The 83,671-nt window shown below is 45.0% G+C and carries 72 protein-coding genes, 1 tRNA gene and 1 other RNA gene; 27 read left to right on the top strand and 47 right to left on the bottom strand.

The features are described 5' to 3' along the window. Window positions 1–296: 296 nt before the first annotated feature. The 7 genes from AB4180_RS12525 to AB4180_RS12495 all read left to right on the top strand — a co-directional run bounded on the left by AB4180_RS12525 (window position 297) and on the right by AB4180_RS12495 (window position 5,890). On the top strand, window positions 297–725 hold the full coding sequence (locus AB4180_RS12525) for a DUF1499 domain-containing protein (protein ID WP_048618243.1): 429 nt from the start codon (window positions 297–299) through the stop codon (window positions 723–725). Between the two features lie 127 nt (window positions 726–852). Continuing rightward, entirely contained in the window at window positions 853–1,548 is a 696-nt protein-coding gene (gene mtnN / locus AB4180_RS12520) for a 5'-methylthioadenosine/S-adenosylhomocysteine nucleosidase (protein WP_102250325.1), read from the top strand. A gap of 10 nt (window positions 1,549–1,558) precedes the next feature. Continuing rightward, a complete protein-coding gene (locus AB4180_RS12515; protein ID WP_004734980.1) occupies window positions 1,559–2,512 on the top strand; it encodes a cobalamin biosynthesis family protein in 954 nt (317 codons plus the stop codon). 1 nt (window position 2,513) lies between these two features. After that, the gene (btuF, locus tag AB4180_RS12510; protein ID WP_004734979.1) at window positions 2,514–3,383 is read left to right on the top strand and encodes a vitamin B12 ABC transporter substrate-binding protein BtuF; all 870 of its coding nucleotides are present in this window, start codon (window positions 2,514–2,516) and stop codon (window positions 3,381–3,383) included. A 74-nt stretch (window positions 3,384–3,457) separates the two neighbouring features. Next, on the top strand, window positions 3,458–4,075 hold the full coding sequence (locus AB4180_RS12505) for a TRIC cation channel family protein (RefSeq protein WP_004734978.1): 618 nt from the start codon (window positions 3,458–3,460) through the stop codon (window positions 4,073–4,075). A 253-nt stretch (window positions 4,076–4,328) separates the two neighbouring features. Continuing rightward, on the top strand, window positions 4,329–4,910 hold the full coding sequence (locus AB4180_RS12500; RefSeq protein WP_102250324.1) for a flavodoxin family protein: 582 nt from the start codon (window positions 4,329–4,331) through the stop codon (window positions 4,908–4,910). Window positions 4,911–5,044: 134 nt separating this feature from the next. Then, window positions 5,045–5,890 (top strand): LysR family transcriptional regulator, encoded by an 846-nt coding sequence (locus tag AB4180_RS12495; protein WP_017080246.1) that lies wholly within the window; start codon window positions 5,045–5,047, stop codon window positions 5,888–5,890. Here the strand turns inward: AB4180_RS12495 and AB4180_RS12490 are convergent. From AB4180_RS12490 to rsmI, 22 genes are all read right to left on the bottom strand, one after another. Then, window positions 5,841–6,620 (bottom strand): TSUP family transporter, encoded by a 780-nt coding sequence (locus AB4180_RS12490; RefSeq protein ID WP_004734975.1) that lies wholly within the window; start codon window positions 6,618–6,620, stop codon window positions 5,841–5,843. The genes AB4180_RS12495 and AB4180_RS12490 overlap by 50 nt on opposite strands. A 206-nt stretch (window positions 6,621–6,826) precedes the next feature. Further along, on the bottom strand, window positions 6,827–10,057 hold the full coding sequence (gene carB, locus AB4180_RS12485; protein ID WP_004734974.1) for a carbamoyl-phosphate synthase large subunit: 3,231 nt from the start codon (window positions 10,055–10,057) through the stop codon (window positions 6,827–6,829). Between the two features lie 16 nt (window positions 10,058–10,073). Next, window positions 10,074–11,246, bottom strand: a complete 1,173-nt coding sequence (carA, locus tag AB4180_RS12480) for a glutamine-hydrolyzing carbamoyl-phosphate synthase small subunit (RefSeq protein WP_017077691.1) — start codon at window positions 11,244–11,246, stop codon at window positions 10,074–10,076. A 503-nt stretch (window positions 11,247–11,749) separates the two neighbouring features. Next, the gene (dapB, locus tag AB4180_RS12475) at window positions 11,750–12,574 is read right to left on the bottom strand and encodes a 4-hydroxy-tetrahydrodipicolinate reductase (protein WP_020628676.1); all 825 of its coding nucleotides are present in this window, start codon (window positions 12,572–12,574) and stop codon (window positions 11,750–11,752) included. A gap of 92 nt (window positions 12,575–12,666) precedes the next feature. Further along, a complete protein-coding gene (gene mutT, locus AB4180_RS12470) occupies window positions 12,667–13,065 on the bottom strand; it encodes an 8-oxo-dGTP diphosphatase MutT (RefSeq protein ID WP_102250323.1) in 399 nt (132 codons plus the stop codon). A gap of 306 nt (window positions 13,066–13,371) precedes the next feature. Beyond that, window positions 13,372–16,098: a preprotein translocase subunit SecA gene (gene secA, locus AB4180_RS12465; RefSeq protein ID WP_102250322.1), complete on the bottom strand. Its 2,727-nt coding sequence runs from the start codon at window positions 16,096–16,098 to the stop codon at window positions 13,372–13,374. A 388-nt stretch (window positions 16,099–16,486) separates the two neighbouring features. Continuing rightward, complete coding sequence (lpxC, locus tag AB4180_RS12460) at window positions 16,487–17,404, bottom strand: UDP-3-O-acyl-N-acetylglucosamine deacetylase (protein WP_009848388.1); 918 nt, start codon at window positions 17,402–17,404, stop codon at window positions 16,487–16,489. 96 nt (window positions 17,405–17,500) lie between these two features. Further along, entirely contained in the window at window positions 17,501–18,730 is a 1,230-nt protein-coding gene (ftsZ, locus tag AB4180_RS12455; RefSeq protein WP_012603216.1) for a cell division protein FtsZ, read from the bottom strand. A gap of 31 nt (window positions 18,731–18,761) precedes the next feature. Further along, entirely contained in the window at window positions 18,762–20,030 is a 1,269-nt protein-coding gene (ftsA, locus tag AB4180_RS12450) for a cell division protein FtsA (protein WP_004729844.1), read from the bottom strand. Then, window positions 20,023–20,802 (bottom strand): cell division protein FtsQ/DivIB, encoded by a 780-nt coding sequence (locus tag AB4180_RS12445; RefSeq protein WP_009848959.1) that lies wholly within the window; start codon window positions 20,800–20,802, stop codon window positions 20,023–20,025. The genes ftsA and AB4180_RS12445 overlap by 8 nt, the downstream gene beginning before the upstream one ends. Window positions 20,803–20,993: 191 nt before the next feature. Next, window positions 20,994–22,454: a UDP-N-acetylmuramate--L-alanine ligase gene (gene murC / locus AB4180_RS12440; RefSeq protein ID WP_012603213.1), complete on the bottom strand. Its 1,461-nt coding sequence runs from the start codon at window positions 22,452–22,454 to the stop codon at window positions 20,994–20,996. A gap of 13 nt (window positions 22,455–22,467) precedes the next feature. Next, window positions 22,468–23,529: an undecaprenyldiphospho-muramoylpentapeptide beta-N-acetylglucosaminyltransferase gene (murG, locus tag AB4180_RS12435; protein ID WP_102250321.1), complete on the bottom strand. Its 1,062-nt coding sequence runs from the start codon at window positions 23,527–23,529 to the stop codon at window positions 22,468–22,470. Between the two features lie 12 nt (window positions 23,530–23,541). Then, complete coding sequence (gene ftsW, locus AB4180_RS12430) at window positions 23,542–24,738, bottom strand: cell division protein FtsW (RefSeq protein WP_009848956.1); 1,197 nt, start codon at window positions 24,736–24,738, stop codon at window positions 23,542–23,544. Between the two features lie 22 nt (window positions 24,739–24,760). Beyond that, a complete protein-coding gene (murD, locus tag AB4180_RS12425; protein WP_102250320.1) occupies window positions 24,761–26,077 on the bottom strand; it encodes a UDP-N-acetylmuramoyl-L-alanine--D-glutamate ligase in 1,317 nt (438 codons plus the stop codon). A gap of 58 nt (window positions 26,078–26,135) precedes the next feature. Beyond that, window positions 26,136–27,218: a phospho-N-acetylmuramoyl-pentapeptide-transferase gene (mraY, locus tag AB4180_RS12420; protein ID WP_102250319.1), complete on the bottom strand. Its 1,083-nt coding sequence runs from the start codon at window positions 27,216–27,218 to the stop codon at window positions 26,136–26,138. After that, on the bottom strand, window positions 27,215–28,588 hold the full coding sequence (murF, locus tag AB4180_RS12415) for a UDP-N-acetylmuramoyl-tripeptide--D-alanyl-D-alanine ligase (RefSeq protein ID WP_102250318.1): 1,374 nt from the start codon (window positions 28,586–28,588) through the stop codon (window positions 27,215–27,217). Before murF ends, mraY begins: the two co-directional genes overlap by 4 nt. Further along, window positions 28,588–30,072 (bottom strand): UDP-N-acetylmuramoyl-L-alanyl-D-glutamate--2,6-diaminopimelate ligase, encoded by a 1,485-nt coding sequence (gene murE, locus AB4180_RS12410; protein WP_102250317.1) that lies wholly within the window; start codon window positions 30,070–30,072, stop codon window positions 28,588–28,590. The genes murF and murE overlap by 1 nt, the downstream gene beginning before the upstream one ends. An 18-nt stretch (window positions 30,073–30,090) precedes the next feature. Then, the gene (locus AB4180_RS12405) at window positions 30,091–31,848 is read right to left on the bottom strand and encodes a penicillin-binding transpeptidase domain-containing protein (RefSeq protein ID WP_012603208.1); all 1,758 of its coding nucleotides are present in this window, start codon (window positions 31,846–31,848) and stop codon (window positions 30,091–30,093) included. Continuing rightward, window positions 31,845–32,162: a cell division protein FtsL gene (gene ftsL / locus AB4180_RS12400; protein ID WP_102250316.1), complete on the bottom strand. Its 318-nt coding sequence runs from the start codon at window positions 32,160–32,162 to the stop codon at window positions 31,845–31,847. The genes AB4180_RS12405 and ftsL overlap by 4 nt, the downstream gene beginning before the upstream one ends. Window positions 32,163–32,165: 3 nt before the next feature. Next, entirely contained in the window at window positions 32,166–33,116 is a 951-nt protein-coding gene (rsmH, locus tag AB4180_RS12395; RefSeq protein WP_009848949.1) for a 16S rRNA (cytosine(1402)-N(4))-methyltransferase RsmH, read from the bottom strand. Window positions 33,117–33,344: 228 nt separating this feature from the next. Next, an RNA gene (gene rnpB, locus AB4180_RS12390) (RNase P RNA component class A) lies at window positions 33,345–33,784 on the bottom strand. Window positions 33,785–33,960: 176 nt separating this feature from the next. Further along, a complete protein-coding gene (gene rsmI, locus AB4180_RS12385) occupies window positions 33,961–34,827 on the bottom strand; it encodes a 16S rRNA (cytidine(1402)-2'-O)-methyltransferase (RefSeq protein WP_102250315.1) in 867 nt (288 codons plus the stop codon). 61 nt (window positions 34,828–34,888) lie between these two features. On the opposite strand from rsmI, the gene AB4180_RS12380 reads away from it, so the two are divergent. The 4 genes from AB4180_RS12380 to AB4180_RS12365 are packed head-to-tail and all read left to right on the top strand — an operon-like array spanning window position 34,889 to window position 38,306. Then, window positions 34,889–36,706 (top strand): penicillin-binding protein activator, encoded by a 1,818-nt coding sequence (locus AB4180_RS12380; RefSeq protein ID WP_102250314.1) that lies wholly within the window; start codon window positions 34,889–34,891, stop codon window positions 36,704–36,706. Further along, window positions 36,693–37,091 (top strand): YraN family protein, encoded by a 399-nt coding sequence (locus AB4180_RS12375; protein WP_009848946.1) that lies wholly within the window; start codon window positions 36,693–36,695, stop codon window positions 37,089–37,091. Before AB4180_RS12380 ends, AB4180_RS12375 begins: the two co-directional genes overlap by 14 nt. A 2-nt stretch (window positions 37,092–37,093) precedes the next feature. After that, window positions 37,094–37,684 carry a phosphoheptose isomerase gene (locus AB4180_RS12370; protein ID WP_004729817.1) on the top strand — a complete coding sequence of 197 codons (591 nt, stop codon included), beginning with the start codon at window positions 37,094–37,096 and terminating at the stop codon, window positions 37,682–37,684. A gap of 16 nt (window positions 37,685–37,700) precedes the next feature. Next, window positions 37,701–38,306, top strand: coding sequence for a BON domain-containing protein (locus tag AB4180_RS12365; RefSeq protein ID WP_017098300.1), 606 nt, complete (start codon window positions 37,701–37,703; stop codon window positions 38,304–38,306). Window positions 38,307–38,474: 168 nt separating this feature from the next. Here AB4180_RS12365 and sspB read toward each other — a convergent pair whose 3' ends face one another. The 8 genes from sspB to zapE all read right to left on the bottom strand — a co-directional run bounded on the left by sspB (window position 38,475) and on the right by zapE (window position 44,814). Beyond that, on the bottom strand, window positions 38,475–38,969 hold the full coding sequence (sspB, locus tag AB4180_RS12360; RefSeq protein ID WP_012603204.1) for a ClpXP protease specificity-enhancing factor: 495 nt from the start codon (window positions 38,967–38,969) through the stop codon (window positions 38,475–38,477). 6 nt (window positions 38,970–38,975) lie between these two features. Further along, a complete protein-coding gene (sspA, locus tag AB4180_RS12355) occupies window positions 38,976–39,611 on the bottom strand; it encodes a stringent starvation protein SspA (protein ID WP_009848943.1) in 636 nt (211 codons plus the stop codon). 97 nt (window positions 39,612–39,708) lie between these two features. Further along, on the bottom strand, window positions 39,709–40,446 hold the full coding sequence (locus AB4180_RS12350) for a cytochrome c1 (protein ID WP_009848942.1): 738 nt from the start codon (window positions 40,444–40,446) through the stop codon (window positions 39,709–39,711). Continuing rightward, the gene (locus AB4180_RS12345) at window positions 40,443–41,708 is read right to left on the bottom strand and encodes a cytochrome bc complex cytochrome b subunit (protein WP_009848941.1); all 1,266 of its coding nucleotides are present in this window, start codon (window positions 41,706–41,708) and stop codon (window positions 40,443–40,445) included. Before AB4180_RS12345 ends, AB4180_RS12350 begins: the two co-directional genes overlap by 4 nt. Then, window positions 41,708–42,298, bottom strand: a complete 591-nt coding sequence (gene petA / locus AB4180_RS12340) for a ubiquinol-cytochrome c reductase iron-sulfur subunit (protein ID WP_010434692.1) — start codon at window positions 42,296–42,298, stop codon at window positions 41,708–41,710. The genes AB4180_RS12345 and petA overlap by 1 nt, the downstream gene beginning before the upstream one ends. Window positions 42,299–42,628: 330 nt before the next feature. Further along, window positions 42,629–43,021 carry a 30S ribosomal protein S9 gene (gene rpsI / locus AB4180_RS12335; protein ID WP_004740758.1) on the bottom strand — a complete coding sequence of 131 codons (393 nt, stop codon included), beginning with the start codon at window positions 43,019–43,021 and terminating at the stop codon, window positions 42,629–42,631. A 13-nt stretch (window positions 43,022–43,034) separates the two neighbouring features. Then, window positions 43,035–43,463 carry a 50S ribosomal protein L13 gene (rplM, locus tag AB4180_RS12330; RefSeq protein ID WP_010434689.1) on the bottom strand — a complete coding sequence of 143 codons (429 nt, stop codon included), beginning with the start codon at window positions 43,461–43,463 and terminating at the stop codon, window positions 43,035–43,037. A 247-nt stretch (window positions 43,464–43,710) separates the two neighbouring features. Then, on the bottom strand, window positions 43,711–44,814 hold the full coding sequence (zapE, locus tag AB4180_RS12325) for a cell division protein ZapE (RefSeq protein WP_102250313.1): 1,104 nt from the start codon (window positions 44,812–44,814) through the stop codon (window positions 43,711–43,713). Window positions 44,815–45,033: 219 nt separating this feature from the next. Here zapE and zapG point away from each other — a divergent pair, with 219 nt between their 5' ends. The 3 genes from zapG to degS all read left to right on the top strand — a co-directional run bounded on the left by zapG (window position 45,034) and on the right by degS (window position 48,194). Continuing rightward, on the top strand, window positions 45,034–45,489 hold the full coding sequence (zapG, locus tag AB4180_RS12320) for a Z-ring associated protein ZapG (protein ID WP_009848969.1): 456 nt from the start codon (window positions 45,034–45,036) through the stop codon (window positions 45,487–45,489). Between the two features lie 126 nt (window positions 45,490–45,615). Further along, entirely contained in the window at window positions 45,616–46,971 is a 1,356-nt protein-coding gene (locus tag AB4180_RS12315; RefSeq protein WP_029225534.1) for a DegQ family serine endoprotease, read from the top strand. A gap of 158 nt (window positions 46,972–47,129) precedes the next feature. After that, on the top strand, window positions 47,130–48,194 hold the full coding sequence (gene degS, locus AB4180_RS12310) for an outer membrane-stress sensor serine endopeptidase DegS (RefSeq protein ID WP_029225535.1): 1,065 nt from the start codon (window positions 47,130–47,132) through the stop codon (window positions 48,192–48,194). Between the two features lie 137 nt (window positions 48,195–48,331). Here the strand turns inward: degS and parC are convergent, their stop codons facing one another. The 6 genes from parC to nudF all read right to left on the bottom strand — a co-directional run bounded on the left by parC (window position 48,332) and on the right by nudF (window position 55,277). Continuing rightward, window positions 48,332–50,590, bottom strand: coding sequence for a DNA topoisomerase IV subunit A (gene parC / locus AB4180_RS12305; RefSeq protein ID WP_012603199.1), 2,259 nt, complete (start codon window positions 50,588–50,590; stop codon window positions 48,332–48,334). 3 nt (window positions 50,591–50,593) lie between these two features. Next, window positions 50,594–52,474, bottom strand: a complete 1,881-nt coding sequence (parE, locus tag AB4180_RS12300; RefSeq protein ID WP_012603198.1) for a DNA topoisomerase IV subunit B — start codon at window positions 52,472–52,474, stop codon at window positions 50,594–50,596. A 239-nt stretch (window positions 52,475–52,713) separates the two neighbouring features. After that, window positions 52,714–53,319, bottom strand: a complete 606-nt coding sequence (gene yqiA / locus AB4180_RS12295) for an esterase YqiA (RefSeq protein WP_012603197.1) — start codon at window positions 53,317–53,319, stop codon at window positions 52,714–52,716. After that, window positions 53,319–54,143 carry a 3',5'-cyclic-AMP phosphodiesterase gene (gene cpdA, locus AB4180_RS12290; protein WP_102250312.1) on the bottom strand — a complete coding sequence of 275 codons (825 nt, stop codon included), beginning with the start codon at window positions 54,141–54,143 and terminating at the stop codon, window positions 53,319–53,321. Before cpdA ends, yqiA begins: the two co-directional genes overlap by 1 nt. A gap of 59 nt (window positions 54,144–54,202) precedes the next feature. Continuing rightward, window positions 54,203–54,643: a DUF1249 family protein gene (locus AB4180_RS12285; protein WP_009848962.1), complete on the bottom strand. Its 441-nt coding sequence runs from the start codon at window positions 54,641–54,643 to the stop codon at window positions 54,203–54,205. A 4-nt stretch (window positions 54,644–54,647) separates the two neighbouring features. Next, window positions 54,648–55,277, bottom strand: a complete 630-nt coding sequence (gene nudF / locus AB4180_RS12280; protein ID WP_012603196.1) for an ADP-ribose diphosphatase — start codon at window positions 55,275–55,277, stop codon at window positions 54,648–54,650. Between the two features lie 226 nt (window positions 55,278–55,503). Here nudF and tolC point away from each other — a divergent pair, with 226 nt between their 5' ends. Then, window positions 55,504–56,829, top strand: coding sequence for an outer membrane channel protein TolC (gene tolC / locus AB4180_RS12275; protein WP_012603195.1), 1,326 nt, complete (start codon window positions 55,504–55,506; stop codon window positions 56,827–56,829). Between the two features lie 156 nt (window positions 56,830–56,985). Here tolC and hldE read toward each other — a convergent pair whose 3' ends face one another. The 3 genes from hldE to AB4180_RS12260 all read right to left on the bottom strand — a co-directional run bounded on the left by hldE (window position 56,986) and on the right by AB4180_RS12260 (window position 62,942). Further along, window positions 56,986–58,416, bottom strand: a complete 1,431-nt coding sequence (gene hldE / locus AB4180_RS12270; protein WP_065680187.1) for a bifunctional D-glycero-beta-D-manno-heptose-7-phosphate kinase/D-glycero-beta-D-manno-heptose 1-phosphate adenylyltransferase HldE — start codon at window positions 58,414–58,416, stop codon at window positions 56,986–56,988. Window positions 58,417–58,581: 165 nt separating this feature from the next. Next, on the bottom strand, window positions 58,582–61,431 hold the full coding sequence (glnE, locus tag AB4180_RS12265) for a bifunctional [glutamate--ammonia ligase]-adenylyl-L-tyrosine phosphorylase/[glutamate--ammonia-ligase] adenylyltransferase (RefSeq protein WP_102250311.1): 2,850 nt from the start codon (window positions 61,429–61,431) through the stop codon (window positions 58,582–58,584). Window positions 61,432–61,685: 254 nt separating this feature from the next. Continuing rightward, the gene (locus AB4180_RS12260) at window positions 61,686–62,942 is read right to left on the bottom strand and encodes a methyl-accepting chemotaxis protein (RefSeq protein WP_009848975.1); all 1,257 of its coding nucleotides are present in this window, start codon (window positions 62,940–62,942) and stop codon (window positions 61,686–61,688) included. Window positions 62,943–63,039: 97 nt separating this feature from the next. Between AB4180_RS12260 and AB4180_RS12255 the strand changes: the two genes are divergently transcribed. Next, a complete protein-coding gene (locus AB4180_RS12255; RefSeq protein ID WP_009848974.1) occupies window positions 63,040–63,789 on the top strand; it encodes a potassium channel family protein in 750 nt (249 codons plus the stop codon). A 39-nt stretch (window positions 63,790–63,828) separates the two neighbouring features. Here the strand turns inward: AB4180_RS12255 and AB4180_RS12250 are convergent, their stop codons facing one another. Beyond that, window positions 63,829–65,346 carry an inorganic triphosphatase gene (locus AB4180_RS12250; protein WP_102250310.1) on the bottom strand — a complete coding sequence of 506 codons (1,518 nt, stop codon included), beginning with the start codon at window positions 65,344–65,346 and terminating at the stop codon, window positions 63,829–63,831. 207 nt (window positions 65,347–65,553) lie between these two features. Here AB4180_RS12250 and AB4180_RS12245 point away from each other — a divergent pair, with 207 nt between their 5' ends. The 3 genes from AB4180_RS12245 to AB4180_RS12235 all read left to right on the top strand — a co-directional run bounded on the left by AB4180_RS12245 (window position 65,554) and on the right by AB4180_RS12235 (window position 68,442). After that, window positions 65,554–66,234: a TIGR00153 family protein gene (locus AB4180_RS12245; RefSeq protein ID WP_029223984.1), complete on the top strand. Its 681-nt coding sequence runs from the start codon at window positions 65,554–65,556 to the stop codon at window positions 66,232–66,234. A 128-nt stretch (window positions 66,235–66,362) separates the two neighbouring features. Beyond that, a complete protein-coding gene (locus tag AB4180_RS12240; protein WP_012603189.1) occupies window positions 66,363–67,625 on the top strand; it encodes an inorganic phosphate transporter in 1,263 nt (420 codons plus the stop codon). A gap of 205 nt (window positions 67,626–67,830) precedes the next feature. After that, window positions 67,831–68,442 carry a TIGR04211 family SH3 domain-containing protein gene (locus AB4180_RS12235; protein WP_102250309.1) on the top strand — a complete coding sequence of 204 codons (612 nt, stop codon included), beginning with the start codon at window positions 67,831–67,833 and terminating at the stop codon, window positions 68,440–68,442. Window positions 68,443–68,572: 130 nt separating this feature from the next. Here the strand turns inward: AB4180_RS12235 and AB4180_RS12230 are convergent, their stop codons facing one another. Both AB4180_RS12230 and AB4180_RS12225 read right to left on the bottom strand, forming a co-directional pair. Continuing rightward, window positions 68,573–69,514 carry a general secretion pathway protein GspB gene (locus AB4180_RS12230; protein ID WP_012603187.1) on the bottom strand — a complete coding sequence of 314 codons (942 nt, stop codon included), beginning with the start codon at window positions 69,512–69,514 and terminating at the stop codon, window positions 68,573–68,575. Continuing rightward, complete coding sequence (locus AB4180_RS12225; protein WP_198592273.1) at window positions 69,514–71,202, bottom strand: ExeA family protein; 1,689 nt, start codon at window positions 71,200–71,202, stop codon at window positions 69,514–69,516. Before AB4180_RS12225 ends, AB4180_RS12230 begins: the two co-directional genes overlap by 1 nt. 36 nt (window positions 71,203–71,238) lie before the next feature. Here AB4180_RS12225 and AB4180_RS12220 point away from each other — a divergent pair, with 36 nt between their 5' ends. After that, a complete protein-coding gene (locus AB4180_RS12220; RefSeq protein WP_102250307.1) occupies window positions 71,239–72,555 on the top strand; it encodes a multifunctional CCA addition/repair protein in 1,317 nt (438 codons plus the stop codon). Window positions 72,556–72,643: 88 nt separating this feature from the next. Here AB4180_RS12220 and AB4180_RS12215 read toward each other — a convergent pair whose 3' ends face one another. From AB4180_RS12215 to folB, 3 genes are read right to left on the bottom strand one after another with little or no spacing between them, the layout of a single operon-like run. Beyond that, window positions 72,644–73,447 carry an undecaprenyl-diphosphate phosphatase gene (locus AB4180_RS12215; RefSeq protein WP_004735967.1) on the bottom strand — a complete coding sequence of 268 codons (804 nt, stop codon included), beginning with the start codon at window positions 73,445–73,447 and terminating at the stop codon, window positions 72,644–72,646. A 15-nt stretch (window positions 73,448–73,462) separates the two neighbouring features. Next, window positions 73,463–73,945 (bottom strand): 2-amino-4-hydroxy-6-hydroxymethyldihydropteridine diphosphokinase, encoded by a 483-nt coding sequence (gene folK, locus AB4180_RS12210; RefSeq protein WP_102250306.1) that lies wholly within the window; start codon window positions 73,943–73,945, stop codon window positions 73,463–73,465. Then, on the bottom strand, window positions 73,942–74,301 hold the full coding sequence (gene folB / locus AB4180_RS12205; protein ID WP_004735969.1) for a dihydroneopterin aldolase: 360 nt from the start codon (window positions 74,299–74,301) through the stop codon (window positions 73,942–73,944). Before folB ends, folK begins: the two co-directional genes overlap by 4 nt. Before the next feature lie 138 nt (window positions 74,302–74,439). Between folB and plsY the strand changes: the two genes are divergently transcribed. Beyond that, complete coding sequence (gene plsY / locus AB4180_RS12200) at window positions 74,440–75,036, top strand: glycerol-3-phosphate 1-O-acyltransferase PlsY (RefSeq protein ID WP_009847793.1); 597 nt, start codon at window positions 74,440–74,442, stop codon at window positions 75,034–75,036. A 92-nt stretch (window positions 75,037–75,128) separates the two neighbouring features. Here plsY and AB4180_RS12195 read toward each other — a convergent pair whose 3' ends face one another. Continuing rightward, window positions 75,129–75,944, bottom strand: a complete 816-nt coding sequence (locus AB4180_RS12195) for an alpha/beta fold hydrolase (protein WP_102250305.1) — start codon at window positions 75,942–75,944, stop codon at window positions 75,129–75,131. 124 nt (window positions 75,945–76,068) lie between these two features. Further along, a complete protein-coding gene (gene tsaD / locus AB4180_RS12190; RefSeq protein WP_009847795.1) occupies window positions 76,069–77,085 on the bottom strand; it encodes a tRNA (adenosine(37)-N6)-threonylcarbamoyltransferase complex transferase subunit TsaD in 1,017 nt (338 codons plus the stop codon). 258 nt (window positions 77,086–77,343) lie between these two features. Here tsaD and rpsU point away from each other — a divergent pair, with 258 nt between their 5' ends. The 6 genes from rpsU to AB4180_RS12160 all read left to right on the top strand — a co-directional run bounded on the left by rpsU (window position 77,344) and on the right by AB4180_RS12160 (window position 83,551). Next, entirely contained in the window at window positions 77,344–77,559 is a 216-nt protein-coding gene (gene rpsU / locus AB4180_RS12185) for a 30S ribosomal protein S21 (RefSeq protein ID WP_004396009.1), read from the top strand. Window positions 77,560–77,584: 25 nt separating this feature from the next. Beyond that, window positions 77,585–78,028, top strand: coding sequence for a GatB/YqeY domain-containing protein (locus AB4180_RS12180; RefSeq protein WP_009847797.1), 444 nt, complete (start codon window positions 77,585–77,587; stop codon window positions 78,026–78,028). Window positions 78,029–78,147: 119 nt separating this feature from the next. Continuing rightward, window positions 78,148–79,899 (top strand): DNA primase, encoded by a 1,752-nt coding sequence (gene dnaG, locus AB4180_RS12175; protein ID WP_102250304.1) that lies wholly within the window; start codon window positions 78,148–78,150, stop codon window positions 79,897–79,899. 99 nt (window positions 79,900–79,998) lie between these two features. Further along, window positions 79,999–81,843: an RNA polymerase sigma factor RpoD gene (rpoD, locus tag AB4180_RS12170; protein ID WP_009847799.1), complete on the top strand. Its 1,845-nt coding sequence runs from the start codon at window positions 79,999–80,001 to the stop codon at window positions 81,841–81,843. 163 nt (window positions 81,844–82,006) lie between these two features. Beyond that, window positions 82,007–82,082 (top strand) — tRNA-Ile (locus AB4180_RS12165). Window positions 82,083–82,282: 200 nt separating this feature from the next. Beyond that, complete coding sequence (locus AB4180_RS12160; RefSeq protein ID WP_102250303.1) at window positions 82,283–83,551, top strand: O-acetylhomoserine aminocarboxypropyltransferase/cysteine synthase family protein; 1,269 nt, start codon at window positions 82,283–82,285, stop codon at window positions 83,549–83,551. Window positions 83,552–83,671 lie beyond the last annotated feature (120 nt).

Below are 83,671 nucleotides of genomic sequence, written 5' to 3'. Positions count from 1 at the left end.
AAAAGCGTTTTACTCTTTGTTGAGGGAGATTTGCTTAGAGTGACTAGGCTACTTCCCCCTCGCCGCGATTAAAACGCTTTTATCTCGAACAAAATTTAACCACGAAAGGTCAACACGCCCTAATATAAGGTTTCCTTTATTACTCAGGTCGTTACTATAAAAAAAGGATCCAATGATGGATCCTTTTTTGAATTAAATGCGTTTATCACAAGCATAACGAAAATACGTAAAACAATCGCAAACAAGCCAATACCGATAACTAGAATTAAAACTAAAACAACGCCATAGGAAACACTATGAAAAAAGCCGCTCTCCTTTCTCTATCTCTTTTGACTTTAACCGCTTGCAGCCAAGGAATCACGGACATGAAAGACAGAACTTCATCACCTTGTGGAGACAAGCCAAACTGCGTATCAACTCAAGATGACCGTGAACAGCATGCATTGGCCGCGTTTGAGTTATCAGATTCAGCAAACTTAGATGCGATTGAGCAGGTTGCGCTAACCTTATCGGGATCGAAAACCGCAAGTAAAACAGAAGATTACCTGCGTGTTGAATGTACTTCTCGCATCATGCGCTTTGTCGATGACTTAGAACTTAAGATCACTGATGGCAAACTGATCGTGCGTTCAGAGTCTCGTACTGGTCACTCTGATTTTGGCGTAAACCGAAAGCGTGCTGAACAACTTCGCGCTAGCTTAAAAAGCGAAGGCCTGATCAAATAGATAAAAGAATACGCAGATAAATCGCTGCTATTCGGATGAGAAGTGCCTCTGGGCAGTCGCTCGACACTTCTTATCCATGCTACAATTTCGCTCTACTGTTTAAATATTATTTATTAAGAGACTACACATGAAAATCGGCATCATTGGCGCAATGGAGCAAGAAGTTGCGATCCTAAAGGCAGCAATTTCAGACATTACTGAAGTTAATAAAGGCGGTTGTACCTTTTTCTCTGGTCAGATAAATGGTGTTGACGTTGTTTTGCTTCAATCAGGCATTGGTAAAGTAGCTGCTGCAGTGGGTACTTCAATCCTACTAAGCGAATACCAACCAGACGTAGTACTGAACACGGGCTCTGCTGGCGGTTTTGATTCAACACTGAACCTTGGCGATGTGGTTATCTCAACTGAAGTTCGTCACCACGATGCAGATGTTACAGCTTTCGGTTACGAAATCGGTCAAATGGCAGGTCAACCTGCAGCGTTCAAAGCGGACGACAAACTGATAGCTGTTGCTGAACAAGCACTAGCACAAATGGAAGATAAGCACGCCGTTCGCGGTCTTATCTGTACTGGCGACGCATTTGTTTGCACAGCAGAACGCCAAGCGTTCATCCGCAAGCACTTCCCATCTGTCGTTGCTGTAGAGATGGAAGCATCTGCTATCGCTCAAGCTTGTCACCAATTCCAAGTACCATTCGTGGTCGTTCGTGCAATCTCTGACGTTGCAGACAAAGAATCACCAATGAGCTTCGAAGAGTTCCTGCCACTAGCAGCACAAAGCTCTTCTGAGATGGTTATCAAGATGGTTGCCCTACTAAAGTAAGCGACTAGACATGCAAACACTGTTTGATCAGGTATTTGCAAATGGCGTGCTCCTTGTAATGTGGGGAGCACTGCTTTTTCATTTGATTTTACCTATCCCCCATGCCGCACACCCTACGACCTTATGGCATAAGTTTGCTGAGCTTTTAGCAAGCAAGGTTAATAACAACCAAAACTATTCCCAAAGCTTAATCTCGGGCACATTAGCCTGGGGCGTAATGGTACTGCCGACTCTGGTAATTCTATTGGCACTGCAACCATTGGTTTGGCAATCTCAACTGTTTGAATTAGCGCTGTTATTACTGGCGATTGATTGGCGCAATAATGAAAAGCTAGCAAATCATCTGATCAAAGCGCTTGGTCGAGAAGATAAAGCTGCCGCTCGTCAGTTACTGGCTCCGGTTGTAAATCGTCAAACTGAATCACTGTCATCACTTGGGCTTGGCAAAGCCGCTGCTGAAACCATCATCATGGGTTACGCTCGCAATGTGGTATGTGTTTTATTCTGGTACGCCATTGGTGGTGGAATTGCGGCTTTAATGTATCGCCTTGTAGTCGAGTTAGCTCGAGCTTGGTCGCCAAGTCGCAAGCAATTTTCTCCGTTCGGCTCAACGGCTATCAAGATAGTCGCGATCCTCGAATTCATACCGATGCGTTTGTTTGCTTTGATGATCGTATGTGGTGATAAAGCAATGCACACATTCAAGATGATGCTTGCCCAAAGCCGTTCTTGGCCACTGCCTGGGCCTGCTTGGTTGATCACGGCCGTTGGCAACAAGCTGGAATTATCATTGGGTGGCCCTGCTATTTACAACAACACCAAAGCTATTCGCGCAAAACTGGGGGGAAGAATCGTCCCATCAGCTCTGCATCTATCTCAGGTTCAGAAGCTGCTGTTTGGTCGTATTGCTATCTGGATATTTTTACAAAGCCTAATCTTACTATTTGTTCACCAAGGGATTTAGAGTGAAACCTTCAGCACTTGTTACAAGCCTTACTCTTTTGTCTTCCAGCTTATGGCTGCCTTTATCATTTGCGGAAGAAACATCGCTGACTCCAGAAAAAGTACTGCCAGCTCAACGCGTAGTAAGCCTTGCTCCTCACGCCACTGAACTCGCGTACAGTGCTGGCTTAGGTGGTAACCTTGTTGCAGTAAGTGAGCGGAGTGATTACCCACCACAAGCAGACCAGCTTGAAAAAGTGGCAAACTATCAAGGCATCAAGGTAGAGAAGATCATCGCACTGCAACCTGATTTAATTCTTGCGTGGCCAGCGGGAAACCCGCCCAGAGAACTCGCGAAACTAGAGCAATTTGGGTTTAATATTTACTACTCGAAAACCAAAAGCCTAGATAGCATTGCGACCAATATTGAACAACTCAGCCAATACTCCAGTGATCCGAGTATTGGGAAAAACAATGCCAAGCAATACAAAAAACAACTCAACGCATTGAGACTAAAATATAAAGATGCTGAGCCCGTAAACTACTTTTATCAGCTAAGTGAGAAGCCGATCATCACCGTCGCTCAAGGGCACTGGCCAAGTGAGGTGTTTGAGTTTTGTGGCGGCCAGAATATTTTCGAAGACAGTGCTTCCCCTTATCCACAAGTTGGTATTGAACAAGTTGTATTAAGGAAACCGCAAGTGATCTTCACTTCTCAGCACGCAATTGAGAATGGAACCATGTGGCAAACTTGGGAGGACGAGATCCCAGCAGTCGCTCAAAATCAGATTTGGTCACTCAATTCTGACTGGATTAATCGCCCGACAACGAGAACTTTGAAAGCGATCCAACAAGTATGCGATTTCTTCGATAGAGCTAGGCAAAATCACTAACTATTTGCTGCGTTTTTTCGTACAATTCGCCACCGACCTGTCCCTACAATTTTAACTATAAGAGCACCAGTATCATGGACTCCATGCTGCTTTATATTATCGATTTATTTGGCACTGCCATTTTTGCTGTCTCAGGCGTATTTGTCGCTGGCCGTCTTAAGATGGACCCCTTTGGCGTAGCCGTTCTAGGCAGCGTGACCGCGATTGGCGGCGGTACGATTCGTGACATGGCATTGGGTGCGACTCCCGTGTTTTGGATCACCGATACCACCTACCTTTGGGTCATTATCACTACCTGTTTGCTGACCATGATTATTGTAAGACGCCCTAAACGTTTGGCTTGGTGGATATTGCCGGTATGTGATGCGATAGGCTTAGCCGTATTTGTTGGCATTGGTGTTGAGAAAGCGCTGAATTATCAAGACTCGGCATTAGTGGCTATTATCATGGGTGTTATCACAGGCTGTGGTGGCGGTATTATCCGTGACGTGCTTGCCCGTGAAGTGCCGATGATCTTAAGAAGTGAAGTCTACGCCACGGCTTGTATCATTGGTGGTGCTTTCCATACAATGGCGATTCTCATGGGGCACGATTCAGAAACCGCATTTTTAGCCGGTGTGTTCACAACACTATTGATTAGGCTTGGCGCTATTCGCTGGCACTTGTCATTGCCAACCTTCGCTATCAAATAGATAGAACGATGACTAAGAGGCTCCGCAAAGGAGCCTTTTTTAATTCGCTTTCAAAGTACTTATACCCTCTATTTCCTCCTTCAAAGATCTCCTTCTTTCCTGACACTCAATTTAGTTAGCTTGTTAGTTCATAGCTCTTAGCTTGTTAGTTAGTAATGTTTTTTGTTTACTTATATAGTTCACAGGCTATATTAATAAACAAATAGCTTTATAAATAATTTTATTTACTAACACTGGAAAAAGGGAGTTCAAGATGAGTATTGGTAAAGTGGGCATTGTTTTCTTCTCTAAGAATGGAGCAACTAAGCAAGTTGCTGAAACAATTGCTGAAGGCATTAACACTCAACAACCTAACTCAGTACTCCTTGTCGAAGTGCTATCTTCTGAAATAGTCGAAGGAAGATATGACAATGACGATAAGCTCAGCGCATTAGACAATTGTGATGCGATTATCTTTGGTGCGCCAACCTACATGGGCTCACCAGCGGCTCAATTTAAGAGCTTCATGGATGCGAGCAGTGATAGCTACTGTAAGAAAGCGTGGCGAAATAAACTCGCAGCAGGCTTTACCACTGGTGGTAGCCTTAACGGTGAACAACAGCAAACCCTACTGAGCTTTTTCACTCTGGCTTGTCAGCATGGCATGATTTGGGCAGGGCTTGATATCTCAAAGCATATTGATGATTTAGGTTTGAATCGCACAGGTTCAAGTATTGGTTTGGTCGCCAGTGATGATCAGATGGCAGAGAGCACCAATAATCACATCAATAGTAATGATCTTAAAACCGCTTTCTATTTTGGCCAACGCATCGCGAGTCTAGTTAAGAAAGCCTAACGAGCTAATTTCCTAATTAACGAGCTAACGTCAAAACCCCTAGCTTGTCTGATATCTATGTGCTCAGACTAGAGAATGAATGGCGTTTGAGGTAACTTGGTTTAATCATTCCCAACTTTCATGAATATAACCCAATGCTACTCGAAGGAATCGAAACTCTATTGGTTTTAAGTAAAGCAAAAACCATGAGCCGCACCGGCAGTTTGCTTTATATCAGCCAATCAGCGGTCAGCAAACGGATTGCTAATTTAGAGAAGAAGTTAGGCAAGAAACTCATAGAACCGAGTGGCCGACAGATCAAACTGACGCCCGATGCGATTGCATTAATCGAGAGTATCGGCCCTGCATTCAATGAACTTCGTGGTCTTATTTATGAGCAGCAAGAGTTGGAAGATACCACTCTCATCACCTTAGATAGCTCTAAGTCGCTGATCGCGGGTTATCTAGGTGAGATGATGGGCCAATTTATCCAGCAAGATAAATACATCACTATTACCACGAACCATACCCCAAGAATCATAGAGCGAGTACAATCTGGCAAAGCGACCTTAGGGTTGTGTGCTGGTTTACTGCCACCGCATCATGGGTTAATGACATTCCATCTGTTTGATGAGCCGTTCTATATTGTGAGTAAGTCGCCGTTAACGGAGCTTCCTCCAATGGTCATCACTAACGACATGACCAATCCGGCAAACTCGTATCAGTTATCTGTGCTTGAAAAGTTCGGCATCAAACCCTTGATGGAGATGGATGCCTACACCGCAGCAGCTCAGTTAGCGTTGGGTGGGACAGGGCCAGCGTTGATCCCGCTCTCTATCGTAAAAACACTCAATATTGAGCCTCAATACCTGTTTAGTTTTGCCGAATTGAAGGGATTGATTCGACCGATTCATATCTGTGTAAGGCCGAACAGCTATCAATCTCCACGAGTTAAAATACTGATAGAATCCATTGTTGATGCTGTTCCCAAAGCAGTTTAGACGCCATTAACATCGACATCACGATCACAAGAGGGCGAATCCATTTCTGCCCTTTTGTCACCACTACTTTAGCGCCAAGCTGAGCGCCCATAAAGCCACCAACCGCCATCACTAAGCCTAATTCCCAAATGGGTAAACCAGCCAAAATAAAGAAGATTAAAGCTGCGATATTCGAAGTGAAGTTAAGAACCTTAGTACGTGCCGTTGCATCCACTAAAGAGAAATGGCCGATAGCGACAAAACAGACGGTGAAAATAGAACCCGTTCCTGGGCCAAAGAAGCCATCGTAGAAACCAACACCGCCACCAATGCACAAAGCAAACACGGCTTCAGACATCTTTTGCTTACCTTCAGACGCTCTAGTTTGGGGTGCTAATAGGAAATAGAGAGAGATGGCGATAAGCAGTAAGGGGATCATGCTCGTCAATAAGCTCGCATCAATATGCTGCACTAACTCGGCGCCAATTGCAGACCCAATAAAAGTACAGAAGATCGCGAGGCGCATTTCTTTAATACTAACGATACCGTTGCGTACGAAATACCAACTGGCGGAGAAGCTGCCAAAAGAACTTTGAAGTTTGTTGGTTGCCAGTGCCTGCGTTGGTGGTACTCCAGCCGCTAGCAATGCTGGTAGAGTCAATAATCCACCGCCGCCAGCCATTGCATCAATAAAGCCTGCTGCCGTTGCAACAACAAACAAGATAGCCAATATTTCTAGAGTGATTTCCATATACCCAACGCCTTAAATTCTCGTGAAGCGACAACTTACCACCGTGAGCAAACAATCAACAACGAAACACAAGATTGTAACCTATTCCAAATTTTCATCATTTAGCCATTACCAGACTTTCGCCAGATGACAGACATAAAAAAGCCCACTCCGAAGAGTGGGCTTTGAGCATTTATATCCGCTTAACAGCGATACACGTGAGTCAATTAAGCTTGAGAAGCTTTAACTTGTGCGTGTAGCTCTTGAACTGAAGTTACTGACGTTTTCGCGTCTGCAGTGTGCGCCATACAAGTCGCGAATGCAGCGTTTAGCGTAGTCGTGTAGTTCACTTTCTCAGCCAGTGCGCCACGACGAAGAACTTTAGAATCTTCAATCGCTTGACGGCCAGCTGCAGTGTTCACGATGTACGTGTACTCGTTGTTCTTGATACGGTCAAGAATGTGAGGACGACCTTCGTGTACCTTGTTTACTAGACGTGGGTTGATACCCGCTTCACCAAGGATAACCGCAGTACCGTGTGTTGCGTCTAGCTGGTAACCAAGCTTAGATAGCTTAGATGCTAGGTCAACAACACGCTCTTTGTCGCCTTCGCGAACAGAAAGAAGTGCACGGCCGCCTTCTGGGTAGATGTTGCCACAACCCAATTCAGCTTTAGAGTATGCTTCAGCAAACGTTGCACCAACACCCATAACCTCACCAGTAGAGCGCATTTCTGGGCCTAATAGTGGGTCAACACCAGGGAATTTGTTGAACGGAAGAACAACTTCTTTCACTGAGTAGTATGGTGGAATGATTTCTTTCGTAAAGCCTTGAGACTCTAGCGATTGACCTGCCATAACACGAGCTGCAATCTTAGCGACTGCTGCGCCTGTTGCCTTCGATACGAACGGTACTGTACGTGCTGCACGAGGGTTAACTTCGATTAGGTACACTTCGTTGTTCTTAACAGCAAACTGCGTATTCATTAGACCACGAACACCCAACTCGAACGCTAGCTTTTCAACTTGCTCACGCATTACGTCTTGGATTTCTTGGCTTAGCGTGTAAGCAGGAAGAGAACATGCTGAGTCACCAGAGTGAACACCCGCTTGTTCGATATGCTCCATGATACCCGCAATAACAACGCGCTCACCGTCACAAATCGCATCAACGTCTACTTCAATTGCATCATCTAGGAAGCTATCAAGTAGTACTGGAGATTCGTTTGAAACACTTACAGCTTCGTTGAAGTAGCGACGTAAGTCTTGCTCGTCGTATACGATTTCCATCGCACGACCACCAAGAACATAAGAAGGACGAACAACTAATGGGAAGCCGATTTCGCGAGATTTCTCTACCGCTTGCTCCATTGTTGTTACTGTCGCGTTTTCTGGTTGTAGAAGACCAAGACGGTCAACAGCAACTTGGAAACGCTCACGGTCTTCTGCACGGTCGATTGCGTCTGGGCTAGTACCAATGATTGGTACGCCAGCAGCTTCAAGCTCACGAGCCAGTTTTAGTGGTGTTTGACCACCGTACTGAACGATAACGCCTTTTGGCTTCTCAACACGAACGATTGCTAGTACGTCTTCCAGCGTTACTGGTTCAAAGTACAGACGGTCAGACGTATCGTAGTCTGTCGAAACTGTCTCAGGGTTACAGTTAACCATGATTGTTTCGTAGCCATCTTCACGTAGTGCTAAAGATGCATGTACACAACAGTAATCGAATTCAATACCTTGGCCGATACGGTTTGGACCGCCGCCTAAGATCATGATTTTCTCTTTGTCTGTTGGGTTCGATTCACATTCGTCATCGTAAGATGAGTACATGTAAGCCGTATCAGAAGAGAACTCAGCCGCACACGTATCTACGCGCTTGTAGACTGGGTGAATATCGTATTGGTCACGTAGACGACGAATTTCACTTTCAGCCACACCTAGAATCTTAGACAGGCGAGCATCAGCAAAACCTTTACGCTTAAGCTTCATTAGCTCGTCTTTATTCAGACCAGCAAAGCCTTTCGCTTTAAGTTCTTGCTCTAGTTTTACGATGTCTTCGATTTGAACTAGGAACCAACGGTCAATTTGCGTTAGGTTGAATACACCATCAACTGACATACCAGCACGGAAAGCGTCTGCGATGTACCAAATACGGTCAGAACCAGCTTCTTTAAGCTCATGGCGAATCGTCGTTAGAGCGTCAGGTGCATCTAGGTCGACCATTTCGTCAAAACCAGTTGCGCCAACTTCTAGACCGCGAAGTGCTTTCTGTAGAGATTCTTGTTGGTTACGGCCGATAGCCATAACTTCACCAACCGACTTCATTTGCGTCGTTAGACGGTCGTTAGCACCTGCAAATTTCTCGAAGTTAAAACGAGGAATCTTAGTTACTACGTAGTCGATTGTTGGTTCGAATGATGCTGGTGTTGCGCCGCCAGTGATGTCATTCATTAGCTCGTCTAGCGTAAAGCCAACAGCCAGTTTCGCTGCAATCTTAGCGATTGGGAAACCTGTTGCTTTAGAAGCAAGTGCAGAAGAACGAGATACACGTGGGTTCATCTCGATGATAACCATACGGCCATCTTTCGGGTTGATACCAAACTGTACGTTTGAACCACCTGTTTCAACACCAATCTCACGCAGTACCGCTAGAGAAGCGTTACGCATTAGTTGGTATTCTTTGTCTGTCAGCGTTTGAGCCGGAGCCACTGTGATCGAGTCACCAGTGTGAATACCCATTGGGTCAAAGTTTTCAATCGCACATACGATGATGCAGTTGTCGTTCTTGTCGCGAACCACTTCCATCTCGTACTCTTTCCAACCGATAAGTGATTCATCGATAAGAAGTTCGTTAGTTGGAGATAGGTCCAAACCACGACGACAGATTTCTTCAAATTCTTCTTTGTTATAAGCGATACCACCGCCTGTACCACCCATCGTAAACGATGGACGAATGATACAAGGGAAACCAACCATTTCTTGAACTTTGTAAGCTTCTTCCATCGTTTTCGCTGTATCAGCCGTTGGACACTCAAGACCAATCGATTTCATTGCTTTATCAAAACGAGAACGGTCTTCAGCTTTATCGATAGCGTCAGCCGTTGCGCCAATCATCTCTACGCCGAACTCTTCAAGTACGCCGTATTTTTCTAAATCTAACGCACAGTTAAGTGCAGTTTGACCGCCCATTGTCGGTAGAACTGCATCTGGCTTCTCTTTAGCGATGATGTTACGAACCACTTCCCATTGGATAGGTTCGATGTAAGTCGCATCAGCCATGTCTGGGTCAGTCATGATTGTCGCTGGGTTCGAGTTTACAAGAATAACTCGGTAACCTTCTTCGCGAAGTGCTTTACAAGCTTGAGCACCAGAGTAATCAAACTCACATGCTTGACCGATAACAATCGGACCAGCACCTAGAATTAGAACACTTTTAATGTCAGTACGTTTTGGCATTATCTACTACTCCGGATTACGCTTTGTCTTGTTTGTTTGCAACAGACTGGTTAATTAATTCAATGAAGTGGTCGAATAGCGGTGCCGCATCTTCTGGACCTGGGCTTGCTTCTGGGTGACCTTGGAAGCTAAATGCTGGTTTGTCTGTACGGTGGATACCTTGTAGAGAACCATCAAATAGAGACTTATGAGTCGCTCGTAATGTCTCTGGAAGCGTATCTTCGTCAGCAGCAAAGCCGTGGTTTTGTGAAGTAATCATCACAACATCACGATCTAAATCTTTAACCGGGTGGTTTGCACCGTGGTGACCAAACTTCATCTTCACTGTCTTAGCGCCTGACGCAAGAGCAAGAATCTGGTGACCTAGACAGATACCAAAGATTGGTAAACCTTTTTCTAGGAACACTTTTGTTGCTTCAATTGCGTAAGTACATGGTTCTGGGTCACCAGGGCCATTTGAAAGGAAAACACCATCAGGGTTCAGAGCGAGTACTTCTTCTGCTGAAGTTTCAGCAGGAACAACCGTTAGGCGGCAGCCGCGGTCAACAAGCATTCGTAAGATGTTTCGTTTTGCGCCGAAGTCATAAGCAACAACGTGGTATGGCAATTCAGAGTCTGCTTTCGCTTCAGGAAGTCCACCCGTAAGCGTCCACGAACCTTGTTTCCATTGATACGCTTCTTTTGTTGTAACTTCTTTCGCAAGGTCCATACCTTTCAGGCCAGGGAATTCTTTTGCTTTAGCTAGAGCCAAAGCTTCATCTAAATTTCCATCATTTACTGAAGAGCCAGCTACGATACACCCGTTCTGTGCGCCTTTTTCACGAAGAATACGCGTCAGCTTACGAGTATCGATATCAGCGATACCAACAACGTTTTGCGACTTAAGGTAATCAGAAAGGGATTGTTCATTACGGAAGTTAGAAGCGATTAGAGGGAGATCGCGAATCACAAGGCCTTGAGCATGGATTGAAGAAGATTCTTCATCTTCGGAATTGGTTCCGGTATTGCCAATGTGAGGGTAAGTAAGGGTAACGATTTGCTGAGAATAGGAAGGATCAGTGAGGATTTCTTGGTACCCCGTCATCGAGGTATTAAAAACGACTTCACCAACTGCAGAACCTACAGCGCCAATGGCTTCACCGTGAAATACTGTCCCATCTTCTAGGACGAGTAGTGCTGACTTCTTCAAGACAACCTCCAGAAATAAAAATGCATTAAAATTGATTTAATTTGCAAATCTACCTTCCTGCAACACCAAAAACTGCGTGTTTATGGAAATTAGACAAATTGGCGGTATTTTAGTGATCTGCGTGATACGTGTCAACATTTAACGCAAAAGAAATTAAACATTTGTAAGAACTAATTCAATTTCCTTTACCAAAGCTTCAAAAGTTCAACTTTCATACTCAATTAATAGGAATATTACGATTTTCTAATTTTCACCCGTCATTTTAGCTAACCATAGAGTGCCAAAAATATCAGCGACAAAACGCAATCGATAAATACCAAGAGAAAACATGATAATTTAAAGATCTAAAACAAAAAACACACTAAAGCCTGCATAAATAGCATAAAAATAGAGGGAGAATGGCGATAAGAAGAAAGTAGAAGGAAGATCGTAGAAGAGAGATTATTAAGGAAAAGCCACCAAATAAAGAAAGCGCCGGCAATTGCCAGCGCATAAATATCTATTTACAGGTCATTCAAGCCAAGCACATCCGTCATGGTATAAAAGCCTGCTGGCTTATCATTTAGCCAAACAGCTGCCTTTATCGCACCATTAGCAAAGGTCATTCTATCCGTTGCTTTATGGGTAATTTCAACGCGCTCACCAATATCAGCAAACATTGCGGTATGCTCGCCAATGATGTCACCGGCACGAATCGTCGCAAAGCCGATCTCATCTTTGGTACGCTCGCCCGTAATGCCTTCGCGTGACCATACAGCGACATCGTTTAGCTCATTGCCCATCGCACCAGCGATCGCTTCGCCCATACCAATCGCAGTACCAGAAGGTGCATCGACTTTATGACGGTGGTGAGCCTCTACGATTTCAACATCACAGTAATCGCCCATCACTTTAGCGGCCTTCTCTAACAGCTTAAAAACCAAGTTCACACCAACGCTATAGTTTGGTGCCATCACTATAGCCATCTCTTTTGAAGCCGCATCAATAACCTGCTTCTCTTCTTCAGAGAAACCCGTAGTACCAATGATCAGTTTCTTACCGTGACGTTTACAAAGTTCAATATTCGCTAATGTGCTTACAGGTGCGGTAAAGTCGACAATCACGTCAAACTCTTCAATCGCTTTCGAAAGGTCATCAACTAGAGCCACATCAAAACGACCTTCACCGCATAACTCGCCAACGTCAACACCGACCAAAGATGACTCTGGACGCTCTGAACCAGCACCAACGCTTGCTTCTGAATTATGGTGAGCGGCTTTCACCAAGTTACGACCCATACGGCCAGCTGCTCCTGCAATTGCAATTCTTACCACTGCGAATATCTCCATTGTTTTGGTTACCGTTGCCACTTATCTCTTGCAGCAACGTTCATTCGATTAATCTCTTTAAACTAACAACAATCTCAAACTCAGGCTAGCAATTACGAAAACTCTTTTATTACTCGCTCTAAAATTGGCACATTTGCTTCAGGGAACGCGTATTGGCTCAATGATTCAAGATCGACCCATTCACCTTGCTGTCTTTCTTTACCATAAGGCTGTTGCTCGAAATCAGTCACAAGGATGAAATCAAACTTAAGTGACTTATCACTGTAATCAAACTCAAGGTGTTCAAACAGAGACTGTTCTGTCACCTTAATACCAATCTCTTCATCGAGCTCACGAGTCATTGCTTGTTCGATGGTTTCGCCCGCTTCAACCTTGCCACCTGGAAATTCCCAAAAACCGCCTTTGTGTTTATCGTCTGGGCGCTTAGTGATAAATACCTGTGACTTATCTTGATTGAAGATGATGCCCGCTACAATGTGGATTCTTTTCATATGATGGTGTTCCTTCTATGTCCCTAGCGTCATTCCCTACAATGAGGAACGAATTAGATAGGGGATCTGCTCTTTTGTTAGTTCGAAAGATCCCCGATTCGCTCGTCCCTCACTCTCGAGGATGACGCTATCGAAACCTTATTATTTTCACATACAAAAAGAGCCGCCTAAGCGACTCTTTTTATCAATAAGTTTGTGTGAAGCTAAGCTGTGACGTGGTGAGTGCAAGGGGAGGCTCGGAGCTTACGTGAGTAAGTGAGTACCTCCGACACTGCAATCATCCGTTACAGCAACGATTCACCAGACTTAGTCTATTTTACCGTGACACTGTTTATACTTCTTACCACTTCCACATGGACATGGTTCGTTACGACCCACTTTACGCTCATCGCGAACTACCGTTTGTGGAGATGCCGCATCCGCTTCATCGTCAGCTAGCTGGTTTTCAGCCGTTGCATGTTGTGCTTGTGCACGACGCGCCGCTTGTTCAGCTTGAGCTTGACGTTGAGCTTCCATCTTTTCAACTTCTTCTTGTTGCTGAACACGAACTTTAGAAAGGATGGTCACAACGTCTGTTTTCAGTACATCTAGTAGGCCTTCAAACAGTTCAAACGACTCGCGCTTGTACTCTTGTTTCGGGTTCTTCTGAGCATAACCGCGTAAGTGGATACCTTGACGAAGGTGATCCATCGCAGCCAAGTGCTCTTTCCAAAGACCGTCTAGCGTTTGTAGCATCACAGACTTCTCGAAGTTACGCAGTACTTGAGCACCAACCACTTCTTCTTTCTGTTTGTACGAATCAACCGCCATACCTAGGATACGCTCACGCAATGCTTCTTCATAAAGCTTGTCGTCTTCGTCTAACCAACCTTGAATATCAAAGTCTAGATCGAAATCATTTTTGAGACGATCTTGCAGACCTGCGATATCCCACATGTCTTCAAGAGACTGAGGAGCGATGTATTCATCAATAACTGACGCCAGTACATCTTCACGGTTGTGTTCAATCATCTCGCTGATGTCATCTGAGCTCATCAGTTCATCACGTAGCTCATAAACAACCTTACGTTGGTCATTGGCTACGTCATCGTATTCAAGAAGCTGCTTACGGATGTCGAAGTTGCGACCTTCCACTTTACGTTGAGCTTTTTCAATTGAGCGAGATAACATCTTAGATTCAATCGCTTCGCCTTCGTCCATACCACTTTGGATAAGACCAGCCATACGATCAGACGTAAAGATACGTAGTAGAGAATCTTCCATTGATAGGTAGAAACGAGAAGAACCCGCATCACCTTGACGACCAGAACGACCACGTAGCTGGTTATCGATACGGCGAGATTCATGACGCTCAGTACCAATGATGTGCAGACCACCTGACTCAAGTACTTTATCGTGAATGATTCTCCAATCAGCTTTGATCTTCTCGATCTGCTCTTTGGTTGGGTTATCTAGTTTCTCAAGTTGTGCCTGCCAGCTACCACCTAGCACGATATCGGTACCACGACCGGCCATGTTAGTTGCGATAGTTACCGCACCTGGCATACCAGCTTGTGCAACGATCTCAGCTTCCATTTCATGAAACTTAGCATTTAGAACGTTGTGCTTAATTTTTGATTTTTTCAATGCGTTAGACAGCAGTTCAGATTTCTCGATAGAAACTGTACCAACCAGTGATGGCTGACCAGCCGCTACACGGTCTTTGATGTCTTCAATGATCGCATTGAACTTGTCTTCTTCAGTACGATAAACCACATCTGGCATATCGTTACGAACCATAGGCTTGTTGGTTGGGATAACCACTGTTTCTAGGCCGTAGATAGACTGGAATTCGAACGCTTCTGTATCAGCAGTACCTGTCATACCTGACAGTTTTTCATACAGACGGAAGAAATTCTGGAATGTGATCGATGCTAATGTTTGGTTTTCATTTTGAATCTTCACACCTTCTTTAGCTTCAACAGCTTGGTGTAAACCTTCAGACCAACGACGACCTGGCATAGTACGACCAGTATGTTCATCAACGATAACCACTTCGCCTTCTTCAGTAACGATGTAGTCGACGTTTTTCTCAAACAATACGTGTGCACGAAGCGCAGCATTCACATGGTGCAATAGGCTGATATTGGTTGGAGAGTAAAGTGTGTCACCCTCTTCCATCAAGCTGTTTTTGACCATTAGTTCTTCTACAAATTCTTGACCGTTTTCAGTCAGGTGAACCTGTTTTGATTTTTCGTCCATGGTGTAGTGACCTTCACCACGGTACTCTTCTGAATCTTCTTTATCTTGACGCTCTAGAGAAGGAATTAGAGTGTTAATGCGCGTATAAAGGTCAGAACTATCTTCAGCGGGGCCAGAGATAATTAACGGAGTACGAGCTTCATCAATTAAGATTGAGTCAACCTCATCGACTACAGCAAAGAAGCGCTCACGTTGAACTCGGTCTTCAGCACGGAAAGCCATGTTGTCACGAAGGTAATCAAAACCAAACTCGTTGTTTGTTCCGTATAGGATGTCAGCTTGGTACGCTTCTTTTTTCTCTGGCGGAGCCATGTTTGCCACATTCACGCCAACAGTCATGCCAAGGAATTCAAATAATGGGCGGTTTGTTTCCGCATCACGCTTCGCTAGGTAATCGTTCACCGTTATTACGTGAACACCTTTGCTTGGTAGCGCGTTTAGATAAGCTGGTAGGGTTGCGGTAAGAGTCTTACCTTCACCAGTACGCATCTCTGCAATTTGGCCAGCATTTAGAACCATGCCACCAATCATTTGCACGTCAAAATGACGCATGCCGTAAACACGCTTCGACGCTTCACGTACCGTAGCGAATGCTTCAGGTAGAAGTTGATCTAACGATTCACCTTTATCTAAGCGCTCACGAAACTCAACCGTTTTTGCTTTTAGTTCATCGTCTGAAAGAGCTTCAAACGTTGGTTCGAAGTTATTAATTTCTTTTACAATTTTTCTAAGGCGGCGCAGTGTTCTGTCATTGCGACTGCCAATTACCTTTGTCAGCAGCTTAGTAATCATGTGCTTGGAATCTCTTCGTTCTCAGATCGTCCGCGATCTATTTTAAATGCCGTCAGTCTCTACTAGCTATAAACTAGTCTTTAGTTACTAACCAAGGATACTGAGATAAATCTAGTATCTTTGATATTGTACTTGAGAGTAGAGTTTTCAAGGCTTCAGTTAAAATTAATGCCCTCTAGTGTAAGTAATTTTCACACCAACGACCATTTATAACCCCATTTGTTTGATGTGCTTGGTACTTTTCTTTCTAATTGTTGATGGATTAGCCAGACTGCAGCCAAATACTAGGCAACTTTTAAATACTGACGACACTGTATCTGGAAAATAGATACAAAAAAACCAGGTCAATGACCTGGTTTTCAAAATCTTATATTGTCGTAAACAACAATTACGCTAGAACCATTCCTGGTTCAGCAAACGCAACAGGAGAGCCAACCTCTTCTTCGAATGTTGCCCATTCCCAAGCTTCTGCATCAGCAAGTACTGCGCGTAGTAGTTGATTATTTAGACCGTGACCTGATTTGTATGCACGGAATTCACCAATAATAGCGTGTCCACACATGTAAAGGTCACCAATCGCATCTAGCACTTTATGCGTTACGAACTCGTTTTCGAAACGTAGACCTTCTTCATTAAGAATTCGGTATTCGTCTAGTACGATTGCGCAATCAAAGCTACCACCCAAACACAAGTTTTGTGATTGTAGGTATTCAATATCACGCATGAAGCCGAAGGTACGAGCACGAGAAATTTCTTTCACAAAGCCTTGTGAAGAAAAATCAAACAACAGGTGCTGTTCATCAGATTCAATTGCTGGATGGTTGAATTCGATTTCGAAGTCCATACGGAAGCCGTTAAATGGCACAAACTCTGCCCACTTATCGCCATCTTCAAAACGGATTGGCTTTTTGATTCGAATAAAACGTTTCGCTGCATTCAGTGTTTCTACACCCGCTTGTTGTAGCAAGTATACGAATGGGCTTGCGCTACCATCCATAATTGGGATCTCTGGTGCATCGACTTCAACAATAATGTTGTCAATGCCCATGCCCGCTAGAGCTGCGTTAAGGTGTTCCACTGTAGAGATACGTACGCCTTCGTCATTAACAAGAGCAGTACATAACATAGTGTCACGAACTGACGCTGGATCAGCTGGGAAATCTACAGGTGGATTTACATCTGTACGACGATAAACAATACCTGTATTTGCAGCTGCCGGGCGAAGAGTAAGTGTGACTTTACGACCAGAGTGGAGACCCACACCAGTTGTTTTCACAATTTCTTTCAGAGTACGTTGTCTGATCATCTGCTTGCCTCGTTATCAGTGCTACAAATCACGGTCAGTATTTACCGACCGCGAATTTTACCATTAATTCGACGATAGTCAAACTTTGGGTATTTGTTAATCAGCCTGACGTCGTAAGAATGCCGGAATATCTAAGTATCCACTCTCTTTCTCAGCTTTAGGTGCTGCACTTTGGCTAGCGCCTGTACCTGAAGAAACAGGTGACGTTGTTGGCTGCGGCTTAACTTGAGGTTTTACCTCAGTTTTTTCTTGCAATGGTTGTGCCACTTTATCTTCCACTTTTGGTGCAGTTTGAGCCGCGACCTGTGGTTGAGGAGTTGGTGCAACCTTAGCTTTACCACCAGCAACTAGTGTAATGTCTGGTTTTTTCTCTGTGCCGATACCTGTTGCTACAACAGTTACACGGATTTCATCCGTCATATCAGGGTCTAGAGAAGTACCAATCACAACTGTTGCGTTATCAGATGCGAATGCCTTAACTGTATTACCTACTGTTTCGAATTCATCTAAGCGCATATCTAGGCCAGCTGTGATGTTCACAAGAACGCCACGAGCACCAGCTAGGTCGATGTCTTCTAGTAGTGGGCTAGAAATTGCCGTTTCAGCAGCTTCTTCAGCACGGTCTTCGCCTTTTGCGATACCGCTACCCATCATTGCATGACCCATCTCTGACATTACGGTGCGAACATCCGCGAAATCGACGTTAATCATACCTGGGCGAGTAATTAGCTCAGCGATACCTTGTACAGCATTTTTAAGTACATCATTTGCACTTGCGAAAGCTTCTAGCAGAGTAACGCCGCGGCCAAGTACCTTAAGTAGCTTTTCATTTGGAATCGTAATTAAAGAATCCACATGCTTAGAAAGCTCTTCGATACCTTGCTCAGCAAACGCTAAACGTTTTTTGCCTTCGAAGCTAAATGGCTTAGTTACAACAGCAACCGTTAGCACACCCAGCTCTTTCGCAACTTCAGCAATAACTGGAGCAGCACCTGTACCCGTACCACCGCCCATACCAGCTGCGATAAATACCATATCGGCGCCAGTTAGAACTTCTTTAATTCTTTCTCGATCTTCGAGAGCTGCATCACGGCCTACTTGTGGGTTTGCACCAGCGCCCAAACCTTTAGTGATATCACCACCAATTTGGATCACGCTGCTAACGCTTGTTTTACGAAGTGCTTGTGCATCAGTGTTAACACTGATGAATTCTACACCTTCGATTGATTCACGCACCATGTGCTCAACAGCGTTACCGCCACCACCACCAACTCCAACGACTTTAATTACTGCATCGTCAGACATTTCCATCATCGGTTCAAACATGTGTTATCTCCGTTTTTTCCTGCAACTCAGGTTAAAACTCTTTTTGTATCCAATTTCGCAATTTACCAAATAAACCAGACATAGAAGGTGCTGAACGCTTAGGTTCGCTGTAATCACCTTCATCGCTGATCTGACAATCTCTTGCGTAATGAAGTAAACCAACCGCCGTAGAATGATACGGCTCTTTAACATAGTCGGTTAAACCACTAACTTCTAACGGCTTACCAACTCGAACTTGATTGCGGAAAACACGTTCCGCACACTCTACCAATCCGTCAATTTGTGCCGCTCCACCAGTGAGAACGACGCCAGCTGCAAGGTGGTGTTTAATACCTTCATCTCGTAGCTGTAATTGAACCGTATCAATAGTTTGGTTAACGAGCCCCATAAGTTCAGTGTAACGTGGTTCAATCACTTCCGACAAAGTTTGTCTTTGCAAACTTCTCGATGGACGGCCACCTACACTAGGGACGTTAACAGAATCATCCTTGCTTACGAGTTCACTCAGAGCGCAACCATGGTTTACTTTTATCTCTTCAGCATCGCTCACTGGCGTGCCAAAAGCGAAGGCAATATCACTGGTTACTGCATTTCCTGCGTAGGAAAAGACTTCTGTGTGTCGCAGTGCGCCGCCAGTCCAAATGGAAATATCCATCGTACCAGCACCAATATCAACAACACAGACTCCAAGCTCTCTCTCGTCGTCAGTAATTACCGCATTACTTGAGGCAAGTCCTGAAAACACGATTTGTTCTACAGTGAGACCACATCGTTCAACAGCTTTAATAATGTTTCTCGCCATGTCGCTATGGCAAGAAATTAGGTGAACACTGACTTCCATTCGAACACCAGATAAACCAAGTGGGTTCTTAATCCCTTCTTGATAATCAATGGTAAATTCTTGTGGGATCACGTGCAGAATTCTCTGCTCATCACCTATTTTAATTGATTTCGCGGTATGGATCGCTCGATCCATATCGTCTTGAGACACTTCTTCATCAGAGATAGTGCCCATGCCTTTTTCAATTCGGCTTGCGATATGTTTACCCGATAGCGAGATAAATACATTGCTGATTTGGCATTCCGCCATCAACTCTGCTTGATCAATAGCTCGCTGAACCGACTTAACTACCGACTCTAGGTCGTTTACACCACCTTTATCCATACCTCTGGATGGGCTTTGCCCAGAACCAATGATATTGATTTGACCATCAGGCAATATTTCACCAACTAGAGCTGATATGGTCGCAGTGCCTATATCAAGACCAACGATTATGTTGTCATCTGCGGTCTTAGTCATCTGTACTCTCTTCTAACTCTTGCTCTGGAAACCAGCCTACAGCGGCTCCCGTATCGTACCTGAGGTCGATGTAGCTCACTTGATTCGCCTTACTACCTAATTCGTTGTAAAGCGAAATAAAGCGCTCAACACGCTCATCTAAAAAATCTTTACCTAATTCTAAACGAATACCGTTGTCTAGAATGATTTGCCAGGCGCGACGCTCATTGAGAACGAGCGAGGTAACGGTTAACCCTAGGCTGTTAATTAAAGGCGTTATCTGTCGCCACTTTTCAATCACTTGTTGGCTAGTGCCATCTGGACCGTAAAGTTTAACTCTATCACCCTTCAAAAGGCCAATATCACCATTAAACACCTGACCATCTTCATTCAACAACATATTGCCATTCCAGATAGCTGTCGCATGATACTCAGTCAAAAATACTTTTATTGTGTCTGGCCACTGCTTACGAATCGAGACAACAGAAACCCAAGGCAACGCTTCTAAACTGTGTTGCAACACGCCAATATCTTGAGACATGAATGTTCCAATATGCTCTAGCTCGCTAAAGGCATGTTGAACATCACCAGCGGTTACATAAGTTAAGTCGCCTTGCAGTACTATTTTAGAGAGAGGCAATCGCTGATCGTCCCACATCCAAGTCAGTGTGGTATAGAAAAGAAATCCAATGAATAGCAATACCATGACAAAAAAAGACCCGCCTAAGGCGTGTTTCTTGAGCGACGGTAAACTGAATAGGTGGCGGTTTTCGCTAAAAGTACTTTCTACCAAAGCCCGCATTCCCTGTCGTTGGTTCGCAATTCTATTCCCTATCTTCGTAATAGAGGTAAAAGCACTTACTTTAACCTATGAATTATACTGAGCAAAACTAAACTATCAAACGTTGATAATAAGATTTTTGGTCAATTTTAGGTCAATCGCAAGAAGTGAGCGATTGACCACAGTCTGTAGACAGTATTCTGTTACGCGTTCTGCATCTTATTAATGTCTAACTGCAATGATTCCAACTGCTTCGCTACACGGCCAACGTCGCCCGCACCCTGCGTTAAAACAAGGTCACCGCCTTGAATTACGTTGGCTAAAGCCGATGGCAGTGCGTTGATATCGGCAACAAAGATTGGATCTATCTTACCACGCCCGCGAATAGTTCGACTTAATGAACGCCCGTCAGCCCCTGCAATAGGTTTCTCACCTGCAGAATAAACATCTAACAGAATTAGGACATCAACTTGTTCAAGAACGTTCGCAAAATCATCATACAGATCGCGAGTACGGCTATAACGGTGCGGTTGGAAGATCATAACAAGACGTTTATCAGTCCAGCCACTTCGTGCAGCTTGAATGGTTACGTCCACTTCGGTTGGGTGATGACCGTAATCATCAACCAGCATTGCAACACCTTTACCTGTTTCGTACTCACCTAGGTGATCGAAACGACGACCCGTGCCTTCGGTTCCCGCCATCGCTTTTAGAATCGCTTCATCGCTGATGTCATCTTCTGTTGCAACAGCAATCGCAGCGGATGCATTCAATGCATTGTGACGACCCGGAATGTTTAGCGTAATATCAAGGTTAGCTTTACCTTCACGTACCACCGTGAATTTGCCTTGCTGACCTTCTTGTACGTAGTTTTCAATACGGATATCAGCATCTTCTGAGAAGCCGTAAGTAATCACTTGGCGGCTAACCTGAGGTATAAGCTCACGCACTACAGGATCATCAACACACATCACAGCCTGGCCGTAGAATGGCAGGTTATGTAAGAAATCAATAAACGTCTGCTTCAGCGTTTCAAAATCGCCGCCGTAAGTGTCCATATGATCCGCTTCAATGTTAGTGACGATACTAACCATTGGTTGCAGATGTAAGAATGACGCATCACTTTCATCAGCTTCAGCGATAAGAATACGGCTCGAACCTAAACGTGCGTTAGTACCTGCACTTTTCACCAAACCACCGTTTACGAAGGTTGGATCTAGGCCTGCTTCAGAGTAAATCTGTGTCACTAGCGCAGTCGTGGTTGTTTTACCGTGTGTACCTGCCACAGCAATGCCGTGACGAAAACGCATCAGCTCAGCCAGCATTTCAGCACGACGTACGATCGGTGTGCGCGCTTCACGAGCAGCAATAATTTCTGGGTTTTCTTCGTTGATAGCGGTTGAAACCACCACAACACTTGCATCGGCAACGTTACTTGCTTGGTGACCAACGTAAACAGTAGCCCCCTTGCTAACTAAGCGTTCTGTCACTGGGTTTTGAGCAATATCAGAACCTGTGATCTGGTAGCCTTCATTAAGCAAGACTTCAGCAATCCCGCTCATTCCGGCACCACCAATACCAATGAAGTGGATAGATTTAACACGGCGCATCTCTGGCACCATTGCACGGATTTGCGCTAAGTCTTGGGTATGTTCAATCGTCATCAATTCAATCTCATTATTTTGCTAAAGCTTTGATCGCTTCAGCGACAGTCACATCAGCATCAAGCTTGGCGGCTTGACGAGCTTTTGTTGCCATCATTTTTAATTCATTTCTATCAAGCTGCGCGATAGTGTTCGCGAGTTTATCAGCCGTTAGTTGAGGCTGTTCAATCATTAACGCCGCGCCACATTCTACTAAATGATCGGCATTCAACGCTTGTTGTCTGTCTTTGTGCATAAACGGAACGAAAATAGAACCTACACCAGCAGCAGACACTTCAGATACGGTTAATGCACCAGAGCGACACACTAATAGATCTGCCCACTCATAAGCTTGCGCCACATCATCAATAAATTCAGTCACTTGAACATTATCTACAGAATGTGATTTGTATTGTTCAATCACTTGCTGTTGATTGTTCTTACCTGCTTGATGCACCACAGTGAAGCCTTCACCAAGCTGCGCCATCGTTACTGGCAAGGTATCGTTCAGGATTTTTGCGCCCTGACTACCGCCCATAACCAAGATGCGGATGTCACCATCACGCTCAGCCATGCGTTGCTCGGGTTCCGCTAAGGCAACAACATCTTCGCGTACTGGGTTACCCACCACTTCTGCGGTAGAAAACGCACCAGGAAAAGCTTGGAAAACCTTTTTAGCAATCTTAGACAGCCATTGGTTGGTTAAACCTGCCACTGCATTTTGTTCATGTAGAACCACTGGAATACCAGATAACCAAGCCGCGATACCCCCCGGGCCACTGACGTAACCACCCATGCCAAGCACCACATCAGGTTGCCATGCTTTAATATGTCGTCTGGCTTGAAGTATGGCATTAATAATCTGGAACGGCGCTTTAATTAGCTTGCTAATGCCTTGACCACGCAGGCCTTTCACCTTAATGAAGTCGATCTCAATACCATGCTTTGGCACCAGTTCCGCTTCCATTCGGTCCGCCGTTCCTAACCAGCGAATTTCCCAACCTTGTTGCTGAAGCTTTTTCGCCACGGCTAACCCCGGGAAAACGTGACCGCCAGTACCACCAGCCATCACTAAAAGTTTTTTGTTTTGTTTCATAACGTTAGATTCTTATTCTACTAATTCGTTTTGATTGTCGGCTTGTTCTTTTTGTTGAACTCGGCATTCATGATCGATACGCAGCAGCATAGAAACCGCTACTGACATCACGATAAGGCTTGAACCTCCGTAACTGATCAGCGGTAAGGTTAGACCTTTGGTCGGAACAATACCTGAAGCGGCACCTACATTAACAAGCGTCTGAAAAGCAAACCAAATACCAATGCCAAACGCCAGATAACCGCTGAACACTTGGTCGTTTTCGAAAGCTTTTTTGCCAATAAAAATAGCTTTAAAAACCAAACTAAAGATCAGCATCAACACTAAGGTTACGCCAACAAAACCCAACTCTTCAGCCAGTACAGCAAAAACAAAATCGGTGTGTGCTTCAGGTAGGTACTCGAGTTTTTGAATTGAATTACCAAGCCCTTGCCCCATCCAATCACCACGACCGAACGCCATCAATGATTGAGTTAGCTGATAACCACTACCAAACGGGTCACTCCAAGGTTCCCAGAATGACGTAACACGTCGAACACGATAAGGCTCAATAACAATCAATCCCACAACGGCAGCAATACCTGCCACCATTAAGGCTATAAATTGTGACAGCTTAGCACCTGCGATAAACAACATGCCAAACAAGGTAACCAACATTACGACAACGGTACCCAAATCGGGCTGGCCAAGTAGCAACACCGCAAAGGCACCGAACACCATGATCGGTTTACCAAAACCACCGAAGAAGGTTTTTCTCACTTCATCCTGTTTACGTACCAAATAGCCCGCCATAAAGATAAACAGAGATAACTTAGCGACTTCAGCAGGTTGTAAGTTAAACAGCCCGAGAGGAATCCAACGTGAGGCACCGTTAACCGACTTACCGACGGCTAACACCACCACTAGCAAAAAGAAGGATAAGCCCAATAGGTACATACTGTATTGAAACCAGCGTTTCATCGGGATTTGTAATATTACGCTGGATACACCTAACGCTAACACCAGGAAAATGGCGTGGCGGAACATGAAGTGAAACGGCTGATCGGTTAAACGAGCACTGATTGGGAACGAAGCCGACGTTACCATTACCAAGCCCGTCAGCATCAGTCCAAGAGCAATCCATACCAACTGACGATCGTAGAGCGCCTCTGGTGTGGCACGGTTAAGCCATTGCCAAATAGATTGATTAATCTCTTTCACTCTTTGCACTGAATGTTAGTCCTTCAACACGTTAGGCATACTCATGAGCAAGTTCAGTGAACGCATCACCTCTCGCCATGAAGTTATTAAATTGATCGAAGCTTGCACATGCAGGAGACAACATCACCATGTCCCCCGACACCAATTGTGCAGAGATACTCTCGATGATGTCACGCATGGTATCAAACGTCTTAGCCGATGGATGTAATGGCATAAATTGCGCAGCATCTTCACCGAAGCAACACAGTTGTACGCGGTCTAGTTGCGCCAACACGGGGTTAAGTTCGCTAAAGTCAGCACCTTTGCCCACACCTCCAACTAAGAGATACAAAGTACCTTGGTATTCTAATCCCGACAGAGCCGCTAATGTACTGGCTACGTTGGTCGCTTTCGAGTCGTTAACCCATTTAATTTCGCGTTTGTCAGCCACTACTTGGCAACGATGCGTCAAACCATTGTAGGCTTTCAAAGCTTCAAGACTTTTACTGTAATCGATACCGACTTGCTTAAGCAGTGCTAAAGAGACTAAAGCATTCGCCACATTATGACGTCCAACCAATGTTAAATCTTGGCTAGGAAGCACAGGCTTGCCGTTGTCCATTAGCCGTTCGGTACCATCAATCGTCGCTACACCAAACTCTTGGTCATCAAGTCCAAATGTCACCAATGGCATCGTTTGATCAGGATAAGTTTCTTTGTCTTCGCGGTTTACGATTGCGCACTGAGCGTTATTAAAAATTCTCAATTTAGCATCTCGGTAATCGGCCATGCCTTGATAGCGATCCATATGATCTTCTGACAAGTTCAAAAAGGCCGCCGCAGCAAGATTTAGACTGGATGTTGTCTCTAGCTGAAAGCTTGAAAGCTCAAGGACATATAAATCGGCCTCAAGCTCAAGAAGGTCTAAGGCAGGAATACCGATGTTGCCACCAACGCCAACGTTAAGACCAGCAGCTTTAGCAAGCACACCCGTTAGATCGGTCACCGTACTCTTGCCATTGGAGCCTGTTATTGCCACGACGGGTTTGTCTACCGCCCAACCAAAAAGTTCAATATCGCCAACAACCGAAATACCCGCTTGAATAACATCTTGTATTTCAGGGGTCGCTAAGGCGATACCTGGGTTAGCAACCACTAAATCAGCTTCCGCTAACCATTGGCTATTCCAACTTCCAGAATGCAGCTCTACCGATTCAGGCAAAGATTCTTTTCCTGGTGGTAGCTCTCGCGTATCAATTACCTTCACATGCGCATGAGGTTGATATTTTACGAGATGTTTAACGACAGAGAGCCCGGTAATACCGAGCCCCACAACCACTACATTTTGAATATTTTGCCAATGTTCCATTTAAACAAGATGCTCTTAATAGTTTTAAAGAGCCCCTCATTAAGAGGCTCAGATAGGATTAACGAACTTTCAGCGTTGCTAGGCCAACCAGTACTAATACCATTGAGATTATCCAAAAACGCACGATGACACGCGGCTCTGGCCAACCTTTCAGTTCATAGTGGTGATGAATCGGTGCCATTCGGAAAATACGCTGACCACGCAATTTGTAAGAGCCCACCTGCAGAATAACTGACAAGGTCTCCATTACAAACACACCGCCCATGATAACCAGTACCAACTCTTGGCGAACTAACACCGCGATCACACCCAATGCACCGCCAAGCGCTAGTGAGCCAACATCGCCCATGAATACTTGCGCTGGGTAAGTGTTGAACCATAGGAAGCCAAGTCCGGCACCGACGATAGCAGTACATACCACAACCAGTTCAGAGGTGTATGGAATGTATGGAATGTGTAGATATGCTGCAAAGTTAACGTTGCCTGTTGCCCAAGCAATCACAGCAAAACCAGCAGCAACCATAACCGTTGGCATAATGGCCAAGCCGTCTAGGCCGTCGGTTAGGTTCACCGCGTTACTGGTACCTACAATAACAAAGTACGTTAGTACGATGTACAATAAACCTAATTGTGGCATCACATCTTTAAAGAAAGGCACTACGAGCTGTGTTGCCGCTGTATCGTGTCCATGAGCATACAGAGCAAATGCGACAACTAAAGCAATCGCCGATTGCCAGAAGTACTTCCAGCGAGCTATCAAGCCATCTGTGTTTTTGCGAACCACTTTACGGTAGTCATCAACAAAACCAACCGCGCCATAACCAGCAAGTACAACTAATACAGCCCAAACATAAGGATTCGAGAGATCAGCCCACATCAATACCGTAATAATGATCGCAGCAAGGATCATCACACCGCCCATGGTTGGCGTGCCACGTTTGCTGAAATGAGATTCAGGGCCGTCATTACGAACAACTTGGCCAATTTGTAGCATTTGCAGACGCTCAATTAAACGAGGTCCCATCCACAGTGACAGACATAACGCCGTCAAAATACTCGCGATTGCACGAAACGATAAGTATTCGAACAAACGGAAAAAAGAAAAGTGTGGCTGTAGTAGCTCTGCAAGCCAAATTATCATGAAAAGTTCTCCTTTAAAGCAGCGGCTATTTTACTCATTCCTGCACTATTCGCGCCTTTTACCAATAAGGTATGTGACACGCTTTCTGGCAAGCTTAGGTGCTGCTCTATGTGCGCGATCATCGCTTGATGCGTTGTAAAGTGGGTACCATTACAGACCTCACTAATCACCTTGGTATCATCACCGTAAGTAAGTACATGCTCAAAAGCGAATGGGGCAGCATATTCACCGACTTGACGGTGAAGTGCAAGGCTTTCATCGCCTAATTCAGCCATATTACCTAAAATTAACCAACGCTGACCTTTGAAGCTCGAGAGTAGCTTCGCTGCCGCCTTCATTGCTGGCACGCTGGCGTTGTAACTGTCATCTATGAGTTTGATATTCTGACTTAATTGTTGAACCTCAACTCGCCCTTTGACAGAGATCAGATTCGCTAAACCATTTTTCACCTCATCAAGCGAGGCTCCAAATTGGATGCTCAACGCTGCAGCTGCTAATGCATTCGCTACGTTATGTTGACCGATGATACCAAGCTCAACAAATATGGGTCCTTGAGGTGTCTGCATATCAAAGCACGCTTCACCTTGCTCATTGATGCGAATATTCTTGGCAAAATAATCCGCCTTGCTGTCGCTTTCTGAAAATGTCAGCACGCTTTTATCTGCAAGCACGTCATTCCAAAAGTCACCACCGTTGCTCTCTAGATTAACAATAGCAGTATCATCAGCAGCAAGCCCCTGAAAGATTTCACCTTTCGCTTGTTTCACACCATTGATAGACCCAAAGCCTTCTAAGTGCGCTGCAGCTACGTTATTAACTAACGCCACCTGTGGTTTCACAAGCTGCGTAGTATAGGCAATTTCACCAATGTGGTTCGCGCCCAGTTCTATCACAGCATAGTCGTCATTTGTTTCACTGCGCAGCAAGGTTAATGGCACTCCAATATCATTATTGAAGTTACCTGCGGTAAACAACACCTTGCCACGTTGCTGCAGAATGCTTGCCACCATCTCTTTAACCGTCGTTTTACCACAACTGCCTGTAATCGCCATGGTTGGGACGTCACACTGTTTGTGGATCCAAGCACTTAGCTGACCTAAAGCAAGTTTAGTGTCTTCAACAACCACCTGAGTAATATTTAGGTCAAGTTTTCGTTCGACTAACAACGCGCTCGCATTAGCTTCTACCGCTTGATGACAAAAGTCATGCGCATCAAAACGCTCGCCAACAAGAGCAACAAACAGTGCACCCTCTTCAACGGTTCGAGTGTCAGTAGAAACCGCATTAATAACACTATTGCTCGACTTGCCAGCCTCAATCAGCTGACCGCTCACCGCTGAACAAATCTGCTCGAGTGATACATCAATCATTATGAAATACCTAAAAGTTGTAGCGCGGACTCTCGATCTGAGTAATGGATCGTTTCGTCTTTCAATACTTGGTAATCCTCATGGCCTTTACCAGCCAAAAGAATAATGTCATTACTGCCTGCCTGTTCTAGGGCAAACTTAACCGCTTGATAGCGATCGTGCTCGACGAATGCAGATTCTGGTTCGCTTAAGCCAGCTAGCATGTCTTTAACAATCAAAGCAGGATCTTCGCTGCGAGGGTTGTCATCTGAAATAATAATTTTGTCGGCGAACTGCTCTGCCGTTACCGCCATCATTGGACGCTTACCTGTGTCGCGATCGCCACCACAGCCGAAGATAGCCCACAGCTTTCCTGAGCAGTGTACACGCAGTGCAGCCAATGCTTTTTCTAGAGCATCTGGCGTGTGCGCGTAATCGACAACGACTTTTGCTTTGCTCGGAACTTGAAACAGTTCCATACGACCAATAACAGGTTGAAGCTGAGAAGCGGTGTCGACCAAGGTTTGCTTGTCGATACCCAATGAAAGCAAAGTCGCGAAAGCAACCAGTACGTTTGATGCGTTGAACTGACCAATCAATGGAACCGAAAGATCACCTTGCCCCCAGCTACCATCGAAAGAGAGCTTAATCCCAGTTTCTGCATAGGCGACATCAGATGCCCACACCGACTGTTGGTAACCAGACAACGGAAGCAATGAAACAGCTATTGCATTGGACAAATTTGACATCCACGCTTTGCCGACTTCATCATCCACATTGATCACTGCATGTTTGCATTTGTGTTGAGTAAACAGGCTTTTCTTAGCCAATGCGTACTCTTCCATCGTGCCGTGGTAATCAAGGTGATCACGACTCAGGTTAGTGAACACACCAACCTCAAAATCCAATGCTTTTACTCGGCCTTGAACCAAACCATGAGAAGAGATTTCCATCGCGGTATAAACTGCACTTTCCTCAGCCAACTCGCTCAGTGTACGTTGTATTTCAATCGCGCTGCCTGTGGTATTAGCCGCTGTTTTTAGGTTATCTAAGAAGCCATTACCCGTGGTGCCCATTACCGCCGAACGCTGGCCGACCAAATCAAGCCACTGAGCAATCAATTGGGTGATGGTGGTTTTGCCATTGGTGCCGGTAACACCAATCAACTTAGTCGCTTGAGAAGAATAAACTCGGCCAGCCAGTTCAGAGAGAATTGAATTTAGCTCAGATACATAAACAACAGGAACTGCATTTAACCACTCAACCAAGCCATGAGCTTTGTCATCACTCGCTTGTGCAATGACAGCTTTCGCACCTTGAGCGACGGCTTTGTCGATAAAGCGACGACCATCAATGGCATGTCCAACAATGGCAACAAAAATATCGCCTTCCTTGATGGTACGGCTATCCAACTCCAATTGCTCAACAGCAATCGCATCTAGCTCAAGTGAACTAAAGTCCCCCCAAGGAGAAAGTAAAGATGACAGCGTGAGGCTATTACTCATATTGAATCCTGATTGGCTCTATTCTTGAAACTTGTTTTCATCAGCAGGGACATTGAGTATTTGCAGTGCACCCTTCATGATTTCAGAAAAAACGGGGGCAGCAACTGAACCACCATAGTAAAGGTCACCTTGCGGCTCATTGACTACGACAACCAGAGCTACTCTTGGATCGCTGACTGGAGCAAAACCCGACGTTATAGCAATATACTCATCACTATAACCACCCGCAGCGGCTTTACGAGATGTACCCGTTTTTGCCGCAACTCGATAACCCGGAACAGCGGCTCTGGTTGCCGTTCCGCCCTTTTGAGTCACGCCTTCTAACATTTGCAATACCATCTCTGCATTTTCACGTTTGATGATCTGCTTTGAGAAGTCTTGGTCGTTGCTTTTAATGATATGAATCGGTTCATACATGCCTTTGTTGGCTAACGTTGCATAAGCATGAGCCAACTGAAGCGGGGTCACAGATAAGCCATAACCAAACGATAGCGTCGCGATTTCGAACTTAGACCAACGGCGACGGTTAGGGAAAATACCACTCGTTTCACCCACGAGATTTAGCCCAGACATTTCGCCTAAACCAACCGAACTGTACATACCAAGTAACGCTTCAAGTGGCATATCAAGCGCTAATTTCGCCACGCCGATGTTACTTGATTTTTTAAGGATCAAGGCTAAATCAGCCTTGCCCACTTTAGAGGTATCACGTACTCGGCTACCTCCAATTTGCATGATGCCATTACCCGTATCAATAATAGATTTCGCATCAGCTGTACCATTTTCTAATGCGGCGAGCACCACAAAAGGTTTCACTGTTGAGCCGGGCTCCATAGCATCGGTCAGCACGCGGTTTCGCATTTTAAAGCTTTGTAAATCAGAGCGGTTGTTCGGGTTGTAAGACGGTGCATTGACCATGGCTAACACAGCGCCCGTTTTCACATCGAGTAATACTGCAGAGCCTGAGGTCGCTTTATGATCGGCCACCGCTTGCTTAATCGCTCGATAAGCTATCGCCTGCAATCGTTGATCGATGGTGAGTTCTAGTGGTTTGCCTTCTTCGCGTTCTTCTAACGCAATGTTTTCGACAACGCGTCCGTAGCGGTCTTTACGAATCGTTCGCTTGCCTGCTTCGCCCGTAAGCCATTTATCGTAACTGCGTTCAACCCCTTCCAGGCCGTGCCCATCAATTCCGGTCACACCGATAAGGTGTGCACTGACTTCACCAGCAGGGTAGTAACGTCGAGATTCCGCTTTTAGGCCCACACCCACCAGCTTAAGTTCACGGATATACTTAGCCATCGCAGGGCTAACTTGTCTTTGTAGATAAATAAATCGACGGGATTTATTGCTAGAGATCTTATCGATCATCGATTGTCGCTGTAGGCCAAGTACATCGGCTAACGCATACCAACGATCAATCTGGGCCATGCCATTTTTATCGAAAATCGTTTTTGGGTCGGCCCATACTGCTTCAACGGGAACACTCACAGCAAGCGGCTCGCCATTGCGGTCAGAGATAATACCGCGAGCAGAAGGAATAGCCTTAACACGCACTGAGCGAAGATCGCCCTGACGAATTAAGTTATCGGGTTCAATGATTTGGATGTAAGCCACACGGCCAACGAGTGCAGCAAAGGCTAGAAACACGAAAGCAATAACAACGTTGAAACGCCATTTAATAAGAATTGGATCCAAATCCTTTTCGCTCTTCACTCGCTCTTTCGTTGATTCATTAACGGTTTTTGCGGGTGTTTTTTCCTTTTTACCGGTCATTTCAGTGTGATCACAACTTCTTTGTCGGAGTCTGGACGTTTCATGTCTAGCTCTCTTTTTGCCGATGCTTGAACGCGGCTGTGTTCTGCTAGCGCCGTCTCTTCAAGCATTAAATTTCGCCACTCATCATCAAGCTGTTCCCGCTCCACCAATGCCATGTCTTTTTGCGTAATCGCCTGACGTGATACATGTGTCGTAAGAACGACCCCCATCGCACTCGCAAAGATGCAGATAAGAAGCCCCAATGGGACTTTACCCACGGAGATCAAATCAAAAAAGATTATCTTGGCTAAGTTGGGGTTGGAGGTCTTCATTGACTATAGCTTTTCTGCGATTCGTAGTACTGAACTACGCGAACGAGTATTCTCATCCACTTCATCTTTAGAAGGCTTGATTGCTTTACCAATTGGTTTCAGATCAGCACTGCCTAGCGCTTTGATCTGCTCTTCAGTTAGTGGCAGGCCATGTGGTACTTGCGGTCCTTGGCTCTCTTTACGTATAAAGCGCTTCACCATGCGGTCTTCAAGCGAGTGGAAACTGATAACAGAGATACGACCTTGAGGAGCAAGGATGCTTGCCGCGCCTTTCAGTGCGGTATCGATCTCTTCTAGTTCACTGTTAATGTAGATACGGAATGCTTGGAAAGCACGTGTTGCTGGGTGTTTTTTCTCTTTGAAGCTTTTTGGAGCGACATCAGAGATAAGCTTAGCCAGTTGACCAGTGCGCGTTAGCGGTTCGTTCTCTTCATTCTCTTGATAAGCAATGATGCCTTTCGCGATACGACGAGCGTGTTTGTCTTCACCGAACTCACGAATAACCCATGTGATGTCATCAAGATCAGCTTCAACCAACCACTGAGAAACAGGAATGCCGGTTGTTGGATCCATACGCATATCAAGCGGGCCATCTTTCATAAAGCTAAAGCCACGTTCAGCATCATCCAGCTGTGGTGAAGAGACACCTAAATCCAGCAATACGCCATCCACTTGACCGACTAAGTCATAACGCTCTGCATATTCAGCCATACCTGAGAACGGGCCGTGAATAATCGTAAAACGAGGGTCATCAATCTTTTGTGCTTCGGCAATCGCTTGTGGATCGCGGTCGATACTAAAGAGTCTTCCATTCTCGCCCAGTTTAGACAGGATTGTACGGCTGTGACCACCACGGCCAAAAGTACCATCGATATAGGTACCGTCAGGTTTGATCGCAAGTCCGTCAATAGATTCGTTAAGCAATACTGAAATATGTTTGAATGCTTCTGTCATAGTCTTCTCAGTGAATGGATTGAGCCATTAGTTCGGCAATAATATGTTCTATTAACGTTTTAGTTTACTGATTTCACGCCGTATCTCCACCATATTGTGTATAGGCTTTGGGAATTTTTGACCCAAGCTCATATCAAGATGATGGATTCTAAGGAAATCTAAATAATTAACGTCAATATAAAGCAAAAAACCCATCACTACCGTTAAGTAATGATGGGTTCTTTATATAGGTGGAGTTGACACATACGCCGGGTTCTGTTCCGCTTGCGCGGCGGTAACCATTCGTCTAGGCCTGCAATCGCTCACAGGCTCAAGCAATCTACCCGCCCCCATACGCGAGCAGCGCAATGCGAGGGCCTATTTGATCTTGCTCCGGGTGGAGTTTACCTTGCTACGAACTGTTACCAGTCGCACGGTGCGCTCTTACCGCACCCTTTCAGCCTTACCTGTGCCTCTTCCGAAGAAATGAGGCCATCGGCGGTCTTCTCTCTGCTGCACTTGTCGTGGGCTCGCGCCCCCCAGACGTTATCTGGCACCCTGCTCTATGGAGCCCGGACGTTCCTCCCCTCTACCAGTCTCCCGAAGGACTTCAACGTCAGTTTCCCGAAGGACCTCAACGTCAGTCTCCCGAAGGACATCAGCAAAGCAGCGATTACCCGTTCAACTCCGAGGGCGGATTGTATAGAGATTAGTGTGCAGTGTCTAGCGAGATCACAAATATGCTGCAAACCATTAAGCAAGTGCACAAATTTCACACAATCCAAGCACAAAAAAAGGAGCGACGGTATTACCATCACTCCTCACAAGCTTTTCAATACAGGTTAGCTACTCTATTAAGAGGTATCTAGTTGTCTAGATGCTCTAGGCCCCATTTGTATAAAGCGTTCTTTTTCAGATTGTAGATTTCTGCCGTCATCGCCGCTGCTTTTTTAAGTGGCAGTTCTTTGGTTAGAATACCCAGCGTGCGAGTCGCTTCGTCTGGCAACTCTGTGCTCGCTTCTTCACGGTGACCGTGAATTAGCAATACCATCTCACCGCGTTTACGGTTTGCGTCTTCTTCAATCCACTCAATAAGTTCACCAAGTGGCAGACCTTGGATGGTTTCGAAGGTTTTGGTTAGCTCACGCGCCAACACAACCTCACGGTCAGGGCCTAAGATCTCTAGCATGTCTTGTAGAGAATCAGTAATACGGTGCGGAGATTCGTAGAAGATACACGTGCGTTCTGCTTTTGCGATCTCTAAGAACTTGTCTTTACGACCTTTGCTCTTTGGCGGTAAGAAACCTTCAAAGCTGAAACGATCAGACGGCAAACCAGACGCACTTAGTGCGGTAATCACAGCACAAGCACCAGGAAGTGGCACAACTCTCACACCCGCTTGACGACATTGTAAGACAAGATGGTAACCTGGATCACTGATTAAAGGAGTACCCGCATCAGAGACTAATGCGATAGACTGACCTTCTAATAACCTTTCGACTAGAACTTGTGCTTTAGTTTGTTCATTATGATCATGTAAAGCGAACGTTCTGGTTGATATATTGAAGTGAGCAAGCAGCTTACCCGTGTGGCGTGTGTCTTCAGCTGCAATAACATCGACACTTGATAAAATTTCAATTGCTCTTTGAGTGATATCTCCCAAATTTCCGATTGGGGTTGGCACAATATAGAGAGTTGGGCTCTCTGTGAGCAAGGTTTTGTTATCTGTCATTTGTTTACCATCACTTCAACGATTAATATAGATACAAATTTATACGGAATTTAAAGAACTCATGGCAACGATGAACCATAAGAGACTCAGTGTACCACGCTTACTCACTCCAATTGCATTAGCAATTACATTGGCGGCTTGTTCTTCAGGTCCTCAAGCACCAACGCGTGTTGATATTACACTAGATCCAGCGCAATCAACTGAAAGTTACATGATGCAGGCGGATAGTAGCAAAGGAAGTCTACAAAACGACTGGTTAATCATGGCGCTTAAGGCTTCTGTGCAAGCTGGAAAAACCGATCAAGCGACTCTGCTGATCAAACGCTTAGCCAAACAAGAGCTGAGTGAAGTTCAACAAGCAGAATGGCAACTAGCTCGCGCTCAACTGCTGGTGAATAACTCGCAACCACAGCAAGCGTACAGCCAACTGAACTTTCAACCTTGGTGGAAGCTTCCGAACGAGCAATGGAAAGATTATCACGAGCTACGCGCCAACATTTCTGAAATACAGAATGAGTATTTCGAAGCGAGCCGTGAGTTAGTCCTTTATTCTGAATATCTGGACGCTAGCGACGAAAGCCAACAGCAAACGGCCGACCGTATTTGGCAGAACCTGAATAGCTACTCTCAATACGAGATTCTAGAACTGAAAACATCGCCGACAGAAGATGTGCTTTCAGGTTGGTTGCAACTGGCTATCTACATGAAGACGCTGAATTCGAACCTTCCAAACCTACAGGAAACCCTGGCTGATTGGTTAGCCGAGAATCCTCAGCACCCTGCGGCTACTTACACACCTCAAGCGATCACCGACATCTTGGCACTAGAGATCAGCAAACCAACCAGCACTGCGCTGCTGCTGCCGCTAACAGGTAAGTACGGTAAGCAAGCACAACTTGTGCGTGATGGTTTCATCTTTGCGATGATGAATGACAAAGAGCGTGAAGAAGATGCAACTCTGACGGTAATGGATACCAACGTACAAAGTGCCGCTGAAATTAAAGCGAAACTGGAAGAGAATAACGTTGATTTCATCGTTGGCCCTCTGATTAAGAGCAATATCACCAAGCTTCAACAAGCGCAGAAAAACCACGAAAACTCGATTCCAGCATTAGCTCTTAATATTCCAACTCAGCTAGAACCAGATACTAATATTTGTTATCTCGCTTTATCGCCAGAACAAGAAGTCGCTCAGGCTGCGAAACACCTTTTTGCACAAGGCTATAAGTACCCACTAATTCTTGCACCCAAAGGACGCTTAGGTGACCGCGTTAAGCAAGCATTTAACGAAGAGTGGCAGAAATACAGCAACAACGACGTTGCAATCAGCTTCTTCTCTGACAAACGCCAACTGCAGCGTAATGTGAATCAGATTTTCGGTTTACAAGAGAGCCAACAACGTATCGCTCAAATGGATGGACTACTTAACCTAGACCTAGAAACAGAGCCACGCAGTCGTCGTGATATCGATTCTGTCTACATTGTCGCTAAGAACTCAGAGCTAACACTCATCAAACCCTTCATTGAAGTTGCAATTAACCCTGATGCTAGCCAACCTGCACTGTTTTCAAACTCACGCAGCAACAGCGGTGACAAGCAATATGAAGACCTAACGGGTGTCTTCTACAGCGATATCCCGCTATTGGTCGAGAACAAAAACGAGCTTAACAAAGCGCTTAATGACCTATGGCCTTCACACTCGAACAGCCAAAAGCGTCTACAAGCACTAGGAATGGATGCATACTATCTAATGGATGCACTACCACAGATGAAAGCCGTACAAGATTACAGCATTACAGGTGAAACCGGCGTATTAACCATCGACAACAACTGTGTTGTTCAACGTGAAATCAGCTGGGCAGAGCATGGGGCTTTTTAGCCGTAAGTTCCTATCCAAGCCAACAATCACCCACAAACAAGTGGGTGATAAATACGAGACCGTGGCAAAGAATTATTTAGTTCGCCACGGTTTATCGTTAATTGAAGAAAACTTCATAGCAAAGTGTGGCGAAATTGATCTTATAATGCGCCATAACAATACGGTTGTGTTTACTGAGGTAAAATACCGCAAGCAAACACGCTACGGACATGCCGCTGAAATGGTGACAGCCAAAAAGTCACAAAAGCTACTCAAAACAGCCAATGTTTGGCTTATGCAGCAAGGCTTGTCGGTACACTCTACAGATTACAGGTTTGATATCATTGCCATCGAAGGGCCGAATGACACTATCGACTGGATTCAAAACGCGATTACCCAAGGATAAACATGCTAGACAGCATCAAAGAAAGTTTTACAGAAAGTATTCAAATCCAAATTGCGGCGGCAGAAGCTCTGCCAGACGCAATCACGCATGCCGCTCAAGCAATGGTTGCAACCCTGCTTAACGGAAACAAGATTCTTTGTTGTGGTAACGGTGGTTCGGCATCGAATGCTCAGCAATTTGTCTCTTGCCTACTTAATCGCTTTGAAACCGAGCGCCCTAGTCTTCCAGCAATGGCTCTCACTGCTGATAACACCACACTAACGGCTGTGGCAAACGACTACCACTATGAAGAGATCTTCTCTAAGCAGGTACGTGCGTTTGGTCAAACTGGTGATATTTTACTGGCTATATCTACTAGTGGTAACAGTAAAAACATCATCAAAGCAATGGAAGCTGCGGTAACACGTGATATGACAATCATCGCCTTTACTGGTAAAGATGGTGGTGAAATGGCTGGCCTGCTTGGTGAGCACGATGTAGAAATTCGTATTCCCTCACACCGTACAGCACGTATCCACGAAGTACACATGGTGACACTACACTGCTTATGTGACCTAATCGATCAAGTACTCTTCCCAGCTCACGAAGAGTGATATACGGAGCATCACGATGAAATCATTAACTTCTATGAAGCTGCTTAAGCTGATTAGTGTTTCGCTACTTACACTGTCGTTATCTGGTTGTGCTGGTCTTTTCATTGCTGGTGCAGCAACTACTGCAAATCTAGTCACAGATACACGAACCACCAAAGAGATTTGGAGCGACAACAATATCGAATTTGAAGTTGCAGCTATGACAAATAAACCGCCATTTCGCGGCAATGTCAGTATCACAGCAAGCTCTTACCGTGGTTCAGTAGTTCTGATGGGGCAAGCAACGACAGATGCTGAACGTCGTGCTTTTGAAAGCCAAGCTAAAGCAGTAACGGGAGTTGAAAGTATACACAACCAGATCCGAGTGAAAGAGCCACTGTCTGTTAGTGCTATCAGCAAAGACAGTTGGATTACCACTAAAGTGAAGTCTGCCCTACTTGCCAAGTCTGAGCTTAACGGTATCAAAGTCAAAGTCATTACTGAAGATTCAGAAGTATTTCTGCTTGGATTAGTTTCTCGAGAACACGCTGATATCGCGACAGAAGTTGCGCGTAATATCTCTGGTGTGAAGCAGGTGATTCGAGCGTTTGAATATGGTGAAGATGACAATTCGGTAAACTAACACCCTCTGAATTTACTTAGCCAACTTAGCTGCTTATTAGCTGGTTGGTTGGTTGGCTGGTAAAGCCTAACGAAATGAGTCTAGCAACTAAAAATCAGTTAGCACAAAAAGAAAAAGCAGCGATAAATCGCTGCTTTTTTTGTATTTGGAGTTATTTAAAAAATAACGCTATTTGATAACACGAAGGCTTGGGCGACCTTTCGCTGGACGAGATGGCTCAGGTTCTGAGTCAGACTCTTCAGCATCTACGTCTGCTGTTGCAACACTCAAAGATGGGCCTTTTTCTGGTTCTTCAAAAGGACTTTCTTCAATTCCTTCTTCAAACGCTTCCATGTAAGCCTCTTCAGGTTCAAACATGGTACCAGCACCATTCTCACGAGCATAAATTGCTTGTACTGCGTATAACGGAACGATCACAGAGTGTGGACGACCACTAAAGCGAGCACTAAACGTCACAGCTTCGTTACCCAGTTCAAGTTGTCCAACCGCACGAGGCGCGATGTTCAGAATGATCTGACCATCTTGAACAAACTCGTCTGGAACTCTCACACCCGGCAATGTTGCTTCAACAACCAAGTGTGGAGTCAGTTCGTTATCAACCAGCCATTCATAAAATGCACGAAGCATGTATGGTCGGCGTGGAGTCATATTTGAAATATCCATAAACGCTTAGCGAACGAGTCGCATCTCGCGCTCAGCTTCCGTTAGAGAAGCTAGGAATGAATCACGTTCGAATACGCGGTTCATGTAAATCTTAAGTTCTTTAGAACCAGGACCAATCAGTTCGATACCAAGCTCAGGTAAACGCCATAGTAGCGGAGCTAGGTAACAATCAATTAGGCTAAACTCTTCACTCATGAAGTATTCATACTCAGCGAAGATAGGAGCAAGAGTTAATAGGTCGTTGCGTAATTTCACGCGAGCTGCTTCAGATTCTTCAGCGTTGCCTTTAACGATCTTCTCTGCAACTGAATACCAGTTACGCTCAATTCGGTACATCATTAGACGACTGTTACCACGAGCAACCGGGTATACAGGCATCAATGGTGGATGAGGGAAACGCTCATCTAGGTATTCCATGATGATCTTAGAGTCATATAGAGCAAGCTCACGATCAACAAGAGTAGGTACTGATTTGTACGGGTTCAGTTCAACAAGCTCTGCTGGTAGATTTTTTTCATCAACCAACTCAACTTCAACACTTACGCCTTTTTCAGCAAGAACAATGCGCACCTGATGGCTATACATATCAGAAGCACTTGAGAAAAGAGTCATTACAGAACGTTTATTGGCAGCTACAGCCATGGAGCCCTCCAGTACACTTTAAATAAAAACAATGGAGGCCTAAAGCCTCCATTGAACATTAACATAATTTGGGAATTAGCACGGTATTATAGCACAATTAGTGCACATCACGCCAATACTCTTTCTTCAGCAAAATCACGATGATAGTGAAGATTACTAAGAAGGCCATTACCCACCAACCCATAGCATGACGCTCAAGTTGAACAGGGTCGCCCGAGTAAACCAAAAAGTTAACAAGGTCACGAACTGCTTCGTCATATTCACCAGCACTTAATTCGCCAGAGCCATCCGTTTCAGTACCAACAACAACCTTAACTTCCTCACCATCGACCATGTGAGTATCGTAGATTGGCGTTGGGATACCTTGTAGCTCTTCAAGAACATGCGGCATACCAACACTTGGGAAAACCAGGTTGTTCACACCAAATGGACGAGACGGATCTTCATAGAAAGTACGAAGGTACGTGTATAGCCAATCTGCGCCACGAACACGAGCAACCAATGTTAGATCTGGTGGTGGAGCACCAAACCAACTAGCAGCTTGCTCAGAAGGCATAGCGTTAACCATCAAGCTACCAATTTTCACTTCAGGATCGAAGATCAGGTTTTCCTTCATTAGGTCTAAAGGAATCTCCAAATCATTCGCAACACGTTCATAACGTTGGTACTGCGTTGAGTGACAAGCGAAACAGTAGTTCATGAACATCTTAGCGCCATTTTGTAATGAAGCTTTGTCTGTTAAATCATTGTTTGCTTTGTCTAATGGTACGCCTGCACCCGCTGCCATCGCTAGTGACGGCAACATAGCAAATAAAATTACAATCCACTTTTTCATTTGAATGTCACCCTTTCTGGTAATGGTTTCGTCGCTTCATTTTTACTGTAGAACCACAGCAGAACGAAGAACATGAAGTAACCTAAGCTAAAGATTTGAGCTAATAGCGTGTATGTTGGCGTTGCTGGAAGCGCACCAAGTACACCAAGCGCAATAAAGCTTATTGTGAATTGGATGATGTTAATCAAATGCAATTTGCTACGGTAACGGTAAGAACGCACTTTACAACGGTCGAACCATGGCAGTAGGAATAGCACAACAATTGAAGCGCCCATTGCAACTACACCTAACAGCTTATCTGGAACAGCACGAAGTACAGCGTAGAACGGCGTGAAGTACCAAACTGGAGCAATATGCTCAGGTGTTTTCAGCGGGTTTGCAGCTTCAAAGTTAGGCGGTTCAAGGAAGTACCCCCCCATTTCTGGGTTAAAGAACAGCACGTAACAGAACAAGAATAGGAAACCAGCAACACCAACCATATCTTTTACCGTCCCGTATGGGTGGAAAGGAATAGAGTCAATGATGTCGTATTTCTTAGTGTAATCCTTGTGGAATGGGAACTGAGTTTTGTAGTCGTCGCCCATTGTGCCTTTAGGAAGCTTGGTTTCGATACCGTCTGGGTTGTTCGAACCCACTTCGTGCAGCGCTAGTACGTGAAGTACGATAAGCAGCAGAAGTACAATTGGCAGAGCAATAACGTGCAGTGCGAAGAAACGGTTCAGCGTTGCACCAGAGATGATGTAGTCACCACGGATCCAAAGCGTTAGGTCATCACCTATAACAGGGATCGCACCAAACAGAGAAATGATTACCTGAGCACCCCAGTAAGACATTTGACCCCATGGTAGTAGGTAACCCATGAAAGCCTCAGCCATAAGCACTAAGAAGATCAACATACCGAAGATCCAAAGTAACTCACGAGGCTTTTGGTAAGAACCGTAGATTAGACCACGGAACATATGCAGGTAGATCACAACGAAGAATGCCGATGCACCTGTTGAGTGCATGTAACGCAGTAGCCAACCGTATTCCACATCACGCATGATGTATTCAACAGAAGCAAATGCGCCCTCACCAGACGGTACATAGTTCATTGTCAGCCAAATACCCGTAAGGATTTGGTTAACCAGTACTAACATTGCTAAAGAACCAAAAAGGTACCAAAAGTTAAAGTTCTTAGGCATTGGGTATTCAGATAAATGCTTCTTGTAAGCATTCATCGCGGGTAGACGTTTCTCTACCCAATCAAGCAATCCTTGCATTACGCGTCTCCCTCGTCCACACCGATCATGATCTTAGTGTCACTCAAATACATATGCTTTGGTACAACAAGATTCAATGGAGCTGGTACGCCTTGGAATACTCGACCTGCCATATCAAACTTTGAACCATGGCAAGGACAGAAGAAACCAGACTTAACACCCTGAACTTGTTCTGCAAAAGAATCTGGCAGGTAAGTTGGAGAACAACCTAAGTGCGTACAGAAACCAACAGCAACGAAGAATTCCGGCTTAATTGAACGAAACTCGTTCTGCGCGTATTCTGGTTGTTGTTCAGCTTCAGATTGAGGGTCACGAAGTTGACCACCGATCGCTTTTAGATTCTCTAGCACCGATTCAGCACGGCGTACAACCCATACAGGCTTACCTTGCCACTCGACACGAACCATTTGTCCCGGCTCTAACTTACTGACTTCCACTTCCACCGGTGCGCCTGCAGCTTTCGCCTTGGCACTCGGATTCCATGATTTAATAAAAGGCACGGCTACAGCAGCTGCTCCTAAACCACCAACAACGGCTGTTGTTGCGGTTAAGAAACGCCTGCGACCGTTATTTAAAGGCGCGTTGCTCATCCAAACATTCTCCCATTTGCTCCTTATGGATTGAAATAATTCCGAATAAAGAGCATGGCTAACAAAATATGTATTTAGTTCTATTTATTGACGGCAAATGATAAATAAAACCCTACTTTTTGACAAGATAAAGCTACCTTTTTGTAACAATCATGAGGCAAAGCGCACATTGGGTTACAAAAGCTTTCAAAATATAAGAATTTGGAAATAAAACGAGGGAGGGAAAGCGTTTAGAGGGGGCATAAAAACAAAAAGCCCGGCATATAGCCGAGCTTTGAACCACAATTCCAGTCGAAAAACTGGGAGCGTGTACTTTTTCGTAAAGAAAAATTAACGCTTAGAGAATTGAGGTTTACGACGTGCTTTACGTAGACCAACTTTCTTACGTTCAACGCAACGAGCATCACGCGTAACATAGCCAGCTGCACGTAGAGCAGGACGTAGAGTTTCATCGTATTCCATAAGAGCACGAGTGATACCGTGGCGGATTGCGCCAGCTTGACCTGAAATACCACCACCAGAAACAGTGATGTAAAGGTCAAGTTTCTCAGTTAGTTCAACTAGCTCAAGAGGTTGTTTAACAACCATACGAGAAGTTGGACGACCGAAGTAAACATCAAGGCTGCGCTTGTTGATTACGATCTCACCAGAGCCTGGTTTGATGAAAACACGAGCTGCTGAGCTTTTGCGACGACCAGTGCCGTAGTATTGATTCTCTGCCATTGTCTTAATCCCCTTAGATGTCTAGTACTTGTGGCTGTTGAGCAACATGGTTGTGCTCAGTACCAGCGTACACTTTAAGCTTACGGTACATCGCGCGGCCTAGTGGACCACGTGGAAGCATACCTTTAACTGCTAGTTCAAGAACCATTTCTGGTTTCTTAGCAATTAGCTTTTCAAAAGTGATAGTTTTAAGACCACCTGGGAACTCAGAGTGACGGTAGTAAACCTTACCCTTAGCTTTGTTACCAGTTACAGCAACTTTCTCAGCGTTAACAACGATGATGTAATCACCAGTGTCTACGTGAGGAGTGTATTCTGCTTTGTGCTTGCCGCGTAGGCGAGAAGCGATTTCACTTGCTAGACGGCCAAGAGTTTTGCCTTCAGCGTCTACAACATACCAGTCGCGTTTTACAGTTTCTGGTTTAGCAACGAAAGTTTTCATGCTAATAATTACCTATTTAAAAAATTTACACTTAAGGAATACTCGCGTATTCCCACTGTCTAAGAGTTACCATTCATCACCCCTTCGAGTGTTGGAAAACTCTTGGCATAACGTGATTTTACTCATCGCTAGAGGCCCGCAGTAACGGTAGGTCGCAGGATTATAGAGAAGAGCGAAGAAAAAATCACCTCTTTTTGAACAAAATCACGATTTTTTTAATTCTCTTTCTTATTCGAGATAATCAAAGCTAACTTAAGTGTTCTTTTGCCAAATACTCATGGCTCTGCATTTCAATTAAACGCGACTGACAACGTTTAAACTCAAACTCTAGTTGACCATGGGTGTATAGTTTTTCTAGCTCCACTTCCGCTGAAATAATCAGTTTCACATTGCGCTCATAGAACTCATCAACTAACGCAATAAAGCGTCTAGCAGCGTCATCGGAAGTCACGCCCATTTGCAACACATCAGCCAATAGAACCGTGTGATAAACCCGAGACAACTCAATATAATCGTTCTGGCTACGAGCCGACTGACAAAGCTGAGCAAAAGTACCATGCAGCACACCATCACTCGCTTCAACCACATCTAATTGACGGTGATTAACCTCTATCTGCTTAAGCTTCTCTTTATCTTCACCAACAAGCTGCGCGTAATATGTTTCGAGGTTAATGTTCGCTTGGCTATCCAGTGGGTAATGGTAGATCTCAGCCTGCTCTAAGGTTCTCAGACGATAATCAATTCCGCTATCAACATTAAGAATATGACAGTTGTCTTGAATGAGCTTAATAGCGGGTAAGAAACGCGCTCGCTGTAACCCGTTACGATACAGATCCGCAGGTGGAATATTAGAGGTCGCAACCAAGATAACGTTTCGAGCGAATAACTCTTGGAACAAGGTTCCTAAGATCATCGCATCCGTGATGTCTGAAACAAAGAATTCATCAAAACAGATAATATCCGCTTCTTCTTTCAACTTATCTGCGACTAGAGGCAACGGGTCGCTAACATTACCTAGTGCCCTTAGCTCATCATGGACTCGATACATAAAGCGGTGAAAGTGAACGCGCATTTTTTTTGTGGTCGGTAAGGCATCGTAGAACGTATCCATTAAATAGGTTTTACCGCGCCCGACGCCGCCCCAAAAATAGAGGCCTTTTGGTGGCAGTGGCAGTTCTGGCTTTTTGCCCATTAACTTCTGGAATCGAGTCAGTTGAGGAATAGGGGCATTCATGTAATCTTGGAATTGATGAAAGAGTTCATCTAAAGATTTAACGGCTTGCTCTTGTGCTGGATCTCTTTGAAATCCATGTTCTTTTATATCTTGTTCGTATTTTTTAATGGGATTCATGACGACATTTCCACAATGAAAGCGATATCAGACAGCAAATAAAAATGAGCCCAAACAGTATGAGACATGTCGCTATGCGGTGAATAATGCAGCATCAAACTGCTAACTAGCGCACACGCATTTCTCTTTATACTGCGGCTTTCTCATAGTACCATGGAGCTGTATCACGTGTAACTAAGCAGTAACAAACATGTTAAAAAACAATAATAAGGAGCTGTTATGCCTTGGATGTATGCCGTTGCCGGTTTACTAGTCGGAGTTATTTTAGGGGTCGCTATTTCTCGTCTCATGACACCTGAATACAAAAAACAAAAGAACGTACAGAAAGAATTAGATAGCGCAAAGTTTGCCCTGGAACAGCAGCGACAAGAGCTAGCTGACCACTTTGCGAAATCAGCAGAAATGTTGGACACCTTAGGTAAGGACTATACAAAGCTTTACCAACACATGGAAAAAACAAGCTCAGAGCTACTCCCTAACCTGCCAGAGCAAGACAACCCATTTGTGAAAACAGCCGCTGCTCATTCGGATAAGCCACAAGATAAGTCTTCAGTTAAAGAGTCGACGCTTGAAGAACAACCGAAAGATTACGCTAATGGCGCAACCGGTTTATTTACCGAGCAGAAGAAAGAAATCATGGATGCTCCCGATGTCGTTACAGCAAAAGCATCGTAAACATTTAACACTTCTGTGAACTTTACAAAGGTTTTTGAGTCATAACTTTCACTCAGGTCATTTGAAACTTCTCATACTTATTAAACGTATAAGAGGGTTAAGACCTTAACTAGAGAGGAGTTTATGATGAAAAAACCTTTGCTTGCTTTATCAGTACTGACTTTAAGCTTAAGTTCAATCATCACCCCCATTCAAGCTACAGCCGCACTTCCATTAAGTGTGGGTAATGAACAATTACCAAGCCTTGCTCCTATGCTTGAACAAGTAACCCCCGCTGTGGTTAGTATTGCCGTAGAAGGCAAACAGGTACAACGTCAGCAAATCCCTGAACAATTTCAATTCTTTTTTGGTCCAGAACAAACACGAGAGCGTCCATTCCGCGGGCTAGGCTCTGGTGTGATCATTGACGCGAAGAAAGGCCATATTGTCACCAATTACCATGTCATCAATGGTGCCGACGATATCAAAGTAAAACTGCATGATGGTCGAGAGTACGATGCAGAGCTCATCGGCGGCGACCAGATGTCTGATATCGCGCTATTAAAACTCGAGACAGCCAAAAACCTTACCCAGATAAAAGTCGCAGATTCCGACAAATTGAGAGTCGGCGATTTCAGTGTCGCTATCGGCAACCCATTTGGGCTTGGTCAAACCGTGACATCCGGTATCGTTTCAGCGTTAGGACGTAGCGGTCTCAATCTAGAGAACTTCGAAAACTTCATTCAAACCGATGCCGCGATTAACAGTGGTAACTCTGGAGGTGCGTTAGTGAATCTTAACGGTGAACTGATTGGTATCAACACGGCCATCCTAGGACCTAACGGAGGCAATGTCGGTATCGGCTTTGCCATTCCATCCAATATGATGACAAACCTGACTGAACAGATTCTCGATTTCGGTGAAGTAAAACGTGGCATGCTTGGTGTCCAAGGTGGAGAGGTCACCTCGGAATTGGCTGAAGCGCTTGGTTATGAGTCCAGCAAAGGTGCTTTTGTTAGCCAAATTGTACCCGATAGTGCTGCAGACAAAGCCGGATTGAAAGCGGGCGATGTCATCGTCTCCATTAACGGTAAGCGTATTGATACTTTTAGTGAGTTAAGAGCCAAAGTAGCCACCTTAGGTGCAGGTAAACAGATCGAGTTAGGCGTGGTTCGTGACGGTAAGAATAAGACCTTTGACGTCACGCTTGGTGAATCCACAAATAGTAAGACACAAGCTGAAAAGCTCCATGAAGGACTTGCCGGTGCAGAGCTCACCAACACAACCGACAGCGATTCAGCGACAGGCGTCAAGGTATCAAGTGTCGCTCAAGGTTCGCCAGCAGAAGCTTATCAGCTTCTTAAAGATGACATCATCATCGGGGTAAACCGCCAACCAGTTAAGAACCTTGCTGAATTTAGAAAAATTCTTGAAAAACAACCTGGCGTATTGGCACTTAATATCCAGCGAGACGATAGGACTATCTATCTAGTTATTCGATAGCCATACGTCAGCGTAATTACAGGGAGGCTCAGTAAGTTTGCTTTAAACTTACTCAGTCTCCCTTTTCTTTAGATCAATCAAAATGCTATGCTTCACTGATAATCAAGTCAGTCATCCATTGACGGATGCTTCATACCTTACTTGTTGAAGAGGGAAACATGCTGTCCTTTCTATTTCGTTCTATTTCCCTTGGACTCGTTTCAGCGGCGCTTATTCTTCTCGCATTCCCTAGTTTAAGGCCGGCGATTGTTGCAGACGTCACGAACCCTCAAGTCGATAATATCGGCTCTCTTCAGATCTCATTTAACCAAGCGGTGCGACGAGCTGCACCCGCTGTGGTCAATATTTATAGTCGTAAATACGCAGAAAGCGATCGCAACAAGCTACTAACTCAAGGATTAGGTTCAGGGGTGATTGTTAGTGAAAAAGGCTACATCATTACCAACTTCCATGTTGTTGCTCAAGCTGACCAAATAGTCGTGGCACTTCAAGACGGACGAGTAGCGGCCGCACAACTTGTCGGCTCAGACAAACGCACCGATATTGCGATACTCCGAGTCAGCGGTGACAACTTACCTGTTATTCCACTGAACCCGAATTACAAAGCGAATGTCGGCGACGTGGTGCTGGCTATCGGTAACCCATACAACCTAGGGCAAACGACAACCTTTGGCATTATCTCTGCAACAGGTCGTTCTTCGATCAGTGCAGATGGTCACCAAGCCTTTATCCAGACTGATGCTGCAATCAATGAAGGTAACTCAGGTGGTGCACTGGTTAACTCACAAGGTGAGCTCGTCGGTATCAACACGGCTTCTTTCCAACAAGCTACCGACATGGAAACCTACGGGATCTCATTTGCAATCCCCTACTCACTTGCTAATAAAATCATGGAGAAGATCATCGCCGATGGTCGTGTCATTCGTGGTTATATTGGTATCGACGGACAAGACATCAATTCGGTGACATCACGCTTGCTCGGTACTAAGAACATCGGTGGTATTGTTGTCTTAGGCATTGACCCGAATGGTCCTGCAGCCGATGCCGGCTTTGAAGCACAAGATATCATTATCAGCATCAACAACACCCAAATTAGCGGACGACAGAGCGTAATGGACATTGTTACTGACCTTCGCCCGGGTACTATCATTGATGTTGGTGTATTGCGCAAAGGTGAAAACAAGACACTCAAGGTCACCATTACCGAAGACACACGCCTGTAGTCTTTATTTAGTTTGATTGCTAATAGCGAGTAACTCAAACCGCCAATTACAGAGACAAAAAGTATAGATACAAAAAACCCAGCTCTTAAGCTGGGTTTTCTTTTATCAATCAAAGCTAATGATAAACTCAATCAAAACTAGGCGTCACTAGGTTCATCGATATCGATGCGAGTCACACGCTGCAAACCTCTTGGGAGCAGACCACCACGACGACCACGCTCACCACGGAAGTTTTCAAGGTCCGCAGGTTTCAAGCCAAGTTTACGTTTGCCCGCGTAAATAGTCAGCGTTGCATTCTCTGGAATAGCCATCAGATGCGATACAAACTCTTCACGCTCTTTTGCTTTAGCTGAAGGGATGTTGATGATCTTGTTGCCTTTACCTTTGCTAAGCTGCGGCAGGTCTTTAATAGGGAACAACAACATACGGCCTTGGTTAGTAATCGCCAGAATCTGGTTACTGTCCAAGTCTGCAATAGGGCTTGGCAACATCACTTCAGAAGCTTGTGGCAAGTTAACTAACGCTTTACCGCTCTTGTTCTTAGACAGCAGATCGCTACCCTTACAAACAAAGCCATAACCAGCATCAGAACCGACTAACCATAATTGTTCATTCTCTCCCATCACCACTTGGCGAATCGAAGTACCCGGGCTGACGTTCAAGCGGCCTGTAATTGGCTCGCCTTGGCTACGTGCCGACGGTAATGAATGAGATTCAAGGGAGTAGCTTCGGCCATCACTGCCAAGGAACACCGCTTGTTGGTTACTCTTACCCTTAGCACTCGCTAAGAACTTATCACCAGATTTGTAGTTCAAGCCTTCAGCATCAACTTCATGCCCTTTAGCATGACGAATCCAACCTTTCTCAGACAACACAACCGTGATTGGTTCGCTTGGTACTAAGTCGCGTTCTGTTAGCGCTTTCGCTTCAGCACGCTCAATCAGAGGTGAACGACGATCATCGCCGTATTTATCTGCATCGGCTTGGATTTCTTTCTTGATCAACGTATTCAAGCGACGCTCTGAACCGAGTAGCTTTTCAAGCTTTTCGCGTTCAGCTTCAAGCTCTTCTTGTTCCGCTCGGATTTTAAACTCTTCTAACTTAGCTAAGTTACGAAGTTTAATATCAAGAATCGCATTGGCTTGAATTTCAGAAATGTTGAAACGGCTCATTAATACAGGACATGGTTCGTCTTCTGTACGAATGATTTCAATCACTTCATCGATATTAAGATAAGCAGCAAGCAAACCTTCTAAGATGTGCAAACGTGCTAGTACTTTATCTAAACGGTACTGCAAACGACGGCGAACGGTCGTGCGACGGAACTCAATCCACTCTTTCAGAATTTGAACTAGGCCTTTAACTTGAGGACGATTGTCTAAACCAATCATGTTCAAGTTAACGCGGAAGTTTTTCTCTAGATCCGTCGAAGCGAATAGGTGACTCATCAATTGGTCACAGTCGATACGGTTTGAACGAGGAACGACAACGATGCGCGTTGGGTTCTCGTGATCCGATTCATCACGCAAGTCGTCAACCATTGGCAGCTTCTTAGCGCGCATCTGGTTAGCAATTTGCTCAAGTAACTTCGCACCTGACACTTGATGAGGTAAAGCCGTGATAACAATATCAGAGCCTTCCTTGTGCCAAACCGCGCGCATCTTGATGCTGCCACGTCCAGTACGGTAGATCTTTTCGATGTCCGACTTCGGCGAAATAATCTCAGCCTCTGTCGGGTAATCAGGGCCTTGAATGAAACCCATCACATCTGGAAGTTCAGCTTTCGGCGTATCAATCAAGTGAATCGCTGCGTTCGCCACTTCACGGACATTGTGAGGCGGGATGTCAGTCGCCATACCTACCGCGATACCAGTAATACCGTTAAGTAAGATGTGAGGCAGACGTGCAGGCAACATTTGAGGCTCTTTCATGGTGCCATCAAAGTTTGGTTGCCAATCAACGGTGCCTTGACCTAGTTCACCTAGCAGAACCTCAGCAAACTTAGATAATTTCGCTTCGGTATAACGCATCGCAGCGAACGATTTCGGGTCGTCCGGAGCACCCCAGTTACCTTGACCATCTACCAATGGATAGCGGTAGGAGAACGGCTGCGCCATCAGTACCATCGCTTCGTAACAAGCAGAGTCACCGTGTGGGTGATACTTACCTAATACGTCACCAACGGTACGTGCTGATTTTTTGTATTTCGATGCAGCTGATAACCCCAGCTCAGACATCGCGTAGATAATACGACGCTGTACTGGCTTCAAGCCATCACCGATATACGGTAATGCACGATCCATGATCACGTACATTGAGTAATTTAAATAGGCATCTTCGGTGAACTTGCGCATTGGCAGCTGTTCAACGCCATCATATGTAATTTCGTTAGACATCCATTATACCTCGGCCATATCACCGTTAGTCTGTAGCCATGTACGGCGATCATCTGCACGTTTTTTACCAAGCAGCATGTCCATCATCTCGTTGGTCGCTTCGTTATCATCAATCGTTAATTGAACAAGACGACGAGTGTTTGGATCCATGGTGGTTTCACGCAACTGAAGTGGGTTCATTTCACCCAGACCTTTGAATCGTTGCACGTTGATCTTGGCTTTCTTCTGCGATAGTCGCTCAAGCACACCGTCTTTCTCTGCGTCATCGAGTGCGTAGAACACTTCTTTACCGCAATCGATACGATACAGAGGAGGCATTGCCACATAGATATGACCCGCTTCAACCAATGCATGGAAATGGCGGGTAAACAATGCACATAGCAGTGTCGCGATATGAAGACCATCCGAGTCCGCATCGGCAAGGATACAGATCTTACCGTAACGCAGGCCTGATAAATCATCGTTGTCCGGGTCGATACCCAGAGCCACCGAAATGTCGTGCACTTCTTGCGAAGCCAATACTTGGTCTGCTGACACTTCCCATGTATTTAGGATCTTACCTCGAAGTGGCATCACCGCTTGGAACTCACGATCACGAGCTTGTTTAGCAGAACCACCCGCCGAGTCCCCTTCCACGAAGAAGATTTCGGTACGGCTTAAGTCTTGAACCGAACAGTCGGTTAGCTTACCCGGCAGTGCTGGGCCTGACGCGATTTTCTTACGCACAACCTTTTTGCTTGCGCGCATACGGCGGTGAGCATTCGCAATACAAGCTTCTGCTAACTGTTCTGCCAATTGTGGCTTTTCGTTCAACCACAAGCTAAACGCATCTTTTACCACACCAGAAACAAACGCAGCGGTTTGACGAGAAGACAAGCGCTCTTTTGTTTGACCAGCAAACTGCGGATCTTGCATCTTCACCGAGAGTACGTACGAACAGCGATCGAAAATATCGTCGCCCGTTAGCTTAACCCCACGTGGTAGCAAGTTGCGGAATTCACAGAACTCACGCATTGCATCAAGCAGACCTTGGCGAAGACCGTTTACGTGTGTACCACCTTGTTTAGTCGGTACTAAGTTCACGTAACTTTCGGTGATCATATCACCGCCTTCTGGCTGCCAAATGATCGCCCAGTTTGCCATTTCTGTTTCAGCTACGAATTCGCCAACATACGGTTCTTCAGGAAGTAAGGTGTAACCTTTCACGCCTTCGGCAAGGTAGTCTTTTAGGCCATCTTCATAGAACCATTTATGTTCTTCACCGCCAACCTTGTCGACAAAGGTAATTTCTAAACCTGGGCAAAGAACTGCTTTTGCACGTAGGTTGTTAATTAGACGAAGTGTCGAAAATTTAGAGCTATCGAAATATTTTGGATCTGGCCAAAAATGTACCGTCGTACCTGTATTGCGATGACCACAAGTACCTGTAACAGTAAGATCCGTTACGGCATGACCACCTTCAAGGGCAATTTCATGTACCTGACCGTCACGGCGAACCGTCACTTCAACACGTTTTGACAACGCGTTTACCACCGAGATACCTACCCCGTGCAAACCACCTGAAAACTTGTAGTTATTGTTCGAGAACTTACCGCCAGAGTGGAGCTTAGTTAAAATCAGCTCAACACCTGAGATCCCTTTTTCAGGGTGGATATCAACCGGCATACCACGGCCATCATCCGTCACTTCTAACGATTGGTCAGCATGCAACACGACTTTAATCTTCTTAGCGTGTCCCGCTAGTGCTTCATCAACCGAGTTATCAATGACTTCTTGGGCAAGGTGGTTTGGTCTTTCTGTCTCGGTATACATTCCCGGGCGATGTCGCACGGGGTCGAGACCTTCAAGTACCTCGAGGTCTTTTGCATTATATTGTTCAGTCATAATACGGAGTTTACTCAAAAAGTTTGCGTCAGTTCGCTGGCTCTAGTTTGACTAAAGCGAAATCATTACTATGAACCGTCATAGTAGAGCGAACGAGCGAAGTATTGGGGAATATAGTCTGGAAGCTGAGTAATGATGTCAAGCTAGTTCAAAAACTAAGGCATCAAACTATGATATTTCACCACTGATAGATGAAATAACAGTCAAACAAGAGAAAATTACTTGATTGCTGAAACAGATTAAAGATTTAGAAAGGTGATGATTTGTTGGGGGTAGCGTTCAAAATTAACAAAGCTATGATCCCCCCCCTCTTCTACTGTCTGTACTGCACCTTGGTACTTCTCTACCGCTTGTCGGTAATCCAGAACTTCGTCTTCCGTTTGCTGAAGTAACCAGAAGTCACTCGGCTGAGCGATAGCCGGAACCTCTAACGCCTTCAGTTCATTGATATGTTTTGTTTCCAGAACATATCGCTCTTCTGTATATGGATTTACTTGTTCACCTAAATAGTCAACAAGAAGCTCATACGGCTTAACAGCTGGGTTCACAACCACAGCTTTAAAGCCATAGTGAGTATTCAGCCATGTTGAAAGATAGCCACCCAAAGAACTACCTACCAACGCTATCTGATATTGCTCTTTATATTGCTCCACCAATTGCTGCAAATAAATGGCCGCTTGCTGAGGAAAACTCGGCAGTTGAGGTGTCATCACCTTGATATCAGGACGATGCTCCGCGCAATAGTCAGCCATCACCGTTGCTTTGTGAGAACGTGATGAACTGTTAAAACCGTGAATATAGAGAAGCAGTGGCGGCTTAGCGGCTTGCTGTTCAGAATCAAACATCAATAACCTGCCGCTTCAAAATCAGGTAAGAATTGTCCATGAGGTAAACGGCGTACTTGCGTACTTACTGATCCATCTTGATGCAATTCAATCTCTCTCCAACCAGGCGACAAAGTATCAACCGCAAAGTCATCTGAGTTAGGTTTGAATTGCACACAAGTCGACGGTGTTGCCATGATTTGTACACCATGATGATCTCGATTCATGTCTTGATGAACGTGACCACACAGTACCGCTTTCACATTGGTGTGCTGTTGAACCACTTCCCAAAATTGATCAGCATCTTTCAGATTATGTTGATCCAGCCATGCACTGCCAACCAATAGTGGATGGTGGTGCAGCAGAACCAAGGTATTACGTTCGGGAAATTCGGTTAGCTTTTGTTCTAATAGATCAAGCTGTTGATCACTGAGACGTCCGTGAGGCACACCAACCACTTGCGAGTCCAGCATCACCATCTGCCAATTATTACCTAGCAAGACATGCTCAACGCATTGTATTTGTGGTGATGGTAAAACACTGCCCATATTCGGTTTGAAGTCATGATTCCCTGGCAACCAGTAACACGGTTTATCCAAAGGTTGAATTCCTGACTCAAATTTTTGGTACGACTCAGCACTGTGATCTTGAGAAATATCACCGGTTGCTAAAATCGCTTGATAGTCAAAGCCCTGACTAACAATGGCATCGACTACAGCACGAAAGCTATCTTGAGTGTTGATGCTTAATAAGCTGCCATTGCTCGGCGCAAATAAATGCGTGTCCGTTAGCTGTACAAGCTTAATACTGCTCTCATCAAATTTTGAAGTGTGTGATAATTCCAAAATAACAAATCCAGATACGTTACTGTTTAGACTTTAAAAGTGTTTTTAAATAGGCTCAATTAAAAAGAAACTGGAGTTCGGCTGATGCCCGTTTTTAAACAAAACGTTAACCATTCCCCAAGAAATTTGTTCAATTGAAATTTCTCATCCTTTTGCAGAAGTTTTGTGTTGGGATAGTCATATTTTGCTTTGACTCGCGAAAAATCCCCGCTAGCGCACACTTCTGCAACTCGAGCGTCGTGATATAGCCTGACAGACATTTTTGGCAAAGGAAACACTGGCATCGCGTCACTCTGACATATATCTATTAATGTGGTGTATTTTGTGACCTCATTCACTGTCAATTGATACACCATATTAACGGCTTGGTAACAGCGAACGTCACCAACCTCATGCTCAACCGGTAACAGAGCATTAAGTTTGGCATAGTTAGTCTCGTAAACTCGCATCAATTCAGCCAGATCGACATGATACGGTTTTTTGACTGCTATATTTGGCATGACGTTAATCTATCCACTCTGACTGTAATTCTTGGTAGTTTAATTGTAGCCACTGCAGCGCAATGATCGTTGCGCCATTTTCAAACACACCGTCTTTTACTAACTGATAAGCGGCTTCGCGACTCATCACTTGTACTCGAATATCTTCACCTTCGTAATCCAATCCGTGAACCCCTTTTGCTGTCGTGGCGTCAACACAACCAACAAAGACGTCGAGCTTTTCTGAGCAACCGCCGGATGAAGGATAATACGAAGTAATAGGCAATACAGATCCGACTTCGACTCCCGCTTCTTCCATCGCCTCACGACGAGCAACATCTTGTGGTGATTCATCGGTATCAATAATCCCCGCAACAATTTCGTATTGCCACGGGTTCTCATGCTCTAGAGCACCGACACGGATCTGTTCGACGATCACGACTTCGTCACGTATAGGATCATAAGGTAACAACGCGGCAGCATGTCCACGCTCAAACATCTCACGCTCGATTGGTTGGCTCCAGCCGCCCTCAAACAGTCTATGTTTAAATGTGTACTTAACCATTTTGAAAAAACCACGAAACAGCGTCTCTTTTGAGACTATTTCCACATCTTGCGGAGTAAACTCATGTCGTTGATTGTCATACTGTTGCATTTGATACCTCACTAAGTGATCTTATAGTTTACTCATTGTCCGAGTTAACTACCAAGGATAAGGTTCAACTTTTAGTATAAAACTTATAATTAAAGTTAAGTTTTAAAAAATAAATATTGCACAAGTGGACAGTTAACTGTAAAAAAGTGCAAAGTTTCGAGTAAATTACCACCAAACTGGGTTAAACTCTTTTAAAGAAAATTCCATTAAAGGCAGGAATAGGAAAATGAAAAAACTGCTTCCACTATTTATCAGTGCAGCAATTGGCAGCCTGAGTTCGTCAGCTTTCGCTGATACGCTAGCTGAGGTTTACGACCAAGCAAAACAGAACGATCCACAACTTCTTCGTTCAGCAGCGAAGCGCGATGCCGCTTTTGAAGCAGTAACGTCAAGCCGTAGCTCTTTACTACCGCAAATCAACCTGAACGCGAACTACGATATCAATCGCGGTGAACGCGACAATGACTCAAGTGGTACGTCAAATATTGACAATAATCAATGGGGTGTTGGCGTTGGCTTCACACAAGAGCTGTACAAACGCTCTTCTTGGATCACGCTAGATACTGCAGAGAAAACAGCTCGCCAAGCTGATTCTGCTTATGCAGCAGAGCAACAAGATCTGATCCTTCGTGTTGCGACCGCATACTTCGAAGTACTTCGTGCTCAAGATAGCCTAGAGTTTGTTCGTGCAGAAAAAGCCGCAGTTGCTCGTCAACTGGAACAAACTAAGCAGCGCTTTGAAGTTGGCCTTTCAGCAATCACCGATGTGCATGATGCGCAAGCTCAGTACGATGGCGTATTGGCAGACGAAGTTTTAGCAGAGAACACACTGATTAATAACTACGAAGGCCTACGTGAAATCACAGGTCAAGAGCACTCTAACCTAAACATCTTAGATACAGACCGCTTCTCAGCAAGCAAATCGTCTGAATCTGCTGTTGCACTGGTTGAGCAAGCACAAGAGAAAAACCTGAAGCTATTGGCATCACGTATTGATCAAGACATCGCTAAAGATAACATCACACTAGCAAGTTCTGGCCACCTACCTAGCCTAACCTTAGACGGTAACTACTCTATTGCAGATCAGTCAAAAAGCTCTCAAGACTACGATCAAGATAACCTAAACGTCGGCTTAAATTTAGTTGTGCCTCTATACACAGGTGGTAACACAACTTCTTTGACTAAACAGGCTGAATACAACTATGTTGCAGCAAGTGAAGACCTAGAGGCGACTTACCGTAGCGTTGTGAAAGACGTTCGTGCATTCAACAACAACATCAGTGCTTCAATTGGTGCGCTACGCGCTTACGAACAGTCTGTTGTTTCTGCTCAGTCGGCTCTAGAAGCTACAGAAGCAGGTTTTGATGTAGGTACTCGTACTATCGTTGACGTACTAGATTCAACTCGTCGTCTATACGATGCCAACAAGAACCTTTCAGATGCTCGTTACAACTACATCCTAAGTGTACTTCAGCTTCGTCAAGCTGTTGGCACGCTAAGCGAACAAGACATTGTTGATGTAAACGCAGGTCTAAAAGTCGCAAGTAAGTAATGCTTAAATCCTCTAACCAGAGTATTTAATAAAGTGACTAGATTACCGTTACAAAAATGCCGCTCAATGAGCGGCATTTTTATTATCTATTGAAAGCTAATTCTCAGCCTAACCCAAAGGTTAAGCCTTGAGACGAGAAAGCTAGAAGACTAAGAGTTAGCCTCGACCACCTTTAATCGCTTTAATGATTTCAGTCGTAGAGCAACCATCTTCAAAGTTAAGTACTTTAACTTCACCGCCAGCCGCAATCACTTCCGCACCACCAGCAATCTCTTCAGGTTTGTAATCACCACCTTTCACAAGAATGCTTGGAAGAACTTCAGAGATCAAACGTTGCGGTGTATCTTCAGAAAACGGAACAACCCAATCAACCGCACCTAAACCAGCTAGTACCGCCATACGACGATCAGTTGGGTTCACAGGACGACCTGGACCTTTTAAGCGTTTCACTGATTCATCCGTATTCACAGCAACGATCAAACGATCACCTAACTCAGCAGCATGGTTCATGTAAGAGACATGTCCCGCATGCAGGATATCAAAGCAGCCATTAGTCATAACGACTTTCTCGCCTTTCGCACGAGCACGTTTCACCGCTTCAACTAGGGCAGCTTCAGAGATCACACCGTAGTCAGTATCTTGGCTACCATGAATCGCTTCCGCTAACTCAATCGTAGACAACGTCGATGTACCTAGCTTGCCGACTACCACGCCAGCTGCAGCATTTGCTAATGCACACGCCTCATCAAGTGGCTTACCTGCAGCAACTGAAGCTGCTAATACTGAAATAACCGTATCACCAGCACCAGTAACGTCATACACTTCTTTCGCTTGGGTCGGTAAGTGGAATGGTTCTACGCCTTTGCGGAGCAATGTCATGCCATGCTCACTGCGAGTCACTAGCAAGGCTTCAAAATCAAACTCTTCGATTAACGCTAGCCCTTTTTCGATCATTTCATCTTCAGACTTAACCTTACCGGCAACCAGCTCAAACTCCGCCATGTTTGGCGTAAGTAATGTCGCCCCACGGTAGCGTTCAAAATCTGCACCTTTAGGATCAATAAACACCGGAACGTTCGCTGCGCGCGCTTTTTGAATAAAGCTCTGCACATGCTCCAAAGCACCTTTCGCATAGTCAGATAAGATTACCGAGCGTACATTAGGAAGAGCTTGCTCCATGCGAGATAAAACAAGTTCAGGATCCGTGTTCTCAAATTTGTCTTCAAAATCAAGACGGATTAACTGCTGTCCACGGCTCATGACACGCAACTTTGTGATGGTCGGGTAATCTTCTAACTCAACAAAATCACACTTAACCTTTAATGCACCCAAGGTATTTTTCAACACCTCAGCAGGCTCATCTTTTCCAGTTAAACCAACGATATGAGCATGACCACCAAGCGAGGCAATATTCATTGCTACGTTGGCAGCACCACCAGGACGCTCTTCGTTATTTTCTACTTTAACAACGGGCACAGGTGCTTCTGGTGAAATACGGCCAGTAGGGCCATACCAGTAACGGTCAAGCATTACATCACCGACAACAAGAACGCCTGATTGGCTGTAGTCAGGTAGAATTGGTTTCATTGTGGATCTCCAAAAATCGAATCTGGCTAGAGTCTAGCACACTGATTACAGTGGCTAAACCATAGAAAAATGAGTGAAAGCCTAACTCGATAGATACTCTAGTAGCTAAGAAGTCGATAAGCGATCACTAAATGATAATGACGTAACCGTTAAGAAATAGTTCCGTTACGCTTCCATCCATTGCTTCCATGCCTGAACAACATGTTCCCTTTCCATTTTAAATTTATCAATCGCCACGTCCGCATCAAGGTTGAGTAGGTTGCGGTAATGGATTTCATCTCTTAATGCTGTATAGGCACTAGTTAATGCCATGCCTTGCTGTTCGTCCATAATCCCTTGTGACAACAGACTTTCAAAGATTCGTACATTGTCACACCAACGAGTCAACTTAGGTTTTTCATTACTGTATCGAAGTACTAAATATTGCGCCAAAAACTCAATATCGGTGATACCACCCGCATCTTGTTTCAGCATGAATCGATCGGCTTTTTTTCCACCGAGGTGCCCGCGCATTTTTTCACGCATATCGACAACGGATTTTTTAAGTACAGCTTCATCTCGAGTCAAACACAAAATCTCATGGCGAGTCTTGTTAAATGCCGAAGCCAATAAGTCATCACCATAAATCATACGAGCGCGAGTCAAAGCTTGGTGTTCCCAAGTCCACGCGTCATTGTGCTGATACTCGTCAAAAGCATCGGTTGGACTCACCAATAAACCAGAGACACCTGAAGGACGTAAGCGAGTGTCGACCTCGTACAAAATACCAGAAGCAGTTCTGGTCGAGAAAATATGAATAATGCGCTGCGCCAATCTCAGATAAAATTGGCGTCCGTCGATCTCTTTTTTACCATCAGTATAGATGTGTACCGGGCAATCGTGCATGAACACAATATCAAGATCGGAGTTATAACCAAGCTCCCAACCGCCGACTTTGCCGTAACCAACCACGGCGAAGCCACGGCCTTCACGATCTTTAACGTGGGTAGGCTCCCCAAACTTGGCTGTCACTTGTAACCAAGCTTGATTAATGCCGGCCTCAACAATCGCTTCTGCTAAATAGGTTAGATGGTCGCTTACCTTCATAACAGGCAAAACGCCCGCAATATCAGCGGCTGCAATTCTCAAGATACAAGTCTGCTTAAACTGACGCAGCCCCTCCATCTGTTGTTCCATGTCATCTTCAGGAATACGGGCTAGATAATCACGTAACTCGGTCTTGTAAGACTCTAAAGGCACGGGGTTATAGAGTTGCTGCGGATCAATAAGTTCATCTAACAGAATTGGGTAACGACCCAACTGCTCCGAGATCATCGGGCTCGCTGTACATAAGCGAACGAGTTGAGTGAGGGCAGCGGGGTGCTCATCCAATAGCTCAAGATACGTGGTGCGTGTAACGATTTTTTGCAACAGATGCAGCACTCGAGACAAACCAAATTCAGCATCCTTGGCGGTATAGAGCGCTTGAAACACTTTGGGCATTAATCGATTGAGTACTTCACGTCCACGAGGGCCAAGGGTTTTCTTAGCCAAATCAGCTTTGAATTGGATAATGGTTTTCGCCGCTTGCTGCGGGTTAGCAATCGCGATGTCATGCTCTAGAACCTGCTCAATCACATCTTGCTTATGAGCCATATCCCACAACTCACTAAAGTGACTCGCGATTGGGTTAGCATCATCTTCATCAACCCCAATTAGGTCTTCGAATACGGTGTGAACATTCGCCATATGAGCACGTGTCGAATCAATCAAACCATCCCAATCTGCAAACTGCATGGCGACAGCAAGTTGCAACTGTTCGAAATCGCCATCAGGTAAGGTTTGAGTTTGCTTGTCTGCCATCGCTTGTAATAGGTTCTCAAGGCGGCGTAAAAACAGGTATGCCTCACGTAAGTGACCGACTTCTTCTGCTTCTAATAAATGAAGAGATTCAATCGCACTTAGCGTCTCCAACAAACCTCGACCACGAAGGCTCGGTTCACGTCCACCACGAATCAGTTGAAAGACTTGAGCAATAAACTCGACTTCACGAATACCACCAGAGCCAAGCTTAATGTTGTTTGATAAGCCACGACGTCGCACTTCGCTACTGATCATCGACTTCATTCGACGTAAAGATTGAATGGCACTGAAATCAATATAACGACGAAAAACAAACGGACGCAGCATCTGGCGGAGCTCTTGGTATTCAGGGTACATTTCGCTGCCCATCACACGCGCCTTAACCATTGCGTAGCGTTCCCAGTCACGGCCTTGTTCTTGGTAATAGTCTTCAAGAGCAGCATAGCTCATGACCAAAGGGCCGCTCTCCCCGAATGGACGCAAGCGCATGTCGACTCGATAACAGAATCCGTCAAAGGTTTGCTGATCAAGCGCCTTGATAATACGTTGCCCCAAACGCGTGAAGAACTGCGCGTTGGCGATACTTCTTCTTGCTCCTTGGGTTTCACCATTCTCAGGGTAAGTAAAAATTAGATCGATATCGGAAGAGAAATTCAGCTCACCGCCACCTAACTTGCCCATACCTATGATCAACATAGGCTGCGCTTCACCTTGCTCGTTACAAGGTGTGCCCCACTCTTTACAACAAATATCGTACTGCCATTGATAGGTCTCGAAGATCATCGCCTCTGCTAGCATCGACAAATGATTTAAGCTCTGTTCTAGATCCCATGAGCCCATAAAGTCACGCCAAGCAATGTAGATCATCTCTCGATTACGGAATTGACGCAGTACACGTTGGCCGCTCATTTCATCAGCACAACCAGAAAGTAACTCGGCCAAACGCTTACGATACCCTTCCGCGCGCTCTTCACATCTCAGCATCTCTGGCAAGGTGCTGGATAAAATCGAGTCACGCTGTAAACAATCACCAACAAAACAGCTCAAGCCTAATACACGCTTGAGCTCGGCAATCAATGACTCAGGCCAAGTGTTAATGGCGTCACTTTGATGCTCTAATAATTGCTCAAAAGCAGACTGGGAATGAGTGACGAGTAGAGAAGGCAATGGCATGTTTCTTCCTTGTGTAAGCTGCGCACCGAACAATTGGTTTGTCGGTTCGGTTCTTCAATAACGAGTTCTAAAAACTAATGATTAGTTATACCAAAGTTCTGCCAATAAAAAACGCCCGCATTAGCAATGTGGGCGTTTTATCAGTGAACTTATCAAGCAAAGCCTTTATCTCTAATAACAAGTCTCCGTGGCCAAACCTCTAGGAATAGACCTATAGATCTTGCGAACTAGAGCTCAAGACCGAGAACAGGGGATTAAACCTTAAACTGCTTAATCTTACCGTCTAGCTCTTGTGCGTTGCTTTCCATGATCTCAGAAGTCTCGAGAAGCTCACCCACCACCACTACGGAGGCTTCAACAAGCTCACGAACATTGGTCAAGTTGACACTCATCTCTTCCGCCACACTAGTTTGTTGGCCCGCAGCAGTCGCGATCTGGAAGTTCATATCATTAATCTGGTTTACCTGACTTACGATGCCATCAAGCTCAGAACCAGCGTTAGTCACTAGGTCTACGCCTTCAGCCGCTTCAACAACACTCTTTTCCATCAGCTCTACAGCCGAGTTAGCACTGCTTTGTAGATGGCTGATCATATCTTGAATTTCTACTGTCGCTTGCTGAGTACGTTGCGCAAGGTTACGAACCTCATCGGCAACAACCGCAAAACCACGCCCCGCTTCACCTGCACGCGCGGCTTCAATCGCTGCGTTCAAAGCCAATAGGTTGGTTTGCTCTGAAATGCCTTGGATAGTACCAACCACACTGCCAATCGAGTCTACGCGCTCTTCTACTTGGTTTACCGCTGCTGCAGAGGCTGCGATGTCCGAAGAAAGCTCACTCATCTTAGAAACAGAACCTTGAACGAACTTCTGACCTGTTAGTGCTTGACCTGATGCTTGCTCAGTAAGAGAAGAAGCACTTTGCGCGTGCTCAGCCACGGTTTGCACAGTAGACGTCATCTCGCTCATTGCTGTCGCTAGTTGGTCGATTTCGTTAAATTCTTCCTGAGCTGAATCTTTGGTTTCGGACATGCTGATGGTCATCACTTCCGTCAGGGCAAACAACTCATCAGAAGAGGCCACCTGAGTTTTGATCATGTCACTCAACTGGACTCGAGTTTTTTCGAGTTCTCGTGCCACATCACCGTATTCATCTTTACAATCCATATGAATTGGCACTGATAGGTTCTTATCGGCCATCGTTTTAATGGCGTCATTGAGGTATTGAGTTTGGCGAAGCATAACGCGCGCTGCCGCCAATAGAAGAACCACAAACACAATGATCATCAAGGCTGTTTGCCAAGCCACTTGAACTAGGTAAGTCTCGTAATGCTGCTGTGCAACTTGTGCATTGTTAGTGACTGCAAGTAATGAATCGTAAAACGCACTTGCGTCCCATAGCTGCTTCGAAATAATCAAGATAGTGCTGAAAACCATCAGCATGATCATTTTTGGAACGAGACGGATGTCCGAGATAATCCTTTCCCACGGCTTGAATGACAGTTTAGTCATTGTCAGTTCTCCATTAACTCTTATATATTGATGGCTTCTATATCCGCGAGATGGCTATGTCAGTCAAAGTTCGCGATTTATTTTGAGCCTCGTATGAATGTTAAATAGTATCAAAGACACCACTAAGCCGATGAGCTTATTATCACTGATTCTCTCTTTCTTAGCGTTATTTGTGATCTCAGGCTTATTGTTTGCACCGATTGATAAAGAATCGAAACAAGTTCTTATCGGCCTGGACTTTATAATCTGTAGCGTTTTTCTTTTTCAGCTCACTATTGATCTATTCAGATCACAAAATAAGAAAGAATATCTAAAAGTACACTGGATCGATTTCTTGGCAAGCATCCCTATGGTCGAGCCACTTCGATTCGCTCGCATTTTTCAGATCTTGCGCGTGATTCTCGTTCTTCGGTCAGGAAAACGTGTTTTCAGGGAGCTGTTTAGCAATCGAAAAGAAACGACACTCGCCTCAATTATTTTGCTATTGGTTATTCTCCTGACCATAGGTGCAGGAACAATACTGCTGCTAGAGCACAAGGATCCCAATGCCAACATTACCACTGGCCAAGATGCTTTATGGTGGGCTTTCGTAACGATTAGTACCGTGGGGTACGGCGATTATTATCCAGTGACGAGCTCAGGCAAGTTAGTCGCTTCTCTGGTGATCATTTGTGGTGTGGGTGTTTTTGGTATGATTTCAGGGTTGATTACTTCTTTGATCACCTCTCCAACTCGCCATGACAATCAACGAGCAGAAAACAAAGAGAAGCACCTTGAGAAGATCATTGAGCAACAACAGAAAATTCTCGAACGACTAGAAAAGCTGGAACAACAAACAAAAAAATAGGGCCAAAGCCCTATTTTCAATTTCATGTTGTTATAAAACTCAGTCTTGCCAATACGGCTCAACTTCTACGCTTATTTGGCGTGTCTGTTCCATCGCATGCAGAATAGACACCTCTTGACGAGCTAACCAACGCTCTAGCTGAACCTTCTCATCGCCTTCTAATTTCTCAGTCAAAGGCTCTAATGTTTTAAGTGCCAGCAAATCGTCAATACCTTGCACCATATCGGCCCATGGCAAGCGGAAACTGTTTCGTTCATCGTCATCATACAAACTCGCGAAACCAACACCAGAATATAGGTTTCTCATCAAACGATATTGCTGCTCAATATACGCTTGGCTAGTCATCACTCGCTCTGGCGGGAAAGCTTCCATCAAGTCGGCCCATGTGCGATCGAGCTGCTTAACCGAAAACCATTCGATACCACGTGCCATTTGTTCTCGTGCTTTTTCGTCTAAGAAAGGTTGCCAGCCACGAGACAAGATCCAGCGACTCAGATCTAGCAACAAACCAGTGTAACGAGCAGAGCTCAACAGGGTAAGCAGTTCTTCGCGATCGGGAAGTTGCTCTTGCATCTCTTTAAGTTCAGCGACCAAAAACTTACGCGCATCCAATTTACGCAGTACGTGGCCTTTATCTTCGAGCAAATCTTCAAAGTGGTCATAGCTTTTCAGCCAGTTGAGTTCTTGCTCAAGCCACTTGAGCTCTTGACGTAAAATAGCACTCGCACGTCTTGGGACAATGCCACCATAGATAGTGAAGGTTTGACGAATAAAACTCAGCGAGTGACTGATCTCATGTAACGCTTCAATGGATTGGCGCTCGGTGAAGATCTGCTCATGATAATGCCAATGAGCGAGAGCATGCTCTAAAGATTGAATAAAACACGATTCAACGGTATCACTTTTATCAGTATCAACTAAGGTCAAAGGAGTCACTTCATCTCCTTGATAACCTTGAGCAAGGCGGTAACCCTTAGCAGCTTTGCTTAGATTACCTAAACGCATGCCACCTTGTTCACAGAATTGACGAGACAGGGTAAACAGAGCATCTGTTTGACCGGACTTAAGTTCCAATTCGACTTCACAAATCGGTTCTTGCAGTTCGCCTGATTCAACAAAACCTTGATCGAATGCGACCTCGACTTGACTGCCATCAGGCATACCAATCAACCACTGCTCACGTGTGAAGTTGGTAGAAAATAGAGGAGTCAGCTCAGCTTGCAGCGTTTCGATGTCTTTACCCGCTGGCCAGATGTCCTCTGGATGTAGGGCTAGCTTAGGTTCATTGCTGTCATGTTCTGCATTGTATTCAGGCCTTTGATGCAGGCCTGCAACCACACGACCAGCCGTCTTTACGGTTTGTACAAATACGTCATCAAAGCGTCGAATGCGCAAGCCAGTATCGTGCTTACGTAACCAGTTATCGGGGGTGTCAAAGTAGATGTTACCTAGCTCACGACAACTGTGCTGAAGTACTTTAGTTTCAGCAATTTTATTGCGTAAAGTCTCTGAAAAATCAGGAGAAACAAAAAACTTCAGTTCTATCTCGGTTTCCATAGTTATACCTTTCTGTGAAGATAGGGACAGGATATTGCCAATTTGAAAACTCAGCAAGTCAGAAATATCGCCCTTATGATGATCTAAAACAGTTTTAATGAGACATTGATTAGGTTAACATGCGCGACTTTGTAGCCATCGCTTAACATTTCACCATGAATATGGTGTATGTTGTTTTAAGGTTATTATTTATTAGGTTGGATGACCATGCCAGTAAATACAATTATGGGGTTATTTGCAAAGTCCCCAATTAAACCTTTGCAGCGTCACGTAGTATGCGTGAACGAATGTTGTTCTCACCTAGTTAATTTCTTTGAAGTTTCTTCAAAAGGTGACTGGGAGAAAGCATCAGAAATTCGAGCTCAAATTTCTCACCTTGAGAAAGAAGCTGACGTACTAAAACGTGAAATTCGCCTTAAACTTCCTCGCGGTTTGTTTATGCCAGTTGATCGCACCGATATGTTGGAGCTATTAACTCAACAAGACAAACTAGCAAACCTAGCGAAAGACATTGCTGGCCGTGTATATGGTCGTCAACTTGTCATTCCTGCTCCTATGCAAGAAAACTTCATCGCTTACGTTAAACGTTGTCTAGATGCAGCGAACCAAGCACAAAACGTAATCAATGAACTAGACGAATTACTTGAAACGGGCTTTAAAGGCCGTGAAGTAACACTCGTTGCTGAAATGATTCATCAATTAGATGTAATTGAAGATGACACGGACGCGATGCAGATCGAACTACGCCAACAACTAATGGCGATTGAAGATGGTCTGAATCCTGTTGATATCATGTTCTTATACAAAATTCTTGAATGGGTTGGTGGTATTGCAGATCAAGCACAGCGTGTAGGCGCTCGTCTTGAAGTAATGCTTTCTCGATCTTAAATCATACGTTAACTATATAACGAAGAGCATTTTTTGAACAAACCACTTATGCGCTGAGTATTTCTCTCGCTGAGCGGTTTTTTGCGTCTAAATTTGTTCCGCTTGTTATCAAACAACTAGGTATTACGATGGATATCCTTGCTAACTACGGCACTGTCCTGATTATTGTTGCAGCAGCTTTCGGTTTCTTGATGGCTATTGGTATTGGTGCAAATGACGTTGCGAACGCAATGGGCACTTCAGTAGGCTCTAAAGCTCTAACCGTTAAACAAGCGATCATTATCGCAATGATCTTTGAGTTCGCAGGTGCTTACCTTGCGGGCGGCGAAGTAACAGATACGATCCGTAAAGGTGTTATCGAAACATCTCTGTTTGCAGATCAACCTGACGTACTTGTGTACGGTATGATGTCTGCACTACTCGCTGCTGGTACATGGCTACTTCTAGCTTCATACATGGGCTGGCCAGTATCAACGACTCACTCAATCATCGGTGCAATCATCGGTTTTGCTTGTGTGTCTGTGGGTACTGAAGCTGTAGATTGGAACAGTGTCCAAGGCATTGTGGGAAGTTGGATTGTCACACCATTGATTTCCGGTATCTTCGCCTATCTCATATTTGTCAGTGCCCAACGACTGATATTCGATACAGAAAACCCGCTATTCAATGCGAAGCGTTTTGTACCGGTATACATGTTCATTACTACAATGGTCATTGCACTTGTAACGATCAAGAAAGGTCTTAAGCACGTAGGCCTTCATCTAACCGGTACTGAAGCATGGTTATGGGCTGCAGGTGTTTCTGCTGTCGTCATGATTGGCGGTTACTTATACATTCAGAAGAAGTTTGCTAACCGCGAAGAAGACCACGGTTTTACTGGCGTAGAAGGTATCTTCAGCGTACTAATGGTTATCACTGCTTGTGCAATGGCATTCGCACACGGTTCAAACGATGTTGCCAACGCGATTGGTCCACTATCAGCGGTTGTTTCAACGGTTGAGCACATGGGCGAAATCTCAGGCAAGAGCACTATCGCATGGTGGATTCTTCCACTAGGTGGTATTGGTATCGTTGTTGGTCTTGCAACAATGGGTCATAAGGTAATGGCAACCGTTGGTACTGGTATTACAGAACTAACTCCTAGCCGTGGCTTTGCAGCTCAACTAGCGACCGCGTGTACGGTTGTACTTGCTTCTGGTACTGGCCTTCCGATTTCAACCACGCAAACATTGGTTGGTGCGGTATTAGGTGTAGGCTTTGCTCGTGGTATCGCAGCTCTAAACTTAGGCGTTGTGCGTAACATCGTAGCTTCTTGGATTGTGACGTTACCTGCAGGTGCTCTACTTGCTGTTGTATTCTTCTACGCAATTCAGGCTATGTTTACTATGTAATAGCCCTGACACTAGTCAATATTAGCGTCAGAAAACGGTGAGCTTCAGTAAAGATATGTAAATACCATGTCATTATTGACTCAAACGCACAGAAAGGGAGGCTTTGCCTCCCTTCTTTGTTGCACCATATAAAAAAACTAAATATTATTTGCTCATTGAGGCTGACTCATACGCCTACCCAATTTGAATCGTTAAAGGATTTACTGTGAAAAAACTGATTAGCTTAGTTTTGTTCGCAATGCTTGCGGCTCCAGCTGCCTTTGCTCAAGACCGTTATATTGCTGACAAACTATTTACTTATATGCACTCTGGCCCAAACAATACTTTCCGTATCATAGGTAGTATTGATGCCGGCGAGAAAATCACCTACCTGCAAACTAACAAGAGCACGGGTTACACTCAGGTTCAAGATAGCCGAGGACGCAAAGGTTGGGTTGAGAGTAAGTTCGTAAGCACAAAAGAAAGTATGGCGCTGCGCATGCCTAAGCTAGAGAAAGAGCTCTCTGAAGTAAAAGGCAAACTGGCGAATGCTCGCCAAAGTGCTGACAGCGAAAAAGCAGGTCTCGCAAGCTCTCTAGACTCTCGCAACAAGCAGATTGCTGAACTAGAGCAGAACTACAGTGAGATTAGCCAACAGCTAACGAGCTCTCAAACTGAGAACCGTCAACTACGCGCTAAGCTAGATACTCAAAAAGATGACTTACTATTGAAGTACTTCATGTACGGTGGTGGTGTTGCTGGTATTGGTCTACTTCTTGGCCTTGTTCTGCCACACATCATGCCTCGTCGTAGAAAGTCACCAAACGGCTGGACGTAAGCCTCGCATTTGCTAGTAGGTTCAGTATCGAATATCAAAAAGGAGCACCGAGGTGCTCCTTTTTATTTGTCTGGATTTATCATTCAAGTCACAGCGCTAACATCAATCACAGTAAGTAATATCGATAGTACTAACCTTTCCACTCATACAAAGCTGGGATTTCTATTTTCTGCTGATTGAATTCAATGATTACCGATTGTGGTTTAATCTCAAGCAACTGAATACCCCGCTCGATCCATTCCCCTTGAGCAACTTCATGTCCATTCACTTTTACCCAACGCTTAGTTTCGCTACTCGAGTACATGTGAGTTTGTAAGTCTAACTTAGGTAATACACCAGACAATCTATTGCCATGTGTTTCTAAATCGATGACCTGAGAATCCATATTCCCCACAGGTCTAGAATCCATCGGTTCAGATGAAACCGACTGCTCTCCCATCATTGATTCAAGCTTCAACGCTAAATCGGGTGGCAACTCGGTGAGGTCTAACCCTTTCAGTAAATCACGGTCCGATTGCAGCGTGACATTATCATTATTCGTTCCAGGTTGAACTGACGGTTCAATAGATAATGGATCTAAATTCGTTGCTGCTTGATTACTATTATCTACATTTGCCACGATCGCTTTTGAGTCACTAGCGATATTACCGATGTCGGTGCCCATCTTTGCATGTATCTCTTGACGCGGTAGTGCTTTCAAAAGCTGGCTTACCGGTGCCGAGCGAACAGAAAATAATGCTTCATCGCCTGCATCCACTGACACTGCATCCACACTGGCAATGCCAGAACCGGCAATTTGAGGCTCAAAGTCTGATTGAAGCTTTGATTCAGGCAGAGCTCCGGAGGCAACGGGGCTAGCCGAGCCTTGCTGCTGTTGATTATACGACTGATAAACCAGAACGCCGCCCACCAATAGAGAAGGCACCAAGACAAGGATCAGTCCCATTGTTAACGATGAACCTCGTTTGTTGCTAATCCCTTTAGCAGAACTAGGCACGTGATGGTTTTGGTAACCTTTAAAGCTAGGTTTATTATTAGAAGACTGTTTAAGCTCGTGCATAATACGTGACATTAGCTTTCGCCCCCTTCTAATGACATCAACTTGGGCGAGTCGAGTTGAGCTAATCTCTGCAATCTTGCTAAGGTGCGCTTACCTGCAATGCCATCAACAGACATACCCTGCCAAGTTTGAAACGCTTCGATTTTCATTTTCAATTCATAGTCAAATACATCACTGCCCGATACGTCTTCACCCAAGACTTCTGAAAGCAATAGATCAAGTAAAGCAACCGCCTCACCTTGATAACCCTCTTTCAGGGTATCTCTTAGCGGCTGTTTCCAAATCGCGACATAATCACCTTGCCAAATTTGCTTTAAGGTGCGCTTAGGCATCACCAATAGCTTTTCGTTGACTAGGAGCTCAACAGACTCCTCAGACGCGCCATAAAGTACAGCAAACACAGGTTCTTGACCTAATTCCAGATTAAGAACCACGGGAACTCCAAGTTCAATCAAATATTCTAAATTGGCTTGATGTTGCTCACATACAAATACACTTTGTTGTTCACTCAAACATAGCCAATCACGAAGCGAGGATTCATATCCCCAAAGTGTGTATAGGTCCCTAATTGCAAGCGTTTGATTATTCCCTTGCTTTAAGTGATTCTGAACATCTTGTGGTAGTGCAAACTTCGAATCCTTGAGGTCTTGAACCGATATAGATTTATCATCCAATATCGGTGTTTCAGCCACAAATGAGCGTTGAGCATTCGCCGCTACTTCCGTTTTCACTTCACTGGAAGTATCCGCAGGCATCCATGAACTAATATAGGTTGGGGCGAAGTTAAAGGTCGCGATTGCAAGGCCGACACTTAATGTGGCAATCCCCGCGTATTGGAGTAATTTTGGGGCTACATGAGTGGCTCGAGTTTTCTCGACGTGATACACATCGGCCTGAAAGGACATGATTTGCTGACAAGCTCGGTTAACCGTTTCATTACTCGGTGATTTATCACCATCATGGAAAGCCAATTGCAGCGCTTTATCACACACCAAGTTAATGAGCCTCGGAATACCATGGGTATATTGGGAGATAAGCTTGATTGAACGATTCGAAAACAACATCTGCTCGCCACCAGCCGTTTCCAAACGAAACGCGATGTACTTACCCGTTTCTTCGATATTAAGAGGTAATAAGTGATAGCGACCTGTAATCCGCTGCGCGAGTTGACGTAGCTGTGTGGTTTGTAAGTGTTGCTGTAATTCAGGTTGTCCAACCAACAGCACCTTTAATAGCTTACGACTATCGGTTTCTAAATTGGTCAGAAGGCGTAGCTGCTCCAACACATCAGCTGCAAGGTGTTGGGCCTCATCTATCACCAATAAGGTTTGAATGCCTTCAGCATGGCTATCAAGCAGGAAGTGATGAATTGCCTGACTCAGCTGTTTCAACGACGCTTGTTCAGGGTATTCGACCTCAAACTCATCGCAAATAGCTTCAAGTAGATCTGAATTGGAAAACGTAGGGTTGAGTATAAGGCCAGCTTGAGTCTGATTATCGAGTGATGACAACATCGCTTTGGCGACCGTTGTTTTTCCAGTACCCACTTCACCAGTAAGCATCGCGAAGCCCCCTCCTTCGCCTAAACCGGCTTGTAGGTTCTGCATCGCTTCTTGGTGACGCTGACTCAAAAACAAATAGCGAGAATTTGGTACAATCGAAAATGGCATCTCAACGAAGCCAAAATATTCCTTATACATGTGCTGCCCTATAATTACGATTAATGGAAAGTACCATTGCTCGCAGTAAAGTCCAGCAGTGATAAAACATTTCGAGGTGATAAGTTGCAAATATACGATAGCCTACCAAAAGACAATGGGCTACAGCGCTATCTAGTCGGTGGAGCGGTACGCGATAAGCTGCTCAATATTGATAGTTATGATAGAGATTGGGTCGTGGTAGGAAGTACCCCTCAAGAGATGGAAAGCCTTGGCTTTACTGCTGTCGGGAAAGATTTCCCTGTATTCTTACATCCAAAAACCAAAGAAGAGCACGCACTGGCTCGCACTGAGAAAAAATCCGGTTCGGGTTATACAGGTTTCGAATGTTACTTTGCACCAGATGTGAGTTTGGAAGAAGACCTCATGCGCCGCGATCTAACGATCAACGCCATCGCTCAAGATGATAAAGGTGAGCTTTACGATCCTTACCATGGCCAAAAAGATCTCTCTGATCGTATTCTAAGACACGTCTCGGACGCTTTTGTTGAAGATCCTCTTCGTGTGCTGCGTGTAGCTCGCTTCGCCGCCAAACTCCATCATCTCAACTTTACGGTTGCACCTGAAACCATGGTGATGATGAGTGAAATAGTGCAATCTGGAGAACTGGCACACCTCACTGCTGAACGAGTTTGGCAGGAGTGGCATAAATCTCTTAGTACTCCGCACCCTGAAGTGTTCCTTTCTGTACTGAAAGAGTGCGGTGCATTGGCTGTTGTGTTGCCTGAAATTGACGCTCTGTTTGGTGTGCCTCAACCTGAAAAATGGCACCCTGAGATCGACACGGGCATTCACACTCTGATGGTTGCTCAGCAAGCTGCGCTACTAAGTTCATCGTTACCAGTACGTTTTGCAGCTCAAGTGCATGACTTAGGTAAAGGCGTCACGCCAGAAAGTGAGTGGCCAAGCCACAAGATGCATTGCCATACAGGCTTAAAAATCATTAAGAAGCTGTGTGAAAGAGTCAGAGTGCCCAATGAATTCAGAGACCTCGCGTTGTTAGTGTGCGAGCAGCATTCCAATATCCATCGTGCAGGCGAGCTAAAGCCAACCACCTTCCTCAAGGTTCTCAACAAGTTCGATGTTTGGCGTAAGCCAGATAGACTCGACGATATACTGCTTTGCTGCCAGGCCGATCACGCAGGCCGAAAAGGATTAGAAAATCAGCCGTATCCTCAAAAAGCGCGTTTTGAAGTGGCTTACCAAGCAGCACTTCAAGTCGAAGTTAAAGCGATTATTGCCGATGGTTTTCAAGGTAAAGACATTCGAGAAGAACAAGAAAAACGCAGAGCTGCTGCGATTGAGCGCGCGTTATCAGAACTCTCTAATAGTTAATCTTCATTACACTAGTAAACACACATTAAAAAACCCGCGATTAAGCGGGTTTTTCGTTTCAACTTGTAGGGTGCTGCATAAGCGCTTTTTACTGCATCATCAAGAACGCAAACAGACCAAAACCTAGAATCAAGCGGTAGATAACGAACGGTGTCATGCCCATACGTGAGATAAGCTTCAAGAAAAAGTGAATACAGATATAAGCACTAATGAAAGAAACCACGATTCCCGTTAGCAAAGTACCAACATGGATTGGATCACCACTGGTCACTAACTTCAGGCCCAAATAACCACCAGCCAGAGTGATGATTGGGATAGACATTAAGAAAGAGAATCGAGCCGCCGCTTCACGTGTGAAACCAAGGTAAAGTGCTGCGGTAATCGTCGCGCCAGAACGAGACGTACCTGGGATGATCGCCATTGCTTGAGCAAGGCCAATAAACAGCGCCTTTTTCCAACCCGCTTGGTATTCGTCATCACGCAGGCTTGAGTTTTTATCCACCCACCATAGCAATAAACCAAAAATAATCGTTGTCGTCGCAATCACCCACGCACTGCGCAAATAAAGCTCAACAATATCTTTCATCAACAAACCAAAGATACACGCTGGAATCGTCGCGAGAATGATCATCCAAGCGAGCTTCGCTTCTTTACTACGATCACCTTTAAACACTGAACCAAAGAATGCGCTCAAAAGAGAGACCACTTCTTTGCGGAAATAGATAACGACGGCAGCCAGAGTACCGACGTGGACCGCAACATCAAAAGCCAAGCCTTGATCTTCCCAACCTAAAACAGCCGAAGGAAGGATTAAGTGTGCAGAACTGGAAATAGGTAAAAACTCAGTAAAGCCTTGCACCAACGCCAACATAAACGCTTCAAAATAACTCATTACTTACCTTAAAAATTATAGTGTTATATCTACGACAGAGAGCGAATCTAATTGCTGCATCTTCTGCAATATTTCACTGACGGTTCTTCCATCTTGCGGGATCACTCTCGCAGGACAGAGATCATAAAGTGGTTGTGTTACAAAAGGATATTTATAGATATCACTGCGTGGTAATTCTGGTTCGCTTTCAGAAACCACGTCTCCAAACAGCACAATATCAAGATCGAGCTTTCGATCTTGAAGTTTATGAGCATCTTGAGAGCGACCCCATTTAAACTCAATTTTACGAAGTTGCTGTGAAAATTCAGTCAATGAGAGTGATGTGTCGAGCTCTATCACAAAGTTATAAAACGAATGGCTTTCAAACCCTACAGGCTCACAATGATAGATCTTAGAGCATTTAAGGTTAGTCCCTAACGATTGAAGCTCTGTCCATGCCACCCTTGCATGCTTGTCGCGGTCTATGTTCGTACCAACACCAACATAGGCTATTGTCATGCTTGACCTCGTTCGATGATCACACCGACGGCTTTTGCTTGTGGCACTGCGCCAGGCTTCGCTAAACGGATTTTAATCCAAGGCACTGAAAACTGAGTCATGATTAGTTCAGCGACTTCTTCTGCCACACGCTCAACCAATAGGAATCGGCCATTCGCAATGTGGTCAAGTACGGCTGTGCTGACTGTCGAGTAATCCAAAGCATCAACAACATCATCACTCTTACCTGCAGGGCGGTTGTCATGAGCCATTTCAATATCAAGAACAAGTTTTTGTTTGATCTCTTGTTCCCAATCGTAAACACCGATCGTTGTAATTACTTCTAGCTGTTCAATGAAAACTTTATCCAGTGCCATGACTTGTCCTTTTAGAGGTCGGATACCCATACCGGGGAAAAAAACGTATTATTTGCGTAATTCCAGATATGATATCAATTACTCTTAGATTGAGCATTATTTTCCCATCGTTAGGCTTATAACTGTTTAAGGAAAAACATGACCCCATTGGCACTCATCATGATTATTGCTGCCTATTTACTAGGTTCAATCTCTAGTGCGGTCTTGATATGCCGAGTCTTAAGACTTCCTGACCCAAGAACTGTGGGGTCCAATAACCCCGGAGCCACCAATGTGCTTCGCGTGGGCGGTAAAGGCGCCGCGGCGGCCGTTCTGCTTTGTGACATGCTTAAAGGCACCATTCCTGTTTGGCTTGGCTACTACCTCAAGATCGATCCAATCATTTTAGGTGTTGTGGCGATCGCAGCCTGTCTTGGTCATATGTATCCAATATTTTTTCACTTTAAAGGTGGTAAAGGCGTCGCAACCGCACTCGGAGCTATCGCCCCAATTGGATTCGATCTAACGGGCATGATCATGGCGACCTGGTTGGTTGTGGCATTTTTGTTTCGTTATTCTTCTTTAGCTGCACTGGTTACTGTGTTGCTCGCACCTTTCTACGCTTGGTTAGTCAAACCTCAATACACACTGCCTGTGGCCATGTTGTGTTGTTTGATCGTCCTACGTCACCATCAGAATATCCGCCGCCTACTCGATGGCAGCGAACCAAAACTCGGGCAAAAAAAATCGGCTTAAACTGTCATGTCTAAGCCGAACCATTTTTAAACTAAGATACGTTTAAACCGACGCTAGTCTAATTCGGTCAATACCATTCGTTCTTTCATTGCTTACAGCAGATGTTTATCTAAAAACGTCTTCAGCATTGTGTTCACAAACTCTGGTTGCTCTAGCGAACTAATATGACCAGCACCAGGAATCACCACTAACTCACTGCCCGTAATGCAATCGTGCATTAGGTATGATTCCAGTGCCGGACGTGGTTTGTCTTCTTGCCCTACAGCGATCAAAACCGGCAGTGCAAAGCTCTCTACTGCTTCAATCATATCGCGACGTCCAAACACCATTCGACCAATTCGAGCCACTTCTTCAGCGTTCTCACCCTTAAGAGCTGATAATTTCTGAGTAAAGCCTTCCACTAAAGTTGGCGTATTTTTTTGAGCATCATTTGCAAAGAACAATGGAACAACCGCTTCAACAATCGGTTGAGGAACCATCTTGGTTTGAGTAATGGTGTCTAACATGCTGAAGTATTTAGCATGAGCAACTTCTGGTTCTAGGCCTACGAAAGTGTCCATTAGAACCAAAGACTTGATACGTGCACGTGCAAGTTCCGCTAACTCGGTTCCCCACATACCACCAACCGATAAACCGACTACGGAGAATTCTTCGATTTCTAAATGATCAAGTAGATCCAAAATGTGTTGAGCGTAATCTTTTAAGTTGCGCATCGAGCTCGGCGCGGCTTGTGATTCACCATGAGACCAAAGCTCTGGAACAATACAGCGATACTGAGTTTTTAATGCATCGATCTGCAGCTTCCACATTGCACTGTCCCAAAGGTAGCTGTGGCCTAATACAACAACAGGGCCTTGACCTTCATCTAGGTACGCCATCGATTGATTGTCTACTGTGAACTTGTTCATTTTCTTCCCTAATCTCTATCAGCAATTATTTATCGACATACAGTCGGTAAGCTAGGATATAAAAACGGCCGCACTCAGCGACCGTTTATCGAAATACTATGGTTTATTTGGCGATTGGTTATGATTAAACAATCGGCTCTAGCTGGTCAATTGGCCAACGCGGTGTGGCATGGACAGATAAATCAGCCGTTTCACCATTCTTCAGGCGCTGCATGCCCGCATAAGCGATCATCGCACCGTTATCTGTACAGAACTCAGTGCGTGGGTAGTACACCTCTCCACCGATTTTCTTGGCTAATGCTTCAAGCTCAACTCGTAGTTGTTTGTTGGCACTCACACCGCCAGCAATCACGATACGTTTCATGCCCGTCTCTACCAACGCACGCTTACACTTGATTACCAAGGTCGCACAAACCGCTTCTTGGAACGCATAAGCGATGTCAGCACGAGTTTGGTCATCATTGTCATTAGCACGAATGGTATTTGCCGCGAACGTTTTCAAGCCCGAAAAGCTCATATCTAGACCCGGACGATCGGTCATTGGACGTGGGAACTTAAAACGACCTGGCGTGCCTTTTTCTGCGAGTCGAGATAGCAGTGGACCACCTGGGTAATCTAAGCCCATTAGCTTCGCGGTTTTATCAAACGCTTCACCCGCCGCATCATCAATCGATTCACCAAGAATTCGGTATTCACCAATGCCTTTCACTTCTACCATCATGGTATGACCGCCAGAAACCAGCAGAGCAACAAATGGGAATGGTGGAGGATTATCTTCTAGCATTGGCGCAAGAAGGTGACCTTCCATATGGTGCACTGGCACAGCAGGCACGCCCCACGCATAGGCAATACTGCGACCAATCGTTGCGCCCACAAGCAATGCACCAACCAAACCAGGGCCAGCCGTGTAAGCCACGCCATCAATATCTTTCGACGTTAGGTTCGCTTCTGCCAATGCCGCTTTAATCAGTGGAATGGTTTTTTTTACGTGGTCACGCGACGCTAGCTCAGGTACCACACCACCGTAATCGGCGTGCAGCTTTACTTGGCTGTATAACTGATGAGAAAGCAGCCCTTGCTCATCATCATAAATTGCGATTCCTGTTTCATCACAAGAGGTTTCAATACCAATAATGCGCATAATTTTCTCGGCACGCTTTCGTCTAAAATGGGAAATTAGCGCAATATTACCCTGCTTAAGCTCTTCAAACAAATATTGTACAGACTATAATCGACAAAGTGCTTTACAAAGCCACTGTGATCGGATTAAAATTCCGCACCATTTTTGATCAAGCTGGTTAATGACCAAACGCGAATAGAGAGTTAGCTCGATGGGTAACTTCTCTGATTTGGTACTGAATAACCAGCGATAATGAATAACCCCTGAGGTGAAAGGCATATGCCAATAGTTAAAGTACGTGAAAACGAACCGTTCGACGTTGCACTACGTCGTTTCAAGCGCTCTTGTGAAAAAGCAGGTATCCTTTCTGAAGTGCGTCGTCGTGAGCATTACGAAAAGCCAACTACAGTTCGCAAACGCGCTAAAGCAGCAGCTCAAAAGCGTCACGCTAAAAAGCTAGCTCGCGAAAACGCACGTCGCGTTCGTCTGTACTAATAACTTAATCCATAAGGACTGAGTTATGGCTCTTATTGAACAACTCAAAGAAGAGCAAAAATTAGCGATGAAAGCCAAGGACAAACCGCGCCTTGGCACTATCCGCTTAGCTCTTTCAGCAATTAAGCAACGTGAAGTTGACGAACGGATCACTCTGAACGACGACGACATTATTGCTATATTAGTTAAAATGGTTAAGCAACGTCGCGATTCTGTTGCTCAATATGAATCGGCAAATCGTCAAGATCTTGCTGACGTGGAAAAAGCAGAAATTACGGTACTTGAAGGCTTTATGCCTCAACCGCTAACTGAAGAAGAAGTTATTGCACTACTTGATAGCGCAATTGCAGAAGCTCAACCTGCGGGCATGCAAGACATGGGTAAAGTAATGGCTATCTTGAAACCACAAATTCAAGGGCGTGCAGATATGGGTAAAGTTAGTGGTTTAGTTCGTTCTAAACTCGCTTAATCCCAAATCAAATTGCAACAAGCCGTGCAATCCTTCGGAACGCACGGCTTGTTTGTATCTGTAACCTATTCAAACTATTATTATCCACACTCTCAGTTAGTGCATTTTTCTAAGGTTTTATGGCAGGACACATCCCGCGTAGTTTCATCGATGATCTCCTAGCGCGTCTCGACATTGTCGATATTGTGGACGCACGCGTGAAACTTAAGAAAAAAGGCAAAAACTATGGTGCTTGTTGCCCATTTCACAACGAAAAGACCCCTTCTTTCAGCGTAAGCCAAGAAAAACAGTTTTATCACTGCTTTGGTTGTGGCGTACACGGCAATGCTATCGACTTCATTATGGAGTTCGAACGTCTCGATTTTGTTGAAGCGATTGAAGAGCTGGCCTCATTTTTAGGACTTGATGTTCCTAGAGAACAGCGCAGCGGTGAAATATCCACGGCGCCAAGAGCCAACAGCGAACAAAAACGTAACCTCTACGATTTGATGGGCGGCATCAGTAATTTTTACCGCTCTCAGCTGAAAATCTCAGCGAACAAACCTGCGATTGATTACCTAAAAAATCGCGGTCTTTCTGGTGAAATCGTACAGAAGTTTGGCATTGGCTACGTCGCTGATGAATGGGACTTGGTTCGTAAGAACTTTGGCCAACAAAAAGAAGCCCAAGACATGCTCGTTACTGGCGGCATGTTGATAGAAAACGATAAAGGCAACCGATACGATCGATTCCGTGGACGCGTGATGTTCCCGATTCGCGATCGTCGTGGCCGAGTGATCGGGTTTGGTGGTCGTGTTTTAGAAGACGGCACGCCAAAGTATCTAAACTCGCCAGAAACGCCGATCTTCCATAAAGGTAAAGAGCTTTACGGCCTTTATGAAGTGTTACAAGCATACCGTGAACCGCCTCAAGTACTTGTGGTTGAAGGTTATATGGATGTTGTCGCACTCGCACAATATGGTGTCGATTACTCAGTGGCATCACTGGGCACCTCAACAACCGGTGATCACGTTCAGATGTTGTTCCGCCAGACCAATACTGTGGTTTGTTGTTACGATGGTGATAGAGCAGGTAAAGAGGCCGCGTGGCGCGCACTAGAAAATGCGCTTGAATACCTAAAAACAGGTAACACACTCAAGTTTCTGTTCTTGCCAGACGGTGAAGACCCAGACAGCTATATTAGAGAACACGGTCAGGCTGCTTTCGAACAACTGGTACAGAATGCGACGCCGCTTTCGACCTATTTGTTCGATAACCTGATAGAAATACACAAGCTGAATTTAGGAACAACAGAAGGAAAATCGGCACTGCGTGCACACGCGAGCGCCTTGATTAGTAAAATTCCTGACAGTTACTTCCAAGAACTGCTCGAAAAATTGCTCGATGAGCGAACTGGATTTGATAACCAATTGAGGCGTGCTCGCGTTCACACAAAGAACCCGACACCTCAACCGCATAAAGAGCTCAAGCGCACTCCAATGCGTGAAGTTATCGCTTTGCTTATCCAAAATCCGAGCTATGCTGATATGGTACCGGATTTATCAAGTGTCAAAGGCTTACAGCTGCCTGGACTAAGTTTATTCGTCGAAGTACTTGATATCTGCCGAGTGAACCCCCATATCAGCACAGGCCAATTATTAGAACATTGGCGAGAGAACAAACATGAGGCACTTCTGTCTCGTCTCGCGAGCTGGGAAATCCCCCTCGACGAAGACAATCAAGAAGACATATTTTTAGACTCATTGGACAATATCCTTGCCCAGTGCGTTGAAAAACAAATTGAAAACCTGCAGGCCAAAGCAAGAAGTGTCGGTTTATCAGCCGAAGAAAAAAGGGAGCTACTAGCTTTAATGCTAGATCTAAAAGCGTAACCCTGTTTGATTAGTCAGCATTTAATAAATTTGTTAACATAATTGGTTTGCATTTGAGAATGCAACGTCCTTCACCAGACCTGAAGTTGGATATCATCTATGGATCAAAATCCGCAGTCACAGCTAAAATTACTTGTTATTAAAGGCAAGGAACAAGGCTATCTGACCTACGCCGAAGTAAACGACCACCTACCTGCAGAAATCGTGGATTCTGAACAGGTAGAAGACATCATTCAAATGATCAACGACATGGGTATCAAGGTAGTAGAAACTGCACCTGACGCTGATGATCTAGCACTTAATGATGACGATGCCAATATAGATGAAGATGCAGCTGAAGCTGCTGCTGCTGCGCTTTCAAGCGTAGAAAGCGAGATTGGCCGTACAACTGACCCAGTTCGTATGTACATGCGTGAAATGGGTACAGTTGAACTACTGACTCGTGAAGGCGAAATCGACATTGCGAAGCGTATTGAAGATGGTATCAATACTGTTCAATTATCTGTAGCTGAGTACCCAGGCACGATTCCATACATCTTGGAACAGTTTGACCGCGTACTCGCTGAAGAGATTCGTTTAACAGATCTAATCAATGGCTTTGTTGACCCAGACGACGATGGCACAGCTGCGCCAACGGCGACTCACATCGGTTCAGAACTTGCTAAAACTGATCTAGAAGACGAAGACAAAGAAGAAGCAGAAGACGACGAGGAAGAAGAAGAGGAAGATACAGGTATTGATCCTGAGCTTGCTCTTGAGAAGTTCACAGCACTTCGCACTAGCTACCAAAACCGTCAACTAGCAATCAATGAATACGGCCATGAAAGTCCGAAAGCCACACTTGCAACGACAATGATGCAAGACGTATTCAAAGAGTTCCGTCTAACGCCAAAACAGTTCGATTACCTAGTAAACGAACTGCGTACTTCAATGGATCGCGTACGTACTCAAGAACGCCTAATCATGCGTCAAACGGTTGAGTACGGCAAAATGCCGAAGAAATCTTTCATTGCTCTATTTACTGGTAATGAATCTAGCGAAGCATGGTTGGACGAAGTTCTTGCTTCAGACAAACCATACGCTGAAAAGATCAAACGTAACGAACACGACATCCGTCGTTCTATCCAAAAGCTGGATATAATCGAACGTGAAACGTCTCTTACTGTTCAAAGCATTAAAGATATCAGCCGTCGTATGTCTATCGGTGAAGCGAAAGCTCGTCGTGCTAAGAAAGAGATGGTTGAAGCGAACTTACGTCTAGTAATCTCGATTGCTAAGAAGTACACAAACCGTGGTCTACAATTCCTGGATCTAATCCAAGAAGGTAACATCGGTCTGATGAAAGCAGTAGATAAGTTTGAATACCGTCGTGGTTACAAGTTCTCTACTTACGCTACGTGGTGGATCCGTCAAGCAATCACTCGTTCGATTGCCGACCAAGCTCGTACTATCCGTATTCCGGTTCACATGATCGAAACGATCAACAAACTAAACCGTATCTCTCGTCAAATGCTACAAGAGATGGGTCGTGAACCGCTTCCGGAAGAGTTGGCTGAGCGCATGCAAATGCCTGAAGACAAGATCCGTAAAGTACTGAAAATCGCTAAAGAGCCTATCTCAATGGAGACACCAATCGGTGACGACGAAGATTCGCATCTAGGTGATTTCATCGAGGATACAACGCTAGAACTGCCTTTAGACTCTGCAACGGCAACAAGCCTGCGCGGTGCAACTAAAGACGTTCTTGCAGGCCTAACTCCTCGTGAAGCGAAAGTACTGCGTATGCGTTTCGGTATCGACATGAATACTGACCACACTCTTGAAGAGGTTGGTAAGCAGTTCGACGTAACTCGTGAACGTATCCGTCAGATCGAAGCAAAAGCACTGCGTAAACTTCGTCACCCAAGCCGCTCAGAAACTCTGCGTAGCTTCCTAGACGAGTAATTACACGCTTTAGTGTGGTTAGCTTTTAAGCATAAAATAAAAAAGGTGAGCGTTGGCTCACCTTTTTTGTGCCTACGTGATTTAAGTGGCTAAGATGTAAGCGGAATTGCCCCTCATAGTGTCTAGACACCATTGATTGGTTCCCCTATAATCTATGCCCTACGGCCCCTTAGCTCAGTGGTTAGAGCGCACGACTCATAATCGTTCGGTCCCCAGTTCAAATCTGGGAGGGGCCACCAAATTAGAAAAGCCAGAACAATTCACACTGCTCTGGCTTTTTGCTTTTCTGAAGCTGCACAACTCACAGCTATGTTTCCTACAAATAACCAATCGTCCCACACAATTCCAATTCCCTCTCTGTGACTAAATATACTTTTCTTTTATAAAAAAATCGGCAATATGAGAGTACGTAAATAATTCAATCGTTCAGGGAAGAAACATGAAAGACGAAACGCTCTCGATTCACTTCGGCTACGACACTGATCCAACCACCAAATCAGTTGCGACCCCTATTTACCAAACCGTTGCTTATGAATTCGATGATGCACAACACGGCGCCGACCTGTTTAACCTTGCGGTGCCGGGCAATATCTACACTCGTATAATGAACCCAACCAACGATGTGTTGGAAAAACGCATGGCGGCCTTAGAGGGTGGTATTGCAGGCTTAGTGGTGAGTGCGGGCAGCGCGGCGATCAACTACGCCATTCAAACGTTGGCACAAATCGGTGACAACATCGTTTCAACGCCTCAGCTTTACGGCGGGACTTACACTCTATTTGCTCACATGCTGCCAAATCAAGGGATAGAAGTTCGCTTTGCCAAAGACGACAAACCAGAAAGCTTAGCGGCACTGATTGATGAAAAAACCAAGGCGGTTTACTGCGAAAGTATCGGCAACCCAGCAGGTAATATCATCGACTTAGAACGTGTTGCCGAACTTGCTCACGCAAAAGGTGTGCCTGTGATTGTCGATAACACGGTAGCAACACCTGTACTGTGTAAGCCTATCGATTTTGGTGCTGATATTGTGGTGCACTCGCTAACAAAATACGTTGGTGGTCACGGTACAACACTCGGTGGCGTGATTGTCGACTCAGGAAAATTCCCATGGGCAGAGCATAAGGATCGCTTCCCAGTATTTAATCAGCCAGAGCCTTCTTACCACGGTGTGGTGTACACCGAGGCTTTTGGTGAAGCCGCGTTTATTGGTCGTGCTCGAACGGTTCCACTACGTAATACAGGCGCTGCACTGTCGCCTATGAATGCCTTCATGCTAATGCAAGGTCTAGAAACGTTGTCGTTACGCATGGAGCGACACACAGAGAACGCACTAAAAGTAGCAGAGTACCTTCAGCAACATGAGAAAGTGAATTGGGTGAGCTACGCTGGTTTACCAACGTCTGAGTTCTATCCGCTGGCTGAGAAATACATGCAAGGTAAGCCGTCTGCCATTTTATCTTTTGGCTTGAAAGATGGTTATGAAGCCGGTGTTCGTTTCTATGATGCGCTACAAATATTCAAGCGCTTGGTGAACATTGGCGATGCAAAATCTCTCGCTTGTCACCCTGCTTCTACAACACACCGTCAATTAAGCGAAGCGGAACAAAAGCAAGCAGGTGTGTCACCAGAGATGATTCGTCTCTCAGTAGGTATCGAGCACATTGACGATATCTTGGCTGACCTAGAGCAAGCACTTAGCACTTAGCGCTTAATGCTTAATGCTTAATGCTTAATGCTTAATGACGCTACAGCTAGCTCTAACACGAATCGTTAACTAGCAGACACAAAAAAGCCCATCACAGGATGGTAATGCCGATCAGTTAAA

Source organism: Vibrio sp. 10N.286.49.C3 (assembly GCF_041469545.1).
In the GTDB taxonomy this organism is placed as follows: Bacteria; Pseudomonadota; Gammaproteobacteria; order Enterobacterales; family Vibrionaceae; genus Vibrio; species Vibrio tasmaniensis_A.
This window is presented reverse-complemented; position numbering and strand designations above follow the sequence as displayed.

Bases quoted from the DNA above. Each gene is read 5' to 3' on its own strand.
- AB4180_RS12525 (WP_048618243.1), top strand. From the start codon at position 297: ATGAAAAAAGCCGCTCTCCTTTCTCTATCTCTTTTGACTTTAACCGCT.
- mtnN (WP_102250325.1), top strand. From the start codon at position 853: ATGAAAATCGGCATCATTGGCGCAATGGAGCAAGAAGTTGCGATCCTA.
- AB4180_RS12515 (WP_004734980.1), top strand. From the start codon at position 1,559: ATGCAAACACTGTTTGATCAGGTATTTGCAAATGGCGTGCTCCTTGTA.
- AB4180_RS12505 (WP_004734978.1), top strand. From the start codon at position 3,458: ATGGACTCCATGCTGCTTTATATTATCGATTTATTTGGCACTGCCATT.
- AB4180_RS12500 (WP_102250324.1), top strand. From the start codon at position 4,329: ATGAGTATTGGTAAAGTGGGCATTGTTTTCTTCTCTAAGAATGGAGCA.
- AB4180_RS12495 (WP_017080246.1), top strand. From the start codon at position 5,045: ATGCTACTCGAAGGAATCGAAACTCTATTGGTTTTAAGTAAAGCAAAA.
- AB4180_RS12490 (WP_004734975.1), bottom strand. From the start codon at position 6,620: ATGGAAATCACTCTAGAAATATTGGCTATCTTGTTTGTTGTTGCAACG.
- carB (WP_004734974.1), bottom strand. From the start codon at position 10,057: ATGCCAAAACGTACTGACATTAAAAGTGTTCTAATTCTAGGTGCTGGT.
- dapB (WP_020628676.1), bottom strand. From the start codon at position 12,574: ATGGAGATATTCGCAGTGGTAAGAATTGCAATTGCAGGAGCAGCTGGC.
- mutT (WP_102250323.1), bottom strand. From the start codon at position 13,065: ATGAAAAGAATCCACATTGTAGCGGGCATCATCTTCAATCAAGATAAG.
- secA (WP_102250322.1), bottom strand. From the start codon at position 16,098: ATGATTACTAAGCTGCTGACAAAGGTAATTGGCAGTCGCAATGACAGA.
- lpxC (WP_009848388.1), bottom strand. From the start codon at position 17,404: ATGATCAGACAACGTACTCTGAAAGAAATTGTGAAAACAACTGGTGTG.
- ftsZ (WP_012603216.1), bottom strand. From the start codon at position 18,730: ATGTTTGAACCGATGATGGAAATGTCTGACGATGCAGTAATTAAAGTC.
- ftsA (WP_004729844.1), bottom strand. From the start codon at position 20,030: ATGACTAAGACCGCAGATGACAACATAATCGTTGGTCTTGATATAGGC.
- murC (WP_012603213.1), bottom strand. From the start codon at position 22,454: ATGACGATTGAACATACCCAAGACTTAGCGCAAATCCGTGCAATGGTG.
- murG (WP_102250321.1), bottom strand. From the start codon at position 23,529: ATGAAACAAAACAAAAAACTTTTAGTGATGGCTGGTGGTACTGGCGGT.
- murD (WP_102250320.1), bottom strand. From the start codon at position 26,077: ATGGAACATTGGCAAAATATTCAAAATGTAGTGGTTGTGGGGCTCGGT.
- mraY (WP_102250319.1), bottom strand. From the start codon at position 27,218: ATGATAATTTGGCTTGCAGAGCTACTACAGCCACACTTTTCTTTTTTC.
- murF (WP_102250318.1), bottom strand. From the start codon at position 28,588: ATGATTGATGTATCACTCGAGCAGATTTGTTCAGCGGTGAGCGGTCAG.
- murE (WP_102250317.1), bottom strand. From the start codon at position 30,072: ATGAGTAATAGCCTCACGCTGTCATCTTTACTTTCTCCTTGGGGGGAC.
- AB4180_RS12405 (WP_012603208.1), bottom strand. From the start codon at position 31,848: ATGACCGGTAAAAAGGAAAAAACACCCGCAAAAACCGTTAATGAATCA.
- ftsL (WP_102250316.1), bottom strand. From the start codon at position 32,162: ATGAAGACCTCCAACCCCAACTTAGCCAAGATAATCTTTTTTGATTTG.
- rsmH (WP_009848949.1), bottom strand. From the start codon at position 33,116: ATGACAGAAGCATTCAAACATATTTCAGTATTGCTTAACGAATCTATT.
- rsmI (WP_102250315.1), bottom strand. From the start codon at position 34,827: ATGACAGATAACAAAACCTTGCTCACAGAGAGCCCAACTCTCTATATT.
- AB4180_RS12380 (WP_102250314.1), top strand. From the start codon at position 34,889: ATGGCAACGATGAACCATAAGAGACTCAGTGTACCACGCTTACTCACT.
- AB4180_RS12375 (WP_009848946.1), top strand. From the start codon at position 36,693: ATGGGGCTTTTTAGCCGTAAGTTCCTATCCAAGCCAACAATCACCCAC.
- AB4180_RS12370 (WP_004729817.1), top strand. From the start codon at position 37,094: ATGCTAGACAGCATCAAAGAAAGTTTTACAGAAAGTATTCAAATCCAA.
- AB4180_RS12365 (WP_017098300.1), top strand. From the start codon at position 37,701: ATGAAATCATTAACTTCTATGAAGCTGCTTAAGCTGATTAGTGTTTCG.
- sspB (WP_012603204.1), bottom strand. From the start codon at position 38,969: ATGGATATTTCAAATATGACTCCACGCCGACCATACATGCTTCGTGCA.
- sspA (WP_009848943.1), bottom strand. From the start codon at position 39,611: ATGGCTGTAGCTGCCAATAAACGTTCTGTAATGACTCTTTTCTCAAGT.
- AB4180_RS12350 (WP_009848942.1), bottom strand. From the start codon at position 40,446: ATGAAAAAGTGGATTGTAATTTTATTTGCTATGTTGCCGTCACTAGCG.
- AB4180_RS12345 (WP_009848941.1), bottom strand. From the start codon at position 41,708: ATGCAAGGATTGCTTGATTGGGTAGAGAAACGTCTACCCGCGATGAAT.
- petA (WP_010434692.1), bottom strand. From the start codon at position 42,298: ATGAGCAACGCGCCTTTAAATAACGGTCGCAGGCGTTTCTTAACCGCA.
- rpsI (WP_004740758.1), bottom strand. From the start codon at position 43,021: ATGGCAGAGAATCAATACTACGGCACTGGTCGTCGCAAAAGCTCAGCA.
- rplM (WP_010434689.1), bottom strand. From the start codon at position 43,463: ATGAAAACTTTCGTTGCTAAACCAGAAACTGTAAAACGCGACTGGTAT.
- zapE (WP_102250313.1), bottom strand. From the start codon at position 44,814: ATGAATCCCATTAAAAAATACGAACAAGATATAAAAGAACATGGATTT.
- zapG (WP_009848969.1), top strand. From the start codon at position 45,034: ATGCCTTGGATGTATGCCGTTGCCGGTTTACTAGTCGGAGTTATTTTA.
- AB4180_RS12315 (WP_029225534.1), top strand. From the start codon at position 45,616: ATGAAAAAACCTTTGCTTGCTTTATCAGTACTGACTTTAAGCTTAAGT.
- degS (WP_029225535.1), top strand. From the start codon at position 47,130: ATGCTGTCCTTTCTATTTCGTTCTATTTCCCTTGGACTCGTTTCAGCG.
- parC (WP_012603199.1), bottom strand. From the start codon at position 50,590: ATGTCTAACGAAATTACATATGATGGCGTTGAACAGCTGCCAATGCGC.
- parE (WP_012603198.1), bottom strand. From the start codon at position 52,474: ATGACTGAACAATATAATGCAAAAGACCTCGAGGTACTTGAAGGTCTC.
- yqiA (WP_012603197.1), bottom strand. From the start codon at position 53,319: ATGTTTGATTCTGAACAGCAAGCCGCTAAGCCGCCACTGCTTCTCTAT.
- AB4180_RS12285 (WP_009848962.1), bottom strand. From the start codon at position 54,643: ATGCCAAATATAGCAGTCAAAAAACCGTATCATGTCGATCTGGCTGAA.
- nudF (WP_012603196.1), bottom strand. From the start codon at position 55,277: ATGCAACAGTATGACAATCAACGACATGAGTTTACTCCGCAAGATGTG.
- tolC (WP_012603195.1), top strand. From the start codon at position 55,504: ATGAAAAAACTGCTTCCACTATTTATCAGTGCAGCAATTGGCAGCCTG.
- hldE (WP_065680187.1), bottom strand. From the start codon at position 58,416: ATGAAACCAATTCTACCTGACTACAGCCAATCAGGCGTTCTTGTTGTC.
- glnE (WP_102250311.1), bottom strand. From the start codon at position 61,431: ATGCCATTGCCTTCTCTACTCGTCACTCATTCCCAGTCTGCTTTTGAG.
- AB4180_RS12260 (WP_009848975.1), bottom strand. From the start codon at position 62,942: ATGACTAAACTGTCATTCAAGCCGTGGGAAAGGATTATCTCGGACATC.
- AB4180_RS12255 (WP_009848974.1), top strand. From the start codon at position 63,040: ATGTTAAATAGTATCAAAGACACCACTAAGCCGATGAGCTTATTATCA.
- AB4180_RS12250 (WP_102250310.1), bottom strand. From the start codon at position 65,346: ATGGAAACCGAGATAGAACTGAAGTTTTTTGTTTCTCCTGATTTTTCA.
- AB4180_RS12245 (WP_029223984.1), top strand. From the start codon at position 65,554: ATGCCAGTAAATACAATTATGGGGTTATTTGCAAAGTCCCCAATTAAA.
- AB4180_RS12240 (WP_012603189.1), top strand. From the start codon at position 66,363: ATGGATATCCTTGCTAACTACGGCACTGTCCTGATTATTGTTGCAGCA.
- AB4180_RS12230 (WP_012603187.1), bottom strand. From the start codon at position 69,514: ATGTCACGTATTATGCACGAGCTTAAACAGTCTTCTAATAATAAACCT.
- AB4180_RS12225 (WP_198592273.1), bottom strand. From the start codon at position 71,202: ATGTATAAGGAATATTTTGGCTTCGTTGAGATGCCATTTTCGATTGTA.
- AB4180_RS12215 (WP_004735967.1), bottom strand. From the start codon at position 73,447: ATGAGTTATTTTGAAGCGTTTATGTTGGCGTTGGTGCAAGGCTTTACT.
- folK (WP_102250306.1), bottom strand. From the start codon at position 73,945: ATGACAATAGCCTATGTTGGTGTTGGTACGAACATAGACCGCGACAAG.
- folB (WP_004735969.1), bottom strand. From the start codon at position 74,301: ATGGCACTGGATAAAGTTTTCATTGAACAGCTAGAAGTAATTACAACG.
- plsY (WP_009847793.1), top strand. From the start codon at position 74,440: ATGACCCCATTGGCACTCATCATGATTATTGCTGCCTATTTACTAGGT.
- AB4180_RS12195 (WP_102250305.1), bottom strand. From the start codon at position 75,944: ATGAACAAGTTCACAGTAGACAATCAATCGATGGCGTACCTAGATGAA.
- tsaD (WP_009847795.1), bottom strand. From the start codon at position 77,085: ATGCGCATTATTGGTATTGAAACCTCTTGTGATGAAACAGGAATCGCA.
- rpsU (WP_004396009.1), top strand. From the start codon at position 77,344: ATGCCAATAGTTAAAGTACGTGAAAACGAACCGTTCGACGTTGCACTA.
- AB4180_RS12180 (WP_009847797.1), top strand. From the start codon at position 77,585: ATGGCTCTTATTGAACAACTCAAAGAAGAGCAAAAATTAGCGATGAAA.
- dnaG (WP_102250304.1), top strand. From the start codon at position 78,148: ATGGCAGGACACATCCCGCGTAGTTTCATCGATGATCTCCTAGCGCGT.
- rpoD (WP_009847799.1), top strand. From the start codon at position 79,999: ATGGATCAAAATCCGCAGTCACAGCTAAAATTACTTGTTATTAAAGGC.
- AB4180_RS12160 (WP_102250303.1), top strand. From the start codon at position 82,283: ATGAAAGACGAAACGCTCTCGATTCACTTCGGCTACGACACTGATCCA.